The sequence below is a fragment of the Amycolatopsis sp. genome, from assembly GCF_035276945.1.
Taxonomy (GTDB): Bacteria; Actinomycetota; Actinomycetes; order Mycobacteriales; family Pseudonocardiaceae; genus Amycolatopsis_E.
This window is the reverse complement of the sequence record NZ_DATELF010000171.1, coordinates 1-113,726: the sequence shown is the minus strand read 5'-3', so window position 1 is coordinate 113,726 and position 113,726 is coordinate 1. Positions and strand designations below refer to the sequence as shown.

General features: G+C 69.7%; 111 protein-coding genes and 3 pseudogenes (1 of these 114 running past the window's edge). 33 read left to right on the top strand and 81 right to left on the bottom strand.

What is annotated here, in order from left to right; genetic code table 11:
* Nucleotides 1-38, top strand: partial view of an HhH-GPD-type base excision DNA repair protein gene (locus VJT49_RS31035; protein WP_324168517.1) — the end only. The gene continues 538 nt to the left of window position 1, outside the view; only the last 38 of its 576 coding nucleotides appear in the window; its start codon lies beyond the left edge, outside the window; the stop codon is at nt 36-38.
* A gap of 160 nt (nt 39-198) precedes the next feature.
* Here VJT49_RS31035 and VJT49_RS31030 read toward each other — a convergent pair whose 3' ends face one another.
* Nucleotides 199-459: a Prokaryotic metallothionein gene (locus tag VJT49_RS31030; RefSeq protein WP_324168516.1), complete on the bottom strand. Its 261-nt coding sequence runs from the start codon at nt 457-459 to the stop codon at nt 199-201.
* Nucleotides 460-724: 265 nt separating this feature from the next.
* Between VJT49_RS31030 and VJT49_RS31025 the strand changes: the two genes are divergently transcribed.
* Nucleotides 725-913, top strand: coding sequence for a DUF1918 domain-containing protein (locus VJT49_RS31025; protein ID WP_324168515.1), 189 nt, complete (start codon nt 725-727; stop codon nt 911-913).
* Nucleotides 914-1,078: 165 nt separating this feature from the next.
* Nucleotides 1,079-1,817, top strand: a pseudogene (locus VJT49_RS31020) (MFS transporter); the annotation flags it as partial.
* On the opposite strand, the gene VJT49_RS31015 reads toward VJT49_RS31020, so the two are convergent.
* Together VJT49_RS31015 and VJT49_RS31010 are read right to left on the bottom strand one after the other, a co-directional pair.
* Nucleotides 1,792-2,088, bottom strand: a complete 297-nt coding sequence (locus tag VJT49_RS31015; protein WP_324168514.1) for a DUF3017 domain-containing protein — start codon at nt 2,086-2,088, stop codon at nt 1,792-1,794. The pseudogene VJT49_RS31020 and the gene VJT49_RS31015 sit on opposite strands and share 26 nt — an antisense overlap.
* Nucleotides 2,069-2,926, bottom strand: a complete 858-nt coding sequence (locus VJT49_RS31010) for a bifunctional methylenetetrahydrofolate dehydrogenase/methenyltetrahydrofolate cyclohydrolase (protein WP_324168513.1) — start codon at nt 2,924-2,926, stop codon at nt 2,069-2,071. The genes VJT49_RS31015 and VJT49_RS31010 overlap by 20 nt, the downstream gene beginning before the upstream one ends.
* A gap of 137 nt (nt 2,927-3,063) precedes the next feature.
* Here VJT49_RS31010 and VJT49_RS31005 point away from each other — a divergent pair, with 137 nt between their 5' ends.
* Nucleotides 3,064-5,199, top strand: coding sequence for a TNT domain-containing protein (locus VJT49_RS31005; protein ID WP_324168512.1), 2,136 nt, complete (start codon nt 3,064-3,066; stop codon nt 5,197-5,199).
* A 54-nt stretch (nt 5,200-5,253) separates the two neighbouring features.
* Here VJT49_RS31005 and VJT49_RS31000 read toward each other — a convergent pair whose 3' ends face one another.
* Both VJT49_RS31000 and VJT49_RS30995 read right to left on the bottom strand, forming a co-directional pair.
* A complete protein-coding gene (locus VJT49_RS31000; RefSeq protein WP_324168587.1) occupies nt 5,254-5,841 on the bottom strand; it encodes a pentapeptide repeat-containing protein in 588 nt (195 codons plus the stop codon).
* Nucleotides 5,842-5,886: 45 nt separating this feature from the next.
* On the bottom strand, nt 5,887-6,336 hold the full coding sequence (locus tag VJT49_RS30995) for a MarR family transcriptional regulator (RefSeq protein ID WP_324168511.1): 450 nt from the start codon (nt 6,334-6,336) through the stop codon (nt 5,887-5,889).
* A gap of 61 nt (nt 6,337-6,397) precedes the next feature.
* On the opposite strand from VJT49_RS30995, the gene VJT49_RS30990 reads away from it, so the two are divergent.
* Complete coding sequence (locus VJT49_RS30990) at nt 6,398-7,588, top strand: FAD-dependent oxidoreductase (protein ID WP_324168586.1); 1,191 nt, start codon at nt 6,398-6,400, stop codon at nt 7,586-7,588.
* 165 nt (nt 7,589-7,753) lie between these two features.
* Here VJT49_RS30990 and VJT49_RS30985 read toward each other — a convergent pair whose 3' ends face one another.
* From VJT49_RS30985 to VJT49_RS30965, 5 genes and pseudogenes are all read right to left on the bottom strand, one after another.
* Nucleotides 7,754-11,113: an error-prone DNA polymerase gene (locus tag VJT49_RS30985; protein ID WP_324168510.1), complete on the bottom strand. Its 3,360-nt coding sequence runs from the start codon at nt 11,111-11,113 to the stop codon at nt 7,754-7,756.
* 29 nt (nt 11,114-11,142) lie between these two features.
* A complete protein-coding gene (locus VJT49_RS30980) occupies nt 11,143-11,286 on the bottom strand; it encodes a hypothetical protein (protein WP_324168509.1) in 144 nt (47 codons plus the stop codon).
* Nucleotides 11,286-12,977, bottom strand: coding sequence for a DNA polymerase Y family protein (locus VJT49_RS30975; RefSeq protein WP_324168585.1), 1,692 nt, complete (start codon nt 12,975-12,977; stop codon nt 11,286-11,288). The genes VJT49_RS30980 and VJT49_RS30975 overlap by 1 nt, the downstream gene beginning before the upstream one ends.
* A gap of 182 nt (nt 12,978-13,159) precedes the next feature.
* A pseudogene (locus VJT49_RS30970) lies at nt 13,160-13,777 on the bottom strand (hypothetical protein); the annotation flags it as partial.
* A gap of 271 nt (nt 13,778-14,048) precedes the next feature.
* Nucleotides 14,049-14,531, bottom strand: coding sequence for a MarR family winged helix-turn-helix transcriptional regulator (locus VJT49_RS30965; RefSeq protein ID WP_324168507.1), 483 nt, complete (start codon nt 14,529-14,531; stop codon nt 14,049-14,051).
* A gap of 50 nt (nt 14,532-14,581) precedes the next feature.
* Here VJT49_RS30965 and pip point away from each other — a divergent pair, with 50 nt between their 5' ends.
* A complete protein-coding gene (gene pip / locus VJT49_RS30960) occupies nt 14,582-15,526 on the top strand; it encodes a prolyl aminopeptidase (RefSeq protein ID WP_324168506.1) in 945 nt (314 codons plus the stop codon).
* A 3-nt stretch (nt 15,527-15,529) separates the two neighbouring features.
* Here pip and purH read toward each other — a convergent pair whose 3' ends face one another.
* The 7 genes from purH to VJT49_RS30925 all read right to left on the bottom strand — a co-directional run bounded on the left by purH (nt 15,530) and on the right by VJT49_RS30925 (nt 24,051).
* Nucleotides 15,530-17,080, bottom strand: coding sequence for a bifunctional phosphoribosylaminoimidazolecarboxamide formyltransferase/IMP cyclohydrolase (gene purH / locus VJT49_RS30955; RefSeq protein ID WP_324168505.1), 1,551 nt, complete (start codon nt 17,078-17,080; stop codon nt 15,530-15,532).
* Nucleotides 17,077-17,694, bottom strand: coding sequence for a phosphoribosylglycinamide formyltransferase (gene purN, locus VJT49_RS30950; protein ID WP_324168584.1), 618 nt, complete (start codon nt 17,692-17,694; stop codon nt 17,077-17,079). The genes purH and purN overlap by 4 nt, the downstream gene beginning before the upstream one ends.
* Nucleotides 17,695-17,812: 118 nt before the next feature.
* On the bottom strand, nt 17,813-19,036 hold the full coding sequence (locus VJT49_RS30945) for a DUF6350 family protein (protein ID WP_324168504.1): 1,224 nt from the start codon (nt 19,034-19,036) through the stop codon (nt 17,813-17,815).
* 144 nt (nt 19,037-19,180) lie between these two features.
* A complete protein-coding gene (locus tag VJT49_RS30940; RefSeq protein WP_324168503.1) occupies nt 19,181-19,891 on the bottom strand; it encodes a DUF5336 domain-containing protein in 711 nt (236 codons plus the stop codon).
* 200 nt (nt 19,892-20,091) lie between these two features.
* The gene (gene sucD, locus VJT49_RS30935; RefSeq protein ID WP_324168502.1) at nt 20,092-20,982 is read right to left on the bottom strand and encodes a succinate--CoA ligase subunit alpha; all 891 of its coding nucleotides are present in this window, start codon (nt 20,980-20,982) and stop codon (nt 20,092-20,094) included.
* A gap of 4 nt (nt 20,983-20,986) precedes the next feature.
* Complete coding sequence (sucC, locus tag VJT49_RS30930; RefSeq protein ID WP_324168501.1) at nt 20,987-22,156, bottom strand: ADP-forming succinate--CoA ligase subunit beta; 1,170 nt, start codon at nt 22,154-22,156, stop codon at nt 20,987-20,989.
* A 212-nt stretch (nt 22,157-22,368) separates the two neighbouring features.
* Nucleotides 22,369-24,051, bottom strand: coding sequence for a hypothetical protein (locus VJT49_RS30925; protein WP_324168500.1), 1,683 nt, complete (start codon nt 24,049-24,051; stop codon nt 22,369-22,371).
* 568 nt (nt 24,052-24,619) lie between these two features.
* Here VJT49_RS30925 and VJT49_RS30920 point away from each other — a divergent pair.
* Nucleotides 24,620-25,378 carry a M23 family metallopeptidase gene (locus VJT49_RS30920; protein ID WP_324168499.1) on the top strand — a complete coding sequence of 253 codons (759 nt, stop codon included), beginning with the start codon at nt 24,620-24,622 and terminating at the stop codon, nt 25,376-25,378.
* Between the two features lie 244 nt (nt 25,379-25,622).
* On the opposite strand, the gene pcrA is transcribed toward VJT49_RS30920, so the two are convergent.
* On the bottom strand, nt 25,623-28,019 hold the full coding sequence (gene pcrA / locus VJT49_RS30915; protein WP_324168498.1) for a DNA helicase PcrA: 2,397 nt from the start codon (nt 28,017-28,019) through the stop codon (nt 25,623-25,625).
* A 110-nt stretch (nt 28,020-28,129) separates the two neighbouring features.
* On the opposite strand from pcrA, the gene VJT49_RS30910 reads away from it, so the two are divergent.
* The 7 genes from VJT49_RS30910 (at nt 28,130) to VJT49_RS30880 (ending at nt 34,111) form a co-directional block, all read left to right on the top strand.
* Entirely contained in the window at nt 28,130-28,513 is a 384-nt protein-coding gene (locus VJT49_RS30910) for a DUF1707 domain-containing protein (protein ID WP_324168497.1), read from the top strand.
* Nucleotides 28,514-28,677: 164 nt separating this feature from the next.
* Nucleotides 28,678-28,998 carry a chorismate mutase gene (locus VJT49_RS30905; protein ID WP_324168496.1) on the top strand — a complete coding sequence of 107 codons (321 nt, stop codon included), beginning with the start codon at nt 28,678-28,680 and terminating at the stop codon, nt 28,996-28,998.
* Nucleotides 28,999-29,052: 54 nt separating this feature from the next.
* Entirely contained in the window at nt 29,053-29,358 is a 306-nt protein-coding gene (locus tag VJT49_RS30900) for a hypothetical protein (RefSeq protein WP_324168495.1), read from the top strand.
* Nucleotides 29,359-29,478: 120 nt separating this feature from the next.
* Nucleotides 29,479-30,507, top strand: coding sequence for a hypothetical protein (locus VJT49_RS30895; RefSeq protein WP_324168494.1), 1,029 nt, complete (start codon nt 29,479-29,481; stop codon nt 30,505-30,507).
* Nucleotides 30,508-30,651: 144 nt separating this feature from the next.
* On the top strand, nt 30,652-31,467 hold the full coding sequence (locus tag VJT49_RS30890; protein ID WP_324168493.1) for a hypothetical protein: 816 nt from the start codon (nt 30,652-30,654) through the stop codon (nt 31,465-31,467).
* Between the two features lie 183 nt (nt 31,468-31,650).
* Entirely contained in the window at nt 31,651-33,129 is a 1,479-nt protein-coding gene (locus VJT49_RS30885) for a serine/threonine-protein kinase (protein WP_324168492.1), read from the top strand.
* A 49-nt stretch (nt 33,130-33,178) separates the two neighbouring features.
* Nucleotides 33,179-34,111, top strand: coding sequence for a serine/threonine-protein kinase (locus tag VJT49_RS30880; RefSeq protein ID WP_324168491.1), 933 nt, complete (start codon nt 33,179-33,181; stop codon nt 34,109-34,111).
* On the opposite strand, the gene VJT49_RS30875 is transcribed toward VJT49_RS30880, so the two are convergent.
* The 3 genes from VJT49_RS30875 to VJT49_RS30865 all read right to left on the bottom strand — a co-directional run bounded on the left by VJT49_RS30875 (nt 34,089) and on the right by VJT49_RS30865 (nt 37,022).
* Nucleotides 34,089-34,985: a LysR family transcriptional regulator gene (locus VJT49_RS30875; protein WP_324168490.1), complete on the bottom strand. Its 897-nt coding sequence runs from the start codon at nt 34,983-34,985 to the stop codon at nt 34,089-34,091. The genes VJT49_RS30880 and VJT49_RS30875 overlap by 23 nt on opposite strands.
* A gap of 63 nt (nt 34,986-35,048) precedes the next feature.
* Nucleotides 35,049-35,708, bottom strand: coding sequence for a response regulator transcription factor (locus tag VJT49_RS30870; protein ID WP_324168489.1), 660 nt, complete (start codon nt 35,706-35,708; stop codon nt 35,049-35,051).
* An 18-nt stretch (nt 35,709-35,726) separates the two neighbouring features.
* Nucleotides 35,727-37,022, bottom strand: a complete 1,296-nt coding sequence (locus VJT49_RS30865; protein ID WP_414636123.1) for a PspC domain-containing protein — start codon at nt 37,020-37,022, stop codon at nt 35,727-35,729.
* 116 nt (nt 37,023-37,138) lie between these two features.
* Here VJT49_RS30865 and VJT49_RS30860 point away from each other — a divergent pair, with 116 nt between their 5' ends.
* Both VJT49_RS30860 and VJT49_RS30855 read left to right on the top strand, forming a co-directional pair.
* Complete coding sequence (locus tag VJT49_RS30860) at nt 37,139-38,377, top strand: PspC domain-containing protein (protein ID WP_324168488.1); 1,239 nt, start codon at nt 37,139-37,141, stop codon at nt 38,375-38,377.
* On the top strand, nt 38,370-38,594 hold the full coding sequence (locus VJT49_RS30855) for a hypothetical protein (protein WP_324168487.1): 225 nt from the start codon (nt 38,370-38,372) through the stop codon (nt 38,592-38,594). The genes VJT49_RS30860 and VJT49_RS30855 overlap by 8 nt, the downstream gene beginning before the upstream one ends.
* A 3-nt stretch (nt 38,595-38,597) precedes the next feature.
* On the opposite strand, the gene guaA is transcribed toward VJT49_RS30855, so the two are convergent.
* Nucleotides 38,598-40,154, bottom strand: a complete 1,557-nt coding sequence (gene guaA, locus VJT49_RS30850; protein WP_324168486.1) for a glutamine-hydrolyzing GMP synthase — start codon at nt 40,152-40,154, stop codon at nt 38,598-38,600.
* Between the two features lie 103 nt (nt 40,155-40,257).
* Here guaA and VJT49_RS30845 point away from each other — a divergent pair, with 103 nt between their 5' ends.
* Nucleotides 40,258-41,703 (top strand): aldehyde dehydrogenase family protein, encoded by a 1,446-nt coding sequence (locus VJT49_RS30845; protein WP_324168485.1) that lies wholly within the window; start codon nt 40,258-40,260, stop codon nt 41,701-41,703.
* Here the strand turns inward: VJT49_RS30845 and VJT49_RS30840 are convergent, their stop codons facing one another.
* The 3 genes from VJT49_RS30840 to guaB all read right to left on the bottom strand — a co-directional run bounded on the left by VJT49_RS30840 (nt 41,704) and on the right by guaB (nt 46,178).
* Nucleotides 41,704-43,428, bottom strand: a complete 1,725-nt coding sequence (locus VJT49_RS30840) for a GMC family oxidoreductase (RefSeq protein WP_324168484.1) — start codon at nt 43,426-43,428, stop codon at nt 41,704-41,706.
* A gap of 55 nt (nt 43,429-43,483) precedes the next feature.
* Nucleotides 43,484-44,614 (bottom strand): GuaB3 family IMP dehydrogenase-related protein, encoded by a 1,131-nt coding sequence (locus VJT49_RS30835; RefSeq protein WP_324168483.1) that lies wholly within the window; start codon nt 44,612-44,614, stop codon nt 43,484-43,486.
* Between the two features lie 61 nt (nt 44,615-44,675).
* Nucleotides 44,676-46,178 (bottom strand): IMP dehydrogenase, encoded by a 1,503-nt coding sequence (guaB, locus tag VJT49_RS30830; protein WP_324168482.1) that lies wholly within the window; start codon nt 46,176-46,178, stop codon nt 44,676-44,678.
* 117 nt (nt 46,179-46,295) lie between these two features.
* Here guaB and VJT49_RS30825 point away from each other — a divergent pair, with 117 nt between their 5' ends.
* Nucleotides 46,296-46,691, top strand: coding sequence for a DUF5319 domain-containing protein (locus VJT49_RS30825; RefSeq protein WP_324168481.1), 396 nt, complete (start codon nt 46,296-46,298; stop codon nt 46,689-46,691).
* 64 nt (nt 46,692-46,755) lie between these two features.
* Here the strand turns inward: VJT49_RS30825 and VJT49_RS30820 are convergent, their stop codons facing one another.
* The 5 genes from VJT49_RS30820 to VJT49_RS30800 all read right to left on the bottom strand — a co-directional run bounded on the left by VJT49_RS30820 (nt 46,756) and on the right by VJT49_RS30800 (nt 50,943).
* The gene (locus tag VJT49_RS30820) at nt 46,756-47,706 is read right to left on the bottom strand and encodes an anti-sigma-D factor RsdA (protein WP_414636122.1); all 951 of its coding nucleotides are present in this window, start codon (nt 47,704-47,706) and stop codon (nt 46,756-46,758) included.
* A complete protein-coding gene (locus VJT49_RS30815; protein WP_324168581.1) occupies nt 47,707-48,279 on the bottom strand; it encodes a sigma-70 family RNA polymerase sigma factor in 573 nt (190 codons plus the stop codon).
* Nucleotides 48,280-48,407: 128 nt separating this feature from the next.
* Nucleotides 48,408-49,004 carry a response regulator transcription factor gene (locus tag VJT49_RS30810; RefSeq protein WP_027940930.1) on the bottom strand — a complete coding sequence of 199 codons (597 nt, stop codon included), beginning with the start codon at nt 49,002-49,004 and terminating at the stop codon, nt 48,408-48,410.
* A 120-nt stretch (nt 49,005-49,124) separates the two neighbouring features.
* Nucleotides 49,125-50,009 carry a hypothetical protein gene (locus VJT49_RS30805; protein ID WP_324168480.1) on the bottom strand — a complete coding sequence of 295 codons (885 nt, stop codon included), beginning with the start codon at nt 50,007-50,009 and terminating at the stop codon, nt 49,125-49,127.
* A gap of 10 nt (nt 50,010-50,019) precedes the next feature.
* Nucleotides 50,020-50,943 carry a MerR family transcriptional regulator gene (locus VJT49_RS30800; protein WP_324168479.1) on the bottom strand — a complete coding sequence of 308 codons (924 nt, stop codon included), beginning with the start codon at nt 50,941-50,943 and terminating at the stop codon, nt 50,020-50,022.
* A 218-nt stretch (nt 50,944-51,161) separates the two neighbouring features.
* Here VJT49_RS30800 and VJT49_RS30795 point away from each other — a divergent pair, with 218 nt between their 5' ends.
* Both VJT49_RS30795 and VJT49_RS30790 read left to right on the top strand, forming a co-directional pair.
* Nucleotides 51,162-51,464 (top strand): WhiB family transcriptional regulator, encoded by a 303-nt coding sequence (locus VJT49_RS30795; protein WP_324168478.1) that lies wholly within the window; start codon nt 51,162-51,164, stop codon nt 51,462-51,464.
* 22 nt (nt 51,465-51,486) lie between these two features.
* Nucleotides 51,487-51,849 (top strand): hypothetical protein, encoded by a 363-nt coding sequence (locus VJT49_RS30790; protein WP_324168477.1) that lies wholly within the window; start codon nt 51,487-51,489, stop codon nt 51,847-51,849.
* A gap of 301 nt (nt 51,850-52,150) precedes the next feature.
* Here VJT49_RS30790 and groL read toward each other — a convergent pair whose 3' ends face one another.
* Entirely contained in the window at nt 52,151-53,767 is a 1,617-nt protein-coding gene (gene groL / locus VJT49_RS30785; protein WP_324168476.1) for a chaperonin GroEL, read from the bottom strand.
* Nucleotides 53,768-53,851: 84 nt separating this feature from the next.
* Complete coding sequence (gene groES, locus VJT49_RS30780) at nt 53,852-54,145, bottom strand: co-chaperone GroES (RefSeq protein ID WP_027940937.1); 294 nt, start codon at nt 54,143-54,145, stop codon at nt 53,852-53,854.
* A 576-nt stretch (nt 54,146-54,721) separates the two neighbouring features.
* Between groES and VJT49_RS30775 the strand changes: the two genes are divergently transcribed.
* Together VJT49_RS30775 and wecB are read left to right on the top strand one after the other, a co-directional pair.
* Complete coding sequence (locus VJT49_RS30775; RefSeq protein WP_414636121.1) at nt 54,722-56,653, top strand: N-acetylmuramoyl-L-alanine amidase; 1,932 nt, start codon at nt 54,722-54,724, stop codon at nt 56,651-56,653.
* A 185-nt stretch (nt 56,654-56,838) separates the two neighbouring features.
* Complete coding sequence (gene wecB, locus VJT49_RS30770) at nt 56,839-58,056, top strand: non-hydrolyzing UDP-N-acetylglucosamine 2-epimerase (RefSeq protein ID WP_324168475.1); 1,218 nt, start codon at nt 56,839-56,841, stop codon at nt 58,054-58,056.
* Here wecB and VJT49_RS30765 read toward each other — a convergent pair.
* The 4 genes and pseudogenes from VJT49_RS30765 to tsaB all read right to left on the bottom strand — a co-directional run.
* A pseudogene (locus VJT49_RS30765) lies at nt 58,053-58,584 on the bottom strand (N-acetyl-glucosamine transferase); the annotation flags it as partial. The gene wecB and the pseudogene VJT49_RS30765 overlap by 4 nt on opposite strands.
* Nucleotides 58,585-58,675: 91 nt before the next feature.
* Entirely contained in the window at nt 58,676-59,737 is a 1,062-nt protein-coding gene (gene tsaD, locus VJT49_RS30760) for a tRNA (adenosine(37)-N6)-threonylcarbamoyltransferase complex transferase subunit TsaD (RefSeq protein WP_324168474.1), read from the bottom strand.
* Nucleotides 59,738-60,202, bottom strand: a complete 465-nt coding sequence (rimI, locus tag VJT49_RS30755) for a ribosomal protein S18-alanine N-acetyltransferase (protein ID WP_324168473.1) — start codon at nt 60,200-60,202, stop codon at nt 59,738-59,740.
* The gene (tsaB, locus tag VJT49_RS30750; protein ID WP_324168472.1) at nt 60,199-60,852 is read right to left on the bottom strand and encodes a tRNA (adenosine(37)-N6)-threonylcarbamoyltransferase complex dimerization subunit type 1 TsaB; all 654 of its coding nucleotides are present in this window, start codon (nt 60,850-60,852) and stop codon (nt 60,199-60,201) included. The genes rimI and tsaB overlap by 4 nt, the downstream gene beginning before the upstream one ends.
* A 118-nt stretch (nt 60,853-60,970) precedes the next feature.
* Here tsaB and VJT49_RS30745 point away from each other — a divergent pair, with 118 nt between their 5' ends.
* Together VJT49_RS30745 and VJT49_RS30740 are read left to right on the top strand one after the other, a co-directional pair.
* Complete coding sequence (locus VJT49_RS30745; protein ID WP_324168471.1) at nt 60,971-62,404, top strand: acyl-CoA synthetase; 1,434 nt, start codon at nt 60,971-60,973, stop codon at nt 62,402-62,404.
* On the top strand, nt 62,397-63,707 hold the full coding sequence (locus tag VJT49_RS30740) for a carboxyl transferase domain-containing protein (protein WP_324168470.1): 1,311 nt from the start codon (nt 62,397-62,399) through the stop codon (nt 63,705-63,707). Before VJT49_RS30745 ends, VJT49_RS30740 begins: the two co-directional genes overlap by 8 nt.
* Before the next feature lie 363 nt (nt 63,708-64,070).
* Here VJT49_RS30740 and VJT49_RS30735 read toward each other — a convergent pair whose 3' ends face one another.
* From VJT49_RS30735 to glmS, 12 genes are all read right to left on the bottom strand, one after another.
* Nucleotides 64,071-65,069, bottom strand: coding sequence for a zinc-dependent alcohol dehydrogenase (locus VJT49_RS30735; RefSeq protein WP_324168469.1), 999 nt, complete (start codon nt 65,067-65,069; stop codon nt 64,071-64,073).
* Nucleotides 65,066-66,214 carry a mandelate racemase/muconate lactonizing enzyme family protein gene (locus VJT49_RS30730; RefSeq protein ID WP_324168468.1) on the bottom strand — a complete coding sequence of 383 codons (1,149 nt, stop codon included), beginning with the start codon at nt 66,212-66,214 and terminating at the stop codon, nt 65,066-65,068. The genes VJT49_RS30735 and VJT49_RS30730 overlap by 4 nt, the downstream gene beginning before the upstream one ends.
* Nucleotides 66,215-66,258: 44 nt before the next feature.
* Complete coding sequence (locus VJT49_RS30725; protein WP_324168467.1) at nt 66,259-67,182, bottom strand: U32 family peptidase; 924 nt, start codon at nt 67,180-67,182, stop codon at nt 66,259-66,261.
* An 88-nt stretch (nt 67,183-67,270) separates the two neighbouring features.
* Nucleotides 67,271-67,720 carry a tRNA (adenosine(37)-N6)-threonylcarbamoyltransferase complex ATPase subunit type 1 TsaE gene (tsaE, locus tag VJT49_RS30720; RefSeq protein WP_324168466.1) on the bottom strand — a complete coding sequence of 150 codons (450 nt, stop codon included), beginning with the start codon at nt 67,718-67,720 and terminating at the stop codon, nt 67,271-67,273.
* Nucleotides 67,705-68,799, bottom strand: a complete 1,095-nt coding sequence (locus tag VJT49_RS30715) for an alpha/beta fold hydrolase (RefSeq protein WP_414636120.1) — start codon at nt 68,797-68,799, stop codon at nt 67,705-67,707. Before VJT49_RS30715 ends, tsaE begins: the two co-directional genes overlap by 16 nt.
* Nucleotides 68,799-69,914 carry an alanine racemase gene (gene alr / locus VJT49_RS30710; RefSeq protein WP_324168464.1) on the bottom strand — a complete coding sequence of 372 codons (1,116 nt, stop codon included), beginning with the start codon at nt 69,912-69,914 and terminating at the stop codon, nt 68,799-68,801. The genes VJT49_RS30715 and alr overlap by 1 nt, the downstream gene beginning before the upstream one ends.
* Before the next feature lie 97 nt (nt 69,915-70,011).
* On the bottom strand, nt 70,012-71,094 hold the full coding sequence (locus VJT49_RS30705) for a sn-glycerol-3-phosphate ABC transporter ATP-binding protein UgpC (RefSeq protein ID WP_324168463.1): 1,083 nt from the start codon (nt 71,092-71,094) through the stop codon (nt 70,012-70,014).
* The gene (xylB, locus tag VJT49_RS30700; RefSeq protein ID WP_324168462.1) at nt 71,094-72,509 is read right to left on the bottom strand and encodes a xylulokinase; all 1,416 of its coding nucleotides are present in this window, start codon (nt 72,507-72,509) and stop codon (nt 71,094-71,096) included. The genes VJT49_RS30705 and xylB overlap by 1 nt, the downstream gene beginning before the upstream one ends.
* Complete coding sequence (locus tag VJT49_RS30695) at nt 72,506-73,309, bottom strand: DeoR/GlpR family DNA-binding transcription regulator (RefSeq protein ID WP_324168461.1); 804 nt, start codon at nt 73,307-73,309, stop codon at nt 72,506-72,508. The genes xylB and VJT49_RS30695 overlap by 4 nt, the downstream gene beginning before the upstream one ends.
* Nucleotides 73,302-74,324, bottom strand: a complete 1,023-nt coding sequence (locus tag VJT49_RS30690; RefSeq protein ID WP_324168460.1) for an NAD(P)-dependent alcohol dehydrogenase — start codon at nt 74,322-74,324, stop codon at nt 73,302-73,304. The genes VJT49_RS30695 and VJT49_RS30690 overlap by 8 nt, the downstream gene beginning before the upstream one ends.
* A 73-nt stretch (nt 74,325-74,397) precedes the next feature.
* A complete protein-coding gene (locus VJT49_RS30685) occupies nt 74,398-75,822 on the bottom strand; it encodes an NAD(P)H-hydrate dehydratase (protein WP_324168459.1) in 1,425 nt (474 codons plus the stop codon).
* A gap of 10 nt (nt 75,823-75,832) precedes the next feature.
* Nucleotides 75,833-77,695, bottom strand: coding sequence for a glutamine--fructose-6-phosphate transaminase (isomerizing) (glmS, locus tag VJT49_RS30680; protein ID WP_324168458.1), 1,863 nt, complete (start codon nt 77,693-77,695; stop codon nt 75,833-75,835).
* A gap of 133 nt (nt 77,696-77,828) precedes the next feature.
* Between glmS and VJT49_RS30675 the strand changes: the two genes are divergently transcribed.
* Complete coding sequence (locus tag VJT49_RS30675; RefSeq protein WP_324168457.1) at nt 77,829-78,638, top strand: chlorophyllase/cutinase-like alpha/beta fold protein; 810 nt, start codon at nt 77,829-77,831, stop codon at nt 78,636-78,638.
* Nucleotides 78,639-78,767: 129 nt separating this feature from the next.
* On the opposite strand, the gene VJT49_RS30670 is transcribed toward VJT49_RS30675, so the two are convergent.
* The 4 genes from VJT49_RS30670 to VJT49_RS30655 form a co-directional block, all read right to left on the bottom strand.
* A complete protein-coding gene (locus VJT49_RS30670) occupies nt 78,768-79,190 on the bottom strand; it encodes a hypothetical protein (RefSeq protein WP_324168456.1) in 423 nt (140 codons plus the stop codon).
* Nucleotides 79,187-81,562, bottom strand: a complete 2,376-nt coding sequence (locus VJT49_RS30665; RefSeq protein ID WP_324168455.1) for a hypothetical protein — start codon at nt 81,560-81,562, stop codon at nt 79,187-79,189. The genes VJT49_RS30670 and VJT49_RS30665 overlap by 4 nt, the downstream gene beginning before the upstream one ends.
* Nucleotides 81,562-81,837 (bottom strand): hypothetical protein, encoded by a 276-nt coding sequence (locus tag VJT49_RS30660; RefSeq protein WP_324168454.1) that lies wholly within the window; start codon nt 81,835-81,837, stop codon nt 81,562-81,564. Before VJT49_RS30660 ends, VJT49_RS30665 begins: the two co-directional genes overlap by 1 nt.
* 187 nt (nt 81,838-82,024) lie before the next feature.
* Nucleotides 82,025-82,279 (bottom strand): acyl carrier protein, encoded by a 255-nt coding sequence (locus VJT49_RS30655; protein ID WP_324168453.1) that lies wholly within the window; start codon nt 82,277-82,279, stop codon nt 82,025-82,027.
* Nucleotides 82,280-82,317: 38 nt separating this feature from the next.
* On the opposite strand from VJT49_RS30655, the gene VJT49_RS30650 reads away from it, so the two are divergent.
* Complete coding sequence (locus VJT49_RS30650; protein WP_324168452.1) at nt 82,318-83,280, top strand: cytochrome P450; 963 nt, start codon at nt 82,318-82,320, stop codon at nt 83,278-83,280.
* 68 nt (nt 83,281-83,348) lie between these two features.
* On the opposite strand, the gene glmM is transcribed toward VJT49_RS30650, so the two are convergent.
* The 3 genes from glmM to rplM all read right to left on the bottom strand — a co-directional run bounded on the left by glmM (nt 83,349) and on the right by rplM (nt 85,808).
* A complete protein-coding gene (glmM, locus tag VJT49_RS30645) occupies nt 83,349-84,683 on the bottom strand; it encodes a phosphoglucosamine mutase (protein ID WP_324168451.1) in 1,335 nt (444 codons plus the stop codon).
* A gap of 175 nt (nt 84,684-84,858) precedes the next feature.
* On the bottom strand, nt 84,859-85,341 hold the full coding sequence (gene rpsI, locus VJT49_RS30640; protein WP_324168450.1) for a 30S ribosomal protein S9: 483 nt from the start codon (nt 85,339-85,341) through the stop codon (nt 84,859-84,861).
* 14 nt (nt 85,342-85,355) lie between these two features.
* Entirely contained in the window at nt 85,356-85,808 is a 453-nt protein-coding gene (rplM, locus tag VJT49_RS30635) for a 50S ribosomal protein L13 (RefSeq protein WP_324168449.1), read from the bottom strand.
* A gap of 153 nt (nt 85,809-85,961) precedes the next feature.
* Here rplM and VJT49_RS30630 point away from each other — a divergent pair, with 153 nt between their 5' ends.
* Both VJT49_RS30630 and VJT49_RS30625 read left to right on the top strand, forming a co-directional pair.
* Nucleotides 85,962-86,885 carry a hypothetical protein gene (locus VJT49_RS30630; RefSeq protein WP_324168448.1) on the top strand — a complete coding sequence of 308 codons (924 nt, stop codon included), beginning with the start codon at nt 85,962-85,964 and terminating at the stop codon, nt 86,883-86,885.
* 5 nt (nt 86,886-86,890) lie between these two features.
* Nucleotides 86,891-87,445, top strand: coding sequence for a DUF4333 domain-containing protein (locus VJT49_RS30625; RefSeq protein WP_324168447.1), 555 nt, complete (start codon nt 86,891-86,893; stop codon nt 87,443-87,445).
* A gap of 58 nt (nt 87,446-87,503) precedes the next feature.
* Here the strand turns inward: VJT49_RS30625 and VJT49_RS30620 are convergent, their stop codons facing one another.
* The 4 genes from VJT49_RS30620 to eccCa all read right to left on the bottom strand — a co-directional run bounded on the left by VJT49_RS30620 (nt 87,504) and on the right by eccCa (nt 94,209).
* Nucleotides 87,504-87,797 carry a WXG100 family type VII secretion target gene (locus VJT49_RS30620; protein WP_324168446.1) on the bottom strand — a complete coding sequence of 98 codons (294 nt, stop codon included), beginning with the start codon at nt 87,795-87,797 and terminating at the stop codon, nt 87,504-87,506.
* Nucleotides 87,798-87,842: 45 nt separating this feature from the next.
* The gene (locus tag VJT49_RS30615; protein ID WP_324168445.1) at nt 87,843-88,160 is read right to left on the bottom strand and encodes a WXG100 family type VII secretion target; all 318 of its coding nucleotides are present in this window, start codon (nt 88,158-88,160) and stop codon (nt 87,843-87,845) included.
* 186 nt (nt 88,161-88,346) lie between these two features.
* The gene (locus VJT49_RS30610; protein WP_324168444.1) at nt 88,347-90,194 is read right to left on the bottom strand and encodes a type VII secretion-associated protein; all 1,848 of its coding nucleotides are present in this window, start codon (nt 90,192-90,194) and stop codon (nt 88,347-88,349) included.
* Between the two features lie 7 nt (nt 90,195-90,201).
* Complete coding sequence (gene eccCa, locus VJT49_RS30605; protein ID WP_324168443.1) at nt 90,202-94,209, bottom strand: type VII secretion protein EccCa; 4,008 nt, start codon at nt 94,207-94,209, stop codon at nt 90,202-90,204.
* A 214-nt stretch (nt 94,210-94,423) separates the two neighbouring features.
* Here eccCa and eccD point away from each other — a divergent pair, with 214 nt between their 5' ends.
* Both eccD and mycP read left to right on the top strand, forming a co-directional pair.
* A complete protein-coding gene (gene eccD, locus VJT49_RS30600) occupies nt 94,424-95,791 on the top strand; it encodes a type VII secretion integral membrane protein EccD (protein WP_324168442.1) in 1,368 nt (455 codons plus the stop codon).
* On the top strand, nt 95,788-97,215 hold the full coding sequence (gene mycP / locus VJT49_RS30595; RefSeq protein ID WP_324168441.1) for a type VII secretion-associated serine protease mycosin: 1,428 nt from the start codon (nt 95,788-95,790) through the stop codon (nt 97,213-97,215). Before eccD ends, mycP begins: the two co-directional genes overlap by 4 nt.
* A 62-nt stretch (nt 97,216-97,277) precedes the next feature.
* On the opposite strand, the gene eccB is transcribed toward mycP, so the two are convergent.
* Together eccB and VJT49_RS30585 are read right to left on the bottom strand one after the other, a co-directional pair.
* Nucleotides 97,278-98,888 carry a type VII secretion protein EccB gene (gene eccB / locus VJT49_RS30590; RefSeq protein ID WP_324168440.1) on the bottom strand — a complete coding sequence of 537 codons (1,611 nt, stop codon included), beginning with the start codon at nt 98,886-98,888 and terminating at the stop codon, nt 97,278-97,280.
* A 147-nt stretch (nt 98,889-99,035) separates the two neighbouring features.
* The gene (locus VJT49_RS30585; protein ID WP_324168439.1) at nt 99,036-99,248 is read right to left on the bottom strand and encodes a hypothetical protein; all 213 of its coding nucleotides are present in this window, start codon (nt 99,246-99,248) and stop codon (nt 99,036-99,038) included.
* Nucleotides 99,249-99,250: 2 nt separating this feature from the next.
* On the opposite strand from VJT49_RS30585, the gene eccE reads away from it, so the two are divergent.
* From eccE to VJT49_RS30570, 3 genes are all read left to right on the top strand, one after another.
* Nucleotides 99,251-100,486, top strand: coding sequence for a type VII secretion protein EccE (gene eccE, locus VJT49_RS30580; protein WP_324168438.1), 1,236 nt, complete (start codon nt 99,251-99,253; stop codon nt 100,484-100,486).
* Nucleotides 100,487-100,637: 151 nt separating this feature from the next.
* A complete protein-coding gene (locus VJT49_RS30575; RefSeq protein WP_324168437.1) occupies nt 100,638-101,360 on the top strand; it encodes a hypothetical protein in 723 nt (240 codons plus the stop codon).
* 325 nt (nt 101,361-101,685) lie between these two features.
* Complete coding sequence (locus VJT49_RS30570; protein ID WP_324168579.1) at nt 101,686-101,862, top strand: DUF559 domain-containing protein; 177 nt, start codon at nt 101,686-101,688, stop codon at nt 101,860-101,862.
* A 239-nt stretch (nt 101,863-102,101) separates the two neighbouring features.
* On the opposite strand, the gene truA is transcribed toward VJT49_RS30570, so the two are convergent.
* The 20 genes from truA to rplE form a co-directional block, all read right to left on the bottom strand.
* Nucleotides 102,102-102,896 (bottom strand): tRNA pseudouridine(38-40) synthase TruA, encoded by a 795-nt coding sequence (truA, locus tag VJT49_RS30565; protein WP_324168578.1) that lies wholly within the window; start codon nt 102,894-102,896, stop codon nt 102,102-102,104.
* 63 nt (nt 102,897-102,959) lie between these two features.
* Complete coding sequence (gene rplQ, locus VJT49_RS30560; RefSeq protein WP_324168436.1) at nt 102,960-103,562, bottom strand: 50S ribosomal protein L17; 603 nt, start codon at nt 103,560-103,562, stop codon at nt 102,960-102,962.
* A 38-nt stretch (nt 103,563-103,600) separates the two neighbouring features.
* The gene (locus tag VJT49_RS30555) at nt 103,601-104,662 is read right to left on the bottom strand and encodes a DNA-directed RNA polymerase subunit alpha (protein ID WP_324168435.1); all 1,062 of its coding nucleotides are present in this window, start codon (nt 104,660-104,662) and stop codon (nt 103,601-103,603) included.
* A gap of 91 nt (nt 104,663-104,753) precedes the next feature.
* Nucleotides 104,754-105,359 carry a 30S ribosomal protein S4 gene (gene rpsD / locus VJT49_RS30550; RefSeq protein ID WP_324168434.1) on the bottom strand — a complete coding sequence of 202 codons (606 nt, stop codon included), beginning with the start codon at nt 105,357-105,359 and terminating at the stop codon, nt 104,754-104,756.
* Between the two features lie 23 nt (nt 105,360-105,382).
* Nucleotides 105,383-105,787, bottom strand: coding sequence for a 30S ribosomal protein S11 (gene rpsK / locus VJT49_RS30545; protein WP_324168433.1), 405 nt, complete (start codon nt 105,785-105,787; stop codon nt 105,383-105,385).
* Nucleotides 105,788-105,806: 19 nt separating this feature from the next.
* Nucleotides 105,807-106,004, bottom strand: coding sequence for a hypothetical protein (locus VJT49_RS30540; RefSeq protein WP_324168432.1), 198 nt, complete (start codon nt 106,002-106,004; stop codon nt 105,807-105,809).
* Nucleotides 106,001-106,381, bottom strand: a complete 381-nt coding sequence (gene rpsM, locus VJT49_RS30535) for a 30S ribosomal protein S13 (protein ID WP_324168431.1) — start codon at nt 106,379-106,381, stop codon at nt 106,001-106,003. The genes VJT49_RS30540 and rpsM overlap by 4 nt, the downstream gene beginning before the upstream one ends.
* Before the next feature lie 201 nt (nt 106,382-106,582).
* Entirely contained in the window at nt 106,583-106,696 is a 114-nt protein-coding gene (gene rpmJ / locus VJT49_RS30530) for a 50S ribosomal protein L36 (RefSeq protein WP_004558882.1), read from the bottom strand.
* 99 nt (nt 106,697-106,795) lie between these two features.
* A complete protein-coding gene (gene infA / locus VJT49_RS30525) occupies nt 106,796-107,017 on the bottom strand; it encodes a translation initiation factor IF-1 (protein WP_004558881.1) in 222 nt (73 codons plus the stop codon).
* Between the two features lie 192 nt (nt 107,018-107,209).
* Nucleotides 107,210-107,986: a type I methionyl aminopeptidase gene (gene map, locus VJT49_RS30520; RefSeq protein ID WP_324168577.1), complete on the bottom strand. Its 777-nt coding sequence runs from the start codon at nt 107,984-107,986 to the stop codon at nt 107,210-107,212.
* A gap of 16 nt (nt 107,987-108,002) precedes the next feature.
* Complete coding sequence (locus tag VJT49_RS30515; RefSeq protein ID WP_324168430.1) at nt 108,003-108,557, bottom strand: adenylate kinase; 555 nt, start codon at nt 108,555-108,557, stop codon at nt 108,003-108,005.
* Nucleotides 108,554-109,861 carry a preprotein translocase subunit SecY gene (secY, locus tag VJT49_RS30510; RefSeq protein ID WP_324168429.1) on the bottom strand — a complete coding sequence of 436 codons (1,308 nt, stop codon included), beginning with the start codon at nt 109,859-109,861 and terminating at the stop codon, nt 108,554-108,556. The genes VJT49_RS30515 and secY overlap by 4 nt, the downstream gene beginning before the upstream one ends.
* Before the next feature lie 246 nt (nt 109,862-110,107).
* Nucleotides 110,108-110,554: a 50S ribosomal protein L15 gene (rplO, locus tag VJT49_RS30505; RefSeq protein ID WP_324168428.1), complete on the bottom strand. Its 447-nt coding sequence runs from the start codon at nt 110,552-110,554 to the stop codon at nt 110,108-110,110.
* On the bottom strand, nt 110,551-110,736 hold the full coding sequence (rpmD, locus tag VJT49_RS30500; protein WP_324168427.1) for a 50S ribosomal protein L30: 186 nt from the start codon (nt 110,734-110,736) through the stop codon (nt 110,551-110,553). The genes rplO and rpmD overlap by 4 nt, the downstream gene beginning before the upstream one ends.
* Nucleotides 110,737-110,738: 2 nt before the next feature.
* Nucleotides 110,739-111,383 (bottom strand): 30S ribosomal protein S5, encoded by a 645-nt coding sequence (gene rpsE, locus VJT49_RS30495; protein ID WP_324168426.1) that lies wholly within the window; start codon nt 111,381-111,383, stop codon nt 110,739-110,741.
* Between the two features lie 35 nt (nt 111,384-111,418).
* Nucleotides 111,419-111,844, bottom strand: a complete 426-nt coding sequence (gene rplR, locus VJT49_RS30490) for a 50S ribosomal protein L18 (RefSeq protein ID WP_324168425.1) — start codon at nt 111,842-111,844, stop codon at nt 111,419-111,421.
* A gap of 2 nt (nt 111,845-111,846) precedes the next feature.
* Nucleotides 111,847-112,386, bottom strand: coding sequence for a 50S ribosomal protein L6 (rplF, locus tag VJT49_RS30485; RefSeq protein WP_324168424.1), 540 nt, complete (start codon nt 112,384-112,386; stop codon nt 111,847-111,849).
* A gap of 17 nt (nt 112,387-112,403) precedes the next feature.
* The gene (gene rpsH, locus VJT49_RS30480) at nt 112,404-112,802 is read right to left on the bottom strand and encodes a 30S ribosomal protein S8 (RefSeq protein WP_324168423.1); all 399 of its coding nucleotides are present in this window, start codon (nt 112,800-112,802) and stop codon (nt 112,404-112,406) included.
* Between the two features lie 94 nt (nt 112,803-112,896).
* A complete protein-coding gene (locus tag VJT49_RS30475) occupies nt 112,897-113,082 on the bottom strand; it encodes a type Z 30S ribosomal protein S14 (protein ID WP_027940989.1) in 186 nt (61 codons plus the stop codon).
* Complete coding sequence (gene rplE, locus VJT49_RS30470) at nt 113,082-113,645, bottom strand: 50S ribosomal protein L5 (RefSeq protein ID WP_324168422.1); 564 nt, start codon at nt 113,643-113,645, stop codon at nt 113,082-113,084. The genes VJT49_RS30475 and rplE overlap by 1 nt, the downstream gene beginning before the upstream one ends.
* Between the last annotated feature and the right edge of the window lie 81 nt (nt 113,646-113,726).

Genomic DNA, 113,726 nt, shown 5'->3' with positions numbered 1-113,726 from the left:
TCAAGAAAGCCACCAAAGCCGCCGCCAAAACGTCCTGACGGACGCGCGAAGGCCGGACTCGCCCGACACCAAAGCCCGACTCGCCCGACACCAAAGCCCGACTCGCCCGACACCAAAGCCCGACTCGCCCGACACCAAAGCCCGACTCGCCCGACACGAAAGCCCGACTCGCCCGTCGCGAGAGGGGGACTCGCGAGGTCAGCTGGGGTGGGCGCCGACAGTGTCCCGGATCTCCTTGCCGAGGCGCGAGTCGGCCTCTCGCGCGCAGTGGGCACAGCAGTAGAACCGGCCCTCGACCTCGACGCCGTGGCCCAGGATCCGGCATCCACAGTGCTCACACTGCGGCGCGATGCGCTGGGCCGCGCATTCGAGGCTGTCGAACGTGTGGACATCGCCGGTTACCGTGCGCACCTCGAAGGACATCCAGTAGTCGTTCCCGCAGACATCGCACCTGGCCATGGCCCCAGCGTGCGCTCCCTCGCGGCCCCCGGCAACTCAGGCGAACCGATCAGGTGGTACGCGCGGTATCCAGGCCGGACGACCTTGAAATCCCGCCGCCACAATGCATCAAGCAGGCGTACGCATGAGACGTCCACAATGGACCATTTCGGAAAACCGGCCATTTAGTTGTCTTTTCAGACAAATTCGCGGATTCGGCCACCCGCAAGGGGCTCGACGGCACCGCGCGGCCCACCTACCCTGGTTTCTGCGGAGGTGGTCAACGATGCGAGCAGTTGTTGGAGACCGGATCCTCGTGCACGGACGTACGGTCGGGTCCGGTGAGCACCAGGGCGAGATCATCGAGGTGCGCGGCGAGGAAGGCCGCCCGCCCTACCTGGTGAGGTTCACCGACGGGCATGAGGGGCTGGTGTTCCCCGGATCGGACTGCGAGGTCACCTCTCCCACCCGCTGACCTCGCCGGCCGACCACGCTGAGCAGCGCGGCGAACCGCCCGGCAAAAGCTACCTCAGCCGGTGCTGCATCGGCGGGTTGAACGACCAGGCGCACAGTCCCCAAAAGAACAGCACGAACGCCGCGCCGGTCGCGGCGACGGGCATGCACGCCAGGACGACGGCCAGGCGTGCCGCTCGGCCAGCAGGCCGGCTGGCACGCGACCTTCGCCGTGGTCGCGCTGATCGGCGTGCTCGCGACGGCCGCCATCGCCAAACTCGTGCCGCAGCAGGGCCGTCCGCCACAGGCGTCGCCGCGTGGCGAGCTGGATGCGTTCCGGCGGCCGCAGGCGTGGTTCGCGCTGGCGATCGTCACCTTCGGGCTCGGTGACCTGTTCGCGTCGCTGTCCTCCGTCACACCGATGCTGACCGGCATCGCCGGGTACGGCTTCGCGAGACGTCACGCTGCTGCTTTCGCTGGTCGGTGTCAACATGACGGTCGGCAACTCGCTCGGCGGCCGGCTCGCCGACAAGGCGCTGGTGCCCAGCCTCCACGTCGCACTGATCGGGCTGGCCACGGTGCTCTCGCTGTTCACGGTCACCGCGTACAGCAAACCCGGCGCGGCGATCACGATCTTCGCGGTCAGGGTCGCCGGATTCACGGCAGGGCCGATGACGCAAACCCGGATCATGCAGAAGGCCGGTGGCACGCCGTCGCCGGTGCCGGCGGCCGTGCAGTCGGCGTTCAACATCGCCAACTTCATCGGGGCCTACCTCGGCGGCATAGTGATCGCGGGCGGCTTCGGCCTGGTCGCACCGAACTGGATCGGCGCGACGCTGTCCGTCCTCGGCCTGGCTCGCTGGACCGCCGGGAGGAGCGCGACCGGACGCGACCGCCTGATCAGCCGCCGAAGGGCACGTTGGTGATGGTGAACGCGAAGAACAGGATCACCAGGCCAAGGCCGGTGTAGCTGAGCACGTCGACCGGCCTGCCGCGGACGGCCAGCAACCCGGCTCTGGTGCTGGGCAGCACTGCCCGGAACACGGCCGCCACGAGCAGGGCGCCACCGACGATGACGGCACCCTGCCGCCAGTGGTACTGCGCGATCCGAAGCGCGGCGACCGCCACCAGCACCAGCACCAGGGCGAAGGGCACCTGCTCCAGCCCCGCCGGGCGGCTACGCGACGGCGCTGACACGCTCTGCCGCCTCGACGACGTTGGCGATCAGCATCGCCCTGGTCATCGGACCGACCCCGCCGGGATTCGGGGACAGCCAGCCGGCCACCTTTCCGGCTCCCGGCGCCACGTCACCGGTCAGCTTGCCGTCGACATGGGACACGCCCACGTCCAGCACCGCCGCGCCGGGCTTGATCATGTCCGGGGTGATGATCCCGGGCACGCCGGCCGCGGCGATCACGATGTCCGCCCGGCGGACTTCGGCGGCGAGGTCCCGGGTGCCGGTGTGGCACAGGGTCACCGTCGCGTTCTCGGTACGGCGGGTCAGCAGAAGACCGAGGGGACGCCCGACGGTGACACCACGGCCGACCACGGTCACGTTCGCGCCATCGATCGGCACCTGGTAGCGGCGCAGCAGTTCGACGATCCCGTAGGGAGTGCACGGCAGCGGTCCCGGCTCGCCGAGCACCAGCTTGCCCAGGCTGACCGGGGCCAGGCCGTCGGCGTCCTTGGCCGGGTCGATGCGCGCGAGGATCGCAGCTGTGTTCAACCGATTCGGCAGCGGGAGCTGCACCAGGTAACCATGGCAGGCCGGGTCGGCGTTCAGCTCGTCGATCACGGTCTCGAGCTTGTCCTGGCTGATGTCGGCGGGCAGGTCACGGCGGATGGAGTCGACCCCCACCTTGGCGCTGTCCGCGTGCTTCATCCGCACGTAGGCGTGTGAGCCGGGATCGTCGCCGACCAGCACGGTACCCAGCCCCGGCACGATGCCCCGCTCCTTGAGCGCGGCAACCCGTGGCCTGAGTTCCGCGAAAATGGCGTCCTTGGTCGCTTTGCCGTCAAGAAGCGTCGCAGTCACTCCTCCATTCTGACAGAGAACACTCTCCGTCACGCCGACTCGACGCTATGTACCTCACATGAGGTATAAGCACAGGTCACTGGGCTCACGGGTGCGGGCGGTGTGCATTCGGAGCGTCCACCAGTCAAAATGGCACGGTGGCGACACCGACGACCCAGCTGAACGCGACCGAACAGGACACCCTGGTCAAGCAGATCGGGCTGGCCCTGTTGCGAGCCGCACCGCGCGACTGGCGGCGGGTGACCGCGCAGTACCGCGCGGTCGGCCGGTATCACGAGCTGACGGGGGAGGTCCTCACCGAAGACGGCACGGCGCAGGAGTGGCTGGCCACTCACGACATCGCGACCCTGTTCGGCAGGCTGCGGGCTGGTATGTACCGGGAGGGGCGCGGAACGTGGTTCAACGCCCGGTACCAGCTCGACCACCCATCGAGTTACAACCTCGAGTACGACCGGGACGAGCCCCGCTGGAACCTGGCGCCGCCGCCGCAGGCCTACTCCGACGAGCTGCGCGTGTTCCCGCGCTCGGAGGAAAACATCCCGGAGTGGCTGATCCGGCGCCTGTCCGGGCTCGGCCCCGAACAGCCCGGCCCGCGCTTCCGGATGGCGCGGATCTTCGACGGGCAGGACGCGAACGGCCGCCCGGTGTTCAACCGGCCCGAGCTGGACTCCGACGAACTGGACCGGTTGTTCGAGTACCTCGCCTCGGCGCCCGTGGCGGTCTCCGAACGTGGTCTCGACCTCGACCGGCTCGCGCCGAGCCCGGTGCCGAAGGTGCCCGTGGCCTTCCACACCGACGGGGTGTGGATCTGGCCCGCCGCGGTCAACTACTACCTGCAGGAATACAACATCGCGCCGGAAAACGAGCTGGTGGCGCACATCCGGTCCACCGGCTTCTCGGTACCGGAGGTCCCGGAGGGGACCCTGCAGGCGGCCGTCACGCACCTGGGCCGTCCCGTCCCGTCGTCACCGCCACCGCGCCCGCCTCGGCCGGCGCCCGAGCCGACGCAGGTCGCACCGCCGGTCCCGCCGCCGGCCCGGGAGCACGAGCCGTCCTACGAAGAGCACTTCGAGGCCGAGGCGCACGAGGAGGAGCCCGAGAAGGAGCAGCACCGGTCCAGCGCCGAGCAGCCCACCACCTTCACGCCGGCGATTCCCGCCGACGCCGGTCCGCCCACCGTCGCCGATCCCGGACCGCCGACAGTGGCCGATCCCGGTCCGGCTCCCGCTGGGGGCGAGCCCCCGGAACCCGACTGGGGGCAAGCCCCCAGAACCCCAGCCACCGTGGCCGATCCTGGGCCACCGACGATGGCGGCGCTTCCCCCGGAAAGGCCCGAACCACGGGAAGCCGAGAGCCCCGTACCGCACCCCGAACCCGCGCGACTGGTGACTCCCACGCCGACGCCGTCCGCTCCCCCGGCCGTGCCCTCCGAACCGACGCTCGGCTTGCTGCGCGACCGGCTGGACGATCTCGGGGTGGCGACCTCGTCCTACCGGATCGGCGAACCCGCCGAGCACGGCTGGAGCCTGGAAAAGCTCGACGCGGGCTGGCGCGTCGGCTGGTACGACCAGGAGCTGACCAACCCGGCGGTGTTCGGCGACGTCGAGGACGCCGCGGCGTTCATGCTGGGCAAGCTGCTGCTCGACGGCGGGAGCAAGCCCGTGCCCGAAAACATCGACGAGACGCAGATCAACGGTCGACGTGCCGCACCGCCGCAGCACCGGGAGGAGCCGCCCGCTCCTGAGCCGATCTCGGAACGCCTGGACGAGCCGGAACCGGACAGTGGGCCGCCGACGATGTTCGCCCCGCCCGTGTCGCCGCCTCCCCCGCCCCCCGCGCCGCGCCGGGACGCCCCGCCCCGGCGTGTGGAGAACGCGCGACCGGCGGCGTCCGCCGGTTCTGGAGGCTCGGGGAATCAGCAGTGGCCGGTCCAGCCGTTGTCCGGTGAACCGCCGCTGACCCTGTTCCGGGGCAAGGAGATGCGGGAACTGCCCCCGGGTAGCGAGCTCGACCGCTTCGGCAACCCGAACGGCAACCTCACCTACGCCGCTGGGACGCCGTTCGAGGAGCGCTCGCTGGTGCCGGAGTGGGTGAACCGCCCGTACCACGTCTACCGCGTCCAGCGCCCGCTCGAGGCGCTGGCCGGGGTGGCGATCCCGTGGTTCAACCAGCCCGGTGGCGGCGCCGCGTACCTGCTGCCCGCCTCGATCGAGGAACTCCTGGCCGACGGAGACCTCGTCGAGCTCGATCCGGGCGAGCCTCCCATCGACTGACCTCGCCGCCGTCGAGCGGGAGCGGGCAGCAAGCCCGCTCTCGCTCCCAAGGAGTCAGGAGGAGATGATGAGCCCGTGCGCGGCGGCGAAGGCGATGGCGGTGTCCAGGTCGACACGGGCGCCGGTGAACTTCGCCTGGACCAGGGCGTCGGCGTCCAGTTTGGCGCCGCGAAGGTCGGTTTCGGAAAGGTCGGTGCCGAGCAACCGCGCCGCCCGTAGATCGGTGTCCCTGAGCCGCGCGCCGGAAAGGTTGGCCTCGACGAGATTCGCTTCGCGGAACCGGAGCCCGGAAAGCTCGCATTGGCGAAGGTCCGCCCGGCCCAGGCTCACCAGCGTGAAATCGGTCTCCCGCACCTTGATCTTCCGCAACCGGCAGTCCACAAAGGACGATCCGAGAAGTGAGCAGCCGGTCCAGGTGATCTCGGCGAGCACAGTGCGGTCGAAGACGCACGAGCGGAACGCGGTGCTGTCGTGCTTCGACTCGCCGAGATCGGTACGGGTGAAGTCGCACTCCTCGAACGTGCAGCCTTGGGTGACGAGCCCGCGAAGGTCCGCCTCGGTGAAGTCACAGCGCACGAACTTCCGTTTCTCCCACCGGGACTGGGGTAGCACGGCGTCCCGGTAGTCCTCCCCGATCTCCACGTCGTCCACGGCACGAGCCTGCCAGACCTGAGCCGGTACGCGGATTCAGCCCAGGTTGTCAAGCATCCGTCGCAGCATCGAGCTGAGCCGGTCGATTTCCTCACGGGAGAACCCGTCGAGGAGTTGCCGGGTGACGCGGCCGAAGATCGGAGGCAGCCGCGGCACGATCGCCCGCCCCTCGTCGGTGAGCTCGATGACGATGGCACGGCGGTCCTCGGGATGCTTGCCGCGCCTCAGCAGGCCCTTGGCCGCCAGCCGGTCGAGAAGCCTCGTCATCCCGGCCGTGTCGGTGCCCAGCACGGACATCAGGTCGCGCGGACTGCTGGGCTCTCTCCGCGCGTGCAGCAGCAGAGCCGCCTGCTGGGCGGTGAGCCCCAGCGGAGCGAGCTTCCGTTCCAGCACTGTCGACAGCTCGCGACCGACCTGGTTGAGCAGTGAACCGCCGCCCAAAATCAAGCCGATGGGAATCTCCGCCCCCGTCGCATCAGTGGACATGCACCCATCATAGCTGTCGGCACACTTGCTGTCGCGACAGCTAATTGATACGGTGGGTGTCATGACAACATTCCGCGTCCTCATCATTGGTGGTGGTATCGGCGGGCTCTGTCTCGCACAAGGCTTGAAGAAGTCCGGGATCAGCGTCGCCCTGTTCGAGCGTGGCAACTCGGTCGCCGCCAGCCGCCAGGGGTTCGGGTTCCACGTCAACGCCGACGGCTCGAGCGCCTTGCGAGACTGTCTCCCGGAAAACCTGTACGCACTGATTCTCGCCACGTCCACCAAACCGGCGGACGGCATGTTCGCCCTGTTGAGCCCCCAACTAAAGACGAAGTTCAGCAAACCGCTACCCGCCGCTTCCACAAGCTTCGGCGTGAACCGGCAGACCCTGCGCGAAATCCTGCTCGACGGCCTTGAGGACGTCGTGCGCTTCGATGCGGACTTCGACCGGTTCGAGCAGCACCCCGATGGCAGGATCATCGCGCATTTCGCGGACAGGACATCGGCGATCGGAGATTTACTTGTCGGCGCGGACGGATTCCGGTCCCCAGTCCGCAGCCAACTGCTTCCCGACGCCGGCTTCGACGATCTGGGCCGTGCGATCTATGGCAGGACACCGCTCACCCGCGAACTCCTCGACTGGCTGCCACCGGTCATGGTCGACGGGATGCCCAGGATCGTGAGCCCGGACGGAATTTCGCTGGGAGTCGCGGCCTTCCGGAAGCGCGAGCCGTTCGGGGAAGCGACGTCCCGCTTGGCTCCGGGCCTTCTCCTCACCGACACGCCTGACTATCTTCGATGGACGGTAAGCGCCTGGGAAGCAAAGCTTTCCGCCACCGGCAAGAGCTTCTGGGGCGCGGACGGTCCGGAACTCCTGCGCGCCGCCGCGGAAATGGTCCAGGAATGGCATCCCGCGTTAAGGCGGCTCATCGACGAGGCGGACGCGAGCGCCACCCTCCCGGTCGGCATCTTCTGCGCCCGGCCCGTGGAACCGTGGGACACACCGAATGTCACCTTGCTGGGCGACGCTATTCATACGATGACGCCTGGCCGCGGCGAGGGCGCCAACACGACCATGCGCGACGCCGCACTGCTGACCAGGATGTTGACTCAAGCTGTCGAAGCCGGCGGTTCGCTTGTGGACGCAAAGATGCGCTACGAGGCCGAAATGCTGCGCTATGGCTTCGAGGCCGCTGCCACCTCCAGAAATCCCTTTTTCGCGCAGGCAGTTGCCGCGGCGCGAAAATCCTGAGTGGACTTCGGCAGGAATCGATGATCCACCGCGCGTGACCAGGAACTCGAGGAGTCGGCCGATCGCCGCGGCGCTGAGCGCTGTACACAGCGAACCAGGGACAGGCACCGAGACGATCCGGGCGAGCGAGTGCGATGGATAGCTGAGCCGGCCATACGTGAGCGCTCACCGGAAATCCCGGGATTTCGAACGGATGCGCATCGGCAGGTGCTGAAGCCGGTCGGCGAGCAGGCTCACCACGCCGTCGGCACGTTCCACGACGCCGCGCACCAGCAGGGCCGGACTGTTGCGGGCGATCCGATGGTAACGGCCCCACAACCCGGCGGTGCAGATGACGTTGACCATGCCCGTCTCGTCCTCCAGGTTGAGGAAGGTGATTCCGCCCGCGGTCGCCGGTCGCTGCCGGTGGGTGACCGCGCCGCCGACGAGCACGCGGGTGCCGTGCTCGACCCCCAGCAGGCCTGCCGCGGTGACCACGCCGAGTTCGTCGAGGTGATCGCGGATGAACTGGGTGGGGAAGCTACCCGGGGACAGGCCGGTCGCCCAGACGTCGGCGACCGCGAGGTCGAGTTCGTCCATGCCCGGCAGAGCGGGCGCGCTCGTCCCGACCACGCTGCCCGGGAGTTTCTCCGGGCGTTCTTCGGCCACCGCTCCCGCCGCCCACAGCGCCCGGCGCCGGTCACCGCCGATCTCGCCGAAGCAACCGAAGGCACCCGCGGTGGCCAGCGCCTCGACCTGCGGCCTGGTCAGCCGGACTCGCCGTGCCACATCGGCCATGTTCGCGAAGGGGCCGGCCCGCTCCCGCTCGGCGACCAGTTTCTCGGCCAGGTCCTGGCCGATCATCCGTACCGTGGCCAGGCCGATCCGGACGGCGAGCCGGTCTGAACCGTCGCCGGCCGGTTCGAGGGTGGCGTGCGGCAGGCCGGCATTGACATCCGGGCCCCGCACCGTGACCCCGTGCCGCCGCGCGTCGGCGACCAGCGACTGGGGAGAGTAGAACCCCATCGGCTGGGCCCTCAGCAGGCCCGCGCAGAACGCCTCGGGGTGGTAGTACTTGAAGAACGCGCTGGCGAACACCAGGTAGGCGAAGCTGAGCGCGTGGCTTTCCGGGAAACCGAAGTTGGCGAAGGCCAGGAGCTTGCCGAAGATCCGGCCGGTCAGCTCCCCGTCGAGGCCGTTGGCCGCGGCCCCCCGGTGGAACCGCTCCCGGAGCCGTTCCATCTTCCGCGTCGAGCGTTTCGCCCCCATGGCGTGTCTGAGCTCGTCGGCCTCCGCGGCGGTGAAGTTCGCGACGTCGAGCGCGATCTGCATCATCTGCTCCTGGAACAGCGGCACCCCCAGGGTCTTGTCCAGTGCCCTGGCCAGCAGCGGGTGATCGTGTGCCCAGACCTCCTGCTTGTTCTTCCTCCGGATGTAGGGATGGACCGAACCGCCCTGGATCGGGCCGGGCCGGATCAGCGCGACCTCGATCGCCAGGTCGTAGAACTTCTCGGGCTTGAGCCGGGGCAGGGTGGCCAGTTGGGCACGGCTCTCCACCTGGAAGACCCCGATCGCGTCGGCCCGCCGGAGCATCGCGTAGACGTTCTCGTCCTCGAGATCCAGGTCGCCGAGGTCGACCTCCACTCCCTTGTGCTCGCGCACCAGGTCGAGCATGTAGTGCAACGCGGACAGCATGCCGAGGCCGAGCAGGTCGAACTTGACCAGGCCCACCGAAGCGCAGTCGTCCTTCTCCCACTGCAGGACGCTGCGGTTTTCCATCCGCGCCCACTCGATCGGGCAGACCTCGCTCACCGGCCGGTTGCAGATCACCATGCCGCCCGAATGGATTCCCAGGTGCCGCGGGAAGTCCTCCAGCGTGGAGGCCAGGGTGAGCACCGGCGCCGGGATGTCGTGGTCGTGCGCCTCCTCCGTCTCCCGCAACGGTCCCCACCGGTCGATCTGCTTGCTCCACGCGTCCTGTTGCCCCGGCGAAAACCCCAGCGCCCGCGCCGCGTCCCGGACCGCCGACCGGGCCCGGTAAGTGATCACGTTCGCCACCTGGGCGGTGCGAAGGCGGCCGTGTTTCCGGTAGACGTACTGGATCACCTCTTCCCTGCGGTCGGACTCGATGTCCAGGTCGATATCCGGGTAACCGTCCCGGTCCGGCGCCAGGAAGCGCTCGAACAGCAACTTCCACCGCACCGAGTCGACCTTCGTGATGCCCAGCGCGTAGCAGACCGCGGAGTTGGCCGCGGATCCCCTTCCCTGGCACAGGATGTTGTGCTCCCGGCAGAACTTCGCGATGTCCCAGACGATGAGGAAGTAGCCGGGGAACCCGAGCCGCTCGATGATCTCCAGTTCGTGCTCGATCTGCTGGTAGGCGTCCGGCCGCTGGTCCCGCGTGCCGTATCGCTCCAGGGCGCCGAGCCTGACCTGTTCCCGGAGATAGCCCTGCTCGGTGTGCCCGTCCCGGACGGCGAACGGCGGCAGCTCCGGGGCGACCAGTTTCAGGTCGAACGCGCACTCCAGGCCGAGCAGCGCGGCCCGATCCACCGCACCGGGGTAGCGCTTGAACCGCTCGGCCATCTCCACCCCGGAGCGCAGGAACGCCTGACCCGACGCGGGCAGCCAGCCAGCCATCTCGTCGAGCCCGCGCCTGGCCCTGATCGCGGCCATCGCCCCGGCGAGCCTGCCGCGGCCCGGCGTCGCGTAGTGCACCGCATTGGTGGCCACGGTCGGCAGTCCCTGCCTTCCCGCCAGCTCGGCCAGCACGTCGTTGTGCGTGCTGTCCTCGGGTTGACCGTGGTCGGTCAACTCGACGAACACACCGTCCCGGCCGAAGAGTTCGACGAGCCTCCGAAGTTCCCGCTCGGCCGCCTCCGGGCCCGCGCGCAGGAGGGCTCGCCGCACCGCGCCCTTGCGGCATCCGGTGAGCACCACGGTCTTGCCCCGCACCTCGGCGGCCACGGCCTCCAGGTCGTACACGGGACGGCCCTTCTTCGCGCTCTGCTCCCGCGGCAACTGCTCGTCGTGCCCGCGCAACTGACCGACGGTGATCGCCCGGCACAGAGCGGCGTACCCGTCCTGCCGCTTGGCGAGCAGCAGGAGGTGTTCCCCCTCCGGATCGGCGATTCCGTTCTGGGGACCGGAAAGCCCGAGGCTCAGCTCGGTCCCGAACACCGTGCGCACACCGAGTTCGGCCGCCGCGTCGGCGAACCGCACCACCCCGTACATGCCGTCGTGGTCGGTGATCGCGATGGCCTCCAGCTCCAGCCGCGCGGCTTCCTCGATCAGTTCCTCGGGATGGCTCGCGCCATCGAGGAAGCTGAAGTTGGAGTGGCAGTGCAGCTCGGCGTAGGGCACCGACACCCGGCCTCCGCCACCACCGAGGTCGTCGCCCCGCCGGACCGGGAAATCGGCGGGGCGAAGGTAGCCGTCCCGTTTCCGGCTCCACGCCGGGCTGTCGCCACCGTCCGCGCCATCCGGCTTGCCGGACAGCGTCCGTTCGAGCTGCCGCCACGGGACCTTCGGGTTGTTCCAGCCCATACCTCACCCCACGAGCGCTTGACCCATGCTCACTCCAGTGGCGTTCTCGGCAGCGGAATCGCGGGCGAGATCTCGGTTTCCGCGGTTCCCTCCCATCCGTCCAGCACGTTCCGCGAGTAGGCGTGCTCCGCACGCAGCCAGTGCCGGATCTTCCGTAAATAGTCCTCGTCCATCAGTCGTAAACTCCTTCCACCGTCCATTGAAGACTTTCCTTGTCCTGCGCGGTGAGCAGCACCGCGATGCCGGAGTCCAGGAGCGCCTGGACCCGGGCACGGACGCCAGTGCCCGACGGCGTCCACCACTCGGTGTCCACCAGCCAGGGCCCCGCCCAGTCCAGAACCCGCTGGGCCGGACCGTCCGCCACCGCCAACGCTCGCGGAACCGCGGTGAGCCCGCCCCGGTCGGTGATCCCGATCCGCGCGCCCGCAGAGTCCACAAGCGACACCGGCACCGGCCGTTCGAGCACGGTCGCCGGGGACGGCTCGGGCAGCCGCCCCGGCCAGGGCCCGGCGGACGGGCTCGCCGTTTCCCGCCGGTCGCCCCACGGCACCAGGTGCACCCGCTCGGCCGGGCCGCGCCCGCCGTCGAGCACCGCGGTGAAGGCGCCTTCCGGGCCGAGCAGTCCCTGCACCCGGACCAGGGCCCGGCCCGCCCGCTCCGCGGCGAGGACCTGCTCCCCAAGGGGGTCTGGAGGCTTGTCCCCAGTGGGGATGTGGGGGCTGTACCCCCACGAAGCAGAGTGGAGGGCACTGCCGTGCTGCCACAACCCGAGTTGCAGGGACCGTCCCTCCACGGTCTCCTCCGGCTCCAGCCGCAACCGGCAGACCCCGGAGGTCGGACGAGCGCCGGGGGCGGCGCGCAGCCACCCCTCGGACTGCCAGCGGACACGGTCGGCGATCCCTTGCGGGGTCAGCGGTTCCGCACACCGCCACACCCGGCCCAGTTCCTCACCGTGCTCGGTACTGGCGTAGATACCCAGCCTGGTGCAGGCGAGCCCGCGCGCGGCGAGCCCGGCGTGGAACCGGCCCGCCAGGGCCCGTGCCATGAAGGCAACGGCGTCCAACCGTTCCAGCGGCGGGTCGAACTCCTCGACCACCGCCAGTTCGGGTGGCGGGCGGCGGCGGTGTGGCGGCCGCTCCGAGCACCCGCGGGCCAGCCGGTGTGCCAGCAGCCCGGCACTGCCGAACCGGGAGACGACGTCCCGTTCGGCAAGGGCGGCGAACGCACCGAGGGTGTGCAATCCCAGGCGCCGCAACAGGTCGACGAGTTCCGTCCGGTCGGCTTCCGGCTGGTCGAGCTCGCCGATCCCCAACGGCGCCAGGTACTCCGCCGCCGCACCCGGCTCGACCACCATCGACCGGTGCGCGGCGAGGGTGGCGGCGAACAACCCGTCGGCTATCCCTATCTGACATTCCACGTCGGCGCGGGCGGGAACGTGCTCCAGCAACACCTCCACCAACCGAAGCTCGCCCGCCTTTTCGTGCCCCCGAGCACCGGACGGCCCTTTCGAGCGGGTTGCCCGGGCTGCCTCCCTGCCGAAGTAACCGGCCGCACCTCCGGCCGGTACCGCGACCAGACCGGGCCGCACCACCTCGACCCCGACCACCAGTTCCTCCACAGCGGTGGCGACCGGCTCGAACAACCGCGCGTCCCGGCCCTCGTCGACGCCGAACACCTCCAGTTCCGGGCACCGGGACTGGGCGTCCCGCCGCCGCATGTCCCGGCGGACACCGGCCGCCCTGGCGACGGCGGAACAGGCCACCACCCGGTTGGCGGAGAACACCGCGGCGGGCAGGTGTGCCGACACGCCCGCGGCCGTGGCGGCCGCGACCGCGGGCCAGTCCGGGCACCACAGCGCGAGCATCCGCGCACCGCGGTCACCTTGACCGACGCGACTCATCCCACCTCCTCGGTTTCCATGACGGCTTGCATTCGATCGCCTCGCCGGCGACTGTCCAGTTCCGTTGTGTGAAGCACGCCACCGTCGGTGACGGTGGGGGCCGGCCCCCACACCCCCCATGGGGGCCGGCCCTCATACCCCCGAGGGAGCGGCTCCGCGGCCACCTCGGCTGCCGCCGCGCCCGGCAGCGTCAGTAACGCGCGCCTCGACCGCGCCGCCGCTCCCCTGCCCCCGGCCAGTACCTCGACCTGCCGCGCCCGCAGGTAGCCGGATCCGCCGGCCAGGCCCGTCCAATGCCCGGTTCCACAATTCAGCTCCAGTTCCGCGCCCGGCCACTGGCCGACGGACAGCAGCACGGCTCCGCGATGGCGCGCTCGCGCGGACAGCCGCCGGGCCACCGACGGCGCCACGTCCACGGAGCCGACCACGACCAGGTCCATTCCGTCCAGCAGTGCGGCGGTCACCATGGCGAACTCCGCGCCGGGTCGGGGAACCAGCGCGAACCTGCTCAGCTCGACCCCGAGTTCCCCGGCCGCGACCAGGCCGAGGTCCGGCATTCCCACCGCGGCCGCCCACGACCCGGTCGCGGTGGCCACGGCCAGCAGGGCGAGCAGCAGGGAGGTCGACCCGCGGACCACGACCGTGCTCCCCCGCCGCAGGCCCGCGGCGGGCAGCAGCTCCCGCAGTCCTGGAGCCACCGGAAGCACCTGCCCGGTCGTCCGAGCATGCTCGGCGGCGGCCGCCATACCGCTTGCCGTGCTCATTCCGGGCAGGGCCGCCAACTTCGCGATGGGGGCCTCGGTCGCCACACTGCTCGTCACTGAAGATCACCTCCCCAATACAGCAACTTCACCCCGCTCGCGGACAGGCACGAGCGCGGAAAGCTCATCGCGGGGAAGACGATGACTCGAACATCCGTTCGACGTATTCAGTTTGCAAGAAGAACCACCGCTTGTCAAGCGGCCCTGGTGTCCACTTTCACCAGTCGGGCAGTTCGCCGGAAAACCCAGCGCTGCCAACGGATCCGAGGACTCACTAGCTGCCGAGACGAGCCACCGCGTCGCTGATCCGCCGGTGCATCGGACGGCGGTCCAGTGCGGTGAGCACCTCGTCGATGAGCCTACTCAGCGGGTACGACAATTCAGCCTCGAGCGCGGCGGCCGCGGCCGTGGTCGCGGCCCACTCCGTCTCCAGCGCCGGCAGCAACCGTTCCGCCTCGAGCGTCAGCCGGATGATCCGCTCACGCGCGTCCTCGCCGGGTTCTCGCACAGCCAAGCCGTCCTTGACCATCTGCGCGACCGTCTGGCTCGCCGCCGAATGCGTCACGCCGATCGCACGGGCCAGTTCCCGGATCGAACTGGGCCCGGAAGCGGCGAGCACCCTGACGACCGGGGTGAACCGCGGACGGAAGCCGGGCGGCCCGAGATCGGCGTAGACCGCCGCTACCCCGCCATCCAGCAACTCGAGCAGGTGGCGCAGCCGAATACCGAGAATTTCGCTTCCGGAAAGAGTTGTCACAGCACTAATGTAACAGCGCTGTTACACTTGTGGACCTCGAGGAGGCAGCCATGGCCGAGCCGTATCCCGACATCGAGCCGCACGACCAGGGCATGCTCGACGTCGGCGACCGGAACCACATGTACTGGGAGGTTCGCGGCAACCCGGACGGCAAGCCGGCCGCCATCGTGCACGGCGGGCCCGGATCGCCCTCACGCCGGCTACACCGCTACTGCGATCCCGGCCGCTACCGGACCGTCGTCTTCCACCAACGCGGCTGCGGCCGGAGCACGCCGCACGCGAGCGATCCCGCCACGGACATGAGCGTCAACACCACCGAGCATCTGATCGCCGACATGGAACGGCTGCGGGAGCACCTCGGCATCGAAAAATGGCTGCTGTTCGGGGGTTCCTGGGGCAGCACACTCATCCTCGCCTACGCCGAGCGGTACCCCGAACGCGTGTCGGAGATCGTCATATCCGGCGTGACCACGACGCGGCGCCACGAGATCGACTGGCTGTACCGAGGCTTGGCTCGTTTCTTCCCCGAAGAGTGGGAACGATTCCGCACGGGCGTTCCCGATGACGACTTGGTCGCGGGATACGCGCGGCTCATGGAAAGCCCCGAGGAGAAGGTTCGCGAAAAGGCCGCGAGAGACTGGGCTGCCTGGGAAGACGCAGCCGTCTCACTGGAACCGAACGGGGCGCCCGACCACTACCGCGGGCGCCCCGGAATCGATCTACGGGCGATGGTCCGCATCTGTTCGCACTACTTCGCCCACGGCGCCTGGCTCGACGAAGGCATCCTGCTCCGCGAAGCGGGCCACCTGACCGGTATTCCGGGCGTGCTCATCCACGGCCGGCTCGACCTCAGCAGCCCGCTCGACACAGCATGGACGCTCGACAAGGCCTGGCCGGACGCGGAACTGGTCCTCGTGCACGACTCGGGTCACAGGGGCAGCGACACCATTCGCGACCGGATGGTCGAGGCACTCGACAAGTTCGCGAGCCGATGAGCCTCAGTGCGCGAAGTGGCGGGTCCCGGTGAGGTAGAGGGTGATCCCGGCCTCCTCGGCGGCCGCGATCACCTCCGCGTCGCGAATGGACCCACCGGGCTGGACGACCGCGCGGACACCCGCGTCGAGCAACACCTGCAGCCCGTCCGGGAACGGGAAGTAGGCGTCCGACGCGGCGACCGAGCCCTTCGCCCGGTCACCCGCGCGCTGCACCGCCAGCCTGGCCGAGTCGACCCGGTTCACCTGCCCCATCCCGACGCCCACCGTGGCCCGGCCGGTGGCGAGCAGGATCGCGTTGGACTTCACCGCGCGCACGGCCCGCCACGCGAATTCGAGGTCGACGAGAGTCTCGGCGTCCGCGGCCTCGCCGGTGGCGAGCGTCCAGTTCGCCGGGTCGTCGCCGGGCGCGTCGATCCGGTCGACCGTCTGCACCAGCATTCCGCCGGAAATGGGCCGGAACTCGATGGGATCCGGGTTGCTCAGTTCGGGCAGGCGCAGGAGCCGGATGTTCTTCCTGCGCTTCAACACATCCAGCGCGTCGTCGTCGAATTCGGGCGCGAGCACGACTTCGGTGAACACCTCGGCGATCTGTTCGGCCGCCTCCAGTGACACCGGGCGGTTGGTCGCGATCACGCCCCCGTAGGCCGAAACCGGGTCGCAGGCATGTGCCTTCCGATGCGCCTCGGCGACATCCACGCCCGCCGCGATGCCGCACGGGTTGGCGTGCTTGATGATCGCGACGGCGGGATCGGTGAAGTCATAGGCGGCCCGGCGCGCCGCGTCGGTGTCCACATAGTTGTTGTAGGACATGGCCTTGCCGTGCAGCTGCTCGGCGTGGGCGAGTCCGTCACGCCAGTGCCGGTACACCGCGGCGCGCTGGTGCGGATTTTCGCCGTACCGCAGGATCTCCCCGCGTTCCCAGGTGCCTCCGGTGAAGTCCGGGAAACCCGAGTCGTCGGCGGGTGCGTAGGCGTCGGCGAACCAGGCCGCGACCGCCATGTCGTAGGAGGCCGTGTGCGCGAAGGCTTGCGCGGCAAGGCGTTTCCGGTCCTCGAGCTCGAACCCGCCGGCACGGACGGATTCCAGCACCCAGTCGTACCGCGCCGGGTCGACCACCACCGCGACCGAGCCGTGGTTCTTGGCCGCGGCGCGCACCATCGCGGGCCCGCCGATGTCGATGTTCTCCACGCAGTCCTCTGGACCGGCGCCGGACGCGACCGTTTCCCGGAACGGATAGAGGTTGACCACCAGCAGGTCGAACGGCGCGATGTCGAACTCACGTAGCTGCGCGACGTGCTCGGCGCGGTCGCGGTCGGCGAGCAGCCCGGCGTGCACCCGCGGGTGCAGGGTCTTGACCCGGCCGTCGAAGGACTCCGGGAAGCCGGTGACCTCCTCGACCGGCGTCACCGGCACCCCGGCGTCGGCCAGGGTCCTCGCCGTGCCGCCGGTGGAGACGACCTCCACCCCCGCGGCGTGTAACCCAGTCCCCAGCTCGAGCAGCCCCCGCTTGTCGGAAACCCCGATCAGCGCGCGTTTCACCGGTCGCTTCGTCACCGCAACCTCACCTTCCGTCCCTCCAGCGTGCAGCCACCCCGACCCAGCCGCTCGACCACGTCGACCAGCAGCCGACGTTCCACCACCTTGATCCGTTCGTGGAGCAGCGCCTCGTCGTCGTCGGGTTCGACCGCGACCGCCTCCTGCGCGATGATCGGCCCGGTATCCACCCCGGCGTCCACGAAATGCACCGTCGACCCGGTCACCTTGACCCCGAGCGCGAGCGCGTCGGCGACCGCGTGCATGCCAGGGAACGACGGCAGCAGCGCCGGATGCGTGTTGATCACCCGGTTCGCGAACCGTTCGAGGAAGGCGGGGCCGAGGATCTTCAGGAAACCCGCGGAAACCACCAAATCGGGCCGACAGGCGTCGACGGCCTCGGTCAGCGCCTTGTCCCAGGCCGCCCGATCCGGATGATCGCCCAGCCGGACCGTGAACTGCGGGACACCGGCCCGTACCGCCCTGGCCAGCGCTTGGACACCCTCGCGATCCGCGCCTACGGCGACCACCTCGGCCGGGTAACCCGGTTGCTCGGCCGCGTCGAGCAGGGCTTGGAGCAGCGTGCCGGATCCGGACGCCAGGACCACCAGCTTCACCGGAGTCGGCAGGTCCAATTGAGACACCACCGCATTACTCCTTCAAAAGCCCGGACCTACCGTCCCACCAAGCCTAATGCCTGGTCCGAAAGCCCGTGTTTCCGGGCGAGGTGCCCGGCCGCGCGGGTACCGCGTGCTAGCCGAACTCTTCGGGGTCGGGAGAGGTGGGCGCCGGCGCATCTTCTGTCGGCTCCTCGCCGGTTTCGGCACGGCGAGTTCGTGGTCCGGCCAGCCAGGCGACGAGCCCACCAGGGAGCACGATCCAGCCGAACGCGGTCAGCGACGTCAGCCCGACCGGAACGGCGACCGGGTTGAACGGTCCGCTGCCCAGCCGTCCTCCCGCCACCGAGCCGAGCAGCACGCACCCGAAGCCGACCATCGCACCGGCGATCCCGACCGTGCGCAACCGGCCACGAGGATCTTCGTGGCTGTCCCGAAGCGACCAGCCGACCAGTGCGCCGACCAAGGCGGGCAGCAGCATCAGTACCGGCCACCAGCGCGCCGCGTGCTCGGGAACGCCCGCCAGCAACGGCACGCCCGGCACGGCGCCACCGCTGAACGAGAACGCGCCCACGGAAACCGATCCGATCGAAAATCCGGGACCCGCCGCGAACGACAGCGCGAAGACGACCGCGTTGGGCAGATAACCCAGGCAAAGCAGCAACATGCCGGCACTACTGCCGAACCCGTGCGCGTTCTCGGCGAAGAGGTGACCGGCCGTCGACGTGGACAGTCCCAGGTTGAGCGCGTAGACGAACGCGCCGGCGGCGAGCAGCCCGGCCAGTCCGACCGCACCGGCACGCAGGCCCCGGATCGCCAGGGTGTCCAGGTTGTCCCTCAAGGCCGAGACGAGCCCGCAGCAACGAGCGACGCCGACAATCGCCGACAACCCAGCGAGGAATCCCGGAACCAGGAAGGCGGTCAGGGGCTCGGCGCTCACGCTCGAACCGATCGAGAGCGCGGCGACGGTGACGCCGAGCAGTGCGTGGGCGGCCGCTATCGGGACGATCACGTTGACCGCCTGACCAGGGCTGTCGTAGCCGAGGCGCGCCACGGCATGTGCCGCCGAACGGGCCACCAGCGAGCACATCCCGATGGTCGCCAGCAGCGGCAGCACTCCCAGCGGACGGCCAGCGATGACCACCGGGACCTGGTATGCGGCAAGCCAGGCGGTGGCCGCCGCCCGCAGCACCCCGACCACGGAGAAGGTCGCGACCGACGCGATGGAAGTGACCAGGGCGAGCAGGGCCGCGACCACGGCATAACCGGCGATCAACGGCCCCACCGCGGCCGCGATGACGGCCCGTGCGCGGGCCGAGGGGGGCAGGGCAGGCTCACTCCGGCGGTCCCGGGACTTCACCTCTGCTCCGGGACGCCGGTCGGGGGTGCGTAACGGCACGTTCCGCACCCTCGCATCCGCGTTGGGCCGTCCGGGTGAGCCACGCCGCCGTCCCATGGTGACCTCGTCCGGACCTCACCCTCGCGGGTTAGGCGCGGCTCCCGGTCAACTCTGTTCGCTTCCGCTTCCCGATGACTCCTGCTTGCCGGACTCGGGCGGCTGGGGCGGGGCGTAGAACTGCCCCTGCTGGGGTGCGTAGACCGTGGACTGCGGGGTCGGCGGGGTCACCGGCGGGCCGTACTGGGTCCCGGCCGGGCCGGCCTTCTGCTGTCCACCCGGCCCCTGCTGCGGCTGGCCGAACTGGCCGTAGGGCTGGCCGTACGACTGGGGCTGCGGAGTGGGGATCTTGAGCACGCCGTGCTCGAACAACAGCGTCGCGACCGCGACCAGCATCTGCAGGATGCCCAGGATCAGGATCACGGTGACGACACCCGGCACGACACTCGTGCGCACGGTGGCGAGGATCGCCCACAGCGCACCGAAAACGCTTGCCAGCGCCGCGAAGGGCAGCACTTTCGGCCCATTCGGCAGTACCCGCAGGGCCGCGAGCAGACCGCCGATGAGGAGGTAGGTGATGGCGCCGTCGGCCGGAGACGCCTCGTCCGAGAAACCGATGAAGTAGTTCACCAGGCCAAGCAGGGTCACCGCCAGCGAAAGCAGCAGCGTCAGGTTGGCCGCGGACAGAGTCGCGACCGGCGCGTGGTGCTGAGCCGGCGCGTGCTGCTGGGGGAATCCACCGGTACCGGGCGGCTGGGGATTGGGCTGTGCGCCGCCACCCTGCTGAGGGTAACCCGGCCCACCACTCGGGAAGTTCATCCGTGCTCTCCTGTCGTCGGCCAAACGAGGCGGCGGATAGGTCCGGCAAAAACTAGCGCACCGAAGACTGTTCCGCCGCCCCCCGGGGTATCCGACGTGCGACGACCGTAATCGGTTGCATCGGATCCCGGCCACCGCGGGCGGACGGCGACGGCCGGGCGCCTTCCGACGCCCGGCCGTTATGCCTGGTATCCGCCCTGCTAGTGCAGTTTCTTGTACAGCTCCCTGGCCAGCTCAGCGGTCTCGGACGGCGTCTTGCCGACTTTGACGCCGGCGGCTTCGAGGGCTTCCTTCTTGGCTTGGGCGGTGCCGGAGGAGCCGGAGACGATGGCACCGGCGTGGCCCATGGTTTTGCCTTCGGGGGCGGTGAAGCCGGCCACATACCCGACGACGGGTTTGGTGACGTGGGCCTTGATGTAGTCGGCGGCGCGTTCTTCGGCGTCGCCGCCGATTTCGCCGATCATCACGATGACCTCGGTGTCGGGGTCGTTCTGGAACGCTTCGAGCGCGTCGATGTGCGTCGTGCCGATGACCGGGTCACCGCCGATGCCCACCGCGGTGGAGAACCCGATGTCCCGCAGTTCGTACATCATCTGATACGTCAGCGTGCCCGACTTGGACACCAGCCCGATCTTGCCCTGGCCGGTGATGTTGGCGGGGATGATCCCGGCGTTGGACTTGCCGGGCGAGATCACGCCGGGGCAGTTCGGACCGATGATGCGGGTCTTGGTGCCCTTGGCGACGTTGTGGGCCCAGAAGTAGGCCGAGTCGTGCACCGGGATGCCCTCGGTGATCACCACCGCGAGCGGGATCTCGGCGTCGATGGCCTCCAGCACCGCGTCCTTGGCGAACCGCGGTGGCACGAAGATCACGCTGACGTTGGCGCCCGTCTCCTTGATGGCTTCCTCCACCGTGCCGAACACGGTGAGGTCCTTGCCGGCGATCGTCACGGTCTGCCCGGCCTTACGGGCGTTGACGCCGCCGACGATGTTCGAGCCGGCCTGCAGCATCTTGGTGGCGTGCTTGGTGCCTTCCGACCCGGTCAGCCCCTGCACAACGATCTTGCTGCTGGAATCCAGGAAAATCGACATTTTCTTACGCTCCCGCCGCCGCGAGCTCGGCGGCCTTGTCCGCCGCGTTGTCCATGGTGTCCACCAGGGTGACCAGCGGGTGTGCCGCCTCGGCCAGGATCCGGTGGCCCTCGTCCACATTGTTGCCGTCCAACCGCACCACCAGCGGCTTGGACGCCTCGTCACCCAGGATCTTCAGCGCTTCCACGATCCCGCTGGCCACCGCGTCACAGGCAGTGATCCCACCGAAAACATTGACGAACACGCTCTTGACCGCAGGGTCGTTGAGGATGACGTCGAGGCCGGCGGCCATCACTTCCGCCGACGCGCCCCCACCGATGTCGAGGAAGTTCGCGGGCTTGACCCCGCCGTGCTTCTCCCCGGCGTAGGCCACCACGTCCAGAGTGGACATCACCAACCCGGCACCGTTGCCGATGATGCCGACCTCTCCGTCCAGCTTGACGTAGTTGAGGTCCTTGGCCTTGGCCTTGGCCTCCAGCGGGTCCTCGGCCTGCTTGTCCACCAGTTCGGCGTGGGCGGGGTGGCGGAAGGAGGCGTTCTCGTCCAGGGTGACCTTGCCGTCCAGCGCGACGATCCGCTCCTGCGGGTCGCGCACCAGCGGGTTGACCTCGACCAGCGTGGCATCCTCGGCCACGAAGGTCTCCCACAGCTTCACCAGCACCCCGGCCGCCTGGTCCCGGATCGCCTCCGGGAACCTGGCCTCGGTCAGGATCTCGGTCGCCTTGGCCAGGTCGACCCCGGCGATGGCGTCCACCGGCACCTTCGCCAGCGCCTCGGGACGCTCCACCGCCAGCTGCTCGATCTCCATACCGCCCTCGGCGGAAGCCATCGCCAGGAACGTGCGGTTGGCGCGGTCCAGCAGGAAGGAAACGTAGTACTCCTCGGCGATGTCCGAGGCCTCGGTCACCAGCACCCGGCGGGTGATGTGTCCCTTGATATCCAGTCCAAGGATCGCCTCGGCCTTCTCCTTGGCCTCAGCGGGGTTCTCGGCCAGCTTCACACCACCGGCCTTGCCCCGGCCGCCGGTCTTCACCTGCGCCTTCACCACAACCTGGCCACCGATCCGCTCGGCCGCGGCCTGCGCTTCTTCCGGATTGCGCGCCACGGCACCGGGCAACACCGGCACACCGTGCGCGGCGAAGAGGTCCTTCGCCTGATACTCGTAGAGGTCCACTACTCCAGTCTCCTGACGACACACGCCGCTGTGTTACCGGCCGCTTCGCGAAGGTGGTCCAGGGCGTGCTTGTTGCAAACCATGCTGCCGGACGAGACGACCCTAGCGACCTGGGGAGAAACGCGGGGCGCCGCACCTGGTGAAGTCTGTCACCGTACGGCTCCAGGGCGTTGTTTCCCGGTGTGAGACCTCCCACTGCGGCCCCTCGAGCCTCATTTCGACGGCTGCGACGCACGCCCGGCCGCGGCTGTGACCACGGCGGCAACGAGAGCGACCAGGCAGCCCAGGGTCAGCCACCAGCCGACCCCGGCATGTGCTCCCGGGATCTGGCTGCCGCCCAGCGGGAGCGCCAGGAGCCGCAGCGCGGCGACGGCGGCGGCCCCGGCCAACATCGCCGCGGCGCGGGCACGCCGGCATCGCGGCGCGAGCACGCAGGCGCCCACCACGGTCAGCAGAGCGATCAGCAGGCCCCACGACGGCGTGCCGAAGTCCGACCACAGTGCGGGCTCGGTGTATTCGGTGCCGGCGATTGACGGCGTGCCGAAAGCGCCAACCGCCAGGATGCCCGCGGCGACCAACGGCGTGAGCAGGCCCGGCCCGGGTAGTCGATCTCCGGCATCGTCGGCGTTGTCCCGCTCGACCATGCCGGTCACCACCGAACAGCACGCCGTCGCGACCGCGCACACCACGGACACGGCCGTCCACGGCGCCCCAGGCCCCGGTCCGAGCCCGGCGCCGAGTTCGCTGGCGGTGATCGCGGTGGTGAGCACCGCGGTGGCGGCCATCGCCACACCCGCCCAACTGACGGACAGGGCGGGCCGCACGGTACTGGCCAGGCTGGGCACGAACATCGCGACACTCAGCACGCCGGCCACCAGGCCGGCGGCGAGCAGGAGCCAGCGTGCCGGGCTGTGCGGTCCGGCTTGGCCACCCACCACCACGACCTGCGGGGCCAGCGCGCCGATCAGTGCCGTCGCCATGGTCGCCAGGCCGAGCAGGCCGGTGGCCAGGCGCAACCTGGGCGATTCGGGCAGCCGAGCCTCTCCGGCCACGGCGATCTCGGTGATCTCGGCGGCCGGGGACTCCCGCTCGGCGCTCCCTTCCCGGTCACCAGCGCGCAGGAACGCCGCGAGCACCAGGCCCGCCGCGCCGACCAGCACGACGATCGGCCCGGCCGCCGGCCGCACGCCCGAAACCGCCATTCCGGACACAAGGTCGGGCAGGGCCACCGTCGCCGCGCCGAGAGCGAGGCCGAGCTGTCCGCCCAGAGCGACCTCGGCGGCACCCGCGGTGATCACGAACGCCGCGGCCACCGGCAGGGCGAACGCGAGCAGTAGCGATCCCGCGAGCACGAGCGCTGGGCTCTCGAACGCACTGCCGGCAGGCAGGAACGCGTCGTCCGACGAGAACGGCGACATCATCAGCCCGACCGCCGCTACCATCGCGCCGAGCAAGCCGATCAACAGCGGACCTCGGCCTGCCACGTGGGCCTCGGACCGCGGTGCCGCCGCCAGCGCGGCCAGAACCCCCGCGACAGCCGTGGCCACCAACCCGGCGAGCATCAACCAGATCCCGGTTGCGGGCCCCGGCAACGCGAACACCACCGGCCGGTACAGCTCGGGACGAGCCACCGCGGACGGGTCCACCAGGAACTCGAGGTCGGCGACCAGGCGTCCCGGCGCCGGCGCGGCCACACCGGCGAGCACTCCGGCCGCCGCCATGACGCGTCCCTTGCGAGCGAAAACGCCGGCCAAGGCCATCGGCGCCAGCGCGAGCACGATCAGCAGCGGCGCACTCGCGAACCCGGGCGAAGCTCCAGCCACGACCGGGACCAACACTCCCAGTGCCAGCAGCACCGCGGCCGCACCGGCCGAGGCGACGGCAGCGGAAAACACGGAGGCCGGACGCCCTTCGGCGCTGTCCGTTACCTGCGGATCAAGCCGTGAGGGTCGGTGGCCGAGGGCCCAGCGAGTCCTGGTCATTGACAATGCACGCTAGCAAGCCCGGCGCGGGTTCACTCCTGGCATAGGAGTTTCATTCCGGCCTCCCCCCGGCCGCAAACGCTCGCCAGTGGCGTAGACCAAGCCGAATCGCAACGATTTCTCGACCTCCAAAACGGCTTGAACCGCCAGACACGCCGAATCTAAACGTAATCTAGGTCACACCAAAGGAGTAATCTCCTTTCTACTCTTTGTCATTGACGCTGCTAGCGAACGTGCATGATCATCACGCTTGACCGGACCACCCGACAGCGCTTGCCGATCACGGCTCCGTTTCGTTACTGTCCCCGCGTCCCCATTACGGTCAGGTCACGAAGCGGGAATGGAGCCAACCACCCCCGAGGTTTGCTCCCCGGGCCCCACCCGGCCCCGCGATCTGGCTCCCCGAGTAACGGAAGGCCCCGTCTTGGCTCCTTACCGCTCCCACGGCGGCCAAGCCCCTTCCCCGGAGCTTGATACCGCATTGGACGATGCGGTCAGTCGAGCCCGGGGCGCGCATCGTCTCCCGGCGCCGCCGTCGGCGCTGCGCGGACGAGTCGTCGTCGCCGCCGTCGCCGCCGGCGCGTTCGCCGCCGCGGCAGCCGCACCGACCCTGAGCGCCCTTGGTTCATCGGACTCCGACGGTGTCACCCCCCTGGCCAACGCCCAGGACGCGAGCGCCTCGTTCGCGCTCGGTGGCGACGCGCCGACCGGAGCCCCGGAACTGCTGCCCGCCGCGCACTACACCGACGCCTCGGCCGAGGTCCGCAAGCTGACCGACAGCGAGCAGATCACGCAGGCCCGTGAAGACCGTGAAGCCGCGCTTGCCAAGGCCTCCCAGGAAGAGGCCTCCCGGCCCAAGACCTGCCTTCCCGCGCACGGCACGTTCACCTCGGGCTTCGGTGCCCGGTGGGGCACGACCCACTACGGCATCGACATCGCCAACTCGATGGACACTCCGATCTACGCCGCCTCCGACGGCACCGTGATCGACGCCGGCCCGGCCAGCGGTTTCGGCCTGTGGGTGCGAATCCAGCTCGACGACGGCACCATCCAGGTCTACGGCCACATGGACACCTTCTCCGTGACCGAGGGCCAGAAGGTCAAGTGTGGCCAGCAGATCGCGAAGATGGGCGCGCGTGGCCAGGCGACCGGCGTGCACCTGCACTTCGAGGTGTGGAAGAACGGCGTCACGAAGATCGACCCGCGGCCCTGGCTGGCCCAGCGTGGCGTCTACGTCTGAACCACGGCGCGATGGTCCGCGCCCGGGCTCCGGGTGTCGCGGATTTGCGGACGTCGGCTGACCTGTCGGCACAAAGGCGGCGAGCATGTCACAGCCTCGCCATGCGAGTCCGATCACGCGCCGCAAAACCCAGTCCAGAACCATCGAAACCCTCCTGAAAAGCTCGAACCGATGTTCGGTTCAGGTGTATCAGGAGGGTCCGACATTTTCGGGGCGCCAAGCGCGGCACGCCTGGCGCCACTCGCTACAGCTTGACCATCGGGACGCTGCCGAGCAGCATCAGCTTGACCCTGCCCGAGGTCCCGAAGTCGATGGTGGCGGTGGCACGCGGGCCGTCGCCGTCGGCCTCCACCACCGTGCCCAGCCCGTACTTGTCGTGGCTGACCCGGTCACCGACCTCGAGCTTCATCGCCGCAGTCTCCTGCCAGCCCTTGAAAGGCGTCGTCCGCATGCCCCCCGCGGCGAGCCCGGCCTGTGCGGAGTCACCACCGGTCGAACGCCTGCCCCAGGTCGTGGCGGCGCGCGGTGAGCCATAACCGCCGGACCCCGACGAGGAAGGCTCCTCGCGCCGCCAGTCGATGAGGTCGGCGGGAATCTCGTCGAAGAACCGGGAAGCCGGGTTGGTCATCGGCTGGCCCCACGCGGACCTTGTGATGGCCCTGGACAGGTAGAGCCGCTTGCGGGCCCTGGTGATCGCGACATAGGCCAGGCGCCGCTCCTCGGCCAGCTCGGCCGGTTCGCCAAGAGCGCGAAGGTGCGGGAAGACGCCGTCCTCCCACCCGGTGCAGAACACCACCGGATACTCCAGGCCCTTCGCCGTGTGCACGGTCATCAGGGTGACCACACCGGCGTCGTCCTGGTCGTCCTCGCCGTCCGGGGTCGGCACCGAGTCGGCGTCGGCGACCAGGGACACGCGTTCGAGGAAGGCCGGCAGCGAGCCCGGCTCGGGCACCCCCGCGTCCTCTTCCTCCACCGGAGGAGCCACCTCGACAGCCGATTCCGCGAACTCCCTGGCGACGGTCACCAGCTCGGTCAGGTTGTCCAGCCGGGACGCGTCCTGCGGATCGTCCGACTCCTCGAGCTCGGCCCGGTAGCCGGTGCGCTCCAGCACCGCCTCCAGGATGTCGGCCACCTCGGCGCCTTCTTCGGCAAGCGCGCGCAAGCCGTCCAGCAGTTCGACGAAACCGGTGATCGCCCGGACCGACCGGGGGTTCAGCAAAGCGACCTTACCCGCCACCGCCTCGCGCAGCGCCGCCGCGAACGAGACCCGCTCCTGCTCGGCATGCGCGGCCACGACCGCCTCGGCCCGCTCGCCGATACCCCGCTTCGGCACGTTCAGGATCCGGCGCAGGCTCACGGTGTCCTCGGGATTGGCGATCACTCGCAGGTAGGCCAGCGCGTCCCGCACCTCGCGCCGCTCGTAGAACCGCACCCCGCCGACCACCCGGTAGGGCAGGCCGAGCCGGATGAAGATCTCCTCGAACACCCGGGACTGGTTGTTGGTCCGGTAGAACACCGCGACATCGGAGTACCGCACCTCGCCGCGGTCGGCCAGGGCATCGATCTCGCCGGCGACGAAGGCGGCCTCGTCGTGCTCGTTGTCCGCGACGTAGCCGCCGATCTTCTCGCCGTCCCCGGCGTCGGTCCACAGTCGCTTGTCACGCCGGTTGGGGTTGCGGGAGATCACCGCGTTGGCCGCGGACAGGATCGTCTGTGTGGACCGGTAGTTCTGCTCGAGCAGAATCGTGCGCGCGTTCGGGAAGTCCCGCTCGAACTCCTCGATGTTGCGGATCGTGGCCCCGCGGAAGGCGTAGATGGACTGGTCCGCGTCGCCCACCACGCACAGTTCCGCCGGCTCGACCCCGGACTCCGTGGGTTCCGTGCCGACCAGCTCGCGGACCAGCGTGTACTGCGCGTGGTTGGTGTCCTGGTACTCATCGACCAGCACGTGCCGGAACCGGCGCCGGTAGTGCTCGGCGACGTCCGGGAAGGCCTGCAGCAACTCGACCGAGCGCATGATCAGATCGTCGAAGTCCGTGGCGTTGGCCAGCGTCAGCCTGCGCTGGTACTCGGCGTAGACCTCGGCGACCCGGCGCTCCAGGTCGTTGGCCGCGCGCGGCGCGGCGCTCTCGCTGTCCACCAGCTCGTTCTTGAGGTTCGAGATGTGCACGGCGAGGGTGCGCGCGGGGTAGCGCTTGGGGTCGATGTCCAGGTCACGCGCGACGAGAGTGATGAGCCGCCTGGTGTCGTCGGAGTCGTAGATGGAGAAGTTCGAGGACATGCCGAGGGTCTTCGCCTCGCGCCTCAGCAACCGCACGCACATCGCGTGGAAGGTGGACACCCACATCGCGTTCGCCCGGCGGCCGACCAGCCCGCTGACCCGGTCGCGCATCTCGGCGGCGGCCTTGTTGGTGAACGTGATCGCCATGATCTGGCCGGGCTGCGCGCCGCGTTCGGCGAGCAGGTAGGCGATCCGGCGGGTCAGCACCCGGGTCTTGCCCGAGCCTGCGCCGGCCACCACCAGCAGTGGGGCGCCGGTGTGCGTGACCGCCTTGGCCTGTGCCGGGTTGAGGTCGGCGAGCAGGTCGGCATGACGGCTCGGCGTCGGCTTCTGCGGGGGAAGATCGAAGAGGGTGCTCATCGCGATCCACGCTACTCGGGAGGACTGACACCGCTACGACGGTGTGCGTACTCGGAACTGACGTTCAGGGGCCGATGTCGAAGCCTCCCATGCCGTGGAGCATCGAAGGTATGAACGACACACCCACCAGAATCCGGGCTTCCGACGCCGAACGCGAACGCGTCTCCGCCCGCGTCCAGCAAGCGGGTGCCGAAGGGCGGCTGACCCTCGACGAAATCGAAGACCGGCTCGGCACCGTCTACGCCGCTGAATACGTCGACGAGTTGCGGGCCGCCGTCGCGGACCTTCCGCCCCAGCAGCCCGCCGTCCGGCGCTTCCCGCCACCCCTACGGGTGCACGCGGCGCTCGCCGTCGCGGTCTCGGTCCTGCTGATCGTCCGCTGGCTCGTTTCCGGCGTGCCGTTCTTCTGGCCCGTGGTGCCGATCTTCTGGCTCGGGCTCGGTGTGGCCGCGCACGCCGCTTTCCGGGCCCGGCGCCAGGTTGTGCCATACTGATGGCGTGCGAGCACACCAGTATCGATTTTCCTACGGGGTCCGGACTCCGGCTCCCGTGATCGCGTAGTGTCGCCAACCGCTGTCACCCCAAGCCCCGGAGTCCACGGACCCGGGGCTTTCGTCGGCTCTGGGACCAGGTGGGATCCGGCTGACCGGAGGTCCAAATGAACGCTCAGACGAACCAAGAGAACCGGGCTGCCGCGCCGGAGGGAGATTCCGCGCCGGCGGAGTCGATCGCCTCCGCCGAGGAGATCGCCGAGCTGCGCAAGGAGATCGACTGGCTCGACGGGGAAATCCTGAGGCTGGTCAAGCGCCGCGTCGAGGTGTCGAGGCGGATCGGCGCCGCCCGGATGGCCGCCGGCGGCACCCGCATCGTCTACAACCGCGAGATGGACGTGCTCGCCCGCTACCGCGACCTCGGCCCGGACGGACGGCAGCTGGCCATGGCCCTGCTGAACCTGGGACGCGGCCGGCTGGGGCGCTGATTTCAGGGCATTTCCCCGACCACACGAAGGCGGCAGGCGGGGCACACTGGAGACATGATTAATTTCATCGCGGTCGTGATCGCGATCGCCAGTGTGCTCGCCGCCCTCGGCCACGTCGGCTACCTGGCACTGCTCAACAACGCGGCGAACAAGCGTGCCGGTGGGGCACCGATCGCCGAGTACGTCCGCGGCCGGTGGGCCGTCGCCGGCGGGACCACGGCGGCGTCGCTGCTCGCCTGGCTGTTCACCGCGGGTGGCACCGGGATGGACATCCTGGCCATCATCCTGGCGGCGGGCAGTGGTGCGGTAGCGGTGAAGGCCCTGGAGTCCACCAGGACGAGGTACCGGAGCGGCGGGTAACCACCGCGGCTCGGCGCGGATTCGTACGGCAGGTTGCTTCTGCCCAAACGGGTGCGCCACGACCGAGTGAACTTGCCGGCCTGCGCTTCTCTTGCCTGTTAGGGCTCTTACGCTGATTGCGTGGCAACGGAGGGTATCGAGGGGAATCCCGTACCGGCAGGCAGGCACCGGCTCGGCAGCGCGGGTTCCTGGACACCCAGGGTGCTCGCCCAGGGTTCCGTCGGCCGCCATGCCCGCCACAGGGACCTGACCGTCGACCTCACCGCCGACCCGGGTTGCGGTGACTCCGTGTTTTCGCCCGCTCACGAGCAGTTGCCGGTAGCCCAGCGAACAAAGGTGACGCTGACTCCGGCCCGGACCGACGACGTCCGCGTCCACCTCGGGCCGGCGAGGACCGGCCTGGACACCTTCGACCTCGGCAGCGTGCCCGCGTCGGTGACCCCGCCGCGGTCCTGGCGCAGGGCCGCCTGGTTCGCCACCGCCTCGTCCGGTGGCGTGGTGGTGGCTCTGCTGTTCGCCGGATCCGCACTGGTCGGCAAGCCACCCTCGAACCCGGCCGGGGGCGGCTGGGTACCCGATCTCGGCGGTGGGCAGCCCGTGGTCGGCGGTGAGCAGGTGGCCGCCGCGCCCGGCGTGCCGGTGACCGACGCCGAAGTGGCCGAAAAGACCGGCGCCCCCCTTTCGCCCGGTGGTCCGACGCGCTCGGCCCGGGTGCGGATCGTTCAGGGCTCGTCCGATGTCGTGGGCGGGGCTCCTGCCTCGCCCGGCGCCGCGACTCCGGCAGTCTCGCGCGTCCTTCAGAAGCCGCCGTCGACACCCGCGCCCTACGACGCGGATGCCTTCCAGGTCGGCTGGCCGTCGGGTGAGCCCGACATGTTCGCCGCCGAATCGCAGAATTTCCTGGACACGGTCACCGAGAATCCCGAGGCCGCGCACCGGATGACCACCGGGGCACTCGAGCGGGAGGGCTCCAGCGGGCTCGCGCGGAAGTACGCCGGGATCGCCTACTTCCAGGTAAGGCATGTCCGGGTGCACCAGTACGAGGGGAAGACGGTGTGCACGGTGCAAGCCGTGTACAAGGACGGCACCCAGACGACCGAGCAGCGGGAACTGACCTTCGCCCACGGCAAGATCAACAGCGCCGAATAGCCGCTTTGTTGCGCCGGTCGGGTGACCTTGGCTGCCGTTCGTCGTGCGGTGGCGGCAGTCCACCGACGAAACCTGGCCGGTAACTGTTTAACACGGTTCGCTAATGAACGTGCCAGACATCTCCCTGATCGAGAAGCAGAGGCCATGAGAGTCGTGCACGACCGGCGCCGGATCCGGCGCTCGCCGGACACGCTCACCGTCGACGACCTCCTGGCCATGGAGGCGTTGGACCGGGAACTGCCCGGCGGCGACTGCCTCACGACCATGCGCGAGCCGCGCAAGTTCCTGCCTCCGCCGCGCGTCCGCGCCCGGAGGCAGGCCGTGCCGCCGCGGGAGCCGGAGAGCCGGCTCGCGAAAGTGGCCAAGCTGGCCGGGCTGACCACGGCCGCGTCGATGCTCGTCGGCGCCGTCGTCGCGTCCTCGATGGTGACCAACGCCCGCATGGAACAGACCAGCCGGGCCAACCCTGTTCCGCCGCCGATCACCGGGGCCGCCGCACTCGGCGCGTTCGCCCCGCAGGGGGACGGAAGGGCACACGCCCAACCCGCACCGAGCACGTCGTCGAAGGCGCAGCTCCCGGTCACGCAAACGAAGTCGGTGCAGCCCGACTCGACCCAGCCGGCCGGCAAGAGCCCGGCACCGGCCGATGAGGCCGAGAAGCTTTCCGCGGTCAAGGAGTTCTACCGGCTCCTCGGTTCCCCGCACCCCGAACAAGCGCTGCGCATGCTGGCCCCGAGCCTGTCCGGAGACTCCTCCGGCGAGCTCGTCCGGGCCTGGGGCACGATGAGCCGGGTCGAGGTGAACGACGCCCACCTGCAACAGGACGGATCGGTACTCGCTGTGGTCACCGTGGTCCAGCGTGACGGCACCCGGCTGAAGATCGCTCAGATGCTCGGGTTCGCCAAGGAGCAGGCGGACCTGATCTCGCAGGCAGTACTGCTTTCGGCCGAACAGTTGTAAGCCCATACCAGGCTTTCCTGGCCGTCCCCAAGGCGTGCCGCGTGTATGTGCGCAGAGTGAGCACCCTAGCCTTGACGCGAGCTGGTTTCGGCTGAACCGGCCCCACGGACCGCGATAGATGCATACGCTCCAGGCGTGCGGCATGTCGTCGTGCCCTGAAGGCAGCCGGAGAAGGAGGGTCGCGTGAGCGACGAGGGTCGTCTGGTGGCCGGCCGGTACCGGCTTGTCCGCCGGATCGGCACCGGTGCCATGGGCGCCGTCTGGCAGGCGCAGGACGAGGTGCTCGCCCGAACGGTCGCCGTCAAGCAACTGCTCCTCCAGCCCGGTCTCGACCACCACGAGGCCGATGACGCCAAGCAACGCACGATGCGGGAGGGCCGGATCGCTGCCCGGCTGCACCACCCGAACGCGATCACCGTGTTCGATGTGGTCACCGACGACAACGGGCATCCGTGCCTGGTGATGGAGTACCTGCCCTCGACGAGCCTGGCCGAGGTGCTGCGGGACCAGAAGACCCTGCCGCCCGTGGAGGTGGCCAGAATCGGCGTCCAGATCGCGGCCGCGCTCAAGGAGGCGCACGCGGTCGGGATCGTGCACCGCGACATCAAGCCCGGCAACATCCTGCTCGCCGACAGCGGACTGGTGAAGATCACCGACTTCGGCATCTCGCGGGCGAAGGACGACGTCACGGTCACCAAGACCGGAATGATCGCGGGCACCCCGGCCTACCTCGCCCCCGAGGTGGCCGTCGGCGGCGATCCCGGCCCCAAGTCCGACATCTTCTCCCTCGGCTCGACGCTCTACGCGGCGTGCGAGGGCCAGCCGCCGTTCGGGCTCAGCGAGAACACCCTGAGCCTCCTGCACGCCGTCGCGGCCGGCCAGATCAACCCGCCCCGGCAGTCCGGGCCGCTGGCCAGCGTGCTTGCCGTGCTGCTGCACCCGGAGACCCAGCATCGGCCGACCGCCGCGGAGGCCGAGGAACTGCTCGCCGCGGTCGCTCGCGGCGAAACGCCGCTGGGCGGTCCCGATGACGCGACCCGGCTCGCTCCGGCCGGCGGGGCGCTCGGCGGCGTCGGCGCCACCAGAGCGCTGCCGGCGGACAACCTGGCCCCCGGGCACGCCGGCACCCTCGGCAACGACCCGTCAGCGGGCTTCTACGACGACTACCAGGACGACTACACCCCCACCGCCATGTACCCGGGCAATAACCGGGACGCGACCAAGGCGGTACCGGCCGGCTATGACAACGACTACGCCGACGGGTACCCAGCGGAGGGCGGAGCCGGCGAGGAAGAGGAAAAGCCCGGCAAATGGAAGGTCCCGGCGATCATCGCCGCGATTTCCGCCGTCGCGCTGGTGGGGCTGGTGGTCTGGCTGTTCAGCCCGAACAGTACGAGCAGCAACACCACGCCGAACCCCAACCCGGTTGTCCCGCCGCCCGTGACCACGTCGAGTTCCGAGGTGGAGGTGACCGAAACCGCGAGCGCGTCGAACAACCAGGTCGAGCCGACCCAGACCAGGCAGCCGCGGCGCAGCTCGCAGGCCACCACCTCGTCGTCGACCGCGGAGCCTTCGCCAAGCAGCAAGTCGCCCACGAAGACGTCGCCGCCATCGTCGGCCAGGTCCTCGGAATCGACCACACCCCCAACCACGGGACCCTAAGTAAGGTGGACAAGGATTAACCGACCGTCGGGGCATCGAGAGGTTTCGCGTGGGTACTGAGGGCGCGCTCGTCAGCGGCCGGTACCGGCTGGACCAGCCGATCGGCCGTGGCCGGGCGGGAATCGTATGGCTCGCCCATGACACGCTCCTGAACCGCACCGTCGCGGCCAAGCGGATGTACGTGCAGCCGGGGCAAGGCCAGGTCGTGGAGACCGCGGTGCGGGAGGGCCGGGCCGCTTCCCGGGTCATGCACAACAATGCGATCACCGTGTACGACGTGGTGCTCGAGGGGTCGGAGCCGTGGCTGGTGATGGAGTACGTCCCGTCCCGCAGCATGGCCGACTTCCTCGCCGAGCACGGCACCCTGACGCCCGAGCAGACCGCTTTCCTCGGCATCCAGCTCGCCTCCGCACTGACCGCGGCGCACCAGGCCGGCGTGCTGCACCGGAGCCTGGAGCCGGGCAACGTGTTGCTCGCCGACGACGGTGGCGTCAAGGTCGCCGACATCGGCATCTGGGGTGCGGGGCCGAACTCGGCCTTCCTGGCCCCGGAGATCGCGAAGGGCGGGCTGCCGGAACCGGCGTCGGACGCATTCTCGCTCGGCGCCACCCTGTACGTGGCCGTGGAAGGAGTGCCGCCCTACGGGGACGACGGCGTCTTGCGGCAGCCGCAGAAAGCCGGTCAGCTGACCGGGGCGCTGCTGAAACTGCTGCGTGAAGACCCTCTGTCGCGACCCACCCTGGCCGACAGCATCACCGCGTTCCAGGCCGTCACCCAGGGCAGGCAGACCGCGTTCATCCCGCCCACCGCTCCGGCGATGCCGACGGTGCCCATCGCGGTCCTCGACCGGCCCATGGTGCAGACCACGGCGCCGGTGATCACGATCTCGCCGTCCAAGGTGCGTGCGCTGATCCTCACCGTGCTCGCGATCCTGTGTGCGGCCGCGATCGGCATCGGCATCACACAGCTGCTGTTTCTCTAGTTCTCAACACCTCGAGGAAGCGCCGGACCGCGGGCCGGGGCATCGCATGCGCCCCTACGGCGGCGTGGATCGATCGGATCGGCTCCGGGCGGCGCACGCGCCGGACGACGACGCCGGGGTGCGGTGAGCCCAGGCCGAGCACGGGGACGAGCCCGATACCGAGGCCTGCCGCGACAAAACCCTGTGCGGTCTGGTAATCCTCGCAGTTCATCACGAAGTTCGGCGCGAACCCGGCGGCGCCACAGGCGGTCAGCAAGGCATCGAGGCAGGGCCCGGGAACGACCTCGTTGCCCACCCACGGTTCGTCGGCGAGCTCGGCCAGGTCGATCACTCGCTTGGCGACCAGCGGATGTGCTCTGGGCAGGGCGACGCGGTACGGGTCGTCGAGCAGGTGAGTCAGGTCGACGCCCGCGGGCGGCTTGTCATGCCACACCACGATCGCGACATCGGCGTCTCCGGCCACGACCGCCGGCATCGAGTCGTACGGTTCCAGCAGTTTCAGGTCGAGCCGGATCCCGGGATACTCACGGTGGAGGGTGGCCACGGCCGGTGGCACCAGGGCGGCGCCGGCGGTGGCGAAGTACCGGATGGCCAGCCGCCCGGCCCGCCCCGCCTTGAGCTCGGCCAGTTCCGTCTCCGCCCTGGACAACTGGGCGCTCAGCAGCTCGGCGTGCTCGGACAGCAGGAGGCCGGCCGGCGTGGGCCGGACCCCACGGCCCACGCGTTCCAGCAGCCGGACCCCCGCCTCGCGTTCCAATGTGGACAGTTGCTGGCTGATCGCGGACGGCGTGTAGCCGAGGTTCCGGGCGGTGGCGGAGATCGACCCACTGGTGACCACCGCGCGCAGCACCTGCATGCGGCGAACGTCGAGCATGACCCGATCTTACGGTTGTCCTGAAAGGACGAGCCGCATTCGTCGCTTGCGCTTACGGACCGATCAGACGAGACGGCGGTCGGAGGCCCAGCGCGAAAGCTCGTAGCGGTTCGACAGCTGGGTCTTCCGGAGGACGCTCGACACGTGCGTCTCGACCGTCTTCACCGAGATGAACAGCTCCGAAGCGATCTCCTTGTACGCGTACCCTCGCGCGAGCAGGCGAAGCACGTCGCGCTCGCGCGGGGTGAGCAGGTCCAGTTCTGGATCGCTGATCGGGGCCGATCCCGGCCGGTCGGCGAAGGCGTCCAAGACGAAGCCGGCCAGCCGGGGTGAGAACACCGCGTCCCCGTCGGCAACCCGCGCGATCGCGCGGACGAGTTCCTTGGAGGAGATCGTCTTCGTGACGTAACCGCGGGCTCCGGCGCGGATCACCGCGATGACGTCCTCCGCCGCGTCGGACACCGAAAGCGCGAGGAACACGACATCCGGCAGCTCGGGCCGCACCCGGCGCAGCACCTCCGCACCACCGCCGTCCGGCATGTGCACGTCGAGCAGGACCACCTGCGGCTTGCTGCGCAGGATTCCCGTGACCGCCTCACCGACCGATCCGGCCTCGCCGACCACGCGCACCTCGTCGGTGATCGCATCCAGCTCCGTGCGCACCCCCGCACGGAACAGCGCATGGTCGTCGACCAGGAACACGGTCACAGGCCCCTCGCTCACGAAGGCCCCCTCCCCAAATCAGCGTTTCGCATTGGCCTCTTTCTTCGACAGCGGCATCTCCAGCTGCACCTCGGTTCCCTCGCCGGGCGAAGTTCGCAGCCGGATCGTGCCGCGGTTGCGCTCCATCCTGCCCCGGATCGAATCGGCGAGTCCGTGGCGGTCCTCCGGCACGGCGTCCGGATCGAAGCCCTTGCCACGGTCCCGCACGAACACGGTCACCGACGTCGGCTCCACCTCGGCATACACGCTCACCTCGTCGACACCGGCATGCTTGGCCGCGTTCACGATCGCCTCACGGGCGGCCTGCACCATCGCGGTCAGCGACTCGTCGAGCTCCGCATCACCCACCACGACCTGGGACACCGAAATCGCGAACGCGTCCTCCACCTCGCCACAGGCCGCCGCGAGCGCCGCGGAAAGTTGCCCGGAGGCGATCTCCTTGTCTCCGCCGTAGCCCGACGGGCCGTACAACCAGCCACGCAGCTCCCGTTCCTGGCCGCGAGCCAGCCGCGCGACCTCCTTGGGCACGTCGGCCTGTTTCTGGATCAGCGCCAGCGTCTGCAACACCGAATCGTGCAGGTGAGCGGCGATCTCCGAGCGCTCTTCCGTGCGGATCCTGGCGCGGCGTTCCTCCCCGAGGTCCCGGACCATGCGCAGCCAGAACGGAACGGTCAGCACGGCCACCCCGACCAGCGTGGCCAGCACGGCGATCAGCGCGAACTGGATCTGGTCGAGACTGCCGCTGCGCAGCACGACCACCCCGGTGCCGGTCACCACCAGCGCGACCCCGGCCAGGATCCGCACCGCCGCCGACCAGCCACCGCCCCCGAGCACGATCCCCGCGACACCGGAGCGCGTCCCGCCGCGCCAGCGCCGTCGCTGCGACTCGTCGGCCTCGCGCCAGACCACCGCGGCACCGACCAGTGTGATCGCCAGTGGAACCGCGACCCAGCCGCTGATCAACCCACTCAGCATGCTGCCGCCGACCGCGAGGCCGATGCCCAGCACCAGCAACGCGACCGCCTGCTGCCGTTCCCTCGCCGAGCCGGGTTCGCGCGCCTCCTCGTTCGGCCGCTGCGGCACGAACACCCACAGCAGGCCGTAGGCGAACAATCCCGCGCCCCCGAACGCGGCGAGCACCGCGAAGGCGGCGCGCACCCACAGCACCCGGACCCCGAGATGGTCGGCGAGCCCGGCGGCGACTCCGGCGAGCGCGCGTCCCGAACGGCGCCGGTACATCTTCGGCGGGCCCTCAGGCTCGCTGGGAGCCCGGGCCGCGGTGGGCGTCACGGCCTTCTCCTGCATGGTGTCCATGGTTCTTCCATGGTCACACGGCCGCAACGGGCCGGGCATCGGGGAAAGACCCTGAACTGGTATCTCAGGGACGATCCCCGATGTGCGGTCGTGAGGTGGCGGGCATGCTCGCTGTCATGAGTGGCGCAACGGAAGCACCGAGGTCGCATCTGGCCGGTTTCGAGGAGACAGTCAAGGACTTCTGGGTCAGTCGGCCGCGGCGGCCCCTGCACGGGCGCAAGATCGCCGGTGTCGCCGCCGGGATCGGCAATCGGTATGGCATCGACCCGGTGGTGGTCCGGGTGGCCTTCGTGACCGCCACGATCTTCGGCGGCATCGGGCTCTCCCTCTACCTGCTCGGCTGGCTGCTGTTTCCCGGCGAGAACGACGAGGTCTCGCCGGTGGAGGCGCTGTTCGGCCAGGGCCGGACCTCGATGTCGAAGGCCTTCACGATCATGCTGGCCATCGCGTTCTTCCCGATCGCCAGCTGGGCTTTCGCGGGCGGTGGCTGGTTCGACGGGGGCGCGGTGATCGGGCTGGCGCTGATGGCGACCGCGCTGTACCTGCTGCACCGCGGCCGTGGGCAGGACAACCGGCCGCCCGCGGTCGCCACGGGCGCGGCCGCCGCCTTCTCCCTGTCCGCCGAGACCGCCGCGGAACGGGCGTCGGGCTGGGATCCGCTCGCCGCCGCCCCGCTGGGCTGGGACCTGCCGGAACCGGCTCCCGCGCCCACCCCGCCCCCGCCGCCCGCACCCACGCCCGCACGACGGCGGAACCGCAAGGTCGGGCCCGCCACGTTCGGCATCGCGCTGTTGGTGTCGGGCGCCGGTGCGGCGCTGGGTACCTCGGGCATCGAGTGGTTCTCTCCGCCGCACATCATCGGGCTGGCCCTGGGTGTACTCGGCGTGGGCATGGTCGTGGGCTCGTTCGTGCGCGGCGGCCGGGGCCTGATCGGCTGGGCGGTCCCCCTGTCCATCGCCGGGCTGGTCATGACGGCGGTGCCGGTCCGCGACTACGTTGGCGGGTTCGGCGAGTTGGACGCGTCCCCGCTGACCGCTGCCGAGGTCCTGCCCGTCTACCAGCACAGCGCGGGCGACATCGAGCTTGACCTGAGCAGGCTGCCCGCGGGCACACCGGTGGCCACAACTGTCCACAATGGAGCAGGGACTACCACGGTACTGGTGCCGGAAACCGCGGACGTCCAGTACAGCTGCGAAGTGCGGGCAGGCAACGTCGACTGCCTGGGGCACCAGACCGACGGCGTCAACGTCCCCGCCACGGCCGGCACCGACCTGGGTCTCGATGGCCCGGGCGGGCCGCAGATCACCCTGACAGTGACCAACGGACTGGGAAACGTGGAGGTGCGTCGTGGCTGAGAATCCGTACCAGTACGAGGAAACCGACCAGCGGCCGCGACGGCGAGGGGCGGACGTCTTCACCCTGATCCTGGGCCTGGCCACGCTGCTGGTGTCGGGCTACGTGCTCACCGACGGCGCGATCTGGCTGCCGCACGTCGACCTGCGCTGGGTGCTGGCGGGCGGCGGGGTGCTCGTCGGAGTCCTCATGCTCGGCGCATCGCTTCGCCGCCCCTGACGGTCACTCCCACTCGATGGTGCCGGGGGGTTTGCTGGTGACGTCCAGGACGACCCGGTTGACCTCAGGCACCTCGTTGGTGATCCGGGTCGAGATCCGCTCGAGCACGTCGTAGGGCAACCTGGTCCAGTCGGCCGTCATGGCGTCTTCGCTGGACACCGGCCGTAAGACCACCGGATGACCGTATGTGCGGCCGTCGCCCTGCACGCCCACGCTGCGGACGTCGGCGAGCAGCACCACCGGGCACTGCCAGATGTCGCGGTCCAGGCCGGCCGACGTGAGCTCCTCGCGGGCGATCGCGTCCGCGGCGCGCAGCGTCTCCAGCCGGTCCGCGGTGACCTCGCCGATGATCCGGATGCCGAGGCCGGGGCCGGGGAACGGCTGCCGGTGCACGATGGTCTCCGGCAGGCCGAGCTCCAGGCCCACCCGGCGCACCTCGTCCTTGAACAGCAGGCGCAGCGGCTCGACCAGCTCGAACTGGAGGTCCTCCGGGAGCCCGCCGACGTTGTGGTGGCTCTTGATGTTGGACGCGCCCGTACCACCGCCCGACTCGACCACGTCCGGGTAGAGCGTGCCCTGAACCAGGAACCGGTAGTCGCCCTCCGCCTTGAGGTCTCGCTCCGCCCGCTCGAACACGCGGATGAACTCCCGGCCGATGATCTTGCGTTTCTCCTCTGGATCGGTGGCCCCGGCCAGCGCGCCGAGGAAGCGTTCGCGCTCGTCGACGGTGACCAGGTTCACCCCGGTCGCGGCGACGAAGTCACGCTCGACCTGGGCCCGCTCACCCGCCCTCAACAGCCCGTGGTCGACGAACACACAGGTCAGACGGTCACCGATGGCGCGCTGCACGAGTGCCGCGGCGACCGCGGAGTCCACCCCGCCGGACAGCCCGCAGATCGCGCGGCCGTCCCCGACCTGCTCGCGAATCTTGCCGATCTGCTCCTCCACGATCGACGCGGTCGTCCACTGCGGACGGATACCGGCGATGTCGTGCAGGAACCGGCGCAGGACCTCCTGGCCGTGCGGGGAGTGCAGCACTTCCGGGTGGTACTGCACGCCCGCGTACCGCTCGGCCGGGTTTTCGTAGGCGGCGACGGGCGCGCCGTCGGACGTGGCCGTCACCTCGGCGCCGTCCGGGGCCTTCGTGACGCTGTCGCCGTGGCTCATCCACACCTGGTGCCGCGCGGGAAGCTCGCGGTGGAGCACGCCGCCTTCGCCGACGAGGTTCACTTCGGTACGGCCGTACTCGCGTGCACCCGTCGCCTCGACGGTGCCGCCGAGCGCCTGCGCGAGCAGATGGAAGCCGTAACAGATGCCGAAGATCGGCACGCCGGTCTTGGCGAGCGCGGGGTCCATGCCCGGCGCGCCCGGCGAGTAGGCACTCGCGGGGCCACCCGAAAGGATGATCGCGGCCGGGTTCTTGGCCATGATTTCGTCGACGGTCGCGCTGTGCGGCACGACTTCGGAGTAAACCTGGGCCTCCCGGACCCGGCGGGCGATCAGCTGCGCGTACTGCGCACCGAAGTCCACGACCAGCACGGGACCACTCGGACTGGGCACCTGTATCTCCTCGAGCGTGGGGCGGTCTGTCCCCATCGTCCCAGGTGAGCTCCACCACGCCGCCCCCGCCCCGGGGTTGGGCACGCGGCTTACCGTTACGCGCATGGACACCATCACCCCGGAACCGCGGCCCGCCTGGATCGCCGGGCGGCCCGAGCAGGGCATGGGCACATCGCTGGTCAGCCACCCCTTCGACGGGAGTGAGGTCGCCACCGTCGCGGTGCCCGGCGCCGAACAGGTCGAGCGCGCGGTCGCCGCGGCCGTGGCCGTCGCGCCGCAGCTCCGGCGGTCCCCCGCGCACATGCGGGCCGCCGCGCTCGACCACGTCTCCCGCGGGCTCGCCGTCCGCGCGGAGGAACTGGCGGAGGTGATCACGGCGGAGAACGGCAAGCCCTTCAAGTGGGCCGAGGCCGAGGTTCACCGTGCCATCTCGGTGTTCCGGATCGCCGCGGAGGAGGCACGCCGGTTCACCGGTGAGTTGCAGCGGCTTGACAGCGATCCGACGGGGGAAGGCAGGCTCGCGATGGTCCGCCGGGTGCCCCGCGGCCCGGTGCTGGGCATCTCGCCGTTCAACTTCCCGCTCAACCTGGTAGCGCACAAGGTCGCGCCCGCGCTCGCCGTCGGCGCCCCGATCATTGTCAAGCCCGCGCCGCGCACCCCGCTGTCCGCGCTCGTCCTCGGTGAGCTCCTCGCCGAGACCGGCCTGCCGGAGGGCGCGTTCTCCGTGCTGCCGCTGGGTAACGCCGAAACCGCGGCCCTGGTCGCCGACCCACGGCTACCGGTGGTTTCGTTCACCGGCTCGGGCCCGGTCGGCTGGTCACTGGCCGAGGCCGCGCCACGCAAGCACATCGTGCTGGAACTGGGTGGGAACGCGGCCGTCGTCGTGCTCGCCGACTGGCCCGACCTGCCCGGGGCGGCCGCGCGGATCGCGACCTTCGGCAACTACCAGGCCGGCCAGTCCTGCATCGCGGTGCAGCGCGTGATCGTCGAACGCTCGGTGGCCGGCGAGTTCGTGCCCGCGCTGGTGGACGCGGTCCGCGCGCAGCGGACCGGCGACCCCTACGACACGACGGTCGACGTCGGCCCCGTGGTGGACGAGGCGGCGGCGAAGCGGATCGTGGACTGGATCTCCGAGGCGGTGGGCGGTGGCGCGAAGGTGCTCACCGGCGGCTCCCGGGAGGGCACGACAGTCGAGCCGACCGTGCTCACCGACGTTCCCGCGGACGCGAAGGCGTGGGCCGACGAGATCTTCGGCCCAGTCCTCGCGGTATCCATTGTGGACGACACGGGCGCGGCGCTGGATGCGGTCAACGCCTCGGCTTTCGGGCTGCAGGCGGGCATCTTCACGCGAGACGTCCAACTCGCCTTCCGTGCCTCGGCCGAGTTGGAGGTCGGCGGAGTGATCATCGGTGACGTGCCGTCCTATCGCGCCGACGAGATGCCCTACGGCGGCGTCAAGGGCTCCGGCGTCGGCCGAGAAGGCGTGCGGTCCGCGATGCGCGACCTCACCGAGGAGCGGGTGACCGTGTTCGCCGGAATCGAGCTCTGATCACGGTGACCGACGTCGCCGCACGGCAGCCACGGCAACCGTAGCGGGCGCGCCGGACGGGACGGCCGGGTTCTTCGGCGCGATCGGGTCCAGGCGGCGGTAACCCCCAGCCTGGTCCGGCCGCGGGTCTGCCTCGCCCTTGTTGGGCCAGCAGGAGAACGCGCGCTCGGCCTGGGCGGTGATGGTCAGCGACGGGTTCACACCGAGGTTCGCGGTGACCGCCGTTCCGTCCACAATGGAGAGACCTGGGTAGCCGAACACCCGGTGGTAGGGGTCGATGACACCGTCGTCCGGGGTGGTGCCGATCGGGGCACCGCCGATGAAATGCGCGGTCAGCGGGATGTCGAAGATCTCACCCCAGGTGCCGCCCGGGATACCGCCGATGTGCTCGGCCGCACGCAGGTTCGCCTCGTGCCCGAGCGGGATGAACGTCGGGTTCGGCTCGCCGTGCCCCTGTTTCGACGTGTACCGGCGCCGCCCGAACAGCCCGCGCCTGGTGTAGGTGGTGATCGAGTTGTCCCGGCTCTGCATGACCAGCAGGATGACCGTCCGCTCGCTCCACCGGTGGCCGTTGAGCAGCGTCAGCGATCGGATCGGGTGCCGGACCACGAACCGCAGGGCCTGCAGCCACCTCGGCACCGGGGAGGAGCCGTCCGTGGCGATGGTCTGCAGCAGGCTCATCGCGTTGCTGCCCTTGCCGTACCGGACCGGCTCGATGTGCGTGATCTCGTCGGGATGGATGGACGAGGTGATCGCGACGCCCTTGGTGAAGTCGCGCTCGGGGTCCACCCTGGTTCGCCCGGACCCGATGATCGCCTCCGAGTTGGTCCTGGTCAGCTCACCGAGCCGCGGCGAAAGCCGGGGCAGTGCGCCGGTGTCGGCCATCCGGTGCAGCAGGCGCTGGGTGCCCCAGGTTCCGGCGGCGAGGACGACCTGGCCCGCGGTGAGCGTGTGGCGGAACCGGCGGGAGGAACTGCCACTACGCCGGATGTCGACCTCGAACGAGCCGTCCCCCCGCGGCCGGACGGCGGTCACCGTGGTCAGCGGGATGACCTTCGCGCCGCCCTGCTCCGCCAGGTAGAGATAGTTCTTGACCAGGGTGTTCTTCGCGCCGACCCGGCAACCGGTCATGCACGAGCCGCACTCGGTGCACCCGGTGCGCCGGGGTCCCGCCCCGCCGAAGTACGGGTCCTCGGCGGGTTCGCCCGGCTGGCCGAAGTACACCCCGACCGGGGTCGGGTGGAAGGTCTGGCCGACCCCCATGTCCACGGCCACCTTGCGCACCACCTCGTCGACCGGCGTGATGGTGGGATTGGTGACCACGCCCAGCATGCGGCTCGCCTGGTCGTAGTGCGGCGCGAGTTCGGCCTCCCAGTCGGTGATGTGCGCCCACTGGCGGTCGGTGTAGAACGGCTTCAGCGGCCGGTACAGCGTGTTGGCGTAAACCAGTGACCCACCGCCGACCCCGGCGCCGGCGAGCACCATGACGTCCTTGAGCAGGTGCACGCGCTGGATGCCGTAGCAGCCGAGGCGCGGGGCCCACAGGTACCGTTTGAGATCCCAGGAGGTCTTGGCGAACTCGTCGTCGGCGAACCGGCGGCCCGCCTCGATGACCGCCACCCGGTAGCCCTTCTCGGTGAGCCGGAGCGCGGCGACACTGCCCCCGAAGCCCGAACCGACGACGATCACGTCATAGTCAGTGCCAATGCTGTCACCCGTGGTCACCGCCAAGAGGTTACGCGTGACCCGAGTTGCTGACCAGCAGTAAGTTACTGATGAGTCAACGGCGGACGGACAGGCCGACGCGCTGGAACTCCTTCAGATCCGAATAGCCGGTCTTCGCCATCGCCCGCCGGAGCGCGCCGAACAGGTTCACCGTCCCCTCGGCGTCCGACGAGGGACCGAACAGCAACGTCCTGAGGTCGACCTCGAAATCCGGCCCGGCGGCGACCCGCGAGCGCGGCAAGGACGGATGCGCCGCGGCCGCGGTCCAGTACAGGCCGTGCCCGGGCGCCTCGGACGCCGCCGCGAGCGGCGCGCCCAGCATCACCGCGTCGGCTCCACAGGCGATGGACTTGGCGATGTCGCCGGACGAGGTCATCCCGCCGTCGGCCAGCACGTGCACGTACCGGCCGCCGGTCTCGTCGAGGTAGTCACGACGGGCGGCGGCCGCGTCGATGATCGCGGTGGCCATCGGCACGCCGATGCCCAGCACGCGGTCGGTGCTGGTGACCCCCGGCGTGTAGCCGTGCCCGACGATCACGCCCGCGGCGCCGGTACGCATCAGGTGCATCGCGGTCCGGTAGTCGGCCACACCACCCGCGATCACCGGCACGTCCAGCCCGCCGATGAACTCCTTGAGGTCGAGCGGATGGTCGTCCCGCGCGACGTGCTCCGCGGAGACGATCGTGCCCTGCACGACCAGGATCTCCACGCCCGCCGCGATCAGCTGGGGGGTGAGCTCGGCGGCCCGCTGCGGGCTGACCCGCGCGGCCACCGTGACCCCGGACTCACGCACGGTCTTCAGTGCCTCGGTGAGCAGCTCGGGCCGGACCGGAGCGGAATGCAGCTCCTGGAGCAGTCGCACCAGCGCCGTGGGATCCTCGTCCTTGGTCGCCTCGGCGAGCCGCTGGATCACTTCGTCCACATTCGCGTGGCGCGCCCACAGGCCCTCGGCGTTGAGCACGCCCAGCCCGCCCAGCTGCCCGATCGCCACCGCGCTGGACGGCGACACGATCGCGTCCGTGGGATGCGTCACCAGCGGCAGGTCGAACCGGTAGGCGTCGATCTGCCATGCGGTCGACACGATTCCGGACGACCGGGTCCGCCGCGACGGGACAATTTCCACGTCGTCGAGGTCGTACGCCCGCCGCGCGGTACGCCCCATGCCGATCTCGACCAGATCCCGCACCTAAGGTCCCTTCCTGCGCTCGTCCTGACGGCCCATTCTCACCGGACCTCCCGCGCGCCGGTCAGCGGGTCGTGTAGTTGGGCGCCTCGACCGTCATGGTGACGTCGTGCGGGTGGCTCTCCTTGAGCCCGGCGGCGGTGATCCGCACCAGCTGCGCCTGCTGCAGGTCGGCGATGGTCTGCGCGCCCGCGTAACCCATGCCGGACCGCAGCCCGCCCACGAGCTGGTGCACCACGTTGGCCAGCGGGCCGCGGAACGGGATCCGTCCCTCAATGCCCTCGGGCACCAGCTTGTCCTCGGAGAGCACGTCGTCCTGGGCGTAGCGGTCCTTCGAGTAGGACTTGCGGCCGTCGCGCGACTGCATGGCGCCCAGCGAGCCCATCCCCCGGTAGGTCTTGAACTGCTTGCCGTTGACCAGGATCAGCGCGCCCGGCGCCTCGGTGGTACCGGCGAGCAAGCTGCCCAGCATCACGGCCGAGGCACCGGCGGTGATGGCCTTGGCGATGTCACCGGAGTACTGGATGCCGCCGTCACCGATCACCGGGATACCCGCGGGGCGGCAGGCCTGGTCGGCTTCGTAGATCGCGGAGATCTGCGGCACACCGACGCCGGCAACGATCCGCGTGGTGCAGATCGAGCCCGGCCCGACACCGACCTTGACGGCGTCCGCCCCCGCGTCCACCAGCGCCTGCGCCCCGGCGCGGGTGGCCACATTGCCGCCGACCACGTCCACCGTGTCGCCGAACTCCTTCTTCAGCGTCGAGACCATGTCGACGACGGCTCGCGAATGCCCGTGCGCGGTGTCGACCATCAGCACGTCCACCCCGGCGTCGGCGAGCGCCATGGCCCGTTGGTGCCCGGGCGCGCCGACGCCGACCGCCGCGCCGACGAGCAGCCTGCCGTCGGGGTCCTTGGTCGCGTTGGGGTACTGCTCGGTCTTGACGAAATCCTTGACCGTGATCAGGCCGCGCAGCTTGCCCGCCCCGTCGACGATCGGCAGCTTCTCGATCTTGTACCGCCGCAGCAGTCCGAGCGCGGCGTCCGCGGTAACCCCGACCTGCGCGGTGACCAGGGGCTGCTTGGTCATCACCTCGCTGACCGGGCGGCTGTGGTCGACCTCGAAGCGCATGTCACGGTTGGTGATGATGCCCACCAGGGTGCCGGCGGCGTCGGCGACCGGGACGCCGGAAATCCGGAACCGCGCGCACAACGCGTCCACCTCGGCCAGCGTGTCGTCCGGCGAGCAGGTCACCGGGTCGGTCACCATGCCCGCCTCCGACCGCTTCACCACCTCGACGGCGGCGGCCTGCTCCTCGATCGACATGTTGCGGTGCAGCACGCCCATACCGCCCTGGCGGGCCATCGCGATGGCCATCCTGGCCTCGGTGACCGTGTCCATCGCGGCCGAGAGAAGCGGGACGCGCAGGGTTACGTTGCGCGACAGCCGGGTCGTGGTGTCGACCGCGCTGGGGACCACGTCGGACTCGGCGGGCAGCAGCAGGACGTCGTCGAAGGTCAGGCCCAGCATCGCGAACTTGTCATTGGGGGTGAACTCGCTCGTCATGGCTGGTGACTGACCTTCCTCGGCTTTCGATGACGCTGTAGAAGATGGTATAGGGCCGCGCGGCAGCCGGGATCGCGGGTAAAGGCACTGGACAGCGGCTTACCCGGGGCGAGTACGGTGCCACGCGTGCCGCACGATGTCTTGCCCCCGGACCCGTTCGCCGACGACCCCGACGACCCGGCCGCCGGCCTCGACGCGTTCGACGATGAACCGGACGAGCCGATCAACGCGCAGGCCCGCGCGGAACTGCTCGCCGACCTGTCCGACCTGGCTGTCTACCAGGCACTTCTGGAACCGAGAGGCGTTCGCGGGATCGTCGTGGACTGTGGTGAATGCGACCAGCCGCACTACCACGACTGGAACCTCCTGCGCGCCAGCCTCGAACAGCTGCTCTCGGACGGCCGGATGCGCCCGCACGAACCTGCCTACGATCCCGACCCCGCCGATTACGTCAGCTGGGACTACTGCCGTGGTTTCGCTGACGGCGTAACCGCGACCGAAAGCGCCTACTGACCCGGAACACGACGAGGGGCGTTGCCTGCGCAAGGCAACGCCCCTCAAATTCTTGACCGAAAACTCAGTTGGTGCCGGTGACGGTATCCACCTGGTTCGCCGACGCCTGGCCACCGGTGCCGGTGTCGGACGACGTGTCGACCCTCGGCGCGCTGCCCTCCGCGCCCGTACCTGTGCCCGTGCCGCTGGGGCTGCTGCTCGTGGGAGGTGGCGGAACCTCGCTGCTCTGGAAAGTGCTCGGCGCGGACGGCGACGGCGACGGGGAGGTGGTGGTCGTCGGCTGGAGGGTCGTCGACGGCGAGGACTGCGGGTTCTGCGACGCCGGCGAGGTCGGCAGCGGCGGCGGCACCGGGACCTGCGCCGGGTGCTCCAGCAGCTCCGACAGCTGCTTGTGCTCGGCCATCAGCTGGCTGAGGTTGTCCTCCTCGGAGACCTGCCGCAGGTTGGCCGCCGCCGCGGCGAGCGCCTGCTGAGCGGCGACGATGTTGCCCTGCGCGAGCGCGATGCTCGCCTGCTGCAGATCGGTGCGCGCGGCGGACGCGGCCTCCACCGACCGGGCGTGGTCGGCGTAGAGCATCTTGGTCAGGCCCCACAGGGTGTCCCCGGGCTGGGCGCTGCGGGCGGCGATGCCGGTGCCGGCGAACGCGATGGCCAGCACCGCGGCGGCCGCCGCGACCGGCACCAGCAAACGGCGCCGGCGCGCCCGGCGCCCGTGGCGCTGCGCCAGCGACGCGGCCCGCACGGTGGTCACGGCCGTGTCGGTGTCGACCAGCTCGGCCAGCGGCTCGCTGTCGATGTCGCGCCGCCAGGCCAGTAGCAACGCGTTCAGTTCCTGGTCGCCGAGGCCGTCGGCGACCTCGGGGTCGGAGCCGCCGAGCGCGTCCAGCAACGCGTCGTCGGCGTGCACGGCGGAAAGGTCCGCCTCGAAGGCGGTTCGCGAGGCGCTCATGGTCTCGTCCAACCCGAGCTCCTCGAGCTGCTGTCTGACCTCGTCACGACTGTCGCGGTCGGTCACTCAGGCCGCCTCCTCGGACGCCAGCGCCTTGCGGAGCCGTGCGAGCGCACGGTGCTGTGCGACCCTCACCGCCCCCGGGGTGGAGCCGACCGCTTCCGCGGTTTCCTCGGCGGATAGACCAACGACCACTCGCAGCACCACGATCTCGCGTTGTTTGTCCGGCAACACCCGGAGCAGCTGGGCCATGCGCTCGTTCAACTCCCCCTGCAGGGCGTGCTGCTCAGGGCCGATGTCCCCCTCGATCTCGTCGGGGATCTCGGCCACCGGCTCGGCCCGGTTGCGCGCGGCAGCACGGTGCGCATCGGCCACCTTGTGCTGGGCGATGCCGTACACGAAGGCCAGAAAAGGGCGTCCTTGGTCACGGTAGGAGGGCAAGGCCGTGAGCACCGCGAGACACACCTCCTGAGCCACGTCGTCTGCCGAAGCGAACGAACGCTCCTGCCTGCCAACCCTGGCGCGGCAGTACCGCACCACAAGAGGACGGATAGCACCAAGCAGCCGCTCCACCGCCTGAGGATCCCCCTCGACAGCGGCGGCGACCGGCTCGTCCAGTCCGTCCCCCACATTGGCCATCGCAGACAACAGTCCCAGCGTTACGTGTAGGCGTACAAAAGGACGGCGCGCGAGATCGACTCCCCTCGCGCCGGTGATGCCTACCGTACCTTCCGGCACGGATCCCGTTCCTGCGCGGTCGCCGGTTTTCAGGACACGAGACCGCGACGGAAACCGTGCGCGACGGCCTGCGCCCGGTCCCGCACGCCGAGCTTGCGAAACAGCCGCCGCGCGTGGGTCTTCACGGTGTCCTCGGACAGGTACAGCTCACGTCCGATCTGGCCGTTGCTCTTGCCCTGGCTCATGCCGCGCAGCACCTGCAGCTCACGCTCGGTGAGCTGGACGCCGGGATCGGCGGGCTGACGCGGCGCCGGGACGGAGGTGCTGGCCAGGGTGTGCGCCAGTGCGGCGACGAGTTCGGGCCGGGAGGCGTCCCAGCGCAGGTACCCGCGTGCCCCACCGGCGATCGCGGCGGCGATACTGCTGGCATCGTCGGGCGCACCGAAGACGATCACGTTGGCCTGGGGGTTGGCGGACACCAGCCGCCGAGTCGCCTCCACCCCGGCCGGCATCGCGCGCTGGGTGCCGACGAGCACGACGTCGACCGGCTGTCGCGAGTACCTGGCCAGCAACTCGTCACCGTGCGCTACACAGTCGATGCGACTGACACCGGGAACGGCAGACATCACGCGGGTGAGCCCTTCGCGGACACTGCGTCGGTCGTCGCAGATCAAGACCGTCGTCACGGGGTTTCCTTCCTGCAGCCGGGTGACATTCCATATCCCCTATCGGACGCTTTAGGCCGCACCTTGACACGATCCGGTGGCTTTTTTTGGAAGTTCTTCGCCCGGATGTCCCAACGCAGGTCAGAGCGGCACCCAAGGCGACTCACGAGCCAGGAACCTCCCCTCCGGATCAGACTGTCGTAACACAGCGTGCAACACCGCGTCGACTCTGAATCGATGCTGGTCAGCAATCGTCGGCCACAGTTGCGCGGCAAGCAACCCGGCAGGCCACCGAAGCGATCGCAGCTCGTATTTGTCCGCCGCGGCCAGTGCCGTGGAGACCAGCTCCCGGGCGCGTTCGACCGCGCCCGTGGCCGTCAGCGCGGCCGCGAGCACCAGCCCGGACTTCACTTCGTGCCGGCGCGCTCCGGTCGCCGTGGCGAGATCCAGCGCCTCCGCCGCGGGCGCCACGGCCGCCTCCGGCCGGCCGGCCACCAGTTCGATCTCGGCCGTGACCCAGCCCGCACGGACCCGCGCCCGCCAGACGGCCGCATGCGAGAGTGCCGCGGCGCGGAACCTGCGAGCGGCGCCCAAGCGGCCGATGCCGAGGTTGTCCGCGGCCAGACCGAGCAGAACGTCGGCCCGGGCACCACAGGCGTCCAGGCCGTCCGGGTCTTCCTCCGGCTCGGCAGTACCCAGGGGTACCACCCCCAGACCCCGCCGGGGGCCAAGCCCCGGGACCCCCTCGACGAGAGCGAGGGCCCTCGCATCCAGCCGGAGCGCGGCCGCGTGCCCGCCGAGTTGGCGCCTGTGCGACGCGAGCGTGGCCAGCGCGAGGCCCGCGAGCACCGGGTCCGGGCCGCCGGCGAGGTCGCCGAGCAACGTCGCGGCGGAGGCATACCGGCCTTGGGCGCCGAGCACGATCGCGGCCAGCAACCGGGCCCTGGCCGACCCGGGCGCCGCCAGCAGGGCAGGAGCAACCGCGGGCGGGTCCCCGAAGGCCGCGCACCGTAGCTCACCCTCCACACGGGTCACCCTACTGCCCGAGTAGGACATATTCGAGCCGCTCGGCGGCGGCGCGCAGACCCGGCAGCAGTTCGACCCGGGCCGGCAACGGGGTCCGGCACCATCCGGGCCCCATGGCGAACATCCGTCGGCGAGGCCGCCCACGCGGATCGTCGGCGAAGAGGCGGCTGTCCGCGGACTCGGTGTGGCGGGCGGCCAGCACGACGGCCGAGGGCGAACTGCGCCGGACGGTCGCCGCGAGCGCGTCCGGCGGCAGCGGCCTGCCGAACAGCTGCGTACCGATCCCCCGGTCCGCCAGGGTGGCGGCCAGCACGTAGAGCGGGAGCCCGTCGCGCTCTCGCGGCACACAGGCGAGCAGCACCGGACGTTGGTTACGTGGGCTGTGCAGCACCGGGGTGGCCCGCAGCAGCGCGGCGAGCACGCACTCATAGAGCAGACACTCGACCTCGACGCCGGCGCGGGCGCCTTCCCAGCCCGCGCCGAGTGCGGTCAGCACCGGCTCGATCACGTCCTCCCAGGCGGCCAGCACGCCGGCGTCGGCGATGGCCTCGGCGAGCGTGCGTTGCACGGCGAAGGCGTCCATGGCGAGCGCGACGGTGCGCAGGCGCCTCGCCACGTTGCCGTCCGACAGCCTGCTACCCGGCGGAGGCGGTTGAGGCCGGGTGGGCAGTTCGCCGGACGCCACCGACTTGGGCAGTTCGTCCAGCGCGTAGCGCGCGGCCTCTGCCGTCGAAGCGCCGCGCAACAGGGCGCGCTGCATGAGTTCGAGTCTCGCTACGTCGGCCGGACCGTAGCGACGGTGTTTGCCGCCGATGTGCCTGCCGGGCCCCAGCCCGTAGCGGCGGTCCCAGGTGCGGAGCGTGGAGGGCGCGATACCCAGCCGGCGCGCCACCGCGGCCACCGGCATCGTCGGCTCCATCCGCCCGGAATCCATTCGCCTCAATATCCCGGCGGGCCGACCGTCCGGCAAGTGGATCTTATTGGCGCCGCGCCGACAAAACAGCGCCTTCTCTCACGCTTGCGGGGGACACCTAACGGCTGAATCAGTGCGATTCCCTTGAACAACTATTGGCGCGCTTCTACCGTAGCCAGCATTGCACCAAATGGAGTAGTCGAGGCAGGGGAACCGACCGAAATACGGAGGCGGTCACGATGGCGGACACGCGCAGGCTTCCGGGCCCGAACGCCGATATCTGGGACTGGCAGCTGGAGGGGGCCTGCCGGGGGATGGACAGCGCGGCCTTCTTCCATCCGGACGGGGAGCGCGGACCGGCCCGTGCGCGACGTGAGGCAAGGGCGAAGGCGATCTGCCAGACCTGCCCCGTGCTGCGGATTTGCCGCGAGCACGCGCTCGCCGTGCACGAGCCGTACGGGATCTGGGGCGGGCTGTCGGAAAGCGAGCGGGAGAACATCATCAAGACGGGCAAACGCCAGTTGAGCCTTTCCGGCCAATGATCGCGGGAGCGGGAGAGAAGGGGTGGCACTCAGCCGGGTGCCACCCCTTTTTTCGCCGGTGAAACGATTCCAGCACGCCGCCGCCCTGCCGATCATGGTGCCGGGTGCGCGCTCACGCGCACCGTCGAGCGCATGGATCGACGCATGGAGTAGCGCGGTGCCGTGGAACATCACGACAGCGTCAAGATCCGCATTTTCGGGATATCGCCGTCACGCGCGCCCCGCTCGCGCCGCGCCCGCAGTTTTTGAGATTGTTTCGCTTTTCCTCCCGCAAGAACTCGCGGACCGGCCGATTCTGTTCCGTGCGGTTGATCCCAGCCAGCACGAGCATGCAGCCCGGCGGGTGCGCGGCACGGTCGGTGAACGTCTTAACGCCTTCGTGTAACCATCGGGCGACGCCCCCCGGGGGATGCCGCCATCCCGGACCGGGTGACAGCACACCTACCGGTAACGCTCCACCGACTCACGGAACAACGACTCGTGACCGCCAAACGCAGCGTAGAGACTCGGCGAGTTGATGCCCATGTCCGCCTCGACCGGACGGTCAACGTGCGCGCGGTGTCCGTGGCGGCGCTTCTTTTGAGGGCGGCGGGCTGACGGGCCGCTGACGGGCGGAAACCAAAAGTTCCCCAATGCGGCCGGTCGAATGGCCGCATTGGGGAACATTGGGGGAACTCGGTCAGGAATCAGTGGGCGTGACCGTGACCATGGCTGTCGTTCTTCTCTTCCTCCGGCTTGTCGACCACGGAGCTCTCCGTGGTCAGCACCAGGCGGGCGATCGAAGCGGCGTTGGCCACCGCGAAGCGGGTGACCTTCACCGGGTCAACGATGCCGGCCGCGATCAGGTCGGTGATCTCGCCGGTGGCCGCGTTGAAGCCCTGGCCCCAGCCCTGCTCCTGCACCTTGGACACGATGACCGCGCCCTCGTAGCCCGCGTTGGTGGCGATCCAGTGCAGCGGCGCGGTGAGCGCGTCGCGGACGATACGCACGCCGATCGCCTCCTCACCGGACAATTCGCCCTCGAGTGCGGTCAGTTCCTTCACCGCGTGCACCAGCGCCGAGCCACCGCCGGGCACGATGCCCTCCTCGACGGCCGCCTTCGTGGACGCCACGGCGTCCTCGATCCGGTGCTTGCGCTCGTTCAACTCGGTCTCGGTGGCCGCGCCGACCTTGATCACGGCGACCCCGCCGCCGAGCTTGGCCAGCCGCTCCTGCAACTTCTCACGGTCCCAGTCGGAGTCGGTGGTCTCGATCTCCTTGCGGATCTGGGCGATGCGCGCGTCGATGTCGGCCTTGGTGCCGGCACCGTCGACGATCGTCGTGGTGTCCTTGGTGACCGCGATGCGCCGCGCGGTGCCCAGCGCGTCCAGCCCGACCTCGGACAGCTTGAGGCCGACCTCGGCGGAAACGACCTTCGCACCGGTGACCACGGCGAGGTCGTCCAGGAACGCCTTGCGCCGGTCACCGAAGAACGGCGCCTTGACGGCCACCGCGGTGATCGTCTTGCGCAGGGCGTTGACCACCAGCGTGGACAGCGCCTCGCCCTCGACATCCTCGGCGATGATCAGCACCGGCTTCTTGGCCTCGACGACCTTCTCCAGGATCGGGAGCAGGTCGGCCAGGGCGGAGATCTTTTCCCGGTGCAGCAGCACGTAGGCGTTCTCCAGGATCGCCCGCTGCTCCTCCGGGTTGGTGGCGAAGTGCGCCGAAACGAAGCCCTTGTCGAACTGCACACCCTCGGTGATCTCCAGCTCGGTGGCCATCGTGGAGGACTCCTCCACGGTGATCACGCCGTCCTCACCGACCTTCTCCACCGCCTCACCGAGCAGCGCGCCGATGTTGGCGTCGCGCGAGGTCACGGTGCCGACCTGGGCGATGTTGTCACGGCCCTTGACCGGGGTGGCCTTGGCCTTGAGCACCTCGACGACCTTCTCCGCGGCCACCTCGATGCCCCGGCCCAGCGCGGTCGGGTTGGCGCCCGCCGCCACGTTCCGCAGCCCGACCTTCACCAGCGACTGAGCCAGCACGGTGGCCGTGGTGGTGCCGTCACCGGCGACGTCGTTGGTCTTGGTGGCGACGTTCTTGGCCAGCTGGGCACCCAGGTTCTCGAACGGGTCCCCCAGCTCGATCTCCCGCGCCACGGTCACCCCGTCGAGGGTGATCGTCGGCCCGCCGAACTTCTTGTCCAGCACCACGTGGCGGCCACGCGGGCCAAGGGTGACCTTGACCGCGTCGGCGAGCTTGTTCACACCGCGCTCGAGTGCCCGACGAGCGTCCTCGTCGAAATTGATCTGCTTGGGCATGTACGCAAAACCTCTCTGGCAGCAAAAACGCCCCGGCCCCCGGCGGTTACGCGGGGCCCGGGGCGTTGAAGGCAGACGCCGGCGTCAGTTGACGACGGCCAGCACGTCGCGAGCGGACAGGATCAGGTAGTCCTCACCGTTGTACTTGACCTCGGTGCCGCCGTACTTCGAGTAGATGACGACGTCGCCGACCTTGACATCCACGGGGATGCGGTTGCCCTTGTCGTCGACACGGCCCGGGCCCACGGCCAGAACCTTGCCCTCCTGGGGCTTCTCCTTGGCGGTGTCGGGGATGACGAGACCGGAAGCCGTCGTCTCCTCGGCCTCGCTCGTCTGGACAACGATCTTGTCCTCGAGCGGTTTGATGTTCACGCTCACCGGGTTGACCTCCACGGGTCTTCGAAAGCGTTGGCAGGTACTTACTTGGGTTTCGGCTCCTACCACCCCCGCCGTCGCGGGTGCCGGGGCGTGTGCGGTGCCGTGCAATTAGCACTCTAGCCAGGCGAGTGCTAGCCGCGCAACCAGGGTGGGTTTACCCAGCGGGAACGTGTCGGCAACGACCGTGACCCGCTCCCCTGTTTCGTACAGGTTCCATGATGCCCCCGATCCGGCCTCGGCGGTCACGGCCAGTATCTCGTACACGCGAGCCGCCCTGACCAGCTCACCCTTTGGGCGGTAGTGACCTCGGCCGGCCGGTTCTACGTTGGGGGAACGGCCCGGGGACCCGTGTGAAGGGATGGTGTTTTCGAATGGGTGGATGCAGTTGTTGTAGTTCGTGCAGCGGACCCGGATGCGGCTGCTGCGGTAAGTGCTGATTTTCCGGTGACGGGGAGGTGCTGCGGCCTCAGCACCTCTCCTGCCGGAGTCAGACGGTGAGCACGATCTTGCCGCGCCAGCCCCTTAACCCACCGAAAGTATCTATCAGACTCGGCGGTCGCCGAGTAGCTTTTTCACGTGCCGCCGTTCACCCGTCGCAACGCCCTGCGCGCCTTCGCGGCCGGAACCGCCGGGGTCACCGTGACCAGCCCCGCCCAGGCCGCCGTCGCCGACGAGGCCCGCCAGCGCGCGTTGGCGGACGCCGCCGCGGAATTCGCCGTACCCGAGCCCGTACTACTCGGCGTTTCCTACCAGAAGTCGCGCTGGGACAGCCACGGCGGCGCGCCGAGCACCGGGGCCGGATTCGGGCCGATGCACCTCACCGACGTACGCACGGTCGCGGGCGCGGGCGGCCACCATGACCAGGGCGGCGAGGACCCCCGGGGCGACACGGCTCGCGCGGCGCTGAGGCCGACCGCACCCGCCGAGCGGAAGCCAGTGCCCGCGCTGCAGACGGTCGACCTCGCCGCCCAGCTGACCGGAGCCACACCCGCGGCGCTCCGCGGTGACCCCGCTCGGAACATCCGCGGCGGCGCCGCGATTCTCGCTCAGTACCAACGAGAACTCGGCATCGGCAGTACCGATCCCGCCGACTGGTACGGCGCCGTCGCCCGATACAGCGGCGCGTCGGATTCGATGGCCGCGGCGTTCTTCGCCGACGAGGTGTTCAGCACCATCAAGACCGGCGTGAGCCGGGTGACCGATGACGGCCAGCAGGTCGCGCTCGCCGCGCAACCCGGCGTGACGCCCTCCCGCGGCCAATTGCGGGCGCTGCGGCTTCCCACTGGTTCACAAGGCGGCGTCGAGGCACCGCCGGACGTGTCGGTCGAGTGGATCCCGGCACCGTACGAGGATCTCGGCAACGGAAACTACGGCAACTACGACAAGGCCGACCGGCCGTGGAGCCAGCAGATCAGTCACATCGTCATCCACGACACGGAATGCACCTACGACATGGCACTGGGCCTGGTCCAGGACCCCACCTACGTCAGCTGGCACTACACCATTCGTTCGGTGGACGGCCACATCGCGCAGCACCTGCGCACCAAGGACGTCGGCTGGCACGCCGGGAACTGGTACGTCAACGCCAAGTCGATCGGTATCGAGCACGAGGGTTTCGCTCGCCAGGCCGCCTGGTACACGGAAGCGATGTATCGCACATCGGCGAAGCTGGTGCGTCATCTCGCCGCGAAATACCGCGTCCCGCTCGACCGCGAGCACATCCTCGGCCACGACAACGTTCCCGGCACGACACCCGCCTCCGTGAAGACAATGCACTGGGACCCCGCGCCGTACTGGGACTGGGCCCACTATTTCGATCTGCTGGGTGCACCGCTGAGACCGTGGCCGCTGGCCGTCAACACCGGGCTGATCACCATCGCACCCGGCTACGAGACGAACCGGCCCGGCTACACCGGTTGCGACACAACGAATTTCACGGCCACCTGCCCGCTTCATGGCTCCAGTGCCGTCCACCTGCATACCGAACCGCGCCCCGATGCGCCCCTGCTGCCGGATCCGGGCCTGCACCCCGGCGGCTCACTCTCCACAATGGATATTTCCGACGTGGGCAGCCGCATGTCCACCGGCCGGCGTTTCGCGGTCGCCGAGACCGCCGGAGACTGGATCGCGGTCTGGTTTCTTGGCCAGAAGGGCTGGTTCCACAACCCGCGGCGCGCGCCGGTCGCGCGCCCGGCGCTCGGCCTGGTCGCCGTGCCGAAGTCCGGAGTGGACAACGTTGGGGTGTACGGCCGGGCCTACCCGGAAGCCGAGGCATACCCGGAGGGTGTGCCGGCGGAGAGTCTGGTGCCGTTGCCCTACACGTTTGGGGCAGGGCAACGATATGCGGCGGGGCCGGTGGTCGACTCCGAGTACTACTGGTCCACCACCTTCGATCCGGCCGACCACCTGGTGGTGCGCGGGAAAACGAAGTACGTGCAAATCCAGTTTGGACACCGGGTGGCATATGTGAAACTCGACGATGTCCGGCTCCGGTCAACACGCGGTTGAGCGAGAACACGCTCCGTTACGGCGCAACGACCGATTATTTTCACCCGTTCCGCGGTGTACCAACCCCGAAAAGGGGTCAACTGCGGCGCGAAAGTGTGATCATCCGTCGTTTTGCGTAGGCATTCCCCGGATGAGGCCGAAAGATCGTCAACGAGCCGACTGAGGAGGCCCAAAGGGGAGGCAAAGTGGATGTGATGCTCCTGGCTGGGACAAGACCGGAGGCCGTCAAGCTGGCGCCGCTGGCACGAGCGCTGGGCGGGCACGAGGTGTTGCGCCCGGTCATTGTGCACAGTGGACAGCATGACGGCATGGTCGAACAGGCGCTTGCCCCGTTCGGGTTGCTGGTGGACATGTGGCTGCACACCCCGCCGTGCGGCACCGACCGGCCCGCCGAAGTGGTCGCCGGCCTGCTGCCCGCACTGGACGACACGTTCCGGAGGTATCGTCCGGCCGCACTGGTGGTGCAGGGCGACACCGCCACGGTGCTCGCCGGTGCGCTGGCCGCGTTCTGGGCCGGAATTCCCGTCGTGCACCTCGAAGCCGGAATGCGCACGCACGACCTCAACGGTGCCTTCTGGGGGTACGACCCCCAGACCTCGCACAGGGGCAAGCCCCCCTACCCGCTCCCGTTTCCGGAGGAGGGCATCCGGCAGATGGTGAGCCGCATCGCCGCGCTTCACCTGGCACCCACCACCACCGCGGCCGCCGCACTCCGCGCCGAGGGTATCCCGCGGCAACAGATCACGCTCGTCGGCAACACCGTCGTCGACGCCGTCCAGCTCATCACCCAGCGCGACCTGCCCGCACGGTGCCCCGAACTGGCGCTGCTGGAGATGGAGGTGGCCGAAGCGGGACAACGGCTGATCCTGATCGCCGCGCACCGCCGCGAGTCCTGGGGCGCGCCGCTGGGACGGATCCTGTCGGCGGTGCGGCGGCTGGTCGAGGAGCACGACGACGTGCAGGTGCTGTTCCCCGTGGATCCCGGTCCGGCGGTACGCGACCAGGTGATCGGTGCGCTCGGCGACCTGCCCAGGGTGACGATCACCGAGCCACTCGACTATCCGGACCTGATCCGCGCGCTGCGGCTGGCGACGCTGGTACTCACCGACGCCGTCGGGATCCAGGAGGAGGCACCGACCTTCGGCACGCCTGTACTGGTGTTGCGCGACACCACCGAACGCCGGGAAGCCGTCGATGAGGGCTATGCCTGGCTCGTGGGCACCGATTCGGACACCATCCACCTCGCCGCCACCGAAGTCCTTATTGGACGACTGGCGCCGCCCCACCGGGAAAACCCTTACGGCGACGGCAAAGCGGCCGTCCGCGCGGTCATCGCGCTCGAGGACCTGCTCGGCATCGCGGAAGGCTATTACCCGTCCGCGGTACCCGCGTCCGAGACCTAGCTGTCCAGGGCGACTTCGACCCCGCGGGCCTGCTCGGTGTTGCGGCGGGTCTTCGACCAGCCGTTGCGACCGCGGATCAGACGAAAGAGCGCGCGCCACGACGTGATGTAGAACGTGTAGATGTAGATCGCGTACACCAGGCCCATGCCCAGCCCCCGCAGCAGGTTCCGGCTGCCCCGGCAGCGAATCTGGTGGATCGGGCCCCAGACGACGAACGGCAGCAGCCCGAACGAACCGTAGATGGCAACAGGATCCAGGCCCCGCCGGTGAACCACGCCCAGACCCCGCCGGGATCGCCGAGCGTGTTGATCATCAGGATCAGGAACGGAATCGGGTACAGCAGCGAGCCCAGCAACTGCATCCACGGCTGGAGCAGGTAGTACATCAACTCCGCGGCGCCGAACGTGGTGATGTGCGGCGAATCCCAGATACGCCGCACGTACCGCGCGCACTGCATGGTGCCCTGCCCCCATCTCGTGCGCTGGGTCAGGACCTCCGAAAGCTGTACAGGCCTTCCTGCGCCACATAAAGATGGCGTCCCCGCCTTCGGCGAGCAGCGCCCACAGCTGCTCCGGCGAGCGGACGCCACCGGGGAAGCGGCAGCTTTCGCAAGCGCGTGCTATTTCGTTCCGGCCGAGATCGACACGATGTCGACCGGCAGCGCCGGGTTCGCCGAAATATCCAAGGATGACGGCTGAACCCCGGCGGCGACCACGTGCGCACCGAGCGCGGCGATCATCGCACCGTTGTCAGTGCACAGCCGCGGCCTCGGCACCCGCAGCTCGACAGCCGCCTCGGCACACCGTTCACGCGCCAGTTCGGACAGCCGCGAGTTCGCCGCCACCCCGCCGGAAATCACCAGGGTGCCGATCCCGAGTTCCTTCGCCGCCCGGACGGCCTTCGCGGTGAGCACGTCCGCGACCGCCTCCTGGAAAGAGGCGGCGACGTCGTTCACCGGAATTTCCTCGCCCCTCCGCTCGGCGCCTTCCACCCACCTCGCAACTGCCGTCTTGAGGCCGGAGAACGAGAAGTCGAATTTCGCGTCGCGGGGACCCGTCATACCACGGGGGAACGAAATCGCGTTCGGATCGCCCTGCTTGGCGGCCTTGTCGATCGGCGGTCCGCCGGGGTAAGGCAGGTCGAGCACGCGGGCGACCTTGTCGTAGGCCTCACCGGCCGCATCGTCCACAGTGGACCCCAGCTCGGTGATCCGGTATGCGATGTCGTCGACACGGAGGAGCTGTGTGTGCCCGCCTGAGACGAGCAGCGCCAGGCACGGCGTAGGCAGCGGACCGTGCTGGAGGGTGTCCACCGCGATGTGCCCGGCCAGGTGGTTCACCCCGTACAACGGCACGTCCAGCGCGGCGGCGTAGGCCTTCGCGGCCGACACCCCGACCAGCAGCGCCCCGGCCAGTCCCGGCCCCGCCGTCACCGCGATGGCGTCCACATCGGACAGCTTGAGGTCCGCCGCGGCGAAGGCCCGCTCGGCGGTGGGCACCAGGGCCTCCAGGTGGGCGCGGCTGGCGACCTCGGGCACGACGCCGCCGAACCGCGCGTGCTGCGCGACGCTGGAGGCCACCTCGTCGGCGAGCAGTTCGACGGTGCCGTCGTCGTGCAGCCGGACCAGCCCGATCCCGGTCTCGTCGCAGGAGCTCTCGACCCCCATGATGACCTTGGACATTCAGCCGACCTCCGTGTTTTCCCGGACCTCGCGCTTCATGGTGTACGCGTCGGCGCCGGAGGGCTGGTAGTAACGCTTACGGAGTCCTATCCGGCTGAAACCGTGCCGTTCGTAGAGCGCGACGGCCCGGTCGTTGTCCGTGCGGACCTCCAGGAAGACGGGTGCGCCCAACTCGTCGGCGCGGGCGAGCAACGCACGCAGCAGGGCGGCTCCGACGCCCTGGCCCTGGTGGCTCTCCACCACGCCGATGGTGTGCACGCTGGTCTCGTAGTCCCCCGGCCTGCCCACGATGGCGAGACCCGCGTACCCGACCAGGGTGTCCTGCTCGTAGGCGCCCAGGTAGTAGCCGCCCGCGTCGAACTCGGAATGGAAGGCGCGAGCGCTCCACGGGTCGTCACCGGCGAAGAGCTGCCTCTCGATCTCGACACAGCGCGGGATGTCTTTGCGCCGGAGCGGTTTGATCACGCTGTCACCCGCTTCCGGGCACCGGGCTCGACCGCGTCCGGACGGCGCAGGTACAGCGGCACCAGCGGGTCCGGGTCGGTCTTTGCGAGCAACTCCGCCTTCGCCACGGCGACCAGTCCGGCCGTGGCCGGGTAGTACGGCTCGACCACGCGAACACCGAGCTTGTCGGCGTACAGGCGGGCACCGTCCCCGGCCGCCACGGGGACACCGAAGTCGGCGGGTGGCTGTACGTGAGGGCCATCGGTGCGGTTCTTCTTGCCGTCGTAAGCCGCCCAGTAGACCTCGCGGCGGCGCGCGTCGGTCACCACGAGAAAAGGCTCGTCGGCGTCGGCGTCTGCCGCGATCGCGTCCAGGCCGCACACGGGGTACGCGTTGATGCTGAGCCCGTGGCTGAGCGCGGCAGCCGTGGCCATGCCCGCTCGCAGACCCGTGAAGGGGCCTGGGCCGACCCCGCAAACGATTGCGTCCAGTTCGCGAAGGGTCGCGCCGGCCTCGCGCAGCGCGTCGAGGACATGCGGAGTGATCAGCTCGCCGTGGGCGCGCGGGTTCAGGGTGACGCGCTGCGCGAGCACGGTGACACCGTCACGCGCCAGCGTCGCCACCCCGGCGGTCACGGCGGGCGTCGAAGTATCGATGGCAAGCACCAGCACGATGTACCAGGGTACCGGCGTCCGCTCACCCGGCGCGGCAGACCGGCGTCAGCCTTACGAGGTGAAAGTGCTGTCCGGGCAACACTTGCCACCTTCGGGTGCCATCTATGGTGAATTCATGGCAGAAGCCCTGTTCCCCGCCCTGACCTCGCCACCGGCCAAGACCGCGCTCCAGTTCGGCGAACTGGCCCTCGACTACCCCGGCCTCGCCGCGGCCGCCGGAGACCTGGCCCGCGACCTACGGGCGAGCGCGCCGGTCCGGGTGGCCGTCTGGGCGACGCCGAGCCTGCACACCAGCGTCGCGGTGGTCGCGGCCCTGCTGGCCGGGGTACCCGCGGTACCGGTCAACCCGAAGATCGGCGAGCGGGAACTGGGGCACATCGTGTCCGACAGCACACCGGCGCTCGTCCTCGCCGAACCCGGCGTGGACCTGCCCGCCGCTCTCGCCGCACTCCCGCGCAAGAACGTCGAACTCACCGGCTCGCCCGGCGACCTGCCCGCGGAACCGGACCCGGCCACGCCAGCCCTGATCGTCTACACCTCGGGCACCACCGGCCCGCCCAAGGGCGCGGTTCTGCCCCGGCGGGCCATCGCCAGCACACTCGACGCGCTGGCCGACGCCTGGCAGTGGACCGCCGAAGACGTGCTGGTGCACGCCCTGCCACTGTTCCATGTACACGGCCTGGTCCTGGGCATCCTCGGCCCGCTGCGGCGCGGCGGCGGCGTCCGGCATCTCGGCCGGTTCTCCACCGAGGCCGTCGCCAAGGAACTGGGCGCGGACGCCACGATGATGTTCGGCGTCCCGACCATGTATCACCGGATCGCCGGTGAGGTCGGCGAGAACCCGGAGCTCGCCAAAGCACTCGGCCGGGCGCGCTTGCTGGTGTCGGGGTCGGCGGCGCTGCCCGTGCACGACCACCAGCGGATCACCGCGGCCACCGGGGCGCAGGTCGTGGAGCGCTACGGAATGACCGAGACGCTGATGAACACCAGCGTGCGCGCCGACGGCGAACGCAAGCCCGGCACGGTCGGTGTGCCGCTGCCCGGTGTCGAGCTGCGGCTGGTCGGCGAGGCGGGCGAAGTGATCGAGGCACCGGACACGGTCGGTGAGATCCAGGTCCGGGGCCCGAACCTGTTCACCGAATACCTCAACCGGCCGGACGTTACCGCGGAGGTGTTCACCGGCGGCTGGTTCCGCACCGGCGACATGGCGACCCGCGACACCGACGGCTACGTGCGGATCGTCGGCCGCAAGGCGACCGACCTGATCAAGAGCGGCGGATACAAGATCGGCGCCGGGGAGATCGAGAACGCCTTGCTGGAACATCCGGGAGTGGCGGAGGCGGCGGTCACCGGCGAACCCGACCCGGACCTCGGCGAGCGAATCGTGGCGTGGATCGTGCCCGCGGGCCCGGCTCCGGACGAACAGGAGCTGGCCGACCACGTGGCGCGGCTGCTGGCGCCGCACAAGCGGCCGCGCGTGGTCCGCTTCCTCGACGCCCTTCCGCGCAACGACATGGGCAAAGTGCTGAAGCGAGCCCTCCATGCCTGATGCGCGGGCGCTCGTCGAGTCGGTCACGGCCGGCTTCGCCGAGTTCCCCGCGCCCTCCCGTATGTCTGCTGTGGACGGTCCGATCGGCTGGCCCGGCTATGGCAAGGCACGCGGAAGGGCGGTCGAGCGCACGGGTGAGCACGAGTCGGTGATCTGCGGGACCGGCAAGATCGGCGACGTCGAGGCAACGCTGATCGCGTTCGAGTTCGGCTTTCTCGGCGGGTCGCTGGGCACTCCGACGGGTGATCGGATCGAGGCCGCCTTCGTGCGCGCGCGAGAACTGGGCACTCCAGTGGTCACGCTGGTCGCGACCGGGGGCAGCCGGATGCAGGAGGGCATGGCGGCGCTGTCGCAACTCCAGCGCATCGCCCGGCAGATCGTCCTGACCAGGGCCGCCGCCCAGCCACACGTCGCCGTGCTGCGGAATCCGACCACCGGCGGGGGCTGGGCCACGCTCGGCGCGGGTGCGGACGTCACGCTCGCGCTGCCCGGCGCGCAGGTCGGCTTCGCGGGGTCGCGCGTCCGACCGCCCGGCGAGGAGGATGCCCACACGGCGGAGTCGCATCTGGCGGCGGGGCAGGTCGACCAGCTCGTCTCGCTCGCCGGACTGCCCGCGCGGCTCGCGCAGTGGCTGACCCTGCTGACTCGCGGTGGTCCGGACCCCGTCGAGCCTCCCGCCGCGCTTGGCTTGTCCGAGCTGCCGCCTACCGGCTGGGAGTCCGTGCGCGCGGCCCGTGCACCGGAACGGCCGCGTGCGGACGCCTATCTGGACGCCTACTTCGACTGGCGTCAGGACATCAGCGGCGACCGATGCGGAGGCGTCGACCCGGGAGTCCGATGTGGTTTCGGGTCCCGCGGCAGTTCGACGATCGCGTATGCGGCACAGTGCGGCACACCCACTCAGCCCGCGGGTTTCCGCACCGCAGCAAGGGTGATCAGGCTCGCGGACCGGCTCGGCATCCCCGTGCTGACCCTGGTCGACACCCCGGGCGCGGCCAACGACGCCGCCGCGGAGCGTGCGGGCGTCGGCCCCGCGATCGCCGACGTGTTCACGGCCGTCGCGGAGGCCACGGTGCCGGTCACGACGCTCGTCATCGGGGAGGGCGGCTCGGGCGGCGCCCTCGCCTTCGCCGCGCCCGACCGCACCTGGATCACACCCGACGCCTATTTTTCGGTCACCTCTCCCGAGGCGGCCACCGCGATCCTCAAGCTCCCGCCCACTGAAGTCCCGTCCGTCGCCAACCGCCTCCGTCTGCGCCCGCGGGACCTCGTCGACCTCGGCCTGGCCCGCGCCATCGTCTGACCCCGCCTCCCGCGCGAGTCGGGGTTTCGCGACACGCGAGTCGGCCTTTGGCGACACGCGAGTCGGGTTTTCGCGACACGCAAGTCCAGCCTTCGCGGCGGCCGAGTTCCACCTTCGCGTCGCGCACACTCCCGTTGAGCTAGGTTTACGAATGACGGACTCACTCGTCGCCGACTCGCGTGTCGCGAAACCCCGACTCGCCTGTCGCGAAAGGCCGACTCGCCTGTCGCGAAAGCCCGACTCACGTGTCGCGAAAGCCCGACTCGCCTGTCGCGAAAGCCCGACTCGCCTGTCGCGAAAACCCGACTCGCCTGTCGCGAAAACCCGACTCGCCTGTCGCGAAAGGCCGACTCGCGCCAGGTGTCAGGGGTGGAGGAGGATCTTGCCGGTGGGGGTGGTGGCGTCGGCCAGGAGCGCGAGGGCCTGATCGGCCTTTTCCAACGAGAACTCGTGGGTGATCAGCGGCACCGGGTCCAGGATTCCGGCGGAGAAGGCGCGGACGGCGTGGGACCAAGCCCTGGACGGCGCGCCGAAGACGGTATGCACGGTCACGGCCGCGCCAACCAGTTCCGCGGGCACCAGTGGCTCGGTCTCGACACCGGCCAGACCGGTGAGCACCGTCCGGCCGCCCCGGCGCGTCAACGACACCGCCAGGCGTGCCGAGCCCGGTGCTCCCGCCGCCTCGACGACCACGTCGAACCCGCCCTGAGCCGCCTCCGGCGGGCACAAGGACGCCCCGAACCGCGTCGCCAATTCGGCCCGGTCCTCCCGTGGGTCGACCACGACCAGTTCCGCGGGCCCGCCCGCAGCCAGCAGTTGCGTCGCCAGCATCCCGAGGGTCCCGCCGCCGACGACCGCGACCCGCTCGCCGGGTACCGCCTGTACCTTCAGGCACGCCGCCGCCATGCACGCGGCGGGTTCCAGCAACGCCGCCGCGCGCAGGTCCGCGCCCTCCGGCAGCTCGTGCAGCAACCGGGCGGGCAGCAGCAGCTCGTCCGCCCACGCACCGGGTTGGGTGAAGCCGGTCTCCTCGTACTTCGCCACACACAGGTTCGTGTCGCCCTGGCGGCAGGGCGGGCAGCGCCCGCAGTTGCGAAAACCCTCCCCCACCACGGGTTTCCCCAGCAGCGACGGGTCCGTTCCCGGACCGAGCTCGATCACCGTGCCGGACCATTCGTGCCCCGGAACCACCGGATACCGCACGAACTCCCCGGCACGCGAGCCCGCGAAAACCTCCCGGTCCGAACCACAGATCCCGGACCAGGCGATTCCGACGACCGCCTCGCCGGGGCCGGGCAGCGCGGGCTCGGCAGGCACCAACCGCAACGACTGCGGACGCTCGATCAGCACCGCACGGCTCATGAGCCCTTCCGTTTCTCCCAGCCCTCGGCGTACAGGTCGAAGAACGCGCCCTGCGCCGGGTGCTCGCCGATGAAATCGACGTCGAGTTCGACGCCGAGTCCTGGCTCCGAAGGTAGCGCGAAAAAGCCGTCGAAGACCGGGGGGACTCCGGGAGCGGCCTGCTTCACGTGCTCGTCGGCGAAGTCGTTGAAGTGTTCCTGGATCTTGAAGTTCGGGGTGGCCGCGGCGAGGTGCAGGTTCGCCGCGGTGAGGACCGGCCCGCCGACGTTGTGCGGCGCGACGAGCGTGTAGTGCGTCTCGGCGGTCGCGGCCAGCTTCCGGGTCTCGGAGATTCCGCCGATGTGCCCGATATCGGGCTGGATCACGTCGACCACCCCCAGGTCGAACAACTCCCGGAACTCGACGCGGTCGTGGATCCGCTCGCCCGTCGCGATCGGAATGTCCACTTTGGAGGCGACCTGGGCGAGCGCCCTGGCGTTGGCCGGCGGCACCGGTTCCTCGATCCAGCTCGGCTCGATCGGTGCCAGCAGCTGGGCGATCCGGACCGCCTCGGCGGGCGCGAACCGCCCGTGCATCTCGATCAGGATCTCCACGTCGGGTCCGACAGCGTCCCGCACCGCCTCGACCAACGCCACGCACCGTCGCCGCTCCGCCGGTTCCAGCTCCCACTGGCCGGGGCCGAACGGGTCGAACTTAAGCGCCCGGTAGCCACGCTCGATCACCTTGCGGGCGGCCGCGTGGAACTCCTCCGGCGTGCGCTCCACGGTGTACCAGCCGTTGGCGTAAGCCTTGATCCGGTCCCGCACCTTGCCGCCGAGTAGCCGCCAGACCGGCTGGCCGAGCGCCTTGCCGATGATGTCCCAGCAGGCCGTCTCGACGCAGGCGATACCGGACATCACGATCTCACCGGCCCGCCCGTAGTCGCCGTACTTCATCCGTTGCACCAGCGACTCGATGTCGAACGGGTCGCTCCCGATGACGTGCCTGCCCGCCGCCTCGGCGAGGTATCCGCGCAGGGCGGCGGTGTGACCGAGCATCCGGGTCTCCCCGACGCCGGTGAGCCCTTCGTCGGTGGTAACCCGCACGAAGGTCAGGTCACGCCACGGGGTGCCCAGTACGAACGTTTCAACCGCACTGATCTTCATGCTGTTTCCTCCGCGACCTCGGCCGCGGCCTGACGCTGCGTCACTCATACGGGCACCGCGAGATCTTCCACGGGCAGCTTCGACATGACCGCGTCCGGGAGCTGGCGTTCCAGGAACTCGAGGCCGATCTGGGCACGCCGGACGCGTTCCCGCCCCAGCGCGACCGCCACCGGCTCCAAATGCGTTCCGCTCGGGTAGATGTTCGGCGAGTTACGCAGCCCGAACTTCAGGTACACGGGCGCGGCGACCCGCACGATCTCCCCGATCTCCATGTGCCGTACCAGGCCGCCCTGGTCGTCGGGCGACTCGAGGTAGATGTCGAGCGGGATGTCGACGGCCGCGCGGATGGCGGCGAGCTGGCCGAGGGTCAGGTCCGTCGGCACGTTGTAGGTGTTGGCGCCCAGTTGCTCGGCCAGCCGGACGGCGGGCGGGTTGGACAGTCCCATTTGGACACTGATCTTGAACTGCAGGCCGGCGGGGAACTCGCCGGCCGCCCGTAACTTCGAGGCGATGTCGAGCACGCCGAGGTCGGTGATGAGCACGCTCCGGATCCCGGCCTCCACGGTGCGCGCGATGTCTTCCAGGTTGTGCACCACTTGCTCGGTGCCGCGGGCCTGGGCGGCGAGAGCGCCCGCACCGGCGGCCAGTGCCGCCGCGGAGGAGCCCCAGCCGGTCAGCGGCCGCGCGAACAGGCTCACTTCGATGCCGCGCTGCCGTGCCGTGCCCGCCACGCGGCGCAGTTCGTCCGAGGTCAGCAGCATGCCGCCGCTGCCCTGCGACACACGGTGCACCGGCACGGCGCGCTCGTCCGCCTCGGCCAGCACCGCGTCGAGCACTTCCGGGCCCTCCACGCTGGGAATCTCCACCCGGCACTGCGCCCCGTCGGGGAACCGCTTCGTGCTCTCCGGCAACTCGTTGTCCGTGCCCGCGAAACCCTCGGCCCGCAGGAACTCTCTGAACCTGGTCACCGCCCACCACCCTTGTCCGATATTTCGGCTGCTGTTCGAAACCATAGACCGGACGGGGGCGGGGAAACAACGCCCTGCTAACCAAACGTCAGGTGCGGGGGCGCCAGTTGCCGTGGGGCTCGAGGGTGGCGACGCGGACGTCGTCGGGCCGGCGTTCGAGGCGGACCACGAGGTGGTCGGAGGACAGCCGGTCCGCCGAACCCTCGCCCCATTCCACGACGACGGCGGAAGACGCCAGATCGGTGTCGAGGTCGAGGTCGTCGAGCTGCGCCAGATCGCCGCCGAGCCGGTAGGCGTCGACGTGCACCAGCGGCACGCCCCGCTCCCCGGCCGGATGCACCCGCGCGATCACGAAGGTCGGCGAGCTGACCCGCCCGGACACGCCGAGTCCGGCGGCGATTCCCCTGGTCAGCACCGTCTTCCCGGCGCCGAGCGGGCCGGACAGCAGCACCAGGTCGCCGGCCGACAGCTCGCGGCCCAGTGACTCGCCGAAACGCACGGTGTCCGCTTCGGTGAGAAGTTCTATTTGCTCAGCCACCGCCAGATCCTCCGCGACGAGCTCATGTTGTCCACCCCGGCGCACCGCTGGAGCAGGTCGATCAGATGGCTGTTGACCAGCTCGGGGTGCTCCAACTGCACCATATGTCCGGCCCCGCGGATCCGCGCGAGCTCGGCGTCGGGCAACTCGGCCGCGATCCGCTCCGCGTGCGAGTACGGCGTGAAGCGGTCCGAGTCACCGCCGACCACCAGCACATGCGCGTGCTTCAACCCGGCGAGCGCGGCGTATCGGTTGTGCGTGCCGAGGGTGTCAACGAAGTTGACCAACACCCGCACCGGGGTCACCGCCAGCATCTCAATCATGAAATCCACCAGCGGCGACGGCACCGGGCGCGGTCCGAACGCCAGCCATCGCACGGCCTGCCGGGTCAGCTGCCCGCCGGCCGCCCGCGCCAACTCGACCAATCCGGGCTGCCACCCGGCGAGCTCGCCGACACCCCTGGTCAGCGGGTTGTACTTGGACAACAGGCCGCGCGGCAGGCCGCGGCTCCCGACCTCGCCGGCGGCGGTCGCGATCAGGGCGACCCCCATCACCCGCTCGGCGAACAGCTCCGGGTTCCGCTGGGCCAGCTCCATGATCACCATGCCGCCCATGGAATGTCCCATGATGACGATCGGCCCGTCCGGCACGACCGCGCGCAGCACCGCGTCCAGGTCGCCGGCCAGTTGCTCGATGGTGCTGGTCTCCTGGTTCGCCCCGCCCGACTGGCCGTGCCCGCGGTGGTCGTAGTACACCTGCCGCACCTTGGGCAGCGACAGCGCGGCGAGGTCTCGGCGCTGGAAATACCAGCTGCGCTGGGAAAGGGCGAACCCGTGCACGCCGACCACGGTCAGTTCGGGTTTCCCGGCGACCGGGTCGATCTCGGACACCGACAGCGGGGTGCCGTCGTCCGCGGCCACCGTCGAGGTCCGGTCCGGTTTGAGCTCGCCGAGCGGCTCGGCCGACAGGTCTTCGTTCGCCCGCCGCTGCTGCGCGGTCACCGCGATGGTCGCCGCCGCCGTGCCGGTGACCAGCGCGGCCGCCCCGCCGAGCACGGTGAGCAGGCGCCGTGACGCCATCACACCTCCCCCAGGTACCGCCGCCTGATCCGCGGCCGGTACATGCCGGTGACGATCTCGTAGTCGATGGTGCCCATGCCCTCGGCCCATTCGCGGGCGGTCGGCTCGCCCCGGGCACCGGAACCGAACAGGATCACCTCGGACCCCAGTGGCGGCTCGTCGTCACCGCAGTCGACGACGATCTGGTCCATGCACACCCGGCCGGCCACCGGTCGGCGCCTGCCGGCCAGCCACACGCTCAACCGTCCAGACAGGACACGAGGCACCCCGTCGGCATAGCCGACCGGAACCAGAGCGACCGTAGTGTCTCGCGCGGCCGTCCACGTATGTCCATAAGAGACGGACTCGCCGGCCGCGAGCCGTTTGGTCAACGCGACGGAGGACCGGAACGTCATCGCGGGACGGAGATCTTCCTGCTGCGGCACGGGGTTCAGGCCATAGACGGCGATGCCGGGCCGGACGAGGTCGAAACCCACGTCCGGCCGGGTGAGCAGCGCGGCCGAGTTCGCCATATGCCGCAACGGGTTCAGCCCCGCCTCACGTGCGACTTCGTACGCGCTCCCGAATCGCTGGATCTGCGCGTCGATCGAGGGATGCCCTGGCTCGTCCGCGCACGCGAAATGGGACCAGACGGCCACGACCTCGACATCGGGCTCCGCGGAAGCCGCCTTCACCAGCTCCGGCCAGGCATAGGCGGGGCACCCGTTGCGGGACAACCCAGTGTCGATCTTGAGGTGCGCCCGGGCCCGGGCGCCCAGCCGGTCAGCCGCCGCCGCGACCCGCCTGAGCTCGTCCGCCGAGCTGACCGAGATGTCCACACCTTCCGCGATACCGGGCGCGAGGTCGACGTCCGGCAGGTCCAGCCAGCTCAGCACCGGCGCGGTGATGCCAGCGGCCCGCAGCGCGAGCGCCTCACCGAGCGAGCAGGAGCCCAGCCAGGTCGCACCCGCCTCGAGCGCCGCCCGTGCCACCGGCACCGCTCCGTGCCCGTAACCGTCGGCCTTGACCACGGCCATCAGCGCGGCATCCGGCGCCCTGCCGGCGAGCAGGGTCACGTTGTGCCGGATCGCGTCGAGATCGACGACAACCTCGGCGCGGGGCAGGTCGGGACTCATCGCCCGCGATTCTCCCATTCGCGGGGCCACCGTACGACGTGGCCCCGCAAGGGGGCTCAGGTGCCTCCCGGGGGTCGCACCCCCAGGAGGCACAGCATCAGCCCAGCCGGAGGCCGCTGGTGGCGGAGAAGACGTGCAACTCTTCCGGGCGGATCCGCAGCCTCAGTGTGTCGCCCATGGCCGGTGTGTGGCGCGGGTCGACCCTGGCCACGATCGAGCTGCCCACCGCCGCGTCGTCCGCGGCGACCTTGCCGTACACGTACGCGTCCGAGCCGAGTTCCTCGACCAAATCGACCTTGACGTCGACACCACCGTCGTCCGACAGTTCCAACGATTCGGGCCGGAAGCCGAGGGTGACTTCACCACTGTCGGCGGCGGCGACGATGTCGCGGGACAACGGAACCGTGAGGCCACCGAGCGTCGCGCCGCCCTCGGTGAGGCGAGCGGGCGCGAGGTTCATCGCGGGCGAGCCGATGAACCCGGCGACGAACACGTTCTCGGGCCGGTCGTAGAGCGCACGGGGAGTGTCGCACTGCTGGAGCACGCCGTCCTTGAGCACCGCGACGCGGTCGCCCATGGTCATCGCCTCGATCTGGTCGTGCGTGACGTAGACCGTGGTGACGCCGAGGCGGCGCTGCAGAGCGGCGATCTGGGTACGCGTCGACACCCGCAGCTTCGCGTCCAGGTTGGACAGTGGCTCGTCCATCAGGAACACCCGCGGCTCACGTACGATCGCCCGGCCCATGGCCACCCGCTGCCGCTGACCGCCGGAAAGCGCTTTCGGCTTGCGGTCCAGATAGTCCTCCAGGTCCAGCAGCTTGGCGGCCTGCGCGACCCGCTCCTTGATCTCGTGCTTGGGCTTGCCCGCGATCTTCAGCGCGAATCCCATGTTCTGGGCCACGGTCATGTGCGGGTACAGCGCGTAGTTCTGGAACACCATCGCGATGTCCCGCGAGCGCGGCGGGAGCTGGGTGACGTCGCGATCACCGATCCACACCGAGCCCTCGTCGACGTCCTCCAGGCCCGCCAGCATCCGCAGGCTGGTCGACTTGCCACAGCCCGACGGCCCGACCAGGACCAGGAACTCGCCGTCTTCGATCTTCAGATCGAGGGCGTCGACCGCGGGACGGTCGGCGCCGGGGTACCGGCGGGACGCCTTGTCATAGGTGATCGTGGCCATCAGATGTCCTCTCGTGTTCGGGGAACGTGGTGAATGAGTTGGCGGATTTCGAGGTGTCGCCGCCGGACTTCGGCACCGGCGGTGGTGGTGCTCTCGTCGGGGTCCAGCACAACCTGGGTCCGCCGCGCCCACGCCGGTGGCTCCGCGCTCCCGGCGAGCGCCCAGGCGGCTTGGCGCGCGGCGCCGAGCGCGACGTGCTCGGCGGGTTCCGGCACCGAAACCGGCAGGCCGAACACGGCCGGCGCGACCGCGCGAACGGCTTCGGACTGGGCCGCCCCGCCGATCAGCAGTACCCGCCGCGCGGTCATGCCCTGCGCCCGCACCGCGTCGAGCCCGGCCGCCAGCCCGCACAGCATGCCCTCGACCGCTGCCCTGGCCAGGTTCTCCGGCGTCATGTTCGACCGCCGCATGCCGTGCAACGAACCGGTGGCATCGGGCAGGTTGGGCGTGCGCTCGCCGTCCAGGTACGGCAGCAGTGTGAGACCGTCCGCGCCCGGTTTCGCCGCGAGCGCGAGCCGGTCGAGCCCGGCCAGGCCGACGCCCAGCATCGCGGCGGTCGCGGTGAGCACCCTCGCCGCGTTGAGCGCGCAGGCCAGCGGCAGGAAACGGCCGGTGGCGTCGGCGAATCCGGCGACCTCACCGCTCGGGTCGGCGGCCGGGACCTCGGAGACTCCGAACACCGTGCCGCTGGTACCCAGCGAAACGATCACGTCGCCCTCGCCGAGCCCCAGCGCGAGCGCCGCGGCCATGTTGTCGCCGGTGCCCGCCGAGACCAGCAGCCCGTCCGGGGTCCCGCCCGCCGTCTCCGCCGGCTCCAGCACTCGCGGCAACTCGAGGCTGCGCCCGAACGCCCGCTCGAGGATGTCCCTGCGATAGACGTTCTTCACGGGCGAGAAATAGCCGGTACCGGACGCGTCGCCGCGGTCGGTGACCGCTTCCCCGGTCAGGCGCCAGGTCAGCCAGTCGTGCGGGAGCAGCACACTCGCCACGCGGGCGGCGAGTTCGGGCTCGTGCTCGGCCAGCCAGCGCAGCTTGGTCACGGTGAAGCTGGCCACCGGCACCGACCCGACCGCCTCGGTCCACGCCGTCGGGCCGCCCAGCTCCGCCACCAGGGCTTCCGCCGCCTCGGCCGAGCGAGTGTCGTTCCACAGCAACGCGGGGCGCACCACTTCCCCCGACTCGTCGAGGGCGACCATGCCGTGTTGCTGACCGCCGACGCCGATCGCCTGAACGCCCTCCAGAATGCCGTCGGTGGCCTCGGCGAACGCTTCCCACCACCGGCGCGGATCGACCTCGGTGGTGTCGGGATGTGAGGCACGACCCGTGCGCACGATCGCGCCGGTCTCCGCGTCGCACACGACGGCCTTTGTCGACTGTGTCGACGAGTCGACCCCGGCCACCAGTGGGTTTGTCATTCCGAACCGCCTCCGTCGCCCTCGTCGAACCCGCCCCGGGTCCGGCACAGCCTGACCTTGGTGTCGATGGCCTCCAACTCGTCGCCCGGCGTCTCGTCGTCGGTGATCAGCAGGTCGTAGTCGCTCACGTCGCCATAGGCGTAGGTCGCGGTCTTGCCGAACTTCGAGTGGTCCGCGAGGAGCACGTTCCGATCGGACACGCGAAGGGCCGAGGTCTTCAGTTCGGCGTACTCGCGGTCGGGGTGGAACAGGCGTCCGGAGGCGATCGCGGTCGCCGACACGAAACCGAGGTCTGCCCGCATCCGGCTCAGCGCGCTGATCGTGTCCGGACCGATACACGAGTCGAATTCCGTGTAGCGACCGCCGAGCATCAGCACCTCGACGTCCCTGGCGTCGCCCAGAATCCGTGCGACCTCGAGCGAGTTGGTGATCACGACCAACGGTCCGGACAGCTTCCGCGCCAAGGGAAAGACCGTGGTCGAGTCGTCGAGGAAAAGGGTCTGGCCGGTCCGCACCTCGCCGATCGCGAGATCGGCCAGCGCCTCCTTGTAGTTGACGTTCAGCGTCTCCCGGAACCGCTTCGCCGTTTCGATGGTCAGCGCCGGATACGCCTCGACACGCCCGCGAAGCTTGCGCACCAGACGCCGGTCGGCGAGGTCGTCGAGGTCGCGGTGCATGGTCATCAGGCTCACGCGGAACCGCTCGGTCAACTCGTCGATGCGCACTTCCTGGCGATCGATGACGAACCGCAGGATCTCCTGCCTGCGCTGCTCCACCTCGGCGTCGGACGGCCTAGGCACGGACCACCGCCTTGATCACCGAGTCGTCCTTGGCGGCGATGGTGAGCGCCAGCTCGACCTCGGACCGCCCGAACCGATGCGTCACCAGGCACTCCAGGTCCGCCTCTGCGTTCGCGGCCCGCGCGATGGCCGTCGGCCAGGTGTTGGCGTAGCGGAAGGTGCCGGTCAGCTCGATTTCGAAGCCCTGGACGTGGGCTGGCGGCAACGGGATCTCGTCACCGCCCATACCGATCGACACGGCCCGGCCTGCCCGCCCCAGCTTGCCGATGCCCTGCCCGGCCGCGACCGCCGCACCGGAGCATTCCAGCAGCACGTCGGGGTCGAAATCGGTGTCGGCGAGGCTTTCCCGGGACACATCGACGGTGGCGGTCGCGCCCAGTTCCCAGGCGACCCGCAGGTGACGTGCGTTCACGTCGGTCACCACGACCTCGGTGGCTCCGAACGCCCGTGCCGTCCGCGTCGCGGCCAGGCCGATCGGCCCGGCCCCGGTGATCAGCACCCGGCTGCCCGGCGCCACCCGGGACTTCCGGCACGCCCACACCCCGACCGAAAGCGGTTCCAGCAGGCTCGCGGCCTCGTCGCTGAGCGAATCCGGGACGGGGTGGGCGAAATCCTCGCGCAGCACGACGTATTCGCGGAAGGCGCCGTCGATCGGCGGGGTGCCGAAAAAACGCATCCGAGGACAAAGGTCGTACCGGCCGGCGGCGCACCGCGCACAGGTCGAGCACGGCACCCCGGGTTCGAGGGCGACCCGCTGCCCGATCTCGTGCCGCCACGCGTTCGCACCCCTGGCCACGATGACACCGCTCGGCTCGTGGCCCAGCACCAGCGGCTCTTCGACAACGAAGTCCCCGATCCGGCCGTGCTCGTAGGAGTGCACGTCCGAACCAGAGGTCCCGACGGCGAGCACGCGAATCAGCACCTCGTCCGGCCCCGGCACGGGCACCGGCCGCCGGTCCAGCCGGACATCACCGACGCCGTACGGCACCACGGTGTGCATCGTCTCAGGGATCATCGGGTCCTCCGGTATCACTTCCTACCAGAGAACCCGACCGGTGTTAACGGATAATTCGATAACTTATCCGGTATTACCTGGTAAGAACCTGTCGGAGCGCGGCGGGGATGGCGGCCAGCACCCCGGAAGCCGAGGTCGGCACGCCCCGCGCGGACAGTTCGCCCGCGAGTGCGTGGACGTAGGCCCCGGCGCCCGCGGCCAGCCACGGGTCCACACCACCGGCGAGAAGCGCGCCGATGATGCCCGAGAGGACATCCCCGGACCCCGCGGTGGCCAGCCACGAACCGTGGGCGACATTGACCAGGACCCGGCCGTCGGGCGCCGCGATCACGGTGCAGTGCCCCTTCAGCAACACGACGGCGTCGAACTTTCGGGCCGCCGCGCGCACCGCCGCCACCCGGTCCACCCCCGGTTCCTCGCCGGTCAGCCGGGCGAACTCACCGGCATGCGGGGTGAGCACCAGCGGCGTGCCGGGCTCCCTGGCATCCAGGACCTCCGGCTGGTGCGCCATCAGTGTGGTCGCGTCGGCGTCCGCACACACGGGCGCACCCGCGGCGAGCACATGCTCCAGCACGCCGCGGCCCTCCCGCCCGGTACCGATCCCCGGGCCGACCACCCAGGCCTGTACCCGTCCGGCGTCGGTCACCGAACCGGTCGCGACGACCTCGGGCCACTGCGCGCGCACCGCCTCCGCCGCCGGGCCCGCGTACCGCACCATGCCCGACGTGGCCCGCACCGCCGCGCCGGTCGCCAGCACCGCGGCGCCCGGATACGTGGCGGAGCCGGCGGCGATACCGGTCACGCCCTGGCTGTACTTGTTGTCCTCCGGGCCCGGAATCGGCCATGCCACCGCGACATCCGCCCCTTCCACGCGGCGCAGATCCGGGTCGGTGAGCGGCAGCCCGATGTCGATCAGCACGACCTCACCGCATCGTTCGGGGTTGAGCACGTGCACCGGCTTGAGCGCGCCGAAGGTGACCGTCCGGGCCGCCGCGATCGCGGGGCCGGACACGCTCCCGTTGTCCGGATCCACGCCGCTGGGCAGGTCGATCGCCAGCACCGGCGCGGTGATCCGCTCGGCGAGCTCGGCCGCGCCGGACCGCAGCGGCCCGCGGGCGGACAGCCCGACGATGCCGTCGATCACCAGGTCGGCGGCCTCGATCCAGCGCGGCCCGTCTTCGATTCCGACGACTCGCCCGCCCGCCTTGCGCAGCGCCGCGAGCCCCTCGGGATGCGCCTTCTCCGGCTTGAGCAGCACGGCCGTGACGCCCGCGCCCCGTTTACGCAGGAAGGCGCCCGCCCACAAGGCGTCACCGCCGTTGTTTCCCGCGCCGACCAGGAGCGTGATCCGGCTCCCCGAGACGTCGGGGCTCAGCATGCCGGCGGCCCGCACGGCGACCCCGAAGGCCGCGCGGCGCATGAGCACGCCCTCGGGCGTGACCGCGAGCAGCTTCTCCTCGGCCTCGCGTATCCGTTCGGTAGTCCAGATTCCCTCCACGAGGGTGTGTCTACTCCACGGTCACCGACTTCGCCAGATTGCGCGGTTTGTCGACGTCATAGCCCCGCGTACGGGCGATTTCGGCGGCCAGCACCTGCAGCGGCACGGTGGACACCAGTGGCTGCAGCAGCGTCGGCACCGCGGGGACCTCGACCAGCTCGTCGGCGAACGGGCGCACCGTGTCGTCGCCCTCCTCCGCGATGACGATGGTGCGGGCGCCACGGGCCTGGATCTCGCTGATGTTGGACACGAGCTTCGCGTGCAGTACCGCCCGCCCCTTCGGCGAGGGCATCACCACCACGACCGGCAGGCCGCTTTCGATCAGCGCGATCGGGCCGTGCTTCAACTCGCCCGCCGCGAAGCCCTCCGCGTGCATGTAGGCGAGTTCCTTCAGCTTGAGCGCGCCCTCGAGGGCGACCGGGAAACCGACGTGCCTGCCCAGGAACAGCACCGCCTTCGAATCGGCCATGTCCCTGCCCAGCATGCGCACCTGATCCACAGTGGACAGTACCTTGTGGACGGCGGCGGGCATGGCCTCCAGCTCGGCGAACTCGCGCGCCACCTCGTCCGGGTACTTCGTGCCGCGCGCCTGCGCCAACGCCAGCCCGACCAGGTAGTTCGCCGCGATCTGGGCGAGGAACGCCTTGGTCGAGGCGACTCCGATCTCCGGTCCGGCGTGTGTGTAGAGCACCGCGTCGGACTCGCGAGGGATCTGCGCGCCGTTGGTGTTGCACACCGCCAGCACCCGGGCCTTCTGCTCGCGGGCGTGGCGCACCGCTTCCAGCGTGTCCGCGGTCTCGCCGGACTGGGACACGGCGACCACCAGGGTGTCGCGGTCGAGCACCGGGTCCCGGTAACGGAACTCGCTGGCCAGCTCCACCTCCACGGGCAGTCGCGTCCAGTGCTCGATGGCGTACTTGGCGACCAGGCCCGAGTGGTAGGCCGACCCGCAGGCGACCACGAACACCTTGTCCACGTCGCGCAGGTCCTGGTCGGACAGCCGCTGCTCGTCGAGGATCACCCGGCCGTCGATGAAATGGCCGCGCAACGTGTTCGCCAGCGCCTCGGGCTGTTCCTCGATCTCCTTGAGCATGAAGTACTCGTGGCCGCCCTTCTCCGCGGCCGAGAGGTCCCAGTCCACGGTGAACGGCTTCGCCTGCGCCGGTTCCCCCGCGAAGTCGGTGACCTGGTACCCGTCGCGGGTGATCACCACAACCTGGTCCTGGCCCAGCTCCACCGCCTGTCGCGTGTGCTCGATGAACGCGGCGACGTCCGAAGCGACGAACGTTTCGCCGACGCCGACGCCGACCACCAGCGGCGACGACCGGCGGGCGGCCACGATCTCCGCCGGCCGGTCGGCGTGCGTCACGACCAGGGTGAACGCGCCTTCGAGGCGGCGGCAGACCGCTCGCACGCTGGCGGGCAGGTCACCCTGGGTGGGGCCGTCGTCGTAGGCGTGGGCGATCAGGTGCGCGGCGACCTCGGTGTCGGTGTCACTGGCCATCTCGGCCCCGGCCGCCTCCAGTTCGGCGCGCAGCACGGCGAAGTTCTCGATGATCCCGTTGTGCACCACGGCGACCCGCCCGGTGGGGTCGCGGTGCGGATGCGAGTTCCGGTCGACCGGGGCACCGTGGGTAGCCCACCGCGTATGCCCCATGCCAGCGGTCCCCGCGAACCTCTCGCGGCCCGTCACGTCGAGTTCGAGCTCCAGGTTCGCCAGCCTGCCCGCCTTGCGCTCGACGGTCAGCACGCCGGCGCCGTCGGCCACCGCGACCCCCGCCGAGTCATAGCCGCGGTACTCCATGCGCCGGAGCCCGCCCAGCACGACGTCAAGTGCCTGCCGGTGCCCGACATATCCCACGATTCCGCACACGGCCGCACAGCCTAACCGGCGAGTCCCCCTCTCCCGGCACCCGAGTTCCACCTTCGCGACGCCCGAGTTCGGCGTTCGCGGCGGCCGAGTTCCCCCGCCAGGACCGAGCGCCCCCACGTCTATGCTCTTCCGCATGGCCAGCAAGCCCAAGGCGCTGCTCGACGAACTGACGCATCCCGGCCCCCACGAAGTGCTGCGCGGCGACCTCGCGCTGGCCGGCCTGCCGGGCGTCGTGTTCACCCCGGCCACGGGCCGGGGCCTGCCCGCGGTCGCGTTCGGCCACGGCTGGCTCCAGCCGCCAGGACGCTACCGTGGCCTGCTGCACCACCTCGCGAGCTGGGGCATCGTCGCCGCCGCGCCCGCCACGCAGCGTGGCCCCCTGCCCTCACACCGGCTCTTCGCCGCCGACCTGTGCACGACGCTCGACGTGGTCACCGGGGTCCGGCTCGGCCCCGGGGCCATCAGCGTCGACCGGGGCAAGCTCGGCCTGGCCGGCCACTCCACCGGTGGCGGCGCCGCCGTGCTCGCCGCGGCGAGCGGGAAACAGCGGGTCAAGGCGGTCGCCACGGTGGCCGCGGCGCAGACCATCCCGCCCGCCACCGAGGCCGCCCGCACGCTCGCCATCCCAGGACTGCACCTGGCCGCCGAAGGCGATCTCGTCGCCCCCGCGGCCGGCAACGCCGAGGCGATCGCGAAGGCGTGGGCCGGTCCGGTGCAACTGCGGACGCTCGGGAAGTCGTCCCACCTGGCCGTCACCGAGGGCCGCCACTGGAGTCAGCGACTGCTGCACGGCAAGCCACGTTTCGGCACCCAGCGCCTGGTGCGCGCGCTGTTCACCGCGTTCTTCCTCACCCACCTCACCGGAACGACCACCTACCACCCGCTGCTGGACTCCGGTGTCAGGCACGCGGCCATCACGTTCGACCCCACCGCGGCTGCCTGACACGCTTTTACGTCAACCCGCGGCTGCCGAGCCGACCGTGCTTTTTCCCGATCGGGGGCAGCGGCACGGCGCGACCCGACACGGCAGGACCCGATCGCGGTCGCGCGAACTCGCGAAGCAACGAGCGGCTCAGTTCAGCCAGGTGTTGTTGGAGAAGTCCTCGTCGTCGAACTCCTCGTCACGGCGGGAGTGACGGCCGCGGCGAGGCGCCGGCGCCGCCGTGGACTCCGTCCGCTCGTGCGCGTTGCTCTGCGGGAACTTCGGCTCGTGGTGCTTCGGCTCGTCCTCCTCGATCCCGAAGCCCATCACGTTGTCCTTCGTCGCCAGCGTCTTCTCCGTCGCCCAGCCCCCGGCTTCCTTCTTGCGCCGGTTCAGCTCCGCCATGTGGTCGGCGTAGCGCACCGCCGAGTCGACTTCCTTCTGGAACGCCGCCTTGGCCTTCGCCTCGGTCTCCGCCAGCCGGCGTTCGGTGAGCTCCCGCCGGTCCCGCTGCTCACGGGCCGCGGACTCGATCGTGTCCAGCGCCCGGCGAAGCCTCTCGTCCGCGCTCAAAGCCGGACCTCCCGGTCTCCTTCGTCGTCGAGCGAACCGCTGATCCGGCCGCCCGCCCCACTGGTGTTGAAGATGCCGCCGTCCACGCGGTAGGCCCGCGAACCGCGTTCGGTGTCCTCGCCACCGCCTCCCGCGCCCATGCCGCCCATCCCACCCATCATGCCGCTCATCATGCCCATGCCGCCGGACCCGGACGTGGCGGCGCCGAAGCCGCTCGCGCCGAGGGCGGCCTGGTGGCTCGCCGGGTCGTTCGGGGACGGGGCGACCCCGACCGCGGCCGCATGCGCGGACTGGTCGACGCCCGTTTGCGGGCCCGCTTGCAGCGACCCGGCGTCACCGAGGAAGCCCGAGTCGCCGCCGGCCGCGCCGGTCCCGGGGTCGGAGAACAGTCCGCCCGCGTGGCTGTCGGAGAAGAAACCGCCCGTGGCATTGGCGGGAGTGGTCTGCCCTGTGTCGGTCCCGGCGGCAACCGGTTCGGCACCGGCCGCGCCGGGCACGGTGCCATCGGCCATCGCGACCGCGGGCTGGGCCGCGGCGCCGCCCGTGGCCGACGCCGCGGGGTCGGCGGGGTGGTCGATGTCGATCCCGCCGGGCGCGGTGAATCCACTGCTCTGCTGCGCTGTGGGGGCCCCCGCGGCGTGCTCGGGTCCGGTGGTCGCCCCCTGAACGGGCTGACCAGGTGTCGCCGTCCCCGCCGTCTTGGCGTCGTCCCCGCCGAGGGTGTACGTCGTCGGCTTGCCCGTGCCGTCGTCGACGGTGACCACGGTGGGACCGTCGGGACCCTGCGGGCGTTCCGCGGTGATCTTGAGGTTGCCGTCCTCGATGTGGATCTTGCCGTCGGGGCCGGGGGTGTAGGTCTTCTCGCCGGTCTGGTGAGCGGGATCCGCGGGGGCGCCGTCCTGGCCGGTCTTGCCGTCGCCCCAGTCCAGCTTGTAGTCCTTGGCGTTGCCGTGCCCGTCGTCGACCTTGATGTCCATCTTGCCCTGCTTGTCCGGCTCGGACATCTCGATCTTGTTGTCGCCCTGCTGGACTGTCACCGTCTCCGGTTGGCCGGAGTCCTTGATCGCTTCTCCGGTCTTCGGGTCGATCGGGTACGGCTCGCCTGTCTCCGGGTTGATCTCGAGCGGCTTACCCGTGAGCGGGTTGGTGCCCTGCTCGGCCTCCTTCTTCGCCGCCTCGGCGACCGCCGCCGGGTCCTGGGTGCCGGGGGTGGGCGTGGAAGGCATCGAGCCGCCGCCTCCGCTCGGCATGGCGCCACCGCCACCGCCGCTCCCCCCACCGCCGGTGCCGCCACCGCCACCGTTGCCGGTGCCCCCGTCCCCGGACGGCCTGGTCGATGGATCACCGGTCTGGGCCGATTCGGTGAATTCGTTGTGGTAGCCCTTCATGTAGTCGGAAAGGGCACCCAGTTGCTGCTCGACGGTGGTGTGCGCGGTTTCGCAGTAGTTGTCGAACGCGTCGATGAGACCCTGGAACTCCGGCGTGAACGAACCCGCGACCCATTTGGCGCAGAGGTCGTAGGCGTAGTCCCGGTTCTCGTCGTTCAGCCCGCAGTCGTCATCCTGCAGTCGCTCATAAAGATTACTGCCGCAGCAACTGTCGACCCAGTGCGCCACATCAAGCAGATCGGACTTTTCGTCGGTTTCCTTGCGAGCGATCTTGATGACCTTGTTCGCCGTTTCCAGCGTCGCCTGGGCGACCGTCGTCCGGTACAGGCCGAGCACCGAGTCGACCTTGGTCTTCACCGCGTTGAACACCGCGGTCGCGGTCTGCGGAACGAGCTTGGCCGCGCCGTCGATCTGGTCCTGCAGTTTCTTGTGGTCCGGCTGGATGGTCTCTTCGAACTTGACCCGCGCCGCGTTCGCGCCCTGCCCCTTCCATTCCCCGAACAAGGTGTCGAGTTCGGTCTTGGCCTTGGCCATCGTGTCGTCGTTGACCTTGTGCGCGCTGGTCAGGTCGTCGGCATCGGCGAAAAGTTTTCCGAAATTGATGTTCCGGTCCCGGTTGTACCGGCCCCAGATCTCCTTCATGTAGTCGAGCGTGCCGCCGGACGGCCGCTTGTTCCAGATCTGGTCGATCCACTGACACAGGAAGTCGCAGGCCGGCTTTCCCTGGTCGAGCAGTTCGTTGGAATTCTGGGCACCGGTGCCGCCCGCGGCCGGCGGAGATGTTCCGTCCAGCGTCGTCTTCGCCTTGTCCCTGGCGTCGGTGGCCTGTTTCTCCTGTGCCAGACCGGCGTCCATGTCGGCCTTGGCGTCGTCATAAGCGCTCTGCATATCGCCGAAAAGAAGCGCCTGCATCAGGCGGTCCTTCTTTTCCTGGGGGACGTACTGGCTGTCGAGGACGGCCTGGATCTCTTTCTGGGACGGCATCAGGCACCAGCCCGCCGAGTAGCCGCGGCGGTGTCGCTCTCGGCCGCCTGGTAGCTCTTGCCCGCGCTACCGATACCCCCGCCGAGATTGGTCAACGCCGTGGAGAATCCCTTCATCGCGGCGGCGATCTCGTCGAAGCCCGCCTTGTACCCGTCGAAATGCGTCTGGTGCCCGTCGCCGAAGTCCCCCGCCGCCAGCTTGGTCGGCGCGACCTTCGACGCTTCCTGCACCGGCGCGTCGGCAGCCTGCTCCAGACGCGCCTGCGCCCGCATCATCGATTCACTGCTTGTCGCATAGCCAGCGCCCGACATGGTCGCCGCCCCCTTCGTCCGCGGTACCGGGTTGCCTGTCCCTCAGACGCGCCAAACCACCCGTCCGTGCCGTCGCATCCGCACCGAATCTACCGAGCACCTACCCTGGCACGCAGCGGCTTTGCCCGCTTTGCATACCCAAATGGTCCGGTCAAGGTCGCTCGGCCGCGCGCCGCTCAAGCGCTTCCGAGACCACCGCCTCGACCCCGCGCAGGTCGGTAAGCCGATAAAGCTGGTCGATGTCCAGCAGCACGTCGAAGTGGGTTTCGACGGTCGCCAGCAGGCGCACGCGCATGGTCGAGCTCATGCCGAACTCGTCGAACGGCGTCGACTCGTCGACTTCCGTGGGATCGAGCGCGAGCAACTCACACACGATTCCCTTGATTTCGGCCGCGAGCGCGTTCACCTTGCCCCCTTCACCGGTCCGCATTGTACGTTGGCGCGGTGGCCTTCCCGGAGCCAGACGTCACGGTGGTGAGCGGCCGCAAGGCGTGCGCCGAGGCCCTGCGGAACCTGAGTTCGAATCCCAGCCCCGAACCGCAAACCGCGAACCTGCTCTTCATGGACGGGCAAGCGCACTCCCGCCTCCGCATGGTGGTCCGCCGGATCATCGCCGGCCTGGAACCACTTTCCGGGCCGCTCCTGGGCCAGATCGAGAGCCTGGTGGCCGAACTTGCCGAACGTGATGAGTTCGATCTCGCCGCCGACTTCGCCAGGCCGGTGGCCGCCGCGGTCATGGCCGCGCTCCTCGGTGCCCGGCAGCCGATCACCGGCGCGGTCCTCGCCGACATCGAGGCCGTCACCTCGAACCTCGACGTCTGGTTCGGAACAGCCGGCGCCGACACGGCCGCCTTCCGGCTCGCCACCTTCTTCGTGAGAGCCGAACCGGTGCCGGGCGGCGGCCTCTCCGTCCTGCGGGAAGCAGCCACGACGGGCGAGATCACCGGGGACCAAGCCCTGGTCACGCCGGTCATGCTCGCGCACGCGGCCTACGAGAACTCGCTCAACTTCCTCGCGCTCGCTGGACTACGCCTGGCCACCGACGCCGAGCTCGCGACCGGGCTGCGAAAGACCCCGCCCATGCCGATCGTCCGCCGCCTGGCCGACGAGATCGCCCCGGCCAGACTCGTGATGCGCCGCGCGGCCGAGCCCACGGAGCTGCCCGGTCTCGCCGTCCCGGCCGGACGAAAGGTGGCCGTGCGGCTGGGCCCCGGGATGGGACCGGCGTTCGGTCTCGGCCCGCACGCCTGCCCTGGCACCGCGATCGCGCTGGCCGAAGCGGAAACCGCGTTACCGGCACTCGCCCGAGCCCTGTCCGGTGAGCACACCGTCCAAGACGTCCGATGGAAAGGGCATCCCGTTTTTCACGGTCTCGAGCGGGCGGTCGTGGTTCAGCGCGGACAGTAGGGGTTTTGAGGCCGGCCGCCCCACTGGCCCGGACCCGGCGGGTTGAGCGTGACGACGGGCCGCCGCGGCTACGAAATGGTCGAGACCACGTCGGCCAGCCGGTCGGCGGCGTCCTGCGCGATGTCCTCCGTGGGCGCCTCGACCATCACCCGCACCAGCTGCTCGGTCCCGGACGGCCGGAGCAGCACCCGGCCCTTCCCGCCGAGCTTGGTCTCCACGGCGTCCACCGCGTCGCGGACCGCCTCCGACTCCACGACCGCGGTCTTGTCGGCGACCCGCACGTTCACCAGTACCTGCGGCAGCCGCCGCATCACCGCGGCCAGTTCCGCCAGCGGCTTCCCGGTTTCGGCCACCCGGCTCATCAGGCGCAACGCGGTGAGCAGGCCGTCGCCGGTGGTGGCCAGAGCCGGGAACACGACATGCCCCGACTGCTCGCCGCCCAGCGCGTACCCACCGGCGCGCAACTCCTCGAGCACGTACCGGTCGCCGACCGCGGTGGTGCGCAGCCGCACGCCGTGCTCACGCATCGCCAGGTGGAGTCCGAGGTTGCTCATCACCGTGGTTACCAGCGTGTCATGGGTCAACTCACCCGACTCGGCCATGGCGAGCGCCAGCACTGCCATGATCTGGTCACCGTCGACCACCGCGCCGGACGCGTCGACGGCAAGGCACCGGTCCGCGTCGCCGTCGTGCGCGACACCGAGATCAGCGCGGTGTTCGGCCACCGCGGCCTGGAGCTGGTCGAGATGGGTCGAGCCGCAGCCCTCGTTGATATTGATCCCGTCCGGCTCGGCGTGGATCGCGATGACCTCGGCGCCCGCCTTCCGGTACACCTCCGGCGCGGCGAGGAAAGCCGCTCCGTTCGCGCAGTCGACGACGATGCGCAGGCCCGTCAACGGATGCGGGGTGGCCGCGAGCAGGTGCTCGGAATAGCGGTCCACCGCGTCGTCGACGTCGGAAACGCGGCCGATTCCGGCGGCGGTCGGGCGCGCTGCACCGGCGGTCAGGCCCGCTTCGATCTCGTCCTCGATGCCGTCGGGAAGCTTGTGGCCACCGGCCGCGAAGAGCTTGATCCCGTTGTCCGGCATCGGATTGTGCGAGGCGGAGATCATCACGCCGAGATCGGCGCCCAGCGTGGCGACCAGGTACGCGACCGCGGGGGTCGGCTGCACCCCGACCCGCAGCACGTCCGCGCCCGCCGAAGCGAGCCCGGCCACGACGGCCGCCTCCAACATCTCGCCGCTGGCCCGCGGATCCCGGCCGACCACGGCCACCGGCCGGTGCGAACGATCACGCGCGGCGAGCACGCGGGCGGCGCTGGCCGCGACGGACAACGCCAGCTCCGGGGTCAGATCCCCATTGGCGAGGCCACGAACGCCGTCGGTGCCGAACAGGCGAGCCATCTCATCCTCTCCAGTGTTCGTTGCGATTCCGCGCCCTCTCGCGAGGATGCGCATGGTCACGCCAACCTAGCGGCCACCCGCCACGACCGTAGCTGGGGGCTTGCCCCCGGGCCGTGTCGGAGAAAGCAGAAGGCGCCCATCCGGCGGATGGGCGCCTTCTGCTGAGACTAGCTGATCAGCGCTTGCTGTACTGCGGAGCCTTGCGGGCCTTCTTGAGACCGTACTTCTTGCGCTCGGTGGCACGGGCGTCCCGGGTGAGGAAGCCGGCCTTCTTGAGCGCGGGACGGTCGTCGGCGTCGACCTCGACGAGCGCGCGGGCGATCGCCAGGCGCAGCGCGCCGGCCTGGCCGGAGGTGCCGCCGCCCTTGAGGTTGCCGAAGACGTCGAACGCCTCGGGCTTCTCCACGGTCACCAGTGGCTCACGGATGAGCTGCTGGTGGACCTTGTTCGGGAAGTACTCCTCGAGGCTGCGGCCGTTGAGCTTGAACTGGCCGGTGCCGGGAACGAGCCGGACGCGGACGACGGCCTCCTTGCGGCGGCCGACGGTCTGGGCCGAGCCACCGGCGGCACGCGACGGCTTGGGGGCGGCCGGCGTCTCGCTGGTCGCCGCGACACCGTCGACGGCCTCGACCTCGGTCTCAGTCTCGGTGCTGGTCACGAACGTTTCCTCACTCACTGGGCGACCTGCGCGATCTTGCTGATCTGGTACGGCTGCGGCTGCTGCGCGGCGTGCGGGTGCTGCGGGCCGGCGTAGACCTTGAGCTTCTTGGCCTGGGCGCGGCCGAGCTTGTTCTTCGGCAGCATGCCCTTGACGACCTTCTCCAGCAGTCGCTCGGGCCGGGTCTCCAGCAGCTCGCCGAACGAGCGCTTACGCAGACCACCGGGGTAGCCGCTGTGCCGGTAGGCGAACTTCTGCTCGCGCTTGTTACCGGTGAGCGCGACCTTCTCGGCGTTCACGATGATGACGAAGTCACCGGTGTCGGTGTGCGGGGCGAACGTCGGCTTGTGCTTGCCGCGCAGCAGCGTGGCGACCTCGGTCGCGAGCCGGCCGAGCACGACATCCTCGGCATCGATCACGTGCCAGGCACGGGTGATATCGCCAGGCTTGGGGCTGTACGTGGGCAAGGGTCTACCTCGTCGTCAACATCGCTTGTGGGGTCGTGTGCGGGCCTAACGCCGGACGCGCCGCAACGCACAACGAGTTACGAAGATACCCGCCCGCTCCGAAGGCCCGCAAAGCGGGGGTCCCCTGGTGATCCTCATACTAGGGTGACGCGCGTGAGCTGGGAACCAATCTTGGCACGTCCGCGCGCCCGAACCAGGCTAACCGCGCTACTGGCGTGTCTCAGCCTTGCCGCGACGGCGTGCGGCAGCGCCAAGGCGGGCACCGCCGTGCCCAACGGCGACGAGGCGGCCGCCTATGTGAGCGCCAAGTTCGCGGACAAGCTCAAGTCCCTCGCCGGGCAGTTCAACGGCAACGCGGCGCGCAAGAGCGTGCAGGACACCTTCGCCCGCTTCGACAGCAGGAAGATCAACAGCACGATCACCGCCATCCAGCTCGGCGACCCACCTGCCCGGCTGTCGAAGAACCACTCGAATCTGGATTCCAACGAGTACCTCGACTCCTACCATCCGGCGAACAGCCCGGTCGAATACCTGCTACTCGGACCCGTCTACGCCAGCCTCGCGCCCACGCACTGGGTCTCCACGCCCTACACCGCCGGAGACCTGAACGAGTGCTACTGGTCCGGCGCGCAGGACGTCTGCAAGATGCTTCAGGCGGTGTCCGACTCTATCGATGGTGGCAAGGTCGATGGTGGCAAGGCGGCCAAGAGCGCGAACAGCCTCCCCGGCGGCGCGGTGGAGCTCACCGCGGAGGTCACCCTCAGCGCCTTCCTCGACAACCGGGTCATCGTGTTCCCCGACTCGATCTCCAGCCAGTTCGACGCCTCGATGAAGAGCCGGCCACTGCAGACCAAGATCACCCTGGATGCCGACGGGAAGCTCACCGATTTGAAGATGTCCGGCAGGATCGACGGCGACGGCCATCAACTGGAGATCAACATCCACTACCGGCTCGACGGGGTACCGACGGACAACGACCTGCCGAAGGTGCCGGCCGCGTCCGAGGTCACCGCGCTGACGGACAGCGCGGCGGTCAGCGACTTCTACGCCCGCATGGGCGAACTCCAGGGGCGGTGACCGCGATGACCCAGCCCCCGAGCCAGCAGCCCGGATGGTGGCCGCCGACCGGGCCCCGGCAGGCCGCCGGATCCCAGCCCCACCCCGCCGGCCCCCCGCCGCCATGGCAGACGCCCGCGCCGCAGTGGCAACAGCCCGGCGCGTGGCAACCCCCACCCGGGGGCGGGGTCTGGGGGTCGCATCCCCGGACGGCGGAGCCAGCAAGCGTTTACCGCGGATTCGACGCGTTCGGCGGAGGCAAGCGGAAGCGGAGCGGGAAGCCGTGGATCATCGGCGCCGTGGTGCTGGTGGTGCTGGCCGGCGGCGGAGTCGCCGCCTGGCGCTCCGGCGTGTTCTCCGGCGACACTCTCGACCAGCGGTCCATACAGGACGGTGTGGTGAAGGTACTGCGCGAGGATTTCGGGGAAAGTGACGTGCGAAACGTCCAGTGTCCGTCTCGTCAACCGGTCAAGACCGGTATTACGTTCGAATGCTCGGCACTGGTCGGCGGACAGCCGAAGAAGGTGACCATCCGGGTGCTCAACGAACAGGCGCAGTTCGAGGTGGGCGCGCCCCGGTAGTCCACAACGGAAAGTGCCCCACCTCAAATCCGAGATGGGGCACTTTCGCGGTAGGCACTCAGCCACCGAACATCTTGGTGATGCCCTGGTCGGTGCTCTGGTACGCCTCCGAGATCTGCGGCAGGGCCGTGGCGATACGCGCGAGGAGCGCGTTCAATTCCTCGAGCGCCCGGTTCCACTCGTCCTGGCGCTGCTGCCACGCCGTCTGCGCTTCACCCGTCCAGCTCCCGGTGAGCGGGGCGATCTGCGACTTGAGGTTTTCGAACAGGGACTCGACCTGACCACCGGCCGTCTTGCAGGCGCTGGCCGCCTCCTCGATTGTCGCGTAACTGACCTTGATCGCGTCGGACATTGGTTCCCTCCGTTTTCGTCAAAGAAGCTTGGCGGTGATGATGGCTTACAGACCTTCAAGGGCCTGCTGCAGGCCACTGAGCTGCGAGTTGACGTCCTGCTCCTGGGTGTCGTACTGGACACCGGAGGACTTGAGCATCTCGGCGATGTGCTCGAGCGCCTGGTTCAGCTTCACCGACTTCTCGTTGAAGGCCTCCATCACCTGGTTGAACACCAGCGCGGCGGGACCCTGCCAGCCGTCACGGGTGGCCTCGATCTCGCTCCGCAGCTTGTTCAGCTGAGAGTCCATCTCCTGCTTGGTGTTGTTGACCTTCTGGTGGGCGTCGGCGAAATCGGCCGGTGTCCCTGTAAAACCGCCTGCCATGAGGAGCTACCCCCTTCGTTAGTGGTGGTGGCCGAACTCGTTTGTTCGTACGGCCCTACGACGGAAACCTTGCCATGGCCGGTTCCCCCATGTCCCGGATTGTCCCCAAGTAGTTGCGAGAGTGAACGCCTACCTGGGCAACGGTCCCCCAAAGCCGCGCTGACCTGGCTATTTGCGAAAGCGTATTCACGGTGCGATCTGGACACCGCGCACGACCTGCTCGCAAGCCGCGGCCACCCGGTCCCTGCCCGCCTGCGTGGCGTACTGGCATCCGATATTGACCTGGACGTTGCCGGCGGCGAAGGCGTACCAGTCGATAGTCCCCGCCTGCCCGGCTTGCCGGTAATAGACGACTTCGCGCCCGGCAAAGCCGGCTTCGGCATTGAAACCCGAATACTGCGAGCCCTGACTGGCTACCTCGCCCTTCAACGAATTGACCCACCGCGCGCGATCGGCCGTAGCGTCGATGGTCAGGGAAGCCTCCTGAACCACGATGGCGTCATCGCCCTTGGGCTGATCGGCCGGCTTGATCAAGGTCTCCCGGAATTCCGGGCGGCCCCCGGTCTGTGCCCAGTCCACGGGAACGGTGAAGGTGTAGTGGTACTGCGCGATGACCTTGCCCGACTGTGCCGAGTCGCCCCGATGAAGCAGGATCAGCGTCCCGGCGACCGCCGCCGCGACCAGCAGCACCGCCCCGCCGATCAACCAGGGCAGCCGGCGAGACCGGCGCCCCGGCACCTTCATGGCCACCGTCCGCATTCCTTGCGGCGGCGTGGGCGGCCGTGGCGGCGGACTCACGGCCGGGGGAGCGACGGCCGGGCGCGGAGCCCGCGGACGGGGGGCGAAGGCCGGGCGGGGAGCGCTGGGGGCGCGGACGAACTCGGTGCGGCGCTCGCCAAGCTGCTGGGGCGCCCGGGCGGGCGCGACCGCGAGCAGCGCGCCGCGCGCGACCACCGTCTCCGGCTGGTCGAGCGTGGTCGGCACGACCCCGGTGCGCTCGTGCACCAGCCGGGAGATCATCGGGATCCGGCTCGAGCCGCCGACCAGGAAGATCGCGGTGAGCTGCTTCGGCCGCAGCCCGGCCTCCTCGATCGCGGCACAGGTGAGCTCCACCGCACGGCTGAGCGGCGCCTGGATGAGCCGCTCCAGATCTTCTCGGGTGACGTGGGCGTCGGCGAACGGCGGCGGCATCGGCACATCCGTGTAGGCGTGCCGCGACAAGGTCTCCTTCGCGCCGCACACGTCCTGCCGCAGCACCCGCCGCCGACGCCGGTCAGCCAGTTCCCGGCCCTCGACGAGCTGGCGCCACGCGTCCGGGTCGGCCGCCGACACCAGACCGCCGACATGTTCGAGCAGGGCCTGGTCCACATCGGCGCCGCCGAAGCTGGGATCGCCCCGGGTGGCCAGCACCTGGAAACCCGTTCTCCTGCCCGGCGTGGCCGGTGGTCTGCTGACCACGCTCACGTCCACGGTCCCACCGCCGAGGTCGAGCACGGCCAGCGTCTCCCCCGGCCGGTTGGACAGCTCCACGGTCCGGTCGCCGACCACCTCCGTGGGCGCGAAGGTGGTGGCGTGGAACACCGCCGCCGCGACCGGTTCCGGCACCAGGGTGACCTCCCGCGCCAGCCCGCCGGCGGCCTGCCGGAGCAGCCGGGTGCGGACCGCGCCCCAGTCGGCGGGATGGGTGAGCACGAGCAGGTCGACCTCGGCGTTGCCGGCCAGCCTGCGCGCTTCGGACACCGCCCTGGCGAGCACCGCATGCACGACATCGGTCACCCTCAGCACCGAGTCGCCCAGCAGCAGCTCGCCCTCGTCGATCCGCCGCTTCGGGTTCGGTTCGTACCGGGACGGGTCCATCGCCGCCTGCCGCTCGGCCTCCTGGCCGACGAACAGGGTGCCGTCGGACGCGGCGTAGACCGCCGAGGACATCAGCGGTTGCCCGTCGATGACCACGACCTGCGGGTCGCGTCCGTTCCTGGCCGCGACCACACAGGTACTCGAGGTCCCGAAGTCGATTGCGACCCGAAACGTCACGCTCCGCTCACTCCGGCTGGATCCACGACACCTGCGTCAGCTGCTTGCCGACCTTGCGGCTGACGAAGTTGCCCCGGCCCGGTGGCATCGGGCCCGGCTTGACGTTACCCAGGAGCTGACCCTCGTCCTTGCTGCCGTTCATCACGATGCCCGGCGCCGCGATCTCCCTCAGCTTGCCGATGATCGGGTCATAGGCGGCCCTGGACGCACCGCCGGTCCGCCGCGCCACGATCATGTGCAGGCCGACGTCCTTGGCCTGGGCCAGGAACTCCGACAGCGGCTTGAGCGGGTTGGACGTCTGGGTGGCGACCAGGTCGTAGTCGTCGACCAGGATGAACAGCTCCGGCCCCTTCCACCAGGACCGGTTGCGCAGCTGCTCCTGCGTCACGTCCGGGCCGGGCAGCCGCCGGGTCATCGAGCCCGCGATGTCCTTCATCATGCCGTCCAGCTGGTTGGCCGACACCGCGTAGCCCAGCAGGTGCGGTTCCTGCACGAAGCCGAGCATCGTGCGCCGGTAGTCGACGAGCACGATGACACCTTCCTTCGCGCTGTACCGCTCGGTGATGCCCCGGGCGATCTGCCGCAGCAGGTTCGTCTTGCCCGATTCGCCGTCGGCGAAGGCGATGAAGTGCGGGTCGGCGTCGAAGTCCAGGTAGACCGGCGCCAGCTCGTCCTCGTTGATCCCGATGGGGACCAGCCTGGTGTGGCGCTGCTTGTCCATGGACAGCACCTCGTCGTAGGTGATCACCTCCGGCAGCAGGCGTACCTGCGGCGCGATCCGCCCCTGCCACGCGGCCTTGATCTTGGCGACCGCGTCCGCGACCCCGGCACCCACCGTCTCCGGGTCGCTGACCCCGTCGATCCTCGGCAGGCCGGTGAGCATGTGCAGCCGCTCCCTGGTCAGACCGCGCCCGGGACGGCCTTCGGGCACGTTCACCGCGACCCGGCGGTCGATGTCGGACTCGCTCGGATCACCCAGCCGCAGCTCGAACCGGGTGCCCAGGACGTCCTTGATCGCCGGGCGGATGTCCGCCCACCGGGTCGCCGAGATGATCACGTGCACACCGTAGGCCAGACCCCGCTGGGCCAGTGCGGTGATCTGCGGCTCCAGCTCCTCGAAGTCGTCGCGGATCGCGCGCCAGCCGTCCACGACCAGGAACGCGTCGCCGAACGGGTCCTGCTCCGGGCTGATCTCGCCACGCCGCTTGCGGTTGCGGAAGTCGGTGATCGAGTCGACGCCCAGCGCGCCGAACAGGCCTTCCCGCTCGTTGGCCAGGGTGTTCAGCTCGGCCACGATCCGCCGCGCCTTGTCCGGCTCACGCCGGGCCACCGCGACACCACCGACGTGCGGCAGCTCGGAAAGCCCGGCGAGCGTGCCACCACCGAGGTCGATGCAGTAGAACTGCACCTCCTCCGGGGTGTTGGCCAGCGTCATGGACATGATCAGCGTCCGCAGCAGGGTGGACTTACCCGACTGGGTACCGCCGACCACCACGCCGTGCCCGGCCGCGCCGGAGAAGTCCGCCCACAACGGATCACGCCGCTGCTCGAATGGCCGGTCCACGATGCCGACCGGCACCTGCAGCTTGCCGTTGCCGAAGAAACCCACCGGCGACAGGCCGCGGTCCTCGGTCGGGTTGAGGTTCGGCAGCAACGTGTCCAGCGAGTTCGGCTCGTTCAGTGGCGGCAACCACACCTCGTGCGCGGGCGGGCCCTGGCCGACGAACCGCTCGACCATGACCTCCAGCTCGGTGGGTTCGTTGCCGCTCTCCTCCTTCTCCTGAACCTGCGCGACCGGCTGCGGCTCGGGTTCCGGCTCCGGCGGCAGCTCCACGAAGTCCGGCACGAACAGCTGCGGCCGCTTGTCGGCGCGGACCACGTTGGCCACCGGCCCCGCCGCCTTCATCCCGGCCGGCCGGTACGGGCCGGACACGTAGGCCGCCTTGAACCGGACCAGTCCACCGCCCTGCGTGCCCAGGTACCCCGAGCCCGGGATCGGTGGCAGCTCGAACGCGTCGGGCACGCCGATCGCCGCCCGCGACTCCGCCGCGGAGAACGTCTTCAAACCGATCCGGTAGGACAGGAAGGTGTCCAGACCACGCAGCTTGCCCTCTTCCAGCCGCTGCGAAGCGAGCAGCATGTGCATCTGCAGCGACCGGCCGACCCGGCCGATCTGCAGGAAGATGTCGATGAAGTCGGGCTTGGCGGTGAGCATCTCGGAGAACTCGTCGATGCAGATGAACAGCGCGGGCAGCGGGTCGAGGTCGGCGCCGTTCTCACGGGCCTTCTCGTAGTCCCAGACGTTCTTGTAGTTGCCCTTGGCCAGCACTTCCTGCCGCCGCGCCACCTCACCGGCGATGGCGTCCTTCATCCGGTCGACCAGGCTGAGGTCGCCGGCCAGGTTGGTGATCGTCGCCGCCACGTGCGGCGCCTTGTCCAGACCGAGGAAGGTCGCACCACCCTTGAAGTCGACCAGGATCATGTTCAGGGTCGTGCTGGAATGCGTGGCCAGCAGGCCGAGCACCAGGGTGCGCAGGAACTCCGACTTACCGGAACCGGTCGCCCCGATGCACAGGCCGTGCGGACCCATGCCCTCTTCCGCCGCCTCCTTGATGTCCAGCTCGACCGGCTGCCCGTGCTCACCGATGCCGAACGGCACCCGGTACTTGTCACGGACCGGCCGTGGCCGCCACGCCTGCTGCACGTCGAAGGTCATCGGGTCGCCCGGGATGCCCAGCAGTTCGAGCAGGGTCGGGTTCGCCAGCAGCGGCTCGTCGTCCCCGGCCTCCTGCGCGGCGACACCCGCGCGGTAGGGCGACAACTTGCGGGCCAGCGCCTCCGCCTCGACCGCGCTGAGGGAGTCGGGCTTGCCGAACCATTCGATGCCGCTGGCGCTGCGCGCGCCGACCCGCGTCTTCTCCACCACCAGCCGCAGGCCACGGCGGGCGGGCAGGTTGCCCAGCGAGTCGGACAGGTCGATCAGGGTCACCCCGACCAGGCCCTCCTCGAGGATGATCTGCTCCTCGCGGGTGACCTCGGCGTCATCGATGACGATCACGATGTGCGGCTGGTCCGGGCTGGGCGTGGCGTTGCGCGAGAACCGCGGCCGCTCACGCAGCTCGGCGTCGAGGAACTGCTCGATCTGCGCCAGCGAACCCGCCATCATCCGCAGCTGCCCGATCCCGTCGGACAACTCGGGGTGCTGGACGTGCGGCAGCCACTTGGCCCACTCCCACTCGGCCTTGGCCCGGCCGGCCGTGGCCACCGCGATGAGCACGTCGTCACAGCTGTGGAAGGTGACCAGCTGTGCCAGCAACGCGCGGGTAAGGCCACGGGTAAGCGTGCGGTCGCCGGACAGGCTGACCGCGGCGAACCCGCGCAGCGTGATCTGGGTGGGCAGGTCCGGCACGATCGAATGCGCGCGGACGAACCGCCGCAGTGCCAGGGTGGCGATCGGCTCCAGCTCGTCGACCGGACCGGTCTGCGGCGGCACCAGGCGCGTGGCCAGCCGGTGCGAGCTGCGGCCGACCCGCAGGTGCAGGAAGTCCGAGTCGTTCTGCCTGCGCTCCCACATCCGGCGGCTGGAGGCCAGCGACCACAGCGCCTGCGGGTCCGGGTGCACCCATTCCAGCGCGGCCCGCTGGTCGGCCATCGCCTCGCGGGCCCTGTCCCGCATCTGGCCGAGGTAGCGCAGGTAGTCCTTGCGGTCCTCGTTCATCTCCGCCTTCTTGGCGCCCCCGCTCCGGCCGCCACCGGCGAACATGCCGCCCATCGACATGATCATCATGAGTGGGAACATCAGGAAGGTCGGGTTGCGCGCGGCCGCACCGCCGCTGGTGAACATCACGACGACCATGCCGAGCGTGGCCACCACCATGACCACCGGCAGCACCTTCTGCACGATGTTGCCGGGGATCGTCCTGGGCACCTCGGGTGGCGGCTCCAGATGAACCTCGCCCCCCGGTGGACGCGGCGCAGCCATCCGTGGCGACTTCTTGAACTGCAGCGTGCTCACCGAAAGGACCCCTCATTCGATCTCGGCAACGCCCCCATGTGAGCCCAGGGGTGGCTCACACGTTAGCGAATCACCTGCCCGCAGAGGGTAAGAGCAGCGGAATTTTCGAGGACCGGCACCTACCGCCATGGCGAGTTCGGTATAAGTAGCCTGCACCATTCTCGAACAGGCAGGGGGCCAGCCGGTGGCTACGGGCACAACGGTATTCAGCAGGGTGACGGTGGTCGCACCACGCACCAGGATCGACGTGGCGCTGCCCGCGGACGTCGCGGTGGCCGACCTGCTGCCGATGCTCCTCGAGATGGCGAGAGAGGCCACCCCCGACGGCGGTGCGCGGCATGGTGGCTGGGTGCTGGCGAAACTGGGCGACGCGCCGCTCGACCCCAGCCGCACCCTGGCCTCGCTCGGCGTCGTCGACGGCGAACTGCTCCAGCTGCGGCGGCGCAACGAGAACCCGCCGCCACCGCTCTACGACGACGTCGTGGACGCGATCGCCGACGCCGAACCGGGCAGCTTCCGCCCCTGGACCAAGGAAACCGCCCGCCGCATCGGCCATATCGCCGGCGGACTGGCGCTGATCGTCGCCGCGTTCGCCCTGTTCATGGGCGGTCCGATGTTCGGCGGCAACGGACTGGCCGCCGCGCTGGCCGCGGGCGTCGCCACGATCGCGTGCATCGCCGTGGGCGCGACCCTGGCCAAGGCATACCAGGCGGAGGCGACCGGCGTCCTGATCGCCGCCGCGGGTGGGCTGCCGTTCGCCTTCGTCGCCGGGTTCTCCGTGGTCCCGGGCCTGACCATCCGGGCCAACCTGCTGCTCGGCAGCGGGCTGGTGGTGATCGTCGCGGCGGTGGCCATCATGATCATGGGCACCGGCATCACGACCTTCATCGCCGCCGCCACCGCCGGGGTCATCGGGGTGCTCGCGTTCACCGTCGCGACCCTCATCGCGCATCCCGCGCCCGGCATCGCCGCCGGCACCGCGGCGGTCTCGCTGGCCGCGATCTCGTTCCTGCCCAGGGCCACCATCTGGCTGGCCAAGCTGCCGTTGCCGCACGTGCCGGGTACCGCCGAGGAACTCAAGGAGGACGACTCCTTCCCGGACTACACCGCCATCGAGCGCCGGACCTCCATCGCGCACAGCTACATGACCGGCCTGCTGATCGGCTGCGGCAGCGCCACGGCGATCGCCGCGATCATCACGGCCACCTCGCCGAAGGTGTTCGGCATCATCACCGCGGTAATCACCACGCTCGTGCTGCTGCTGCGTGCCCGCTCCTACGCCAACGGCGCACAGGCCGTCGCGCTGCTGACCACCGGGATGGTCTCGGCCGCGGGCATCCTGATCGGCTGGCTGTTCTCCCAGAACCCCGCCGGCCGCCTGCTCTGGGTGTTCGGCGTGCTGGTGCTGGTCGCCGCGGGAGCTCTCGTGGTCGGCGTGATCTTCCCGAACCAGCGGTTCTCACCACCGCTGCGCCGGTCCGTGGAGGTGTTCGAGGCCATCTGCATCGCGACGGTGCTGCCGCTGGCACTCGCCGTCATGGACCTCTACACCACGCTCCGGCACGTCTCCTTCAGCTCATGAGGGCCAACCGCACCCGCCCGGCCGGTCTGCACACCCGAACCGCGGCCGTGCTGCTCAGCGCGTCGCTCGGTGCGTTCAGCCCGCTGACCGCCGCCGCCCAGACCGGCTCGGACCTCAGCTGGGCGCCGCCACCGGTGAACATGTCGTTGCTGCCCAACGACCCTGGCCAGCCGGACAAGCAGTACGACAAGAAGAAGGACTGCGTCCAGCGCGACCCCAACAGCAACATCAAGATCCAGGACCGCCCGTGGGGGCAGTCCTACCTCCAGATCGAGCAGGCCCAGAAACTGGTCCAGGCCGGCAAAGGCAGTGTGGGTGGCGGGCTCACCGTCGCCGTCATCGACACCGGGGTGACCAAGCACGCGTACCTGAACGTCGACGGTGGCGGCGACTACGTGCACCCCGACAACGGAACCCAGGACTGCGACGGGCACGGCACCGAGGTGGCCGGCATCATCGCCGCGGACACCCCGCCCAACATCGGGTTCAAGGGTGTCGCACCGGACGCCAAGATCATCTCGATCCGCCAGACGAGCCAGAACTACGCCACCCAGGACCAGCAGTCCGGCGCCAAGCAGGGCAGCCGGGAGCAGGGCGACGGGGCGGGCAACCTGAACACGCTGGCCCAGGCGGTGGTGCATGCCGCCAACCGCGGGGACATCGCCGTGATCAACATGTCGATCGACAACTGCCGGTCCGCCGACATCCCCATGTCGCCGCAGGAACGGGCACTGCAGGCCGCCGTCCACTTCGCGGTCGAGCAGAAGAACATCGTCGTGGTGGCCGCCGCGGGCAACACGTCGGAAACCTGCAAGCAGAACGACGACGCGAACAAGCCACGGTCGATCGTCAGCCCGCCCTGGTTCGCCGACGACGTGCTTTCGGTGGCCGCCATCCAGGAAGACGGCTCGGTCGCGCCGTTCAGCGTGCACGGACCGTGGGTCAGCGTGGCGGCGCCCGGCACGAACATCACCTCACTGGACCCGGCCGACGTGGGCTCGACCGAACTGGCCAACCAGGTGGTCGAGGGCGGCAAACCGGGACCGATCCAGGGCACCAGCTTCGCGGCGCCCTACGTGGCCGGCCTGGCGGTGCTGGTGCGCCAGCAGTTCCCGAACCTCAACGCGCGCCAGGTGATGCGGCGGATCGAAGTGACCGCCCAGCACCCCGGCGCCCCGGGCGGCCGTGACCAGTACATCGGATACGGCGTGGTGAACCCGGTCGCCGCGCTCACCGCGATCGTCCCGGCGGAGGAAGGGGTGGCGCCCGCCGCGGCCAAGCAGTTGCCGTCCGGACTGCCGCCCGCCGCGCACAAGGACTGGACCCCGGCGATCGTGGCACTCGCCGGCACCGGCGGAGGCCTCGTCGTCCTGCTCGTCACTTTGTTCGTGGTCCGGACCATTCGGCGAAATCGTCCCGCCTGATTTCCTCGCCCGGCAAAAGGGCCCCTTTGGTTCCTACCAAAGGGGCCCTTCGTGTCGGGGCTTCAGTTGCCGGAGGAACCGGAGGAGCTCGAGGCAGGCACCTGGCTGTTCTGGGCCGCCTGGTTCACGTTCCTGCCGTTGTCCGGCAGGACCTCGATGTTGTCGTAACTCCGCTGCGCGTCGGCCACGTTCAGGGAAGCGCCCGTCGGCAAGAGCCCGATGATCACGTCCGGAGCCGGCCGGGGCAACGGGTCGTAGAGCCCGAGCCCCTTCGCCGTGTTGACATCCGGGATCCCGTACACCGTGCCGCTGTCGCTGATCAAGCTGAGCGGACCCCTGTTGAAGCTGTCCGCACCCGTCGCGGACTGGACCACGGCCGCCCTGCCGGTCGGCATGTAGAAATGCTCGATCTTCCCCTTCGGGCCCGGCTCGCCGATGTCGAGCGGGGCCTTCCCATCCGGCGTCGGCAGCTTCGAGCCCACGAAGAACGCGGTGTGCGGCTGGTTGTTGACCACGCTCCACCCGAGGCACGCGGTGGGGTACTGCAGCGGGTCGAGCACGGTCGGCGTCACCGCCGGCATCTTGCTCACCGGTACTGCGGCGGGGTCAGTGGGCTGGATCACCGGGACCGAAGTGATCTTGTCCAGGCCCACCTTGGGAATTTCGTTCCGGGAACTGGACGACTGCGCGGCGAAGAGCATCTTGGCCACGCCCTCCGACACCTTCTGGATCCCGTTCTGCAACAGGATGTAGTAGTCGGGAGCCCCCGTGCTGGTCGCCGCGAAAGCACTGCCGACGGTCAAACCCGCCGTCGTGAGTGTGGGAAAACGCGTGGCCCCACCCTTGCCCAGGATGTTCGGCACGGCCAGCGGTTGTTCCGGCGGAATCGAGTTGAGCAGACCGATCGAAACCGGCCGGGGGGTGGCCGCGCTGAGGTTGAAGGCCGTCGTGACCGCGGTGTCGGCCGTATTGACCTCGGCCCGCACCGTGTTGTTCGAGGTCGGGTCGTTGGGATCGGCGGGCCGCCGGTAGATGAGGTACCGCTTCTTGTTCTCCCCCACCGCGTAGATGGCCTGCTCCGGAGCGAGCTCGGTGCCCAGGCTCGGCACCCCGGCGAGCACCGTCGTCTCCCGCTTCGCCTGCGCCAGCTTGACCGAGTCCGGCAGTTGAGGGTTGATCACGAGGTTGTCGCAGACGGACCAGTTGTCGGAGATCCGCTGACCTGCCGTCGGCAGCAGCTGCGGGCCGTCCACGATGCCCGTACGCCGGCCGCGCGGGAGGTCCTTGAGCGAGTCGTCGGGCACCACGGTCGGGTCGGAGACCTGCGCTCCCCCACCCTGCTGCTGTGACATCAGCAGCAGCCTCGCGGACGCGAGGTTGAAGGTGGGCGTCAACGTCTTCGGGGTGCCCGAAACCACATAGATCTGGCCGGAGGTCTTGCCGATGACGATCCCGCTGTCCGGCACCCCCGGAGACGGGCTGAGCAGGCCGTACACCACGAAGCCGACCACGCCCAGCATGCCGAGCAGGAACCCGACGATGGTCGCCCGCCCATGGCTGCGCATGGGATCGTGCAGCATCACCGAGTCGCGCCGGACCAGCGCGGACTGCATGCGCTTCAGCACGAACCGGTATGCCTGGACCTGAGACTTTGTTGTCGGCGTTGATGGCATTCTCGACCTACAGCTCCCCGAGTCGCGGTACGGTTTCGCAGGATAGCGGTACCGGTACCCGGCCAGCGCGGGTTTCTTTCAAACTCCGGCCCAGCCGCTGTCCAGGCACGCAGTACGCACGAGGGGAAGAGAACGCGCGGATGTCCGTCACCACTCCTCCACGCCCAGGCGGCCCAGGCGGACCGCCGCCAAGGGGACGCCCGGGTGGACCACCACCCCGTCAGGGCAGGCCAGGGGGTCCGGCAGGCGGACCGGGAGGCCCCACCGGACCACGCGGGCCAGGCGGACCGGGTGGACCCGGAGGGCCAGGCGGACCCGGACGCCCCTCCGCATCCCAGCCGTCCGAACCGGCTCCGCCACCCGTGGCACCTCCGGCGCGGCGGCGAACGCTCGGGGCAAGCCTCGGCCCGCTGCCGGTCGCCAACCTCGTCGTCCTCGAGGTCGGGCTGGCGATCGGGCTCATCCTGCTCGCGATCGACAAGCACCTGCTCTACGTCGGCGTCGGCGTGCTGGGCGCGACGCTGATCATCGCCATCCTGCGCTGGCGCGGGAAGTGGTTCACCCAGTGGATCGGGCTCACCCTGCGCTACTCGTTCCGGACGCACGACCGGCTGGCGACGCCGCCACCGCCGCCCACCACCGAGCCCATCGCGAAGGAGAACGACGCCGTTACCGGCCCCGAGGACGGCCGTGTCAGCCTCCTGCGGCTGGTGGTGCCGGACCTCGTGGTGGCACACGGGATCGACCACGAACGCCAGGAGGTCGGCCTGGCCTGGCACGAGGGCACGTGGACCGCCGTCCTGCTGGTCGAGCCGGCACCGGCGCTGATCACCCAGGCCGCCGGCGCGCCGAGCCTGCCGCTGTCGTCGCTCGCGCCCTGCCTGGAGGACCGCGGGGTGGTCCTCGATTCGATCCAGATGATCTGGCACACCTACCCGGGCAGCGCCGCGCTGCCCGCCGAGTCGCCCGCGCTCAGCTCTTACCTCGAGGTCCTCGGCCCGCTGCCGGCCGCGGCCCGGAGGACGACCTGGGTGGCCATCCGGCTCGACCCCCGCCGCTGCCCCGCCGCGATCAGGGAGCGCGGCGGCGGTGTCGTCGGGGCGCATCGGGCCCTGATCGGCGCGCTGTCCCGCGTGCGCAACGCGCTCGAGTCGCGCGGGGTGCCGACGAGGCCACTCGACCCGGACGAGTTGCTGCGCGCCGGCATTTCGGCGGCCGAACTCACCGCGGTCACCGGCAACAGCGCCCGGGTGACGATGAAGGAGAACTGGACGAGCGTGACCGCGGCGGGCATCGGGCACGCCAGTTACGCCATCACCGGCTGGCCGAAGGGCAAGATCAGCACCACGCTCAACGCGCTGACCAGCGTCCGCGCACTCTCCGCGACAATCGCCATGTCGATCTCCCCGTCCGACGACGAGGGCCAGATCGGGCTTCGCGGCGTGGTCAGGCTGAGCGCCCGCAACCCCCGCGAACTCGACGGCGCCGACGACCGCCTCAGCACCCTTGCCGACCGTGCCGGCGTCTCCCTCACGCCGCTGCGCGGCCTGCAGGTCGAGGGACTCGCGGCCACTATGCCGATCGGAGGCACCGCGTGAACAGTCTTCTGGCAGGCCGCGGCCGCCAAGGTGACCACCAGGCGCGTCCCAGTTCTCGGCGGCGCACCCTTCTCGATCATGTGACTCAGGTTCTCGAGGAGTGCCCTGTCGGCCCGATCGCGATCGCGCGCGAAATCGCGGAGGGGGCAGCGTGAGTTTGCGGCTACGTGACCCTGGGCGGAACAACGGGGTAGCCCCGGAGTTCACCGTGGACCCCACCCTCCTGGACGCGATCAGCCCGTCCGGCGACCGCGGCGGCATCGTGGTCGGGTCCGGGCTGAAGGGCGAACCGCTGACGATCTCCGCGCTGTGTTCGACGCCAACCAGGATCGTGCTGGTCGGCGGGCTCTACCTGGCCCGGCAGGTGGCGCTGCGGGCGATGGCCGTCGGGGCCTGGTTGGTCATCGCGACCGGACGGCCGGCGGCCTGGCAATCGCTGCCCAAGGCGGCCGGAAGCCAGCCCAACGGGCGGCCCTCCCCGCTGGTGCAGATCCGGCGGCTCTCGCCGGTCGAACTGCCCCGGCCGTCCGAGGACGCGCCACTGCTCGTCGTCACGGACGGAGGGCCGACCCCGCAGGATCTGTTCCCGCCGCGGTCGCCCTGGCAGACGACGGTCTACGTACTGCCGTACCTGCATCCGCAGGCGACCACGATCGCCAACGCCGCGGACATCGTGCTGATGCAGCGGCTGCCCGTCGGGCAGGCCGAACTGGCCGCGCGCATCTGGCGCCTGCCTCCGCAGATGATGCGCCAGCTCACCACGCTCAAGGACGACCAAATGGTCGCCCTTGGCCAGAACCTGTGGCGCCCGCTGCGCCTGGTCACCACCCAGAAGGAGCAGCAACTGCTGGGCCCCATCCGCCGCGGCGACTGACCCCGAGGACTCGCGAGTCCCCCACCGGCGACCCGCGAGTCGGCCTTTGGCGACGGGTGAGTCGGCCTTTGGCGACACGCGAGTCGGGCCTTCGGCGCGCGCGAGTCCCCTATTCCGCGCGCCTGAGTTCCACATTCGCCGCGCGGTTATCCACAACTTATCCACAGATTTCCCGAACGCCCGACGCTCCTGGCGGAATGCGACAACGTCGTCACATGGAGTCGTTGCGGTTACGGGGCCGTACCCGTACCCAGCTTCGCCGTGTTCTCAGTGAGTACGCGCTGCGCGGTGGCGATGGAGGACGGGTCCGGCACAGCAGTTCAAGATTCTCGACATCTCCGGGCGCGAGCTCGACCGGCTCGATTTCGCCTGGCCGGAGCTGCGAATCGCGGTCGAGTACGACGGCTACGCGGCCCACGAAAGCCGGTGGGAACGTGGTGCCGATCGGGAGGAGGACCTCCGTCGGAGCGGGTGGATCGTCATTCGAGGACGACGTGCGTGACCCGGCCCGGCTGATCGCCGCGATCAACGCCGCCTTCCGCGTGCGAGGGCTGGCAGGCCTGGTCAGAACCCAAACCGCATCCCCGCACCATGCCCACAAGACCGGGGACGGTCCCGCACACCCACGACCGCCGTCGTGGTCGGGGTATTTTCCGGTCCGCGCCCTACACGCCAGAACGTCGAACTCGCACACCGGGAATTTGGGACACCACGCACGACAGGAGCGCGGGACACGCGCGGTCAGGGTAGGCGGAGCGCGCGGGTTGTGTCGGCGCGGGCGGCGAGTTCGGCGTCGGGCGGGTAGTCGACGGCCACCAGGGTCAGGGCGTGCGGGGGTGCCACATGGCTGTGGCGGGCACCGGTTCGCAGCAGCTGCGCGGGCCAGACGGCGTCCCGCCTGCCGTCTCCGACCTGGAGCAGGGCGCCGACCAGGCTGCGCACCATCGAATGGCAGAAGGCGTCGGCGGAGACCTCGGCCTCGATGAGGTGATCGTCCTGCCGGTGCCAGGTGAAGCGCTGCAGCTCGCGGATCGTCGTGCTACCCTCCCGCCGCTTGCAGAAAGCCGCGAAGTCCTGGAGCCCGAGCAACGCCGCGGACGCCTCGTTCATCGCCGGGATCGACAGGGAACGCCCCCACGCCAGGGTGTCGCGACGGCGTAAGGGATCCACCCCCCAGGGCGCGTCGGACACCCGGTACCGGTAATGCCGCCGAACCGCGGAGAACCTGGCGTCGAAACCCGGCGGCATGACGCGGGCATCGAGCACGCGCACATCCGGCGGCAGGTACCGGTTCCACCGCCGGCACATTCGGGCCAGCTCCGGCACGCCCTGCTCGCCCACGACCACGTCGACATGCACGACCTGCCCGGCGGCATGAACGCCGGCATCCGTGCGACCGGCGACCACGACGGAACGCGGCACCGACACCCCGGGCGGCTGCTTGGCAAGAGCGTCCTCGAGCAGGCCTTGGACCGTACGCCGGCCAGGCTGGCGGGCCCAGCCGGAAAAGTCCGTGCCGTCGTAGCTGACGTCCAGGCGAAGACGAACGAGCCCGCCGTCCCCGGAGGGCGCGACGGGCTCGTCGACGGGACTATCCAATCAGGACTCGTCCTTCTTGGACTCGGCCGCGGAAGCGTCCTCCGCACCCTCGGCGGGCTCCGCCGTGGCGTCGGTGGTCGCCGACACGGGAGCCTCGGTGTCCTGGTCGGACTCCGCGGCCTCGGCGACCTCCTCGGTCTCGGTCTCGGCAGCAGCTTCGGCTTCGGCCTCGGTCTGGGTCTCGGCAGCAGCCTCGTCCTTGGCGAACCGGGTGCCACGCGCCTTCTCGGCTTCCGCGGTCACGGTCTTCTCGGCCACCAGCTCGATCACCGCCATCGGGGCGTTGTCGCCCTTGCGCGGCAGCGTCTTGGTGATCCGGAGGTAACCACCGTTGCGGTCCTCGAAGTGCGGGCCGATCTCGGCGATCAGCTTGTGCACCACGTCCTTGTCGCGGATGACACGCATGATCTGCCGCCGGTTGTGCAGGTCGCCACGCTTCGCCTTGGTGATCAGCTTCTCGGCGAGCGGGCGCACCCGGCGGGCCTTGGCCTCGGTCGTGGTGATCTTGCCGTACTCGAACAGCGACGTGGCGAGGTTCGCCAGGATCAGCCGCTCATGGGCCGGCGAGCCGCCGAGGCGGGGGCCCTTCGTGGGGGTGGGCATTACTTCTCCTCATCGAATGCTTGCCGCGTGTAGGCGGCCTAGAGCTGCTCGGTCTCCGCGTAGTCCTGGCCGTCGTCGTGGCCATTGTCCGAAATCCCGTCGACGCTCTCGGACCAGCTTTCGCCGTCGTAGCTGACGGCGGCCGCGGTCGGGTCGAACCCGGGCGGGCTGTCCTTGAGCGAAAGACCGAGGCCGACCAGCTTCAGCTTCACCTCGTCGATCGACTTCGCGCCGAAGTTGCGGATGTCGAGCAGGTCAGCTTCGCTGCGCGAAACCAGCTCGCCCACGGTGTGGATACCCTCACGCTTGAGGCAGTTGTACGACCGGACGGTCAGATCCAGATCCTCGATCGGCATCGCGTAGGCGGCGATGGTGTCCGCCTCCTGGGGCGACGGGCCGATCTCGATGCCCTCGGCGTCGACGTTCAGCTCGCGAGCGAGGCCGAACAGCTCCACCAGCGTCTTACCGGCCGACGCGACCGCGTCCCGCGGCGTGATCGACGGCTTGGTCTCGACGTCCAGGATCAGCTTGTCGAAGTCGGTGCGCTGCTCGACACGGGTCGCCTCGACCTTGTAGGTGACCTTGAGCACCGGCGAGTAGATCGAGTCGACCGGGATCCGGCCGATCTCCGCACCCGCCTGCTTGTTCTGCAGCGCCGGCACGTACCCACGGCCGCGCTCGACGACCAGCTCGATCTCCAGCTTGCCCTTGCCGTTCAGCGAGGCGATGTGCAGATCCGGGTTGTGCACGGTGACCCCGGCCGGCGGCACGATGTCCGCGGCGGTGACCTCGCCGGGCCCCTGCTTGCGCAGGTACATGGTGACCGGCTCGTCCTCCTCGGAGGACACGACCAGCTCCTTGAGGTTCAGGATGATGTCGGTGACGTCTTCCTTCACCCCCGGGACGGTGGTGAACTCGTGCAGCACGCCGTCGATGCGGATGCTGGTCACGGCCGCCCCCGGAATGGACGACAGCAGGGTCCGCCGCAGCGAGTTGCCGAGCGTGTAGCCGAAGCCCGGCTCCAGCGGCTCGATGGTGAAGCGGGACCGCGTCTCGTTGATCGGCTCCTCGGACAGGGCCGGTCGCTGGGAAATCAGCACTTTCTTTCTTCCTTTCCTGCCGGCGCCCGCCATATGACGCCGAAAGGTGTGGCGCGGCGGGGACGGGCATCCGGCCCGCCCCCGCGGTCGATCACTTCGAGTAGAACTCGACGATCAGCTGTTCCTGCACCGGAACCTCGATCTGCGCCCGCTCCGGGAGCTGGTGCACGAGGACCCGCAGGTTGGACGGCACGACCTGCAGCCAAGCCGGGATCGGCCGGTCACCGAAGGACTCCTTGGCGGCGACGAACGGCAGCGTCGACAGCGACTTCGGCCGCACGTCGATGATGTCCCACTTGTTCACCTGGTAGCTGGGGATGTTCACCTTCTGGCCGTTGACCAGGAAGTGCCCGTGGCTGACCAGCTGGCGGGCCTGGCGGCGGGTGCGGGCGATGCCCGCGCGGTAGATCACGTTGTCCAGCCGGGACTCCAGGATCTGCAGCAGGTTCTCACCGGTCTTGCCGGTGCGCCGCGCGGCTTCCTTGTAGTAGCGGCTGAACTGCCGCTCCAGAACGCCGTAGGTGTGGCGGGCCTTCTGCTTCTCCTGCAACTGGAGCAGGTACTCGCTCTCCTTGACCCGGCCGCGGCCGTGCTGGCCGGGCGGGTACGGGCGGCGCTCGAAAGCCTGGTCGCCGCCGATGAGGTCAACCTTGAGACGCCGCGAGATACGGGTCGCGGGGCCGGTGTAACGAGCCATCTGTGCTTACTCCTCCCCGTTCCTCAGACCCGGCGCCGCTTGGGCGGGCGGCAACCGTTGTGCGGCTGCGGGGTCACGTCCTGGATCGTGCCAACCTCGAGGCCGGCGGCCTGCAGCGAGCGGATCGCCGTCTCGCGGCCGGAACCCGGGCCCTTGACGAACACGTCGACCTTCTTCATGCCGTGCTCGGCGGCCTTGCGGGCGGCGTTCTCCGCGGCCATCTGGGCGGCGAACGGAGTGGACTTCCGCGAGCCCTTGAAGCCGACGTGGCCGGAGGACGCCCACGAGATCACCGCGCCGGTGGGGTCGGTGATCGACACGATCGTGTTGTTGAACGTGCTCTTGATGTGCGCGTGGCCGTGCGCGATGTTCTTCTTTTCCTTCCGCCGGACCTTCTTGGCCCCGGCGGTACGTGACTTGGGTGGCATGTGTGGGTGGTTCTCCTCGTTAACGCGGGTCGTTGTCGCGGGCGGCCGCGGTGGCGTTTTCCCTGGCTTCGCGCTGGCCGCGCCGGATCAGCGTGCCGGCGTCGGTGTACAGGTTGCGAAGGGCCATGGGCCGGGCATAGAGCGCCTTGGGCGATACGCACGAGGTCCGGGCCAGGCGCTGCCCGCCCAGGACGACCTTCTTGCCCTGGACGCTCATTTCTTGCCAGCCTTCTTCTTGCCGGCGACCGTCTTCTTCGGCCCCTTGCGGGTACGGGCGTTGGTCTTGGTCCGCTGGCCACGGACGGGCAGCCCGCGACGCCAGCGAAGGCCCTCGTAACAGCCGATCTCGATCTTGCGCCGGATGTCGGCGTTCACCTCGCGGCGAAGGTCACCCTCGACCTTGAAGTTGTCTTCGATGTAGTCCCGCAGTTTGACGAGGTCGTCGTCGGTCAGGTCCCTGACCCGGGCGTCCGGGCTCAGCGCCGTCGCGGCGATGGTCTCCTTGGAACGGGTACGGCCGATGCCGTAGATGTAGGTCAGCGCGATCTCCAGCCGCTTCTCGCGGGGAAGGTCGACGCCGGCGAGTCGTGCCATGGCGAGTAGTGCTCCTTCTGGTTTCCTTGTCGCTCCAGGTGTGCTCCCCGCCCGGTTCCGGGACCGACTCGCTGTCGTCGCCCGCCGCTTACGCGGCCGGGCATCCCGGCCCCGGCCTGGAATCCGGGGGTGGGACCGGACCGTTACCGGTCCGGCAGGTACGGGGAGGTTGTCCGGTCAGTCAGCTCTGCTGGCCGGTGATCAGCCCTGACGCTGCTTGTGCCGCAGGTTCTCGCAGATCACCATGATCCGGCCGTGCCGGCGGATCACCTTGCACTTGTCGCAGATCTTCTTGACGCTAGGCTGAACCTTCACGTCTCCTGCTCTTTCTCTTTGGCGGCGGCGCGCTCAGCGGCGGCATCCTGCCGCCCCTCGAGGTCCGCCACTTGTCTCTTGATCCGTTGCTCGCCGTCGTCACTTGTAGCGGTAGACGATCCGGCCACGGGACAAGTCGTAGGGCGAGAGCTCCACGACGACCCGGTCCTCAGGCAGGATACGGATGTAGTGTTGCCGCATCTTGCCGCTGATGTGCGCCAGGACCTTGTGGCCGTTCTCCAACTCGACTCGAAACATCGCGTTGGGGAGTGGCTCGACCACGCGACCCTCGACCTCGATGGCCCCGTCCTTCTTAGCCATGTCCCTCCGCGTTTCGTGGTTGGTTGAGCAGCGTCTGGCTTCCAGCGTGGTTCGGCGCACACACCCCACCCCGACTCCAAAGACGCGAGAATTCACGAGCGCGCTGGACTCGGCGTGATGAGTACGCCAGCTTGACAGTGTACGCACGCCGTGTCGTGCACCGAAACCCGGGGTGAGGTGTGGTAGCCGCTACTACTGGGCCGGTTCGGTAAGGACCCAGGGGCCGTCGGCGGTGATCGCTACCGTGTGTTCCCAGTGGGCCGCCCGCGACCCGTCCGCGGTGATGACGGTCCAGCCGTCGTCCAGCTCGACGGTCTTGTTCGTGCCCCTGGTCAGCATCGGCTCGATCGCCAGCGTCACGCCGACCTCGAGCCGGGGCCCCTTGCCGGGCTTCCCGACGTTCGGCAGGAACGGCTCCATGTGCATCTCCCGGCCGATGCCGTGCCCGCCGTACTCGATGATCTGGCCGAAGTCGCCCGCCTGGGTGGCCGCCGTCTCCACCGCGTGCGAGATGTCGGTGAGCCTGCCGCCCGGGACCGCGGCCTTCACCCCGGCCCACATCGCGTTCTTCGTCGCCTTCGACAGCGCCAGGTCCTCCAGCGCCACCGACCCGACCGCCAGGGTGACCGCGGAGTCTCCGTGCCAGCCGTCCAGGATGGCGCCGCAGTCGACCGAGATCAGGTCGCCGTCGGCGAGAACCGCGCCGCGCGACGGGATGCCGTGCACGATCTGCTCGTTGACCGACGCGCAGATCGATGCCGGGAAGCCGTGGTAGCCCTTGAAGGAGGGCACTGCCCCCGCGTCGCGGATGGTCTGCTCGGCGAGCGCGTCCAGTTCGGCCGTGCTGACGCCCGGTTTGGCCGCCGCACTGATCAGGGCGAGCGTCTTGGCCACGATGATCCCGGCGGCCCGCATCGCCTCCAGCTGGCCCGGCGACTTGACCTCGATCGTGCGACGGCGGCGCAACAAGTTCAGCACCGAGGACTCACGCGCGGGCGCGCAGTGCGTTCAACACCCGGGAGGCGACCTCGTCGACTTCCCCGACCCCGTCCACGGTGATCAGGACGTCGGCGTAGTGGTTTAGCAGCGGGGCCGTGTCCGACAGGTAGACCTGCTGGCGGCGGCGGATGACCTCTTCGGTGTCGTCCGAGCGGCCACGCGACATCAGCCGCTGCACGACGACGTCCTCGGGCACCGACAGCTGGATCACCGCGTTCAGGCTGGTGCCCTGCTCGGCCAGGATGCTCTCGAGCACCTCGGCCTGCTTCGTGTTGCGCGGGAACCCGTCGAGCAGGAAACCGGCCTTGGCGTCCGGCTCGGTCAGCCGCTCACGGACCATCTCGTTGGTCACGGTGTCGGGCACCAGCTCACCGGAGTCGAGGTAGCGCTTGGCTTCTTTCCCGAGCGGGGTCTGCTGTGCGACATGCGCCCGGAACAGCTCACCGGTCGAGATGTGCGGCACGGACAGCTTCGCCGACAGCGCCTCCGCCTGGGTACCCTTTCCCGCTCCAGGCGGGCCGACAAGAACCAGGCGCGTCATCGGAGGAACCCTTCGTAGTTGCGCTGCATGAGCTGGCTTTCGATCTGCTTCACGGTGTCCAGGCCGACACCGACCATGATCAGCACAGCCGTACCACCGAACGGGAAGCTTTGGTTGTTCCCCTGCTGGGTGATCGACAGGAAGAAGTTCGGCAGGATCGCGATGATGCCGAGGTAGATCGATCCGGGCAGGGTGATCCGGCCGAGCACGAAACTCAGGTACTCCGCGGTCGGGCGGCCGGGACGGATGCCGGGGATGAAGCCACCGAACTTCTTCATCTCCTCGGCGCGCTCGTCCACGTTGAACGTGATCGTGATGTAGAAGTACGTGAAGAAGATGATCAGGCCGAAGTACAGCAGGACGTGCACCCAGTTGCCCTGGTTGATCACGTAGTTCTGCAGGAAGACGTACCAGCCCGCGGTGTTGCCCGACCCGCCGATCAGCTGGCTGATCAGCTGCGGCAGATACAGCAGTGAAGACGCGAAGATGACCGGGATGACACCAGCCTGGTTGACCTTGATCGGCAGGTAGGTCGAGGTGCCGCCGTACATCCGCCTGCCGATCATCCGCTTGGCGTACTGCACCGGGATCCGGCGCTGGCCCTGCTCGACGAAGATGACGCTGGCGATGATCACCAGGCCGAACACGCACACCAGGGCGAACACCAGGCCACCCTGGCCGCTCATGATGTTGGCGCCCTCCGCCGGGATCCGGGCGGCGATATTGAGGAAGATCAGCACGGACATGCCGTTGCCGACACCCCGCTCGGTGATCAGCTCACCCAGCCACATGATCACCGCGGTGCCCGCGGTCATCGTGATCACGATGACCGCCAGGGACCAGATGCTGTTGTCCGGGATGACCGACTCGGTGCAGCCCTGGAACAGCGTGCCGCGGTCGGCGAGCGCGACCACCCCGGTGGCCTGCAGGATCGCCAGCGCGATCGTCAGGTACCGGGTGTACTGGGTCAGCTTGTTCTGCCCCGCCTGGCCTTCCTTCTTCAGCTCCTCGAACCGCGGGATCACCACGGTGAGCAGCTGGATGATGATGCTCGCCGTGATGTACGGCATGATGCCGGTCGAGAAGATCGACAGCTGCAGGAGCGCTCCGCCGCTGAACAGACTCAGCAGCGAATAGACACCCGTCTGGTCGGCCTGCGCACTACATGCCTGCACGTTGGGATAGGACACCCCGGGCGCCGGCGTGACCGCACCGATCCGGTACACGGCCACGATCAGCAGCGTGAACAGGATCTTCTTGCGCAAGTCCGGAGTAGCGAAAGCCGAGCGGAAGGCGCTGAGCACGCGGGGAACCTCCTCGGCGTCGCCGACTCCTCGTCGGCGATCGACTGGGCCGGCCAGGGTGACCGGCGGGAACACAGTGCAACTGGGTAGTCACTGGGCAACCCAGCAACGCTTCGGGGCACAGTTGTCCCGAAGCGTTTTGCCGACTCTAACAGTCGACGGCCGGGCACCCGCACACAGGATCCCCCCTGCGCGCGGAAACGGCCCGCCCGGGCGAGCCGGGCGAGCCGTTTCGGAACACGGTGGTCAGGCGGTGGCGACCGAACCGCCCGCCGCCTCGAGCTTCTCCTTGGCGGAGTTGGAGAAGGCGTCGGCGGTGACGTCCAGTTTGACACCGTTGACGTCGCCGTTGCCGAGAACCTTCACCAGCTTGCCCTTGCGGACCAGGCCACGCGCGGCGAGGTCCTCCTTGGAGACCTTGCCACCGTCGCCGAACACCCGGGCGATGTCGCCCACGTTCACCGGCTGGTACTCGGTGCGGAAGCGGTTCTTGAAGCCACGCAGCTTCGGCAGCCGCATGTGGATGGGCATCTGCCCACCCTCGAAGGCCGGCGACACGTTCTTGCGCGCCTTGGTGCCCTTCGTACCGCGACCGGCCGTCTTACCCTTGGAGCCTTCACCACGCCCGACCCGGGTCTTGTCCGTCTTCGCGCCGGGCGCGGGCCGCAGGTGGTGGATCTTGATGGCCGTCATTGGCTGACCTCCTCGACTTCCACCAGGTGGCGCACGGTGTGCACGAGGCCACGGACCATGGGCGTGTCCTCCCGGACCACGGACTGGCGGATCTTGCGCAGCCCGAGGGTCCGCAGGGTGTCCCGGTGGTTCTGCTTGGTGCCGATCTTGCTGCGCACCTGGGTGATCTTCAGCTGAGCCATCGCTAGACTCCCTGTCCCGCACGCAGGCGCAGCATCCGGGCCGGCGCGACGTCCTCGAGCGGCAGGCCACGGCGGGCCGCCACCTCCTCGGGACGCTGCAGGCCCTTGAGTGCCGCCACGGTCGCGTGCACGATGTTGATCGCGTTGTCACTGCCGAGCGACTTGGACAGCACGTCGTGCACGCCCGCGCATTCCAGCACCGCGCGCACCGGGCCACCGGCGATCACACCGGTACCGGCGCTGGCCGGACGGAGCAGGACCACACCGGCGGCGTCCTCGCCCTGGATCGGGTGCGGGATGGTGCCGGCGATGCGAGGCACGCGGAAGAAGTTCTTCTTCGCCTCCTCGACACCCTTGGCGATCGCCGCGGGCACCTCCTTGGCCTTGCCGTAGCCGACGCCGACCTGCCCGTCGCCGTCCCCGACGACGACCAGTGCGGTGAAGCTGAACCGGCGGCCGCCCTTGACCACCTTGGCGACGCGGTTGATCGCCACCACGCGCTCGAGGTGCGGGGTCTTGTCCTGGCCGGCCCCGCCACGGCCACTGTCGCGACGGTCCCTGCGCTCACGACGGTCGCCGCGGTCGTTACCGCCCTGGCCGCCTTGACCGCCCTGACCGCCGCCGAATTGCCGTGTACGTCCCGGCATCAGGCGTTCCTTCCGTTCTCGCGAATCTGCATCTTCTAGAACTCCAACCCCGCCTCGCGGGCGGCGTCGGCCAGCGCGGCGATCCGGCCGTGGTAGTCGTTGCCACCGCGGTCGAACACCACGCTGGAGATGCCCGCGTTCTTCGCGCGGGCGGCCAGAAGCTCGCCGACCTTGGCGGACTTGGCCTTCTTGTCGCCCTCCAGCGCACGCACGTCCGCCTCCATGGTCGACGCCGCGGCCAGGGTGTGGCCGGCGATGTCGTCGATCAACTGGGCGTAGATGTGCCGCGAGGAGCGCTTCACCGACAGCCGGGGCCGCTGCTCGGTCCCGCTGACCTTCTTGCGAAGCCGGAAGTGACGGCGCGCCTTCGCGACGCGGCGCCGGGTCGAAACGTCCTTGCCGATCGGCTTCCGCTTCTTCGCCGACGGCTGAGCCGTAAATGTGCCCTGCGTCTCGCTCATGATCACTTACCCGTCTTTCCGACCTTGCGACGGATGCGCTCACCCTCGTAGCGCAGCCCCTTGCCCTTGTACGGGTCGGGACGGCGCAGCCGACGGATCACCGCGGCCGTCTGGCCGACCTTCTGCTTGTCGATGCCGGACACCGAGAACCGCGTCGGGGTCTCCACCTTGAAGGTGATGCCTTCGGGCGCCTCGATCAGCACCGGGTGGCTGTAACCGAGCGCGAACTCGAGGTCCTTGCCCTTGGCCTGCACGCGGTAACCGACGCCGTGGATCTCGAGCTTCTTCTCGTACCCGTCGGTGACCCCGACCACCAGGTTGTGCACGAGGGTGCGGGTCAGGCCGTGCAGCGCCTTGCTCTCGCGCTCGTCATTCGGCCGCCTGACCTGCAGCGTGCCGTCCTCGTCCCGCTCGACCCTGATCGGCTCGGCCACGGTGTGCGACAGGGTGCCCTTGGGGCCCTTCACCTCGACGTGCTGGCCGTCGATGGTCACCTCGACCCCGGAAGGGACGGGGATCGGCAGCTTTCCGATACGTGACATGCCTGTGCTCCCTTCCCTTACCAGACGTAGGCGAGGACTTCCCCGCCCACTCCGTTGCGCTTGGCCTGCCGGTCGGTCTGGAGACCGGAGGAGGTGGAGATGATCGCGATGCCGAGGCCGCCCAGGACGCTGGGCAGCTCGGTCGACTTGGCGTACACCCGCAGGCCGGGCTTGGACACCCGCCGCAGGCCGGCGATGCTGCGCTCACGGTTACGGCCGTACTTCAGCTCGACGACCAGGTTCTTGTGCTTCTCACCCGGCTCCGAGCGGTAGCTCGCGATGTAGCCCTCGCGCTTGAGGATGTCCGCGATGTTCTGCTTGAGCTTCGAGTGGGGCAGCACGACCTCGTCGTGGTACGCCGAGTTGGCGTTGCGCAGACGCGTCAGGAAGTCTGCGATCGGGTCGGTCATCGTCATGGTGACCTGTCAACCTTTCTCGCCTGGTTCCCTCTCACCTCGGGTCTGGGTGTCCCAGAAATCGCCGAGAGGGCCTGTGGCGAATTTGGGAGTATTACCAGCTGGACTTGCTGACGCCGGGCAGTTCGCCCCGGTGCGCCATCTCACGGAGGCACACGCGGCAGAGTCCGAACTTGCGGAACACCGAGTGCGGCCGGCCACACCGGTTGCACCGGGTGTACGCGCGCACCTTGAACTTCGGCTTGCGGGCCGCCTTGGCGATCAGAGCCTTCTTGGCCATCAGTTCTCCTTGAACGGGAAGCCGAGCTTGCGCAGCAGCGCGCGGCCCTCGTCGTCATTGGTCGCGGTGGTGACAACCGTGACGTCCATGCCGCGCGGGCGGTCGATGGAGTCCGGGTTGATCTCGTGGAACATCGACTGCTCGGTGAGCCCGAACGTGTAGTTGCCGTTGCCGTCGAACTGCTTTGGCGAAAGCCCACGGAAGTCACGGATACGCGGCAGCGCGATGGTCAGCAGCCGGTCCAGGAACTCCCACATGCGGTCGTTGCGGAGGGTGACCTTCGCGCCGATCGGCATGCCCTCGCGCAGCTTGAACTGCGCGATGGACTTGCGGGCCCGGACGACGGCCGGCTTCTGGCCGGTGATGGCCGACAGGTCGCGGACCGCGCCGTCCATCAGCTTCGCGTCGCGGGTCGCCTCGCCGACGCCCATGTTGACGACGATCTTGGTCAGCCGCGGGATCTGCATGACGTTGGCGTAGCCGAAGCCCCGCTGGAGCTCGGGGACGATCTCCTCGCGGTACCGGGCCAGCACGCGGGGCAGCTCACGGGTGGGTGCACTCATGACGGTCAGAGGTCCTTACCGGTGCGCCGCGAGACCCGGATGCTGCGGCCTTCCTCGTCCTTGCGGTAGCCGACCCGGGTC

Bases quoted from the DNA above. Each gene is read 5' to 3' on its own strand.
- VJT49_RS31030 (WP_324168516.1), bottom strand. From the start codon at position 459: ATGGCCAGGTGCGATGTCTGCGGGAACGACTACTGGATGTCCTTCGAG.
- VJT49_RS31025 (WP_324168515.1), top strand. From the start codon at position 725: ATGCGAGCAGTTGTTGGAGACCGGATCCTCGTGCACGGACGTACGGTC.
- VJT49_RS30995 (WP_324168511.1), bottom strand. From the start codon at position 6,336: ATGTCCACTGATGCGACGGGGGCGGAGATTCCCATCGGCTTGATTTTG.
- VJT49_RS30990 (WP_324168586.1), top strand. From the start codon at position 6,398: ATGACAACATTCCGCGTCCTCATCATTGGTGGTGGTATCGGCGGGCTC.
- VJT49_RS30985 (WP_324168510.1), bottom strand. From the start codon at position 11,113: ATGGGCTGGAACAACCCGAAGGTCCCGTGGCGGCAGCTCGAACGGACG.
- VJT49_RS30980 (WP_324168509.1), bottom strand. From the start codon at position 11,286: ATGGACGAGGACTATTTACGGAAGATCCGGCACTGGCTGCGTGCGGAG.
- VJT49_RS30975 (WP_324168585.1), bottom strand. From the start codon at position 12,977: ATGCTCGCGCTGTGGTGCCCGGACTGGCCCGCGGTCGCGGCCGCCACG.
- pip (WP_324168506.1), top strand. From the start codon at position 14,582: ATGGCCGAGCCGTATCCCGACATCGAGCCGCACGACCAGGGCATGCTC.
- VJT49_RS30940 (WP_324168503.1), bottom strand. From the start codon at position 19,891: ATGAACTTCCCGAGTGGTGGGCCGGGTTACCCTCAGCAGGGTGGCGGC.
- sucD (WP_324168502.1), bottom strand. From the start codon at position 20,982: ATGTCGATTTTCCTGGATTCCAGCAGCAAGATCGTTGTGCAGGGGCTG.
- pcrA (WP_324168498.1), bottom strand. From the start codon at position 28,019: ATGAGCACCCTCTTCGATCTTCCCCCGCAGAAGCCGACGCCGAGCCGT.
- VJT49_RS30910 (WP_324168497.1), top strand. From the start codon at position 28,130: ATGAACGACACACCCACCAGAATCCGGGCTTCCGACGCCGAACGCGAA.
- VJT49_RS30905 (WP_324168496.1), top strand. From the start codon at position 28,678: ATGAACGCTCAGACGAACCAAGAGAACCGGGCTGCCGCGCCGGAGGGA.
- VJT49_RS30900 (WP_324168495.1), top strand. From the start codon at position 29,053: ATGATTAATTTCATCGCGGTCGTGATCGCGATCGCCAGTGTGCTCGCC.
- VJT49_RS30890 (WP_324168493.1), top strand. From the start codon at position 30,652: ATGAGAGTCGTGCACGACCGGCGCCGGATCCGGCGCTCGCCGGACACG.
- VJT49_RS30875 (WP_324168490.1), bottom strand. From the start codon at position 34,985: ATGCTCGACGTTCGCCGCATGCAGGTGCTGCGCGCGGTGGTCACCAGT.
- VJT49_RS30865 (WP_414636123.1), bottom strand. From the start codon at position 37,022: ATGGACACCATGCAGGAGAAGGCCGTGACGCCCACCGCGGCCCGGGCT.
- VJT49_RS30860 (WP_324168488.1), top strand. From the start codon at position 37,139: ATGAGTGGCGCAACGGAAGCACCGAGGTCGCATCTGGCCGGTTTCGAG.
- VJT49_RS30845 (WP_324168485.1), top strand. From the start codon at position 40,258: ATGGACACCATCACCCCGGAACCGCGGCCCGCCTGGATCGCCGGGCGG.
- guaB (WP_324168482.1), bottom strand. From the start codon at position 46,178: ATGACGAGCGAGTTCACCCCCAATGACAAGTTCGCGATGCTGGGCCTG.
- VJT49_RS30815 (WP_324168581.1), bottom strand. From the start codon at position 48,279: ATGGCCAATGTGGGGGACGGACTGGACGAGCCGGTCGCCGCCGCTGTC.
- VJT49_RS30800 (WP_324168479.1), bottom strand. From the start codon at position 50,943: ATGGATTCCGGGCGGATGGAGCCGACGATGCCGGTGGCCGCGGTGGCG.
- VJT49_RS30795 (WP_324168478.1), top strand. From the start codon at position 51,162: ATGGCGGACACGCGCAGGCTTCCGGGCCCGAACGCCGATATCTGGGAC.
- groL (WP_324168476.1), bottom strand. From the start codon at position 53,767: ATGCCCAAGCAGATCAATTTCGACGAGGACGCTCGTCGGGCACTCGAG.
- tsaD (WP_324168474.1), bottom strand. From the start codon at position 59,737: ATGTCCAAGGTCATCATGGGGGTCGAGAGCTCCTGCGACGAGACCGGG.
- VJT49_RS30745 (WP_324168471.1), top strand. From the start codon at position 60,971: ATGGCAGAAGCCCTGTTCCCCGCCCTGACCTCGCCACCGGCCAAGACC.
- VJT49_RS30740 (WP_324168470.1), top strand. From the start codon at position 62,397: ATGCCTGATGCGCGGGCGCTCGTCGAGTCGGTCACGGCCGGCTTCGCC.
- VJT49_RS30735 (WP_324168469.1), bottom strand. From the start codon at position 65,069: ATGAGCCGTGCGGTGCTGATCGAGCGTCCGCAGTCGTTGCGGTTGGTG.
- VJT49_RS30730 (WP_324168468.1), bottom strand. From the start codon at position 66,214: ATGAAGATCAGTGCGGTTGAAACGTTCGTACTGGGCACCCCGTGGCGT.
- VJT49_RS30715 (WP_414636120.1), bottom strand. From the start codon at position 68,799: ATGGCGTCACGGCGCCTGCTCACCGTGCTCGGCGGGGCGGCCGCGCTG.
- alr (WP_324168464.1), bottom strand. From the start codon at position 69,914: ATGAGTCCCGACCTGCCCCGCGCCGAGGTTGTCGTCGATCTCGACGCG.
- VJT49_RS30705 (WP_324168463.1), bottom strand. From the start codon at position 71,094: ATGGCCACGATCACCTATGACAAGGCGTCCCGCCGGTACCCCGGCGCC.
- xylB (WP_324168462.1), bottom strand. From the start codon at position 72,509: ATGACAAACCCACTGGTGGCCGGGGTCGACTCGTCGACACAGTCGACA.
- VJT49_RS30690 (WP_324168460.1), bottom strand. From the start codon at position 74,324: ATGATCCCTGAGACGATGCACACCGTGGTGCCGTACGGCGTCGGTGAT.
- VJT49_RS30675 (WP_324168457.1), top strand. From the start codon at position 77,829: ATGGCCAGCAAGCCCAAGGCGCTGCTCGACGAACTGACGCATCCCGGC.
- VJT49_RS30665 (WP_324168455.1), bottom strand. From the start codon at position 81,562: ATGCCGTCCCAGAAAGAGATCCAGGCCGTCCTCGACAGCCAGTACGTC.
- VJT49_RS30660 (WP_324168454.1), bottom strand. From the start codon at position 81,837: ATGATGCGGGCGCAGGCGCGTCTGGAGCAGGCTGCCGACGCGCCGGTG.
- glmM (WP_324168451.1), bottom strand. From the start codon at position 84,683: ATGGCTCGCCTGTTCGGCACCGACGGCGTTCGTGGCCTCGCCAATGGG.
- VJT49_RS30625 (WP_324168447.1), top strand. From the start codon at position 86,891: ATGACCCAGCCCCCGAGCCAGCAGCCCGGATGGTGGCCGCCGACCGGG.
- VJT49_RS30620 (WP_324168446.1), bottom strand. From the start codon at position 87,797: ATGTCCGACGCGATCAAGGTCAGTTACGCGACAATCGAGGAGGCGGCC.
- VJT49_RS30615 (WP_324168445.1), bottom strand. From the start codon at position 88,160: ATGGCAGGCGGTTTTACAGGGACACCGGCCGATTTCGCCGACGCCCAC.
- mycP (WP_324168441.1), top strand. From the start codon at position 95,788: ATGAGGGCCAACCGCACCCGCCCGGCCGGTCTGCACACCCGAACCGCG.
- eccB (WP_324168440.1), bottom strand. From the start codon at position 98,888: ATGCCATCAACGCCGACAACAAAGTCTCAGGTCCAGGCATACCGGTTC.
- rplQ (WP_324168436.1), bottom strand. From the start codon at position 103,562: ATGCCCACCCCCACGAAGGGCCCCCGCCTCGGCGGCTCGCCGGCCCAT.
- rpsD (WP_324168434.1), bottom strand. From the start codon at position 105,359: ATGGCTCGTTACACCGGCCCCGCGACCCGTATCTCGCGGCGTCTCAAG.
- rpsK (WP_324168433.1), bottom strand. From the start codon at position 105,787: ATGCCACCCAAGTCACGTACCGCCGGGGCCAAGAAGGTCCGGCGGAAG.
- VJT49_RS30540 (WP_324168432.1), bottom strand. From the start codon at position 106,004: ATGAGCGTCCAGGGCAAGAAGGTCGTCCTGGGCGGGCAGCGCCTGGCC.
- rpsM (WP_324168431.1), bottom strand. From the start codon at position 106,381: ATGGCACGACTCGCCGGCGTCGACCTTCCCCGCGAGAAGCGGCTGGAG.
- infA (WP_004558881.1), bottom strand. From the start codon at position 107,017: ATGGCTAAGAAGGACGGGGCCATCGAGGTCGAGGGTCGCGTGGTCGAG.
- VJT49_RS30515 (WP_324168430.1), bottom strand. From the start codon at position 108,557: ATGACGCGCCTGGTTCTTGTCGGCCCGCCTGGAGCGGGAAAGGGTACC.
- rplO (WP_324168428.1), bottom strand. From the start codon at position 110,554: ATGACGGCCATCAAGATCCACCACCTGCGGCCCGCGCCCGGCGCGAAG.
- rpmD (WP_324168427.1), bottom strand. From the start codon at position 110,736: ATGGCTCAGCTGAAGATCACCCAGGTGCGCAGCAAGATCGGCACCAAG.
- rpsE (WP_324168426.1), bottom strand. From the start codon at position 111,383: ATGCCGGGACGTACACGGCAATTCGGCGGCGGTCAGGGCGGTCAAGGC.
- rplR (WP_324168425.1), bottom strand. From the start codon at position 111,844: ATGAGCGAGACGCAGGGCACATTTACGGCTCAGCCGTCGGCGAAGAAG.
- rplF (WP_324168424.1), bottom strand. From the start codon at position 112,386: ATGTCACGTATCGGAAAGCTGCCGATCCCCGTCCCTTCCGGGGTCGAG.
- rpsH (WP_324168423.1), bottom strand. From the start codon at position 112,802: ATGACGATGACCGACCCGATCGCAGACTTCCTGACGCGTCTGCGCAAC.
- VJT49_RS30475 (WP_027940989.1), bottom strand. From the start codon at position 113,082: ATGGCCAAGAAGGCTCTGATCGCCAAGGCGGCCCGCAAGCCGAAGTTC.
- rplE (WP_324168422.1), bottom strand. From the start codon at position 113,645: ATGAGTGCACCCACCCGTGAGCTGCCCCGCGTGCTGGCCCGGTACCGC.